The following is a 113,615-nucleotide window of genomic DNA, read 5'->3' as shown; positions in this document are numbered from 1 at the left end:
AAACACGCGAACAACTTTCAGCAATCAATTCCGGTTTATTAAAAGCAGGCGTGATCATCTCCTCTAACACACTAAACAATCAGACTTTTATCATTGGAATAACAACAGCTGTTTGCCTTGGCATAGGCTTTAACTCATCCATCGTCGCCTGGACAGGAAAGACCGCCGCGCTAACTGTTACCGGGCTAGGGCTATACGGCATCGTACAACAAGCTGCTGATAGTGCTGAAAGGCTTAGGCTACAAGCGCCGATGTATTATCAAGCCCTGCACATGCAAAGACTCGAAATGATGTATTTCCTCGTCGAGCCGACTTTTATGAAAGCTCAAGCATTTGAGAGTGACATTACCAACGCAATAATTAACATGGTGAAGTAGGCATGCGTAATTTTCTAAAACAATGGTTAAAGGCGCAGGCATCATATTTCTTTTGGGGCTACGTTCCGCTTGTTTTAATTATTACTTTCGGTGTTTTTGCAGTAACGTACTTTCGCCCCTACGCACTTCAGGCCATAGGGGCTTTGATAATCATTACCTTTGCGTTTGTTGTCTGGTTTAACCGCCCTCGTTAAAATTAAAAGGAACTTAACTATGTCAACTCCAGCTCATTTATGGCTAACAGATGAAAACGGATCCCCTATCGCGGGTGGATGCCTGATGCCTACACGACTCGGCTCAATTGAAATGCGCACTCTAACGCATAACATATCGGTTCCAGCCGACAGACATACCGGAAAGTTAACAGCAGCAAGAATCCATGCCCCAATAGTTTTCCAGAAAGAATTTGACCAGACGACACCATTATTATTTCGCGCGCTGTGTCAGGGAAGAATACTTAAATCAGCCACGATAAAAATGTATAGAATTAATGAGGCAGGAATTGAAACAGAATACTTTAACATTGTTCTTGAAAACGTAAAAATAACCAGCATTACTCCATCACTCGTACCAGCAGGCATAGCAAGCACACATATGGAAAATGTCGAGATTCGTTATGAAACTATTATGTGGAAATACGTCGATGGAAATATTCAGTTTAAAGATGGTTGGAATGAACGAATGATCGCTTAATTAAATAGTTAACACCTTACCTTGCTCGCTGTTTGTCTGTGCCGATGTTTAAATAAGTATTGATGTCGGCACGGTAAGCCGAGGTGTGAAAATTCCACAGCTACCGCTTGACGTTCATGCAGGTAGCTACGGATGTTGCGTGTTGTAAAAATTTCTCTTTATCTTAAAAAACAGATGGTTAATTTCCATCAACTACACTCTCCTGAGAAATTTTGTCTCAGGAGAGAGAATGAATAACCTGCTTCAGGAAAAAATTGGCCAGAACATCCTGGTAAAACTGGCGATGCTGGTGATTATTCTGGCGGGCATTCGCGCCGCCTCGGACATTCTGGTGCCCTTCTTACTCGCCAGCTTTTTAGCTATTGTGCTCAATCCGCTGGTCACGATGCTGATGCGACGCGGCGTCAAACGTGGCCTGGCGATTACGCTGGTGATCACCGTGATTTTTATCGTCGTACTGTTACTCATTGCTGTACTCGCCAGCTCGGCCAGTGACTTCAGCGATACCTATCCGCAAATCCGCGCCATGCTGGAGCAGAAACTGGCGGTGGTGCAACATTTTGCCGCGCGTTTTCATATCAACATCTCTACCGAAGCGCTGGCGGCGCGCCTCGATCCCAACGTGGTGATGGACATGGCAACATCGGTGCTAAAACAGCTGTCCGGCGCGATGACCAACGTCCTGCTGCTGATCCTCACCGTGGTGTTTATGCTGTTTGAAGTGCGTCATCTGCCGTACAAGATGCGCAATGCGATGGTTAATCCACAAATCCGCATCGCCGGTCTGCACCGTGCGCTGAAAGGTGTGACGCACTATCTGGCACTGAAAACCCTGGTGAGTTTGATTACCGGCGTGGCCGTTTGGCTGTCGCTGCTGCTCCTCGGCGTGAAGTTCGCGCTGTTCTGGGGCGTGGTGGCGTTCATCCTTAATTTTATCCCCAACATTGGCCCGATCATCGCCGGTATTCCGCCATTTATTCAGGCGCTGGTGTTAAATGATATTTATGACGCCATGCTGGTGGCGGCGCTGTTCAGCGCGATTCATATGGTGTTCGGCAACATGCTGGAGCCAAGATTGATGGGGCGCGGGCTGGGACTCTCGACGCTGGTGGTGTTTCTGTCGTTGATTTTCTGGGGCTGGCTGCTGGGTCCGGTCGGCATGTTGCTGTCGGTGCCGCTCACCAGCGTGACCAAGATTTTGATGGAAACCACGCCGGGCGGAAGCCGATTGGCGATTATGTTGGGTAATGGACGGCCGGGTAAACGGGCGCGTTAAGGCTCTTTTACTCAAGGTCGCGCAATAAATTGCGCCGCTACGGTTTAGTGCAGGTTGTCGTAGCGGCGTGATTTTACGTTATTGCGTTTGAAACACGCTGTTGTCGGTAATCGCCTGTATATCAACTTTGTTTGGCAGGATATTCAACTCGCTAAACAAGTCCGACACCTTCTGCACCTTTGCCACATCATCCGGCGTCACGCCACGTACACCGTGGGAAATACGCGCAGTAATCTGCTGCGCGTCCGCCGGTTGCAGGCGCGTTAACTGCGCATACACCTCGTTATACTGCTGCGGATGCGCCAGCGCCCACTCGCGCGCTTTGGCCAGACGATGGGTGAAATCCGCAATCGCCGCGCGCTTCGCGGGATCGTCGAGCGAGCTTTGCGTGGCGGTGACAAACGACAGCGCGGTTGTCAGCCCTTTGCCGTCACGCAGCAGACGCGCGCCATGCTTTTCCGCAATACCTAAATAGGGATCGAAGGTCGCCCATGCGGCAATCTGCCCGGAGTTAAACGCCGCGCTGGCGTCGGTTGGCAACACAAAACGCACCGGCACCGTATCACGTGGCACTTTCGCCTCTTCCAACGCCTCATACAGCAAGTGCTGCGAGATACTGCCGCGCGCCGACGAGACGACAACCTGCTTGCCAGCCAGATCTTTCACGCTGTGGATCGGCGAATCAGCGGGGACGATCAGCCCGTTCGAACCGGCGTCACCGACGTTGGTGGCGATGATCTTCAGCGGTACGCCGCCCGACGCCGCCATCAGCACCGGCAAATCGCCAGCGTACGAGGTATCGACCGCACCCGCACGCTGCGCTTCAAACAGCGGCGCCGCGCCCTGGAAATTCGCCCAGCGATAGTGATAAGGCGCGTCTTTCATGACATCTGCCGCTTCGATCAGCGAACGCAGATTGCGTGCCTGATCGCCCAGCACCAGCGTGACTTTACTCAAATCAGGCGCGGCCTGACTGCCAAACGCCGCGCACAGCAGCAGCGTAGAAACTACCGGTTTTAGCCATTTCATCGGGGAGATTCTCAGAGTGCGTTGCGGTTGAGCTGGCGGATGTAAGCATCCCAGTGCAGCTGATATTTGCGATTGCGGATGCTGTTATCAAACGCCTGCGCGGCTTTCTCGGAAACGGCGTCCGGGAGAATGATCAGATCTGCGCCGCCCGATTGTGCCGCCAACTGTGCCTGGCAGGCGCGCTCGAGGTAATAGAGGTTGTAGAAAGCTTCTTCAATGCTGCCGCCGCTGGTCAGCAGGCCGTGATTGCGCAGGATCAGCGCGTTAAGATCGCCGAGATCGGCAACGATGCGCTGCTGCTCGTCGAGATCCAGCGCGATACCTTCGTAATCGTGATAGCCGAGGCGATTATGGAAACGCGTGCTGTGTTGCGAAATCATCAGCAGGCCGTTTCGCTGCGCCGAAACGCCAATGCCGGCCGCGGTGTGCGTATGCAGCACCGCATGGGCATCTGGCCGCGCGCGGTGAATCGCACTGTGAATAACAAACCCGGCAAGGTTAATTCCCAGCCCGGTTGGGTCGTCAATAATATTGCCGTCGATGTCGATTTTAACCAGCGTTTCCGCCTGGATTTCATCGAAGGTTTGCCCGAAAGCGTTGATAAGAAAGTGCGGCTGATCGCCCGGTACGCGCAGGGAAAAATGGGTGTAAATATGGTCGGTCCAGCGTAGCTTCGCCGCCAGATGATAAGCCTGCGCCAGTTTGATGCGCGCCTGCCATTCGCCTTCGCTGATGCGCTGCCGTAATGATGTGATATCCAGGGTTTCCGTGCTCATTTCCGCTCCTCATTTCAGGTCAATGTGCTTACCTAACATCGTGGCATAGCGTTTTTGCCGCTGGGAAATGCCAATAACGGCAAAACAATGTCATTAAACGCAAAGTGAGATTGATCATTGACCTGTATCAGACCGGTTTATTCTTAAATCGCTACCCTACACAGCCCTGTGAAAATGGTATGCTGCTGACGCCGCAAGCGCAGCTTAAACCGACTGAGGATTGTCTGGTGCCACTGAAAAAACGACATCACGATTTTGATTGGGTCTTAATCGTTTGTGCCGGGTTGCTACCGTTGGTGCTCGGCATCCTTTGTACGGCCATCGAAGCGCGTCACACCGTCAGCCAACAGCAGATTTCAACCGCCAATACCTTGATTACTCAGGCTGAAAAGATGAGTGACAACGCCTGGAATATGATCACTGAGATGCGCCAGTATCAGTACCAGCCTTGTGCCAAAATCGAAGATCAGCTGCAGCGCGCCGGTACGCTCAATCCCTATTTTCGATCCATTGGTATGCTGAAAGGCAATGACATCATTTGCTCGTCCGCCTTTGGCCTGCGACATGGCACCCTGACCGAGATGATGATGCAGCCGCCGCCGATTACCGGCAAAGCCTGGTGGAGCATCTCGGTGCGCGGAACGGTTGGCGTGCCGAATCGTCCGGCGGTGGTGTTTATGCGTCAGCTTCCCGATACCAGCGGTTTTTGGGCGGTCATCGACGGCCAATATTTGATGGATTTCATGAACGCCATCGGCGGATCGCGTGGCTACCACATGAGCCTGCAATTTAGCGGTGGCGCAGTGATCGCCAGCGGACCAGCTGACATGCAGCCAAAGCTGTATATGAAAAGTGAATCTTTTCAGGCCGACTCCAGCCGCTATCCCATCACCGTTAATGTAACCGTTCCGGCTTCTGAGCTGCTCAAAGCCTGGCGTCAGGCGCTGTTCATCTTCCTGCCGATGGCGGCGATTTTCTCGATTTTGCTGATGATCCTCACCGCCAATTGGCTGCGTCGTCGTATTTCCTGGCACGATGAAATTGGTCGCGCTATCCGCGCCCGCCAGTTCTCAGTGCATTATCAGCCGGTATACAGCAATACCTTGCACGCCTGCGCCGGTGTTGAAGCCTTACTGCGCTGGCAACGGCCCAACGGCGTGATGATTCGTCCGGATATCTTTATCAGCGCCGCTGAAGCCGAAGGGATGATTGTGCCGTTGACGCAGCATCTGCTGGAGTTGATGGCCGAAGATATTCAGAGCTGGCAGGTCGAGCCCGGATTTCACCTCGGGCTGAATCTGGCGGCGGAGCATCTGCAGCATGACGATTTCGTGGCCGATATTGAATTGTTTGCTGAGCGCATCAAAGATAAACAGCTGTGCATCACGCTGGAGCTGACCGAACGCAGCCTGATTGAAGAGGGTGAAAAGGTGGCGTGTAAACTGCGTCATTTGCGCGCGCAGGGCATGAAGGTGGCGATTGATGATTTCGGTACCGGCCACTGTTCACTGACCTACCTGCTCACCTTCCCGCTGGACTACCTGAAAATCGATCGCGGCTTTATCAATGCCATTGAAGGCCTCGACGTGGAAACGCCGGTGCTGGATGCGATTATTAATCTGTGCCACAAGCTGGAACTGGATGTGCTGGGCGAAGGCGTCGAGACCGCAACACAATTTGAGTACCTGCGGCAGCGTGGTGTGATATTTATTCAGGGCTACTATTATGCCCGTCCGCTGGATAATGACCGGCTGCGTGCCTGGCTCAGCGAGCAAGGGCACAAGCCACTTCTCGTTGAGGAACATTATGAGCCTGAACTGCATCATTCTTGATGACTACCAGAACGTCGCCCAGTCGCTTGCCGATTGGGCGTCTCTCGCCCCGCTGGTGCACACCACTTCCCTGACTGAACATTTCGCCGACCAGGATGAATTGGTTAAGCGCATCGCGCACGCCGATATTTTGGTGGTTATGCGCGAACGCACGCCGCTCAGCGCCGAGCTGATTGGCCGCTTGCCCAATCTGAAAATGGTAGTCACTTCCGGCATGCGTAATGCCTCCATCGATTTACATGCCTGCGCGGAACGCTATATCGCGGTGTGCGGTACCGCCAGCAGCAGCGCGGCACCGCTGGAACTGACGTGGGGATTGTTGCTGGGATTGGCGCGCCATATCGTGCCGGAGAATCAGGCGCTGCGCAGCAACGGCGCGTGGCAGCACACCGTTGGCATGGGCCTGCAGGGCAAAACGCTGGGATTACTTGGATTGGGTAAAATCGGCGGCGAGATGGCAAAAGTGGCGCAGGCGTTTGGGATGCGCGTGTGTGCGTGGAGCCAGAATTTAACCGCCGAACGTGCCGCCGAGTGTGGCGCAGAACGTTCGCCATCGCTGGCTGCGCTGCTCAGTAGCAGCGATGTGGTGTCCATTCATCTGGTATTGAGCGAGCGCTCACGCCATTTAATTGATGCAGCGGCGCTGACGCAGATGAAGCCCGGCGCGCTGCTGATTAACACATCGCGCGCCGGCATTGTCGATCAACAGGCGATGATCGCCGCGCTGCAATCGGGTCAGTTAGCCGGTGCGGGATTAGATGTGTTTGAACAGGAGCCGCTGCCCGCCGATCATCCGCTGCGTCAGCTGCCGAACGTGCTGGCGACGCCGCATCTCGGCTATGTCGCCGACAGCAATTATCGCACCTACTTCACGCAGGCGGTGGAAGATATTCAGGGATGGTTAACGGGTGCGCCGCTGCGCTCGCTGCTCTGAACGGCCTGCGCGCCGTTTTTCCGCAATGCGCAGCGCCACTTCAAGGCTGTCTTCCGCCAGCGCGCCATTCGGCACATCGCGCTGGGCATTGAGACGTTGATTAATGCGCTCCAGCGTCGGCGTTAACTGCCCCACCAACTGCTGATATTCATCAAGCTGCGTGATGGGTTGGTTACATGCGATGCTGGTTTGCGTCAACCGTTGCAGCTGACGCAAGCTCTCGGTCGCCTGGCGGGAGAGTAATCCGGCCTGACGCCAGCTTTTCAGGCGCTGCAGCAGTTCATCGGGTTGTTGCGCCAATAATGCCAGCTGCGCATCGGTTCGTTCGCCACAGTTAATCCACGCCACCGATCTAATGGAAACGGCAGTCGTACGCTGTGCCGCAGGCACAAGATTGATAAGATTGCTTTCTACACTGTCGCTCATCGACAGCCAGGGATTCTTAAAAGACTGGGCGTTTATCCTCGACATGAACACTCCACCAAAGCACGGCGGCAGAGTATTACCCAATGTTTTGGAGCTGGCAAGCAGAGGTTACCGCCTCGCTTAATGGTAAATTTTTCTTATTTATTTGCGCATCAATCAGGTATGGCAATAAAGCCGCGGCATACCAGAATAATTGATTATTTGATCGCCATTGGGGAGTTGATACATCTGATAATAATCACTGTGGGATTCTCGCGCCGAGGTGAAAAGTATCTGCGCAGCGAGTGGCTCGGGCACCGTATCATCGGCCATCGCCTGCACTTTACGGGTATTCACCAGCATAAAATCTCCCTGACGATGCCAGCTACTGACAGAAACGCGATTTAAACGATATTGACGATCCGGCAATGTCACCGTGCCGATTAGCGTTGATGCGCCGCTACCATCCGCTTTAAAACGTGTGCGTACCGTCGCATCCAGCGTACCCGTTGGCTTCCCTTCATTATCAATGCGATAGGGAACATCACACCATTCGGGTACCACAACGGTTGGGCGGACCAACAGAACCCACGCCCAGGGAAAAATGAACGCAATAATAACAACCAATGTGAGTAATGACTTACGCATCAGGTAGCTCCTGATTAGATATCAACCATGAAATACATTCATTATTCTTTTGCTCGATGGGTTGGAGGCAAAGGAAAGCACTGCTGAAGGCACGAATGCGTGAACGGTTGATGTACAGCAACGGCGGGACTGAGCCATCCGGCAGGCGCGGTTTTAACTCGCGGAATCGGCGCATAGCATCCTGAACGACAAAAGAATCGGCAGAAAGTCTTTCATTGATAAAGACCTGCGTCTGCGCTTCCTGACCATAAAATTTAAATTGCATGCCATCATGTTCGGTTGGCGCAAACTCCTGACGGATAATCAGTGCCAGCGCCACATTTAGCAGTAATAATCCCGCCAGCACGCCACGCCACAGCCAGGATTTTTTCTTCACGGCGACCGCTTTCACAGCAGGTTCGGGCTGCACCGTGACCGGCTTTTCAGCTTCAGCAGCAGGCGTAGCGACCTCATTGAAGGATTCGACATCGACCTGCTCGGCCAGCACGCAGCCAATCAGCGGCACCTGATGTACCAATGCACCTGGCGCGTGCGCCTGCTGCGCCAGACGATTGATCTCAGCAATGGTCAACGTTAAGCGATCGGCAAAGGGGATCTCAGAAGGTTCGCGCTGAAACAGCACATGCAATGCCTGATTACGCACCAGCTTGCCTTGGGCATTGAGCACGCGACGTAATACCGCGCTTTGCAGCGGACTTAATGCCACGCGTTGAGCGGGAGAATTGAGTGGATAAAACACCTGTTGGTCGGCATCAAAACAGAGACTTTTGGCAAATAAAACAAAGCGCGCCATATGAAACCTGATTTCCAAAAAAGCAACTCACGCAAGTATATGTAGTTTCGCGAGATGGCGCACGCTTACTGCAAATCGCTGCGTGAAATTGTGGCCTTTTTTCGACGCGTTTTAAGCGCTAACAGGCCACAGCATTAGCTAAAAAATAGCCAGTTAATGGTGAGAACATGACAAATATCACACAAAATCGGTATACTCTGTCGCGGTTGGCAATCATTACTTTCCTAATAATTGCCCGGCAGGGCAGGGAAAAAGCGTTATTTCCCCGCTATGCTTTAATTTTCTCAACGCCGCGGACTGTTGGCATTGTTTGAGTCCGCAGCGTTGAGGATTTTTCGAATTCCAATACAGGGTATCTGCATGAAACTACGTAGGAAGCGTGTAAAACCTATCGGGATTGATGATGTCACCATTATCGATGACTCCCGTTTACGTAAAGCCATTACCGCGGCTTCGCTGGGCAACGCGATGGAATGGTTTGATTTTGGTGTTTATGGCTTTGTGGCTTACGCGCTGGGTAAGGTGTTCTTCCCGGATGCTTCTCCAAGTGTACAGATGATTGCTGCACTGGGTACGTTCTCAGTTCCGTTCCTGATTCGTCCACTCGGTGGTTTGTTCTTCGGCATGTTGGGCGATAAATATGGTCGCCAGAAAATCCTTTCTATTACCATCGTTATCATGTCGATCAGTACCTTCTGTATCGGCTTGATACCGTCCTATGCCTCAATTGGTATTTGGGCACCGATTCTGCTGCTGTTGGCAAAAATGGCGCAGGGCTTCTCGGTTGGCGGTGAATATACCGGTGCATCGATCTTCGTTGCCGAGTACTCGCCTGACCGCAAGCGCGGCTTTATGGGCAGCTGGCTTGATTTCGGCTCCATCGCCGGTTTTGTGCTCGGTGCGGGCGTCGTGGTGCTAATCTCCACCATTATCGGTGAAGAGAAATTCCTCGAGTGGGGCTGGCGTATTCCTTTCTTTATTGCGCTGCCGCTCGGCATTATCGGTTTGTATCTGCGTCATGCCCTGGAAGAAACGCCGGCGTTCCAGCAACACGTTGACAAGCTGGAACAAGGCGACCGTGAAGGTCTGCGCGACGGCCCGAAAGTGTCGTTTAAAGAGATCGCGACCAAACACTGGAAAAGCCTGTTGGCCTGTATCGGTCTGGTGATCGCCACCAACGTGACCTATTACATGCTGCTGACCTACATGCCGAGTTACCTGTCACATAACCTGCACTACTCGGAAGATCACGGCGTGTTGATCATCATCGCCATTATGATGGGTATGTTGTTTGTACAGCCAGTAATGGGCATGCTGAGTGACCGCTTTGGCCGTCGTCCATTTGTCATCATCGGCAGTATCGCCCTGTTTGCCTTCGCGATTCCGGCCTTTATGCTGATTAACAGTGGCGTGCTTGGTCTGATTTTTGCCGGTCTGTTGCTGATGGCTGTGATCTTAAACGCCTTTACCGGTGTAATGGCATCCTCGCTACCTGCGATGTTCCCAACCCACATTCGCTACAGCGCATTGGCAAGTGCCTTCAATATTTCGGTGCTGATTGCCGGTCTAACGCCGACATTCGCTGCTTATTTAGTGGAAGCCACCAACAATCTGTATATGCCGGCTTACTACCTGATGGTTGTCGCGGTGATTGGTTTGATTACCGGTATCTTCATGAAAGAGACCGCCAACAAGCCGCTGCGCGGTGCCACGCCAGCCGCGTCGGACATGGATGAAGCACGTGAGATCCTGCAGGAGCATCACGACAACATCGAGCAGAAAATCGAAGATATTGATGACGAGATCGCCAAGCTTGAGGCGAAACGTAAAAACCTGGTGCAGCAGCATCCGGACATCAACGAGTAATCTTCCCTACTCCCGCCGCCCGGCGGGAGTTTTCGTTTCCGCACACAATCCTTCATGCGCAGCCGCGAAAAGGGGTAAACTATTGCCACTTTTTTAACCTGCATAAGTTGTAGAGCATGTCTGAATTTAATCTGATCCAGCGCCCAAGAAGGCTGCGCAAAAGCGCGTCAATGCGCGAAATGTTCCAGGAATCTCACCTCAGCATCAACGATTTGGCACTACCAATTTTCGTTGAAGAAGGCGTGGACGATTATGTGCCCATTAACGCCATGCCGGGCGTGGTGCGTATTCCCGAGAAACGTTTAGCTTATGAGATTGAACGTATTGCCAAAGCGGGCATTCGTTCAGTGATGACCTTCGGTATTTCCCACCACACCGACGCCACCGGCAGCGATGCCTGGAATGAAAACGGTTTAGTGGCGCGTATGTCACGTATCTGCAAAGACACCGTGCCAGAAATGATCGTGATGTCTGATACCTGCTTCTGCGAATATACCAGCCACGGCCATTGCGGCGTGCTGTGCGATCACGGCGTCGATAACGACCAAACGCTGATCAACCTCGGCAAGCAAGCCGTGGTTGCGGCACAAGCCGGCGCAGACTTTATCGCTCCTTCTGCCGCGATGGATGGCCAGGTGAAAGCCATTCGCCAGGCGCTCGACGCCGCCGGCTTCACCGATACCGCCATCATGTCTTATTCGACGAAGTTCGCGTCCTCCTTCTACGGCCCGTTCCGTGAAGCCGCAGGCACCGCGCTGAAAGGCGATCGTAAGACTTACCAGATGAATCCGATGAACCGCCGTGAAGCGCTGCGTGAGTCGCTGCTTGATGAAGCGGAAGGTGCAGATTCTCTGATGGTAAAACCAGCTGGCGCTTACCTCGATATCCTGCGCGATATCCGCGAACGCACTACGCTGCCGCTCGCTGCGTACCAGGTGAGCGGTGAGTACGCGATGATCAAATTCGCCGCGCAGGCGGGTGCCATCGACGAACGTAATGTGGTTCTGGAGAGCCTTGGCGCGATTAAACGTGCCGGCGCGGATCTCATTTTCAGCTATTTTGCCCTTGATCTCGCTGAGCAAAAAGTGCTCTGATTATCGTTACGCCTGGCATCGGACATCGCATACCGTTGCCAGGCGCTTTCAGCCTTTGTGGCTTAAACACCAGTGTTTCTGTAATTCCATAATTAATAAGAGTAACGCGATGAAAGCACCTGCACTGCCTGCGGACGAGTCACATCGTCTGGCCCAGTTACGTGCGCTCAACATTCTGCACACGCCAGCAGAAGAGCGTTTCGACCGTTTAACCCGCCTTGCCCGTCGTTTGTTTGGTGTACCCGTTGCGCTGGTCAGCCTGCTGGAAGAGGACCATCAGTGGTTCAAATCCACTGCGGGTTCAAGCGATATCACCGCACCGCGCAATACCTCTTTCTGTGGCCACGCCGTGCTGCAGGATGATGTGATGGTGGTAGAAAACGCGCTTGATGACGAGCGCTTCTTCGATAATCCACTGGTTAAAAATGCCGAAAATCCGGTGCGTTTCTACGCCGGTTGCCCATTGCGCACGCCGGCTGGTGCGAAAGTCGGCACCTTGTGCATTATCGATCATCATGCGCGCCAGTTCGATGCGGATGATATCCATACATTGCGTGATTTAGCCGCAATGGCGGAAGCGGAGCTGGTGGCGTTCCAGACCGCAACATCCGATGAACTGACGCAAATCACCAACCGCCGTGGCTTTATGACGCTCGGCCAGCTGGCGCTGAATGAGTGCCAGTTGAAGCAGTTACCGGCCAGCCTGACTTTCCTCGATCTCGATCGCTTTAAAGCCATTAACGATACGCTCGGTCATCGCGAAGGCGACCGCGCATTAATGGACTTTGCCAACGCCATGAAGGTGAGTTTCCGCCATGCGGATATCTTTGCCCGTTTGGGCGGCGACGAATTTGTGGTGCTGTTTAATGGTTTGCAGCAAGCCGATGCCGAAGGTGTGTTGGCGCGCTTTGATGGTTTCCTGCAACAGCAAACCCAGAATCTGGAGCGCCGCTACGCTTTGCACTTCTCATCGGGCATTGTTGAGTTCGATCCCGATCATCCGCAATCGCTGGAACAGCTGCTGGAAGGTAGCGACGAACGGATGTACGCCGCTAAGAACGGGAAAAAGAAGTTGAGTTGATTGTTGGTCGCCGTGAATGGCGACCCTGCAATTAATGCCCCACTAAATCCGTGATCAATGCCTGATTAAACGTCTGCGGTTCTTCCATCTGCGGCGCGTGCCCCATGCCCGGGAATTCGATTAAGCGTGCGCCGGGAATCAGTTGCGCCACCTGCTTACCCAATACATTGTAATGCCCGAGTTTTGCTTTCACTTCCGGCGGCGCGATATCACTGCCAATCGCCGTGGTATCTGCGGTGCCAATCATCAACGTGGTCGGCACGCGTAGATCTTTAAACTCGTAATACACCGGCTGAGTGAAAATCATGTCGTAGATGAGCGCCGAGTTCCACGCCACTTTCTTGTGGCCGGGCCCGCTGTTTAGCCCAGCCAGCATATCAACCCATTTGTCATACTCCGGCTTCCACCGGCCGCTGTAATATGTCTGCTGTTCATATTTCTTGATGCCCGCCGCATCCAGCTTGAGTTCACGCTGATACCACTGATCCACCGAGCGCCACGGCGCGCCTTTGGCTTTCCAGTCTTCTAAACCAATGGGATTGACCAGCACCAGCTTCTGCGTTTGTCTGGGATACATCAGCGCATAACGCGTCGCCAGCATGCCGCCGGTCGAGTGCCCAACCATAATGGCGTTGTCGATACCCAGTTGCTGCAACAGTTGATGGGTGTTCTGTGCCAGTTGCTGGAAGGTGTATTGATAGTTAGCTGGTTTAGTTGAGCTGCAGAAGCCAATCTGATCTGGCGCGATGACGCGATAACCTTTCTGGCTCAGCGCTTTGATGGTGTCATCCCAGGTTGCGCCACAGAAGTTCTTGCCGTGCATCAACACCACGGTTTCACCGTTGGCCTGCTGCGTAGGTTTGACATCCATATAACCCATACTCAGCGCTTGCTGCTGCGAGGAGAAGTTAAAGTGCTGCAGCGGATAGGGATAGCTAAAGCCTTCGAGCTGTTCACCATACACATTGGCGGCGAGCGCCGGAGCAACAGCGCCTAATGTCACTGATGCCAGAATCACGGCAAGTGACTGTTTTGGTTTGAAACGAAAACCCATTAGGTGATTCCTCAACAGTGAAAACCTTCAGTGTGGCACGTTAATCCGCGTTAAGTATTGATGAGGTGTGCCGCCAGAAAGCACACCTTTTACTATTAAGCGCCACGAAGCGATGAAAAATTTGAGTTAATAATAACGCCCGTTATTACGATAAATACTCAACATCATCACAACAAGAAAACCTGTAAATTCACGAAAACCAAGACCGGTCTTGATGACAAATATTAAAACAGCCAAATAACCAGAAAACTTTACATTAATTGCAGATTGGAAAGATTAATTAAATTACACTCTGCCACTGTTAATGGAGGACTATGATGACACAGCAAAAATATAATGAAGGGGTAATTGATTCGGTAACCGAATGGATTATGGCTAACCTGGATCAACGTTTAACGATTGATGATATTGCACTGAAGTCTGGCTATTCGAAATGGTATTTACAGAAACTGTTCGCCCGCTATCACAATGAGACGCTGGCACGCTACATCCGAAAAAAGAAACTGGCTCATTGCATTAATGACTTAAAAGACAGCAATGTGCCAATTATCAGCCTGGCAGTGAAATATCATTTTGAAAGCCAGCAATCTTTCACGCGCTCATTTAAACATGTGCTGGGCTGCACGCCTCTTTATTGCCGTAAGCGCCAGCTGGATGAGGAAGCCAAACTTGCAATGCGTGAAAGTAGCGATCCCTGTGTGCTTTGCCGTCAGGCGGGATTTGACGCCACGGAACGCAATAAAGCAATTATCACGCCCGCGGTACGTAACGATAAATATATGCCGCGAATTGGTTGTGCGATGCGTTGATAAATAATTGACTCTTTTTTGGCGCCATTTGACGCCAACAGACTTCTTCATTCCAATTCATGAACGCTTTAATTGAATAGAAACGGATGGCATACCATCCGTTTCTCAATTAGTAACTCGATTTATTCAGCGCATTTACGCTCTTTTTAAAATGCGCGAGCCGATTATCCAGCGCATCGGTATACAGCATGGTATCCACACCGACGGCAACGAAATTAGCTCCCCAATGAATAGCGCGTTCCGCCATCTCCAGATTAACCGCCAGAAAACCGGCCGCTTTTCCTGCGCTGCGGATGCGTTTGATACTCTGCTCAATCACTTTCTGCACTTCAGGATGCCCGGCATTATCGGGATAGCCCAATGAGGCTGACAAATCAGCCGGACCAATAAAGATTCCGTCAACGCCCTCAACCTCCAGCAACGCATCGAGATTATCAATCGCCGTTTTGCTTTCGGCCTGAATCAGCAGGCATAACTCTTCATTGGCGCGCGCCATATAATTTTCCACGCGCCCCCAACGTGCCGCCCGCGCCACGCCTGCGCCGACGCCGCGCGTGCCGTAAGGCGGATAGCGCGTCGCCTTCACCAGCGCCTGTGCCTGCTCAGCGGTATCGATCATCGGCACCAGCAAGGTGCGCGCACCGATATCCAGCACCTGCTTAATCAGTGCGGTCTGGAATTCGATTGGCCGTATCACCGGCTGGCTGCGATAAGGCGCAACGGCCTGCAATTGATGATAGAGATCCTGTACGGTGTTCGGGGCGTGTTCGCCATCTATCAATAACCAGTCGTAGCCGCTGGTGGCAGCAATTTCGGCCAGATACGACGATGTGCTGCTCAGCCACAAACCAATCTGCGTTTCGCCTTTCGCCAATCCGGCTTTGAAGGGATTATTTAACGGATCCTGCATAGCTGCTCCTTACTTAATGACTTGGCTGCTGAGAGTGTGGCAACTGACGCTCCACTTTCAGGCTGAGGATAATGAGTGAACCGATGGCGGCAATTAGCGCCAGCGCCAGCAATCCGGCAGCGCTGCTGTTAAAGTGCATTTCGGCATTTACGCGAATCAGCGGCGCCAGGAAGCCACCTACAGCACCAAACAAATTGACGAAGCCGATGCCCGCCGCCAGCGCAGTGCCAGAAAGCAGCTGCGTCGGCATGGTCCAGAACACCGGCTGCACGGCAATAAAACCCACCGCTGCGACGCTAAGCGCAATGATGGCCAACAGCGGCGAAACCAATCCGGACAAACCAATCCCGACGGCAGCAGCCAGCAAGGTGAACGCCGCGACCCGGCGACGCTCGCCGCTGCGGTCGGAATAGCGCGGAATCAGCCAGGTGCCAAACAGCGCGGCCACCCACGGAATGGCCGCCACCAGCGAGGCGAGGAAACCGACTTTGGTGCCCAACAACGCTGCGACCTGAGAAGGCAGGAAGAAAATCAGGCCATAAACCGCTATCTGAATGGTCATATAGATAATGGCGAGCTGCCAGACGCGACCATTGCGCAGCGCATCACGCAGATGTGAAGTCGGCTTCTGCTGCTCTTCGCTCTCCAGCTGACGTTGCAGCGCCCGCTTCTCCTCGGCGCTGAGAAAACGCGCTTTCGCCGGTGTGTCGTCGATATAGCTGAAAGTGAAAACGCCGGCTGCCACCGCCAGTAATCCTTCAATGATAAACATCCAGAACCAGCCGGGATGGCCTAGCACGCCGTGCATTTCCAGCAGTGCGCCAGAGAGCGGTGAACCCAGCGTCAACGCCAGCGGCGCGCCCATGTAGAACAGTCCCATGACGCTAGCGCGCTGCTGTTGCGGGAACCACAGCGAGGTCAGATAAATCATGCCCGGGAAGAAACCCGCCTCAGCGGCGCCGAGCAAGGTACGCACCAGCAGGAATTTGGCTTCGGTATCAGCAAATGCCATCGCCGCCGAAAGTAATCCCCACAGCAGCGTGGTGCCGCCAATCCAGCTGCGCGCGCCAAAGCGTCGCATCAGCAAATTTGCCGGCACGCCAAGCAGCGCGTACACCACAAAGAAGATCCCAGCCCCTAACGCGTAAGCTTCATTACTCAGGCCGGTATCGAGTTGATATGCCTCTTTGGCGAAACCAATGTTGGCGCGATCGAGAAACGCCAGCACGTAGAGCATCAACATGAAAGGAATAAGACGTGTGCGATTCTTTTTAACCGCGCTTAACACCAGATTATCCATGGTAAACCCTCACGCAGGGCTGCGACGCGTCGCCGCAGCCGCTGCGATTAGTGTTGATAAGGACGCTTCAGTCCATCGCGATTCAGTTCCACGCCGAAGCCCGGTTTATCCAGCACCGATTTGTGCATGCGACCGTTAACCGGCACCGGTTCGTTGATCAGCAGCGGATCAAACTGCGGGCGCAGCGTGCTGCAATCCGGGCTGGTCATCAGGAATTCACTGAATGGGCTGTTGGTGAAGGTGATCACCGCGTGATGCGAGTAAACCGAGGAGCCGTGCGGCACCACCAGTTGGCCGCGTGATTTCGCCAGCGCCGCCACTTCCACCAGCGTGGTCAGGCCGCCGCACCAGCCGACATCAGGCTGCAAAATATCGATGCCGGTTTCAGCCAGCGTGCGGAATGATTGCAGCGTGCCGTGATGTTCGCCGCTGGTGATCAACATGCCCTGCGGCGCTTGCTGTTTCAACTGGGCGTATCCTTCGAACTGCTGCGGCGGCAAACACTCTTCCAGCCACTTGACGTTATAAGGTGCGCAGGCGTGAGCCAGCCTGGTGGCGAAATTGACGTCCTGGCTCATCCAGCAATCAAGCATCAGCCAGAAATCCGGGCCGCAACTTTCGCGATAGTGAGCGATGCGCGCCACCTCTTTACGGATGCCTTCATCGCCATCGTGCGGTCCCCACTGCACCGCCATTTTGCCGCCGATAAAGCCCATCTGCTGCGCCAGATCCGGACGTGCGCCGGTGGCGTAAAACTGCAGTTCATCGCGTACCGCGCCGCCCAGCAGTTTGTACACCGGCAGATCGGTGACTTTGCCGAACAGATCCCACAACGCCAAATCGACACATGAAATGGTGTTCATCACCAGGCCGCCCGATCCGGCGTAATACAGGGTGGCGTTCATCATCTGGTCGTGAATCAGTTTGATATCGCTGACGCAGCGTCCTTCAAGGAAGCGGTTGAGATGCTTTTCCACAATGAAGCAGCCCATTTCGCCGCCGGTGGTAATGGCAAAACCGGTTTGACCGTTATCGGCTTCGACTTCGACAATTAGCGTGCCTAACACGTTGATGCCAAAGGATTGACGCGACTGCTCATACTGCTTGTATTTGCTCATGGGCGTGGCGACGTGGTCGTCAATCCAGTGATTGGCACCTTGATCGTGATAATCGCCGCCAGCCGCTGCTTTATCCGCGGTAGCGCCACCGGCAAAGTAGGCGCGGACAGTTTTAATTTTAGGTAGGGACATGCTCTTCTCCTGGTTACGAGGCGTGTTTTTCCGCCGGGCTACGCCAGCCCAGCAGACGGGAAATATCGCGGGCGCAGGCAATCGCCTGGCCAGCAAGGTAATCGCGTTTGTCGTCGTCAATGTCGAGTCGGGTGCCCACCAGCGAAATGGCAGCGACGAGCTGCTGGCGGGCATTGAAAATCGGCGCGGCGACGCAGCGCACATCGGGATAATCTTCACCGTTATCAAAGCTCCAGCCCTGACGGCGAATGCGTGCCAGCTCGGTACGCAGCGCGTCGGCATTACGCAGCGAGGTTGGCGTCACCGCCACAAAACGCAGGCCGCTGATGATGCGTTCCTGCTCTTCAGGTTGCTGCCAGGCAAGCAGACATTTGCCAATGCCCGAGCGATAGAGCGATAGGCTTTTGCCTTCGTGTGAGCGCACGCTGATGGTGGCGGCGGATTCGAGTTTGAGGATGTAACAGGCGTGACCACCCTCGAGGATGCCGAGGTGGCACAGCAGATTGGTCTGCTGCATTAAACGTGTCAGAGGTGGACGCGCAATATCGCGGATATCCATGCGCTGCAGTGCGTGACCGGCAAACTCCACCAGCCGCGTCCACAGGCAATAGTTGTTGTTGCGATCAATAGTGATCAGACGCTGTTTTTTCAGTTCAGCGAACAGCAGGTAGGCGCTGCTTTTAGGAAGCGCCAGCGTTTCAATGATCTCGGCGGCGCTGCACGGTCCGTGCTGGGCAATAAAGTCGAGAATCGCGATGGCGCGCGTCAGCGCGGGGACAGGCGTAATTTCCAACATGCTGGACTCCAGTCTGATGATCTGGAGCGCAGTGTTGTAGTTTTACTTCGTGATAAGTGTGCGCCGCTTCAAATTACGCGGCGCTGAGCGCGTTTGCTGGCAGCGCGTGTGCGGGAATGTGAATCGCGCCGCGCTGCGAGTACAGTCGGTTGTACTCCTGGCGCAGGAGCACAAGATCTAAGAGAAAATGTATTTGATCGCTGCAATGACCATCGTGGTGGTCATCACCATTAGCAAACGCTTAATCCAGCGCATATCAGTTTTTAAGGCAGAGACATCGGCTTTGATAACTTCAATGTCTTTTTCTATGCGATCAAGGCGAGCTTCGACTCTGGTCAGGCGAACATCGACTGCTTTAATCTCACTACTCAGTCGAACATCCAGATTAGTAAGCCGAACCTCTAGTTCTCGAATAGCAGCACTAAGCCGGTCATCCAGCTCTTTAATCGCACCACTCAGCCGCTTATCCAGTTCTTTAATCGCACCAGTAAGCCGAATATCCAGCTCTCTGATATCGCCGGTAAGTCGAACATCCAGTTCTTTAATGCTCCCTGTAATTCCTTCTCCGGCCTTCATTAAATCAGCACGAGATAACGCATTATCCTGCTGCATCTCAGTAAAGATCTCGACCATGGCTTCGGCCTGTTGGTCGCTGACGCCGGCCAACTGCAGTGCTTTAAAGGCTTTGTGTGTGTTCATCATCGCGAGTGTCATCCGTGAAGCTCCTGAGTTGATGTGAGGCGCGTGCCAACATCATGCTCAGCGAGCGATTGCTGCACCATGTGACTGTGTGTATTTTGCGCGGCGCTGCGAAAAATATCAATTAGTACAACAAGTAACGTGCAAGCGGATGCGGGGCGTCTCGCAAAATTGGCGTCAGATTCTGCTGCGAAACGTTTTGCGATATGGGAGCGGGAAGGTGTTGAGCGGCTTCTTAAAACGGCGGCGCAGCTTTTAATCCCTGCGCTGCCCGTTCAATAATTACTGAACCGGCTGGCCCGGTAGCAATTTCTCAGACATCAAACGGCGGCAGGAGAGATTTTCCTGCCGCGCCTGCTGCTGCTGTTCTGGCGACAAATCCTGCCACACCGCTTGCAGATGATCAGCCAAACCCTGTTGGAAATGAATCTTCTGCAATGCGTAATCTGCATTACTGCCTTCAATAATCTGCTGCATATCTTGCGGAGCATTGCCGCGTCCATCATGAGTGAGCGTACAGAACATGGCGATGTAATAGCCTTTGTCCTCATCGCTGTAATGCGGCATCAGCCACCAAACGGCGGCACTGATGACGATCAGCAACGGCACAATAAATTTGAGTTTTAACATCAATAGGTTCATCCGCTGGAGAAAGGAAATACGCCATCATAGCGACGTGAGTTAAAGCGCCTGCGCGCACGCCCAGGCCGAGCTCCACGCCCACTGGAAGTTGTAGCCGCCCAGCCAACCGGTAACGTCCACCACTTCGCCGATAAAGAACAAACCTGGCACATCGCGCGCTTCCATGGTTTTTGACGACAGTTGGGTGGTATCGACGCCGCCTAGCGTCACTTCGGCGGTGCGATAGCCTTCGGTGCCGTTTGGCTGCACGCGCCATTGATGCAGCGTGCTGACCAGTTCGCCCTGCTGCTTGCTGTTTAGCTGCTTCAGCGTGACGTCAGGAATCTGCTTTAGCTCCTGCAGCACTTCCACCAACCGTTTTGGCAGAATTTTCGCCAGGCTGTTTTTCAGGCTGAGATTGGGATGCGCTTCGCGCTGCACATGAATGAAATCATCCAGCGAAGTGGCAGGTGACAAATCAATGGTGACGAATTCACCCGGCTGCCAGTAGCTGGAGATTTGCAGCACGGCGGGCCCCGATAAGCCGCGATGGGTAAACAGCATCGCTTCTTTAAATAAGGTGCCGTCCTGCGAGGTGATGGTGGTGGGCAGCGCGACGCCCGACAGCGTGTTGAGCTGTTCCAGAAGCGGTTTATGCAGCGTGAACGGCACCAATGCCGCGCGCGTCGGGAACACTTTCAGGCCGAACTGTTCCGCCACTTTGTAGCCAAACGGCGTGGCGCCGAGGCCTGGCATCGAGAGCCCGCCGCTGGCGATCACCAGTTTTTCTGCCTGCACCGATGTGCCGTTCAGCTGCAAGGTATAACCATTATCGTCGCGATCGACGCTCAGCACTTCACTGCGCAGGCGCAGCGTCACCTGCCCGGCATCACACTCTTTCAACAGCAGATCGACAATCTGCTGTGCGGAGTCATCGCAGAATAATTGCCCGAGCGTTTTCTCGTGATACGCAATGCCGTGGCGATTGACCAGATCGATGAAATCCCATTGGTTGTAGCGCGCCAGCGCCGATTTGCAGAAATGCGGATTGTGCGACAGATACGCCGCCGGTTCGGTGTGCATGTTGGTGAAGTTGCAGCGACCGCCGCCCGACATCAAAATCTTGCGACCGGCTTTTTTGCCGTTATCCAGCAGCAATACGCGGCGACCCAATTGCCCTGCCTGCGCCGCACAGAACATGCCGGCTGCGCCTGCACCAATAATGATAACGTCAAACTTTTCCACTGCTTTATCCGCCTTGCCCGAAAGGCGCTGATTGTAGGGATTTGCGGCTTTTAGCGCCAGCTTCAAAAAAATGCCGTAAATGTGTCATAATGTAACTTACTAATTTTAAGCTGTTTTCAGCTAAATCTATACGCTGCATTACAATTTTAAGACAATAAAGAGCTATATTTTTCTTTCATATCGCGCACGTTGTCGCAGATAATGCGCCGCGTTCATGTCCTCCCAAAATGGCGTAACGTTTATGCTACATCTGTTTGCTGGTCTCGACCTCAGTACCAGCCTGTTACTGATTCTTGCTCTGCTGTTTGTATTGTTTTACGAAGCAATCAACGGTTTTCACGACACTGCTAACGCGGTCGCGACTGTCATTTATACCCGTGCGATGCGGGCGCAACTGGCGGTTGTCATGGCGGGTGTTTTCAACTTCTTAGGTGTTTTGCTTGGTGGATTGAGCGTGGCGTATGCCATTGTTCATATGCTTCCGACCGATTTACTGTTGAATGTCGGTTCGGCCCACGGACTCGCCATGGTCTTCTCCATGCTGCTGGCCGCGATTATCTGGAACCTTGGCACCTGGTATTTGGGTTTGCCGGCGTCCAGTTCTCACACATTGATTGGCGCTATCATCGGTATTGGTCTCACCAACGCCCTGATGACCGGCACCTCGGTGGTTGACGCGCTCAACCTGCCGAAAGTCATCAATATCTTCATGTCCCTGATTCTTTCGCCGATTGTAGGTCTGGTGATTGCAGGCGGTCTGATCTTTATCCTGCGTCGCTACTGGAGCGGAACCACCAAGCGTTCGCGCATCCACATGACGCCTGCTGACCGTGAAAAGATTGATGGCAAGAAAAAGCCCCCGTTCTGGACGCGCATTGCCCTGATCGTTTCCGCGATTGGCGTGAGCTACTCACACGGCGCTAACGATGGTCAGAAAGGCATTGGCCTGATTATGCTGGTGCTGATCGGCGTTGCGCCGGCTGGTTTTGTGGTGAACCTGAATGCGTCGGGTTATGACATCACCCGCACGCGCGATGCCGTAAACCATCTGGAGCAGTATTATCAGCAGCACAACGAATCACTGACGCACATGGTGCAGATGGCGCCGCCTGTGGTGCCAACGCCAGATGAATCGCTTGGCGGTCCGCAGGAGTTCCATTGCGACAGCAGCCGTGCGCTGCAGGCTATCGATCGTGCGCAGCTGCTGCTGAACAATCTGCAGAGCTACGATCAGCTGACGGTTGATCAACGCAGCCAGATGCGTCGCCTGCTGCTGTGCGTTTCCGATACCGTAGATAAAGTGGCCAAGCTGCCGGAAACCAGCGCGGACGATAAGCGCTTCCTCAACAAGCTGAAAAGCGATTTGCTGGGCACCGTTGAGTACGCACCGATCTGGATTATTGTGGCTGTGGCGCTGGCGCTCGGCATCGGCACCATGATTGGCTGGCGTCGTGTTGCCACCACCATTGGTGAGAAAATCGGTAAGAAAGGCATGACGTATGCGCAAGGGATGTCGGCGCAGGTGACGGCCGCAGTATCGATTGGCGTGGCCAGTTACACCGGTATGCCCGTTTCTACCACGCACATTCTGTCGTCGTCGGTGGCCGGTACTATGCTGGTCGATGGCGGTGGATTGCAGAGTCGCACCATCAAAAATATCGCTATGGCGTGGGTGTTCACCTTGCCGGTGTGTATTTTGCTGTCGGGTTCGCTCTACTGGATTGCACTGAAACTGATCTAAGCAAAGCGCAGAAATATTCGAGGGCGACGCGATATCGCCCTTTTTTATTGCCCTTTTTATTGCCAGATCGCCATCGCAATCAAACTCACCACCACCAAAAAGCAGAGCCCGCTGGTCAGCACAAACTGTCCGCGCACGCGCTCACAGCGGCGAATGAACTCGTCGTCATGATGATCGTGATAGCGCTTCTCCCAGATATAGCGCACCAGCCGCACCTGCTTACTCGGCTGCCCGTGCGACGTGAAGAAACCCGCACCATCCACGTATTGATATAACAGCGGATCGCAACCGCGCAAAACGGCTAAAAGTGAGCGCAAAGAAGAGAAATAGCGCGCCATATTCACCAGACAAACCACACACAGAGCCCAAAAAAGCGCGATAGTGCTGATCATGTTCCCCTCCCGGCTGGAGCCGCAACGACGTCGAACGCAGCGGGGAATTGCTGTAGACGCCGCACGGGAAATAAACCAGCCATTGAATGATGTCGATTGCATTGTTGTTATGCGAACCTGAGTGCGCAACGCATATGGCAGTGGCACTTATTTTCAGTGTAGGAGATCTGTTGAATTTTTTTCCAGCGATGATTTTCGTTCAGGGCGAGTGAAAAAGCCGATAACGCTTGATCTTCCTCACAAGCGAACTTGCGCTTGCAGCATTTGTTAACAACTCTGGCTATACTCAGGACATAATAAAAACCGCCTGCAAGGCTGAAATAGTTGGTTGGTGGCGCTTCATCGCCGTCTCGCGCAAAGGAATCGCCGACCGTGAAAGCAGGAAGATTGCCCCGAATCTTGAGAAAGGAGTTTTATCATGGCTTATAAACACATCCTGATTGCAGTAGACCTTTCCCCGGAAAGCCAGTTGCTGGTTGATAAAGCCGTTTCGCTGGCCCGTCCTTATGATGCAAAAATCTCGCTGATCCACGTTGATGTGAACTATTCAGACCTCTACACCGGGCTGATTGATGTCAATCTGGGCGACATGCAGAAGCGTATTTCTGAAGAGACGCACACCGCGCTGAAAGAGCTGTCAATTAACGCCGGTTATCCGATCAGTGAAACCCTGAGCGGCAGCGGCGATCTTGGCCAGGTGCTGGTGGATGCGATTAAGAAATATGATGTGGATTTGGTGGTGTGTGGTCACCATCAGGACTTCTGGAGCAAGCTGATGTCATCGGCGCGCCAGTTGATTAACACCGTGCATATCGACATGTTGATTGTGCCGCTGCGCGACGAAGACGAAGAATAAAAATCAGGCCGGGTTACCGGCCTGATTTTTTGTAGCGGCGCAATTTATTGCGCATTGTTTGCGTTATTACCCCAGCGGCGGATAAATATCAAAACGATGGCTTTTGGTCACCACCGCATCCTGCGTCACCACGCCCGCTAACGGCGGCGCGTAATCCGGACGCTTCACCACAATGCGCTTCTTCGCCAGACGGCGCGCCGGTTCCAGCAACGCATCAGCATCAGCATCCGCACCGACCAGCGACTGAAACACCCGCATCTCTTTCTTCACCATCGCGCTTTTCTGGCGATGCGGATACATCGGGTCGAGATAGACCACATCCGGCGCGGGCGTGACATCACACAGCGCTTGCTGGCTAACAGCGTGCAGCAACGTCAGCCGATCGCGCAGCCAGCCGCCAATCTCCGCATCCTGATAACCGCGACGCAAACCATCGTCCAGCAAGGCCGCCACCACCGGATGGCGCTCCAGCATGCGCACGCGACAGCCCAGCGCCGCCAGTACAAACGCATCGCGCCCCAAACCGGCCGTTGCATCAACCACATCTGGCAGATAACCGCTTTTGATGCCGACCGCTTTCGCCACCGCTTCGCCGCGACCGCCGCCAAACTTACGCCGATGCGCCATCGCGCCCGAGACGAAATCCACGAAGATGCCGCCGAGTTTCGGCTCATCCAGTTTACGCAACTCAAGATGCTCAGCGGTTAACACCAGCGCCATCGTCGCCTGTTCGTCCTGCTGCAAACCCCAGCGCTCGGCTAAATGTAATAAGGCGCCGTCTCCGGCGCCCGTTTCATCGATTAAACCAATTTTCACAAGCCGGCTTATCCCTGAATTCCGTAGTGTTCCAGCATCGCATCGAGCTGCGGTTCACGACCACGGAAGCGTTTGAACAGCTCCATGGGCTCTTCGGAACCGCCACGCGTCAGGATGTTGTCGAGGAACGACTGACCAGTCTGACGGTTGAAAATGCCCTCTTCTTCGAAGCGCGAATAGGCATCGGCAGCCAACACGTCGGCCCACAGATAGCTGTAGTAACCAGCCGCATATCCGCCAGCAAAGACGTGGCTGAAGGCGTGCGGGAAACGGCCCCATTCCGGGCTTGGCACCACGGCAACCTGCTTCTTCACTTCACGCAGGGTTTCGAGGATGCGCGCACCTTGGGCGGGATCGAACTCGGTATGCAGACGGAAATCGAACAGGCCGAACTCCAGCTGACGCAGAATAAATAGCGCCGCCTGATAATTTTTCGCCGCCAGCATTTTATCCAGCAGTTCCTTCGGCAGCGGTTCACCGGTTTCGTAGTGGCCGGAGATAAACGCCAGCGCTTCCGGCTCCCAGCACCAGTTTTCCATAAACTGGCTCGGGAGCTCGACGGCATCCCACGGCACACCGCTGATGCCAGACACGCCCGGCGTTTCGATGCGCGTCAGCATGTGATGCAGACCGTGACCGAATTCATGGAACAGCGTGATCACTTCATCGTGCGTGAACAGCGCCGGTTTGCCCTGCAGCGGACGGTTAAAGTTGCAGGTGAGATAGGCCACCGGCTTCTGCAGACTGCCGTCGGCTTTACGCATCTGGCCGACGCAATCGTCCATCCACGCACCGCCACGCTTGTGTTCACGTGCGTAGAGATCGAGGTAGAAGCTGCCGCGCAGTTCACCGCTTTCGTCGAACAGGTCGAAGAAGCGCACGTCTGGATGGTAAACATCGACGTCTTTACGCTCTTTAGCGGTGATGCCGTAAATGCGTTTAACCACCTCGAACAGACCACTTACCGCGCGCGCTTCCGGGAAGTACGGACGCAGCTGCTCGTCGCTGATGGTGTAGAGATGCTGTTTCTGTTTCTCGCCGTAATACGTCAGATCCCACGGATTCATCTCGTCGACGCCGTACCCTTTCTTCGCGAAGGCGCGCAGCTGAGCCAGCTCTTTTTCACCCTGCGGACGGGCGCGTTTCGCCAGATCGGTCAGGAAGTCGATGACCTGCGCCGGATTTTCCGCCATTTTGGTTGCCAGCGATTTGTCGGCGTAAGAGTCGAAGCCCAGCAGCTGAGCCAGTTCATGACGCAGCGCCAGCTCTTCCGCCATCACCGGACCGTTGTCCCATTTGCCGGCATTCGGGCCCTGTTCGGAAGCACGCGTTGAATACGCGCGGTACAGCTCTTCACGCAGCGCAGCGTTGTCGCAGTAAGTCATCACCGGCAGATAGCTTGGGATATCCAGCGTCAGCAGCCAGCCTTGTTGCTCTTTGGCTTCGGCCTGCGCTTTGGCGGCGGCCAGCGCGCTTTCCGGCATACCCGCCAGCTCCGCTTCATCGGTCACCAGCTTGCTCCAGCCCATGGTGGCGTCGAGCACGTTGTTGCTGTAGGTCGAACCCAGTTCAGAAAGACGTGCCGCGATTTCGCCGTAGCGCTTTTGCTTCTCTTTATCGAGGCCGATACCGGACAGCTCGAAATCACGCAGGCTGTTATCCACTGCTTTCTTCTGCGCGGTATCCAGCGCCGCGTAGCTATCGCCCTCTTTCAGGTTGCGATAGGCCTGATACAAACCTTCATTCTGGCCGACCCAGGTGCTGTATTCGGACAGCAGCGGCAGCGTTTGCTCGTAAGCTTCGCGCAGTTCCGGGCTGTTTTTCACCGAGTTCAGATGGCTGACCGGCGAGAACAGGCGACCTAAGCGATCGTCAACTTCAGCCAACGGCTGCACCAGATTTTCCCAGGTGTAAGGCGCGCCTTGCGCCACAACGCGCTCTACCGCTGCGCGACAGTCGTTCAGCGCTTCGGTAACCGCAGGAACCACATGTTCAGGTTTGATAGCAGAAAACGGGGGCAGCGAAAAAGGCGTGAGTAACGGATTGGTCATAAGCGCAGTCCTTTCATGATGAAGTAGTGGCGCGAATGCTCGCGCGACGCATTTTACTAACATGCGGCTTGATGACAGGAAAATCAATGCCACTGAGCCTGTACCCATGAAGAAAAGCCCGCCAGAAGGCGGGCTGAAGATTATTTAATCGCGAGTTGGTAGTGAATCACATCGTAGGGCGCCACCCACGGCGGCAGCGGTTCGCGTTCGATGATATCTTTTGCCAGTGCCCAGCCTTCTACTGCGCCGCCGGCTCCCGTTAACGACATCCCTTCATACAACATGGGAGGCAGATTGTTATCAAACGGCACTTTGTCATCAGCAAAATCGTTAATCACTTTGCCGCCTAAGGTACTAACTTTCACGCTGACTTCCACTTGCTGGTCAGGAATAAGCTTGGCTTTGACTGTTTTTACGGCAAACCAACGCACACCATTTTGCGTCACTAAAGCTTTGCGCTGTTCTAAATGTTTGTTGAGCTGGTCATAGCCCTTCTCAATCAGCGATCCCATCTTTTTATTGATCGTCTCCTGCATCGCAGCATATCGCCGTGACATCTCTTCACTGTTCATTACCGAAGTGCCGGTTTGTAACTGCGTGCTGAATCCCGCGATCAACTGATCAATGCTGATGGTGAGACCGGTATCTTTTACCATCTGTAATTGAACGACCGCATTGCTGGCGATCGATTGCCCCAGCATATAGCCATCGCGCTCAGCATCGGTTTTGGGTTCTGCGGCTGCAACCACTGCTGCTGGCTGCTTTTTCGCAGCCTCCAGTTCAGCGGTGAGTTTCACTATGTTTTGCTGCTGCATCACTTTTACTTCATTCAGTGACGCGAGCTTTTTCTCACTCTCAGATTGTTGTTTTTGTAGTGCCTGCGACATTTTTTCACTTTCGGCCAGCTGAGTTTTTAGCGCATCCTGATCGCGCTTAGCAGCAGCCTGCGCTGCGGTAAGTTGCTTACGTAGCGCGGTTGCATCCGTCGTTTGCTGCTGTGCGGCTTTGAGCTCTTGAGTTAGCCGGATGATATTTAGTGTTTGCTGCTGTTTTTCTTCATCCAGCGCCGCCCGTTTGTTATCGCTGTTCGCCTGCTGTTCTTTCAGCGCTTTTTCATGCTGTTCATTCTTTAGTTGCAGTGCGGCTTTCTGTTTTTCAAGCTCGCTTATTTGCGCACGGAGCTGGTGAAGCTGCTCCGGCGTTTTCGATTTTACGGCAGGTTTCTCAGCTAATTTTGGCGCTACCGGTTTTAGCTGAGGTTTTGGCTTTTGCACTGGAACAGGAGGCAACGTGCGGGCTGCATCGCCAAACGCTTGCAATACATCATCTTCAGCGGCCGCGCAGGCCAGAGCAGGGAAGAACAATGCGATGATAATAAAGACAAACGGCAGATGACGCTGTGTCATCACAATCTCCTGTAACAGCCTTAAGAACACAAAAGGCTTCATCTCTATTAATAAAATAGAGATGAAGCCCATCCTCAGCGCGAAATTTCGCGCTGCTACTTAGCGAATGCAGTTAAATAGTTATGGTTTAACCGGCCTGACGAATAATTAACTGTGACAGACGTGTCTTAATACGGAAGCACAATTCACGAATCTGGAATTGATAACGCGGCATCACTAAGTCGTTAATATCCGCGCCAATCGAATCTTTAATTTGCAGATATTTATTGGTCTGGGCACCGATTTTCTGGAATTCGGCCTGATAGCTATCATATGACGCCTGGCTATACAGACGCATCGCGTCGAGCTCTTTACGGCACTGCTGAATGTTGCTGGAACGGTCGTCACTGAGTGAAGCCGTCGCGGGTTGCGCCGGCGCTGAAGCCACAAATGGCGTACCTTGCTGCTCTGGCGCGGTTTGCGCGGCGGATTGTTCGTCCGCAGTCGGCGGCGTTACTAAACTATGAACGGGTTGTTGTTTCGCGCAGCCAGTCAGTACCAACAGGCTTGCCACCGCGACACCAGTCATTTTTTTCATTATTGTCACCAGGAGTTGTTTGAGATGCTTTAAGCAAAAAATTATACGGTCTTCACCGGAAAGTTTCCTGCCAGAACCACCTGGCATTTCGCTCATGACCGCTTCGTTATCGGAAACTAACTTACTTAATCCGCGATGAAATTTCGAGTATCACGTCATTTCGTAGCAAATTACCGACAAGAAGTCTGATCGCAACCGGCTATAGCGGCGCATTGGCGCAAAACTTAAGCGGCAGCCAAAACGTCAGCAATTTTTATGCAGCGCGGCTATAATCGCGCCACACACGATGTTTTCACTCCCTTTGATGCAACCGCGGACCCCCTTTTTTTATGCTGAGTTATCGCCACAGTTTTCATGCCGGCAACCATGCCGACGTGCTGAAACACACCGTTGAAAGCCTGATCCTCACCGCTCTGATGGAGAAGGAAAAACCTTTCCTCTATCTGGATACCCACGCCGGTGCCGGACGTTACCTGCTGAGCGGAGAGCACGCCGAGCGTACCGGTGAATATCTGGAAGGCATCGGCCGCATCTGGCAGCAGCCGGATGTACCTGAGTTGCTCAAGCCGTATCTTTCGGCGGTGCGTAATCTCAATCCGCACGGCACCTTAAAGTACTATCCTGGTTCGCCGTTGATTGCCCGCTTCCTGCTGCGTGAAGAGGACAAAATGGAGCTGACCGAGCTGCACTCCAGCGATTACCCGCTGCTGCGCACCGAGTTCAGCAAAGATTCCCGCGCGCGCGTGGCGCGTGGTGATGGCTACCAGCAGCTGAAAGCCAAGCTGCCGCCGCTGAGCCGCCGCGGCCTGATTCTGATCGATCCGCCATATGAGTTGAAAAGCGATTATCAGGATGTGGTGAAAGGCATTCAGGAAGGTCACAAGCGTTTCGCCACCGGCGTGTTTGCGCTGTGGTATCCGGTGGTGATGCGTCAGCAGATCAAACACATGGTTAAAGATCTGCAGGCCACCAATATCCGCAACATTCTGCAGATTGAACTGGCGGTGCGTCCAGACAGCGATCAGCGCGGCATGACGGCTTCCGGCATGATCGTGATTAACCCGCCGTGGAAGCTGAAAGCGCAGATGGAAGAGCTGCTGCCGTGGCTGCATCAGAAGCTGGTGCCAGCCGGCACCGGTCACTTCAGCGTCACGCAGATCGTGCCAGAATAAATTCGCCTTACCGCGTCGCCAGCCTATTAGGACTATTATCATGTGGATCATTCTGGCTGGCGCGCTTGCTATGCTGTCGCCCGCCAAACGTTTTTCGGTACTGCTGCTCACGCTCGCCACCATTCTTGGGCTGTTCCAGGATGTGCTGGATTGGCCGGCGATGGTGCTGCTCGGCGCCATTGCCGTCATCGCCTGGATTCGCGTGGAAAATAACGCGCGCTGGATTCAGTGGGTGAGTGAAGTCGCGCTGGTTGCCATTGCCATCGGCCTGTTTGTACACTTTTTCCCGGGCTTCAAAAATCCGCGCCAGGTGGAAGATGTGCAGGCCGGGCCGCTCAGCCTGCCCTTTAGTTTCTCGTACAACTTCGATAAAGCGCTGATTCCGTTTGTGCTGCTCATCTGCTTGCCGCAGCTGTTCCGCACCCAATCCGCGCCGCCGCGACTTAAAATTTTGTGGCTGGCGCTGCTGGCGGCGATTCCGCTGCTGCTGTATGTCGCGGTGCAGTTAGGTGGCCTGGCCGTTGAACCCCACTGGCCGGAATGGTTGGGCAGTTTTATGCTGGCGAACCTGTTCTTCGTATCACTGGCAGAAGAAGCGTTCTTTCGTGGCTATCTGCAACAGCGTCTGCGCCAGCACATTGGTGCCGTGGCGGCCCTGTTGCTGACGTCGCTGCTGTTTGGTCTGGCGCACTTCCCCGGCGGGCCGCTGCTGATGATCTTCGCCACGCTCGCCGGATTGATTTACGGCCTGGCGTGGCAGTGGAGCGGACGCCTGTGGGTCGCCACCGGCATCCATTTCCTGTTCAACATGACGCATCTGCTGTTCTTCACCTATCCGGCGCTACAGCACTAAACCTCGAACACCGCGAAATCATGTGCCAGCTCGGTCGCCGCAAACACCGACTGGCACTCTGCCAACAGTTTTTCCCGATCCTTAGATAAATAGCGCGAGCTGAAATGCGTGGCGATCATGCGCTTCGCCCCCGACTGTTTCGCCACTTCCGCAGCCTGAATGGTGGTTGAGTGGCCGCGTCCATTGGCTTTCTCCTGCAGCGCCGCCTCCAGCGTGGTTTCATGCACCATCACATCAGCATTTGCGGCCAGCTGGAGCGCCACGTCGGTGGGCGCGGTATCGCCAAATATCGCCAGCACTTTGCCTTTGGTAGCCGGGCCAAGATAATCCGCACCGTTGATCTCGCGACCATCTTCCAGCTGGATGCGCTTACCCGCTTTCAAATCCTGATACCACGGCCCGCGCGGTACGCCTTCCGCTTTAAGACGCGGCGCATCAAGGAAGCCCGGTTTATCGTGCTGCTCGATGCGATAGCCATAACACTCAATCACATGATTCATCGGCCAGGCCGTCACGCGCACTTCGCCGTCATCCAGCACCAAACCGGCTTCAATCTCGATAATCTCCAGCGGATAAGAGGTGTACGAGCCACTCAAACTGAGCGCCGTCTCGATAAACTGGCGAATACCTTTCGGCCCGTAAATGGTCATCGGTTCGGGGATGCCGGCCATGGAGCGGCTGGTGAGCAAGCCCGGCAGCCCAAAGATGTGGTCGCCGTGCAGATGGGTGATAAAGATTTTCTCCAGCTTGCCCGGCTTCAGCGCAGAGCGCATGTATTGATGCTGCGTCGCCTCGCCGCAGTCAAACAGCCAGGTGTCGCCGCGTTTCGACAGCGTCAGCGCTATCGCCGTGACGTTACGTTGCAGGCTGGGCGCACCGCCGCCGGTGCCGAGGAATGTCAGTTGCATGCTATGCTTCCCTGTAATCGGACATAAAAATCAATGCTATTACAATCATAGGTGCAATCTTTGCGTCAATAATCGTCATAGCGTTAAACTCTATGCCAATTTTCTTCCAACAGACGGACATAACGCATGACCAGACATTTTGACTACCTCGCCATCGGCGGCGGCAGCGGCGGTATCGCCTCGATTAACCGTGCCGCGATGCACGGCCAGAAGTGCGCGCTGATTGAAGCCAAAGAGCTGGGCGGCACCTGTGTCAACGTCGGCTGCGTACCGAAAAAGGTCATGTGGCATGCGGCGCAAATCGCTGAAGCTATTCATCTTTATGGGCCAGATTATGGCTTTGATACCACGGTAAACCGGTTTGACTGGTCAATCCTGGTGAAAAACCGCAGCGCCTACATCGACCGCATTCACAGCTCGTACGACAACGTGCTAGGTAAAAACAAGGTTGAGGTGATCAAAGGTTTCGCGCGCTTTATCGATGCCAACACCGTGGAAGTGAACGGTGAAACACTCACAGCCGATCATATTCTGATCGCCACCGGCGGGCGTCCAAGCCATCCAAAGGTGCCGGGCGCGGAATACGGTATCGATTCTGACGGTTTCTTCGAACTCGATGCGCTGCCAAAACGCGTGGCGGTCGTGGGCGCGGGTTACATCGCGGTGGAGCTGGCGGGCGTGGTCAATGCGCTGGGTGCGGAAACCCATCTCTTCGTGCGTAAGCATGCGCCTCTGCGCAGCTTCGATCCGCTGATCGTCGATACGCTGGTAGAAGTGATGCAGGCCGAAGGCCCAACGCTGCACACCGAATCGATTCCAAAAGCCGTGATTAAAAACGCCGACGGCAGCCTGACGCTGCAGCTGGAAAGTGGCCACGAGCAAACCGTGGATTGCCTGGTGTGGGCGATTGGCCGTGAGCCGGCGACCGACAACCTCAACCTGGCAGCAACCGGCGTGGCGCTGAACGACAAAGGTTACATCAAGGTCGATAAGTTCCAGAACACCAACGTGAAAGGCATCTACGCGGTGGGCGACAACACCGGCGCGGTGGAACTGACGCCGGTGGCCGTGGCGGCAGGTCGTCGTCTCTCCGAGCGCCTGTTCAACAACAAACCGGACGAGCATCTGGATTACAGCAACGTGCCGACCGTGGTGTTCAGCCATCCGCCGATTGGCACCGTGGGCCTGACCGAACCGCAGGCGCGCGAACAGTACGGCGACGATCAGGTGAAAGTGTATAAATCTTCTTTCACCGCGATGTATACCGCCGTTACCCAGCATCGCCAGCCGTGCCGTATGAAGCTGGTGTGCGTTGGCCCGGAAGAGAAGATTGTAGGCATTCACGGTATCGGTAACGGTATGGATGAGATGCTGCAAGGCTTCGCGGTGGCGCTGAAAATGGGCGCAACCAAGCAAGACTTCGATAACACCGTAGCGATTCACCCAACGGCGGCGGAAGAGTTTGTGACGATGCGTTAATATTTCCCGCCGGAATTGAAAAACCAGCCGTTTAATATGGCTGGTTTTTTTATGGCTGCAATTTATATACCTTTTCTTCACTACTCAATAATCCACGCACAGGATAAGATTTATTTCTTTGCTGCAGGGTGAGCATTAATGCGCACCGCAAACTTCATGGCATTGCCAGCTTATTTATTTTTACGGGGAGAACGGTGTGAGCAAAGGTCGGAATCGGGCATGAATATTATTGATATCATTATGTCCGCAGGCAAAGCCTCGGTAGACGTGGCGCTCTACACATTGATTCCGATTATGGTGGTGATGTTATTCATCATGAAATATCTGGAGGTCAAAGGCGTACTGGATTTTGTTGTACGTCATGCCACACCGTTATTAAAACCTTTCGGTATTACCGGTCTGGCATTTTTTGCCATGATTCAACTTAATTTCGTCAGCTTCGCGGCACCGCTGGCGGCGCTGGCCATCATGGAAAAGCGCGGTACGTCCGATCGTCATATGGCGGCCACGCTGGCGATGCTGTTTGCGATGGGCCAGGCCAGCACCTTTTATCCCCTGATTCCGGCGGGATTACACTGGAGCACAGCGCTAATTATTTCGATCTGCGGCGGTGTATTAGCGGCGGCGGCAACCTATCACCTGTTTGGCCGCAAACTTTCCGATGCGGCGCTATTAAATGAAGATGAGGCCGTTACCAATAGCGAAAATAAAATGGGGCTGATTGGCATCATTAATAGCGCCGGATCCGATGCGATTCGTCTGGCGCTGGGTTCGCTGCCGATGCTGATTATTTCATTATCGGTGGTTGGCATGTTGAAAGAAGCGGGCGGGATTGAAATGCTGACGCGTCTGGTGTCGCCACTGCTGGATAAGCTGAATATTTCCGAAGTCTATATTCTTCCGGCGCTGACCAAATGTCTGGCGGGCGGCACCGCCTATTACGGCGTGGTGGCGGGATTGGTGGAGAAAGGCTTATACAGTGCGCACAACATCAACGCCTCGGCAGGATTACTGATTCAGACCTTTGACCTGCCCGGCATCGGGATTTACCTTGGCCTGTCGAGCCGATTCCCGCGCCTGTTCCGCTTTGCCGTGCCTGGCATTCTGCTCGGTATTGCGCTGCGTGCGACGGTGCACGCCATTCTATTCTGATGATGGCTCAAAAGCGTTGATGATGGATAGCCGCCAAACCCGCTGCTTTGTGATTATATAGAACTAAAACACAGTAAAAATCTATATACATTGCAGATATAGAAAAGAATATCTATAATATCTAAATCCAGTGAGGAGTGTTTGTAACAAGTGAGGTAAGGGAATGCCAGAGCTACATTGGCGCAAAGCTGCTCTGAAGCAGATGCGAGCCATTGCAGACGCTAACGAAAGGAAGAAGCTGAATGAGCAAGTGAATGAGTTAAAAAAGTTTCCGCTTGTTCCGCCCAATCTGGATGTTAAGTCTTTGAAAAATGGTCAGGCTGACTATCGGCTTAGATGGGGAAATTATCGTGTTTTGTTCGACTATAACAAAGGCGAGGAACCGAAAATCATCGCTATTCAGCAGGTAATGAGACGTACCAGCGGAACATATAAATAATCAAGGTAGAGATTTGCTGCCTTAATTCACAGATTCTCAACTCGTTTTCAAAAAACTGATAACGCTGAATACTGGAACATACATCCTATGATCGAATTCATCACTGACAGTGCTGGCAACCGCAAAGCGGCAATTGTTCCCATTGAGCTGTTCGAAAAACTGACTCAACATGCTGATTTCGCTGAACTATGGCAATCAATCCCTTACGAATCCGGTATTAATGATGACGCCTTGATTCCAGGTGACGTCGTAGACATCGCCCTTAATAAGGGTGTCACTCTTCACGCCGCTTGGCGCATCTATCGTAAACTGACCCAAAAGCAGGTTGCTGAAGCGCTTGGCATCACGCAAGCGTCTGTCTCTGCGATGGAAAAAAGCGAAAAACCGCGTGATTTTAATCTCGCCAAGCTCGCTGAGCTTTACGAGTGCATGCCAGAACAACTTACCGATGATTAAACAAAAAGCCGGTCTTCCCGGCTTTTTTGTGCCACGCGTTCTGCATGGCACTCGCGTGATTTTTAAATTATACGATTACACATCCGCGCCGAATGCCACATCGCGTTGCCCGCGCAGCTCCGCCAACCGCCCTTCCAGCGCCGCTTCGATGTTCTGATACGCCGTACTGCCAAGCGCTAAACGCAGCGGCATGCTGGCCTGATCCAGCGTGGCGATCATCGCCGTAACGCATTTCCCGGCATCGCCGGCAATGGTGAAATCGCCTGAAAGAATTGCCTGCCGCAATTGGCCAGCAGCGTTTTCACGATAAACTTCTAGCGCATCTGCCACGTCCAGCCCCGCGCCAAAATGGGTTGCGGTGGGGCCCGGCTCGACCAGCAGGAAATCGATACCGAAACTGGCGACTTCCTGGCGTACCGCCTCGACAAATCCTTCAATCCCCCATTTCGTGGCGTGATACAGGCTGAAATTGGGATAAGCGACCTGGCCGCCTTCCGAGGAAACCTGTGCGATGCGCCCGCCGCCTTGCTGGCGCAGGAACGGGATCACCGCGCGAATCAGCTGGATTGAGCCGGTAAGATTGGTGGCGATCTGCCGATCAATCTGCGCATCGCTCAACTCTTCAGCTGCGCCGAACAGGCCGTAAGCGGCATTGCTCACCACCACATCAATGCGATCGATGGCGGCAAAGGCGCGTTTAATGGTGGGCGCGATGCTGGCGGTGTGCGCCAGATCGAGCGTGATAACCTGCAGCCGTTCGCCATAGGTTTGCTGCAGATCGGCCATCGCCTGTTCACGCCGCACCGTCGCTACTACGCGATCGCCGCGTGCCAGTAAACGTTCACTCATCAATCGGCCCAGCCCGCTGCTGGCGCCGGTAATCAACCAGGTTTTCATCTTGTGCTCCTCATATTGAAAACCTGATGGTAGATCGCTTTACTGGTGGAGATAATCCACCTAATCGCGCATGACCCGGTGAGGAAAAGCCACCAATGAAACGTCCTTCCTGGCACGAACTGCAGGCCATTAAAACGCTGGGCGAGCAGCGCAGCTTTCGTCGTGCCGCTGAAATGCTCGGCCTCAAGCGCTCGTCACTCAGCCATCTGGTGAAAACGCTGGAGCACAATCTGGGCGTACAGCTGTTTCAACGCACCACACGTAGCGTGTCGCTCACCGATGCCGGGCAGCAACTGCTGGATCGACTGTCGCCGCTGCTGAACCAGATGGATGATGTGCTGCACGACATCTCCGCCAGCCGCCATCAGCATTACGGCACGCTGCGCATCAGCGCCAGCGATGCCGCGATCGCTTTGCTGCTGGAGCACGTGGTGGCGGACTTTAGCGCGCGCTATCCCGATATCCAGCTCGATTTCGCCGCGCAAGGTGCGTTGGTGGATATCACCGCCGCCGGTTTTGATGCCGGCATTCGGCTGATTGAGGATGTGCCGCAGGATATGGTGGCCGTTCCGCTTGGCGGCCCGCTGACGTTTATCACCGTCGCCGCGCCCGCTTATCTGGCGAGAAATGCGGCGGTTAATCATCCGCGCGATCTGCTACAGCAACAGTGCATTCGCCAGCGCTTACCGAGCGGAAAACGTTATCAGTGGGAATATGCGCAGGCGGAAGAAAAGCAGGAGATTGACGTGCCAGGCACGCTGACTTTGGACAGCAACGCGCTGATGGCGCAGGCCGCTCTCGCCGGTTTAGGCATTGCTTATGTGCCGTCGCTGTATGTCGAGAAAGAGATGCGCAGCGGCCAGTTGGTGGAGCTGCTGGCCGATTGGCGGGTGCAATCGGCGGGGATTGCGCTGTGGTTCCCACCCAACCGGCATCAATCCATGGCGCTACGGCTGTTTATCGATGCGCTGAAAATCAGCCTGCCGCGTCATGCGTGAGGCGAGCAGCACGGCTTTTGTCTTAAAACCTTTGGCAATGGCGTTGATCCTTTGATGCCCGGCGGCGTAACCTGTCGCCACAAAACCTAAAAAATACACCATCGCAAAATGATCGTACGTCCTCACCAACACTGGTTTCTCCGGCTGTTTGACTGGCATGGATCGGTGCTCAGCAACATCGTGTTCCGCCTGTCGCTTAACCTGCTGATGTCGCTGATCGCCATCTTTGGCTATCCGTGGTACTCCACTTTCGGCATTCACCTCACCACCGCGCCTTTTAGCCTGGTCGGGGTGTCGATCGCCATCTTCCTCGGCTTTCGCAATAACGCCAGCTATGCGCGCTTTCTTGAAGCCCGCACCTTGTGGGGTAGCCTGCATATCACCCAGCGCTCGCTGCTGCGGCAGATCAAAAGCATGCGTGGCGTGAGCGAAGAACAGGTGCGGGAATTTACCGGCTTGCTGCTGGCGTTCTGCTGGTGCCTGAAACATCGCCTGCGTAAAACCGATGTGCAGGCCGATCTGCAGCGTTTGCTGCCGGCCAACTGGCACAGCGCGGTGCTGCATCATCCGATGCCGACGTCACAGATTTTGTTGTGTTTGAGTGAATGGCTGGCGCTACGCCGCGATGAAGGCTTGGTGTCGGATATTGTCTGGCAGAGCATTGATGAAAATCTGAATCAGCTGTCGGGGATTTTGGGCGGTTGCGATCGCATCGCCAGCACGCCGATTCCGTTCGCCTACAGCCTGATTCTGCATCGCACGGTTTATCTGTTCTGCACGCTGCTGCCGTTTGCGCTGGTGGCAGATTTACACCTGATGACGCCGCTGGTGTCGATGTTTATCTCCTACACCTTTTTGTCGCTGGAAGCGCTGGCGGAGGAGCTGGAACATCCGTTTGGCACCGCACCGAATCACCTGCCGCTCGATGCGCTGTGCGTCAATATCGAACGCAATTTGAAAGCGATGAATGGCGATATGCCGCTACCGGAACCGTTGCAGCCGAATGCGAATTTTAATTTGACGTGATGTTCCAGGTCGCCATTTATGGCGACCTGGTTCACCCTTGATTATCCAACCACCGCACATACGCCTGATCCCACAACGCGGCGGGCGTGCCCGCTTTGCCGAGACCAAAACCGTGACCGCCGCTGCTGAGTTCAATCAGCTCAACCGGCACGCGCATGCGGCGGCAGGTATCGCGCATCAGTTCAGTATTATGGGGATTGGAGGTGCGATCGTCCTCGGCCTGCGCGAGGAACGTGGGTGGATATTGGCGTGTGACGTAGTTTTGCACTGACCAGTTGGCTTCCTGGCTTGGCGTAGCGTTTTTCCCCACCATCATCAGATGCGTGTTGGTGTGCTGATACGGCGCTTCAAGGGTGATCACCGGATAAATCAGGCCAACGCTATCCACATTCGGCCTGATCTGGTCAAGCGGGTCCTGCGCCGGATAGGATTCGAAATCCGGACGCGCCGCCGCCATGCCGAGCAGATGGCCACCGGCAGAAAAGCCCAGCACATGGACTTTGCTCTCCATCGAACGCACCAGACGAATGGCGCGCTGCGCATCCTGCAGCGGTGCCAGATTGCCCGCCTGCCACTTCTCACCCGGTAAACGGTAGCTGAGCACATACACGGTGTATCCGTTGGCATTAAGCCAGCGCGCTACCGGCCAGGCTTCGCGGCCCATGCCGATAAACCGATAGCCGCCGCCCGCCGCCACAATCACCGCTTCGCCGTTGGGATTTTCCGGGCGAAAACGCTGAATGGCGGGTGAAACGATATTGGTCCATGAGCCATGCGAATTCACTTTAAGCAAGCCGGAAGGGCCGCCGCCGCCCGGCGGATCGTCGGGCCACAACGGAATGACGTCATCGCGGGCAAATAGCTTGCCCGTGGTCATCGAGAGAACGGTTGCTCCAGTAGCCAACAAAAAGTGACGACGTGTAATCATCTTGCCCAGTGCCAGTATGCAAAAAATGCCAGCTTCAACAGCTGAATCTCATTATGTGACGCATGTCTGATTTCGACGTTGGCGATTATGTACGTAAATCGTACAAAAAAGCCATAAAAAAACGCGCCTAAAAAGGCGCGAGCTTTTTCGAATACCCTAAATAATTCGAGCTGCAGGAAGGCGGCAAGGGTGTGAATCCCCAGGAGCTTACAAAAGTAAGTGACTGGGGAGAACACACGCAGCCAACGCACCTGCAGCTCGAAGTATGACGGGTATTAATCCTGTTGCTGGAATTGCGTCATCACTGTTTGTTCGCACTGCTGCTGATCTTTACGCAGTTTACCGCGCTCATCTTCGCCCAACTCCAGCCACGCGCTAATCACTTCCTGCGCGATTTCTTCATTAAATTCAGGTTGCTGCATGGCCGATGAAGACTGACTGGCTGCGAGCTGCGACTTCAGCTTCTCGGTGTAGCCATCTAAATCGCTGGTCTTCTTTTCACTGCTCACCAGATGACACAGCTGGCTGGCATAAACATTCTCTTCCTGATTATTGTCGCCGTCGGCAGCCAACGCACCGGCCGACAGCGACAGCCCAACGAGGGCGAGTAATAACGCTTTCATAATAGGCTCCAATAATTTCCAATAAATCATTTTTCATTCTGTTCGGCGCGGGCGGCCTGACGTGCGGCACGCCAGTTTAACAATGGCGTGACCGTGATGCCGTGCAACACAATGCTGCACACCACTAACGTCAGCGCCATATCCACCATCTGCTCCGCCTGCGGTCCACGCATGCCGTGCACCCATGCATAGGCAATATAATTGATACTGCCGATGCCGCGAATACCCAACCAGCCAATTAGCAAGCGTCGCATCAACGGAATATCGCAGCGCCATGTGGTGATCCACACCGCTAGCGGGCGCACCACCACAAACAGCAGTAGCGCCAGGCCAATGCCGGTGAGATTCCAGTGCTGCGCCAGCGTAATACCGAGCACCACCATCATGCCCGCCGCCAGCAAACGCTCGATAGTATCACCAAAGGAGAGCGCATCGCCGATCACCAAACCCACCGATTTCACCATGCCGCTGCTGCCCTGCGCCATCCGCTGACCGGTATTCACGCGCGCTTCAGCCGGTAAGAAACGCTCCTCTTCAGACATCTCATCTTGCGGATAGTGCTTCACCACGCGCAATTCCGCACGACGTAAACCGACGCCGGCCGCAAAGGTGGCGAGGAAGCCCGACGCATCCACCGACTGCGCGGCGGCATAGCTGAGCGCAATCAGCGCCAGCGCGAACAGATCGTTGGGTGCCAGATCCTGATTGGCGGTACGTAAATGCGTCGCCAGCTGGCCGATCAGCCAGCCCAGCGCAAAGCCGATTCCCAGCCCGCCGCCAATCGCCCACAGCGCATCTTTGGCGAACCATTCACCGAGCGCAGCGGTGCTGAGTTCGCCCGGCTGCAACAGCAAAATCGCCAGCATCAGCAGCGGCAGCGCCGAGCCGTCGTTCATGCCCGCTTCGCTGGAGAGCGCTACGCGCAGGGCATCGTCATCACGCGCATCGTTCACTGAAATCAGGCTGGCGAGCACCGGATCGGTCGGCGCGACAATGGCACCAAACGCCAGCGACATCGCCCAGTCAAAGCCGGTAATCCAGTGCACCAGCACCGTCATGCCGCCGACGGTGAGGAGCATCGCGGGAAACGCCAGCCTGACGCCAAGCCGCCACGCATGCGCGTTGAGCGGCAAGCGCAGTTTCAGCCCGGTGATAAACAGCGAGGCCGCCATAGCGATTTCGGTGAGATGAGCGGCGAGATTGGCGTGACCGATGATGTCAACTTGCAGCAGATTGAGCATCCACGGGCCACACAGGATGCCGGCGAACAGGTAGAGACCAAATGAGGTCACTGGCCCGCGGTGTATCCAACCGGAAGCCAGTGACATAAGAAGTAATAGACCGCCGGTGGCGGCGGTCCAGGCCAGGAAATTCATAACGCTCCGTTTTTAAATAACATTCTCCTTTAAGCCTGGCACATGTTAGGCGATCAGTTTTTCAGATGACGGCTTGCGAGGCGAATCATCAAGGCAAGCGCAGCGGCCAATGTTGCGAGTGCGACCACGCCGGTCCAGCCCCAATGTGCCAGCGCCAGGCTACCCAGCGCCGCGCCGGTCGCCATGCCGATGAAAACAACGGTAAACATCAAGGCGTTAAGGCGGCTGCGCGCTTCTGGTGCCAGGCTGTAAACCAGCGTCTGATGCGCCACCAGCGTGGCCTGCACCCCCAAATCAAAACCGATGGTGCTGATGATAATCAGACCAAGCTGAGCCGGCATCGGCAGCAGCGGCAGCAGGAACATCAGCGCGAACGACACCATTACCAGCGTGGCACCGTACTGCGTAACACGCGCCGGACCGATGCGATCCGCCACACTGCCCGCTAACGGCGCGGCTAGAGCGCCTGCCGCACCCGCAAGGCCGAATGCGCCAGCGACCGCGCTATCCAGATGGAAGTTTTGACTTAGCATTAACGCCAGCGTTGACCAGAAGGCGCTAAAGCCCACCGACAACAAACCTTGTGCCAGCGCGGCGCGGCGCAGCGTTTGATGGTGCTGCCACAGATGCGCCAGCGACAGCAGCAAACGCGGATAGCTCACCGACGTGCCCGGCGTAAAGCGCGGCAGCACGCGCCACAGCGCCACGCTAATCAGCAACACCGCCGCCGCCGCAATCATGTACATGGTGCGCCAGCCGAAATACTCCGCCACCACGCCGCTTACCACGCGTGACAGCAAAATCCCCACCAGCAATCCCGTCATTACCGTGCCGACGATTTTGCCGCGGCTGCGCTCCGGCGCTAACGCCGCTGAAGCGGGCACGATGTCCTGCGCCACGGTGGCGGTTAAACCGGTGACGAAGCTGGCGATCAGCAAGGCGTTCAATCCGCCCGAGAAGCCACACAGCAGCAGCGCGGCAACCAGCAGCAAACCTTTAATCAGAATAATGGTGCGACGATCGTGGCGGTCGCCAAGCGGAGCCAGCAGCAGAATCCCCAGCGCGTAACCGGCTTGCGTCAGCATTGGCACCATGCCGACGCTGCCAATCCCAACGTTGAATTGTTTGCTGATGATATCCAGCATCGGCTGGCTGTAGTAAATCGATGCGACGCTGAGTCCGGCACCGGCCGCGAGCGTAAAGACCAGCGGCGCGGGCAGTTTTTCAGCTGGCATGGCTGACGTTGATATAGCTGACATAGTGGATTCCCCCGTGAAAGTGCGCTTATTAAAGCGCGTTGCCGCCATACGCGGTAGACTGCTCAAACACAGAACTGTTATGCGCGGTACGTATGAACAACCCATCCAGCCTTGATCGTATCGAACTGATGCAGACCTTTATCCGCATCGTCGAGAGCGGCTCGCTCTCCGCCGCCGCCGCCCAGCTCGGCACCACGCAGCCCACCATCAGCCGAAGGCTGCAGGCGCTTGAGCAGCGGCTCGGTCTCAAACTGATTATGCGCACCACGCATGCGCTGAAACTCACCGACGATGGCGAGCGCTGTTATGCGCAGGCGCGTCAGCTGGTCGCGACCTGGCACGCGCTGGAGGATGATCTCACCGGCGCCAGCGACGACCCGATTGGCACGCTGCGCGTGCGGGCGCCGCATGCGTTTGGTCAGGATCAGCTGATTGAACCGCTGATTGATTATCTGCATCGCTATCCACGCTTAAACGTGGAGTGGACGCTGAATGACCGCACGCCAGACTTCATCAGCGAAAACATCGACTGCGCCATTCAGGTCGGTGCGCCCAGCGATGCTTCAATCGTAGCGGTGTTACTGGCGGAAGTGCCGCGCTTTGTGGTGGCGGCACCGTCGCTGCTGGCCGCGCACCCGCCGATTGAGGACGTCTCGCAGCTCACCAACCTGCCCTGGCTGGCGCTGACCAGTTTTTATCGCAACGAAATCGCCCTGCAGCGTATTAACGATGGCAAGCCGGTGAACCTGGCGATTGCCCCGCGCCTCGCCAGCGACAGTTTATACGCGGTGCGCAAAGCCGCCGTTGCCGGGATGGGCGCGGCGGTGGTGTCATCGTGGGTGGTGCAGGAGGATTTAGCGAAAGGGGATTTGATTCAGCTGTTGCCGGAGTGGCAAGCGCCGCCGCTGCCGGTGTGGCTAACTTATCCGTGGGCCAGCTACTATCCGGCGCGGTTACAGAAGTTTTTCGCCATGATTCGGGACGTGATGCCGAAGTTAGCCGGGACGCAGCCAGCGACGCGGTAGCGGTTTTCCCTCACCCTAACCCTCTCCCAACGGGAGAGGGAACCGATGGTAGCGCGGTCAGCCTCCTCGCCCACTGTGCCGATGGCGGCACGGTCAGCCCCCTCACCCGCTTGTGCCGATGGTAGCACGGTCAGCCCCCTCGCCCGCTTGCGGGAGAGGGCTGGGGTGAGGGACAGCGCGCACAAACTACATCTTCACCGCTTTCTTATCCCCCTTCGACATATTATCCAGCCAGCCCATTACAAAGGCCGACAGCACAAACGTCAGGTGGATAATCACGTACCACATCAGCTTATCGTTTTCGATGTTGCGCGCGTCCATAAAGATACGCAGCAGGTGAATCGACGAAATCGCCACAATCGAGGCCGCGACTTTGTTTTTCAACGAGCCGGAGTCCATTTTACCGAGCCAGCTCAGCTTCTCTCTGTGCTCATCAATATCCAGCTTGGAGACAAAGTTCTCGTAACCCGAGAGCATCACCATCACCAGCAAACCGCCGACCAGCGTCATATCCACCAGCGACAGCAGCAGCAGAATCAAATCGTTCTCCGCAATGCTGAAGACGTGCGGCAACAGGTGAAAAATTTCCTGGAAGAATTTGATGGTCAGCGCCAGCAGGCCCAACGAAAGTCCCATGTAAACCGGAGCCAGCAGCCAGCGCGATGAATACATCAGGTTTTCGATAAAACGTTCCATAAGTTCCCATTAATCAACAGACAAGTGGGCGAGTATAACCGAACTTATGTGAAGTTATTTCAGCCCTTCTTCAGAAATTTCAGGCGCGGCGGGCAGCGGCAATGACAAACGGAACACCGCGCCGCCTTCCGGCCGATTCTCCGCCCAGATGCGCCCGCGATGGGATTCGATAATGGTTTTACCGATCGCCAAACCCAAGCCGACGCCCGGCACCGCCGACTCTTTATCACCGCGCGCAAACTTGTCAAAAATACGCGTGAGGTTCTCCGGCGCGATGCCGGGACCGCTGTCCCACACCGCAATCTCCAACCGATCGCGATCGCGCCACGCCCGAATACCGTGCTGCGCCGCGTTGCCTGCGTATTTCAGGCTGTTTTCGATCAGATTGGTAAACACGCGCTCCAGCATGGCGCTGTCGCCTTTGATCAGCACCATCTCGGGTAAATCGAGGATAAATTCATGGCCCTTCAGCGACGGGCCCATGCTGCTCAGCGCGCCGCCAATCACCTCATCCAGCGCCACCCACTCTTCGCGCAGATTGAGTCCGCCGGATTGAATGCGTGCCATATCCAGCATGTTACTCACCAGCCGGATAGTACTCAGCGTCTGTTCACGAATCTGATTGGCCTGGTCGACATACTTCGACTCTTCGCTGGCGAGATCGAGCATCAGCATCTCCGCCTGACCAAACAGCACCGTCAGCGGCGTGCGCAGGTCGTGCGACAGCGCTGACAGCAGCGCATTGCGCAGCTGCTCGCGCTCGGCGGCCAGCCGCGACGCCGCTTCACTGTGCGACAGCGCCATGCGTTCCAGCGCGTTAGCAATCAACACGGTGAAGGTTTCCAGTAAACGCTGCTGTTCGGGGATCATCAGCTGACGCAGGTTTTCCGGTTCCACCACCAGCAAGCCGAGACAGTGATTACCACTTTTCAGCGGCAAAATCTGGTACGGCACCGCGGGCAAGGTATCGGTGCCCGCGCCCGCCGGTTGGCCTTTGCTGTAACTCCATTTGGCGATGGCCAGATCCGGCGGCGTACCGATCGCCGTATCGCCCACGGTTTGCAGCTCGTCCTGCTCATCCGGCAGCAGCAGCAAACTGCGCGCCTGCAGGGTGACATCGATGATGCGCTGGCTGGTGGTGGCGATATCCTGCGGCGTCAAATCGCTGCCGAGCGCTTTCGCCATCTCATACAGATGCCGCGCGCGCTGTTCACGGTAGCGCGCCACTTTGGCCTGATAGCGCACGCCCGCCGTCAGATTCCCAACAATCACGCCCACCGCCAGCATCACCGCGAAGGTCACCAGATACTGCAAATCCGACACCGCAACGGTGCCGGTGGGCGCGACAAAGAACAGGTCGAAAGCGATGATGTTGATCACCGTAGCGAACACCGACGGCCAGCGGCCATAGCGCAGCGCCACCAGCACCACCGCCAGCAGATAAATCATCACGCTGTTGGCGGGATCAAACGCCACCAGCAGCCAGCGGCCGACGCCGGTGACCAAAATACACAGCAGCAGCGCCATCACACAGCCGCGCAGATAGAGCCGCCATTTTTCGTTGCTGGCGCGTTGGCCGCCGAGCGGATGCGGCGCATCGCGCACCGGTTCATCCAGCGCCACCACCAGCAAATCGAGATCCGGGCCGAGTTCGCCGAGGCGCTGGGCAAAGCTGTCGCGCCGCCAGCGCCGTTGTGGCTGACGGCCGGTCACGATTTTACCGAGATTGTGCTCGCGCGCGTAACGCAGCACCGCGCGCGCTTCATCGGGATCGGAGAGCGTGGCGGTTTCAGCGCCAAGTTCCTGCGCCAGTTGCAGCGTGCGTAAAATGGCGCGACGGCGCGCTTCCGGCAGCCGATTGAGGCGCGGCGTTTCCACATACACCGCGTGCCATTCGCTGCCGAGCCGCGCCGCTAAACGCGCGGCGGTGCGCACCAGCTTTTCGCTGCCGGTATCGTCGCCGATGCACAGCAGAATGGCGTCACGCGTGTGCCACACTTTGTCGCGGCCTTGCCGATCGCGCCAGGCACGCATCTGGTCATCCACGCGATCGGCGGTACGACGCAACGCAAGCTCACGCAGCGCGAACAGATTGCCTTTACGGAAGAAGTTTTCGATGGCGCGTTCGGCGCGGTCGCCGACGTAGACTTTGCCCTCTTTCAGCCGCTGACGCAGATCGTCCGGCGGCAGATCCACCAGCACCACTTCGTCGGCGCTATCAAAAAAGGGATCGGGCACGGTTTCACGTACCTGAATGCCGGTGACGCCGCCGACCACATCATTCAGGCTTTCCAGATGCTGGACGTTAACGGTGGTGATGACGTCAATGCCCGCTTCGAGCAGCTCTTCAATGTCCTGCCAGCGCTTGGGATGACGCGAACCCTGCACGTTGGTGTGCGCCAGTTCATCCATCAGGATCACCGCCGGATGGCGCGCCAGCGCGGCATCGAGATCGAATTCGGCGTGGCGCGAACGGCCGGTGGTTCGCCGTGGCAACAGCGCCAGCCCGTTGAGCAGCGCGGCGGTCTCTGCACGATCGTGGGTCTCTACCACGCCGGCTAACACGTCGAGACCTTGCGCCCGCAGGCGCTGCGCCTCCTGCAGCATGGCAAACGTTTTGCCCACGCCCGCACAGGCGCCAAAGTAGATTTTCAGCTTACCGCGATGGCTGTCGCTGTGGTTCAGCAGCAGCGCATCGGGATCGGGGCGGGCAATATCGTCGTTCATCGATCGTCCATCGTAAAAACAGCGTGATGAATCGCGCCGCTACGATTGCGTGCATATACCGTAGCGGCGCAATGCATTGCGCGAGGTGTTTATCCTTGTAAATCATCCAGCGCCAGATTCAGACGCAGCACGTTTACCGTCTCTTCGCCAACAAACGGCAGCAGCGGGCGCTCGGTGTGGCGCACAATCAGCGCCTCGACATCTTTCAGCGCCATCTTGCGCGCGGCGGCGATGCGCGGTGCCTGCCACAACGCAGCTTCTGGCGAAATATCCGGATCTAATCCGCTCGCCGATGCGGTGACCAACTCCACCGGCACCGCTTTGGGCGCTTGCGGATTCGCCGCACGCAGCGCGGCGACGCGTTCCGCTACCGCTTTATCCAGCGCCGGATTGCTGCCTGCCAGATTGCTGCCGCTGGAGGCCAACGCATTATAAGGCGCATCGCCGGTAGCGGAAGGTCGGCCCCAAAAGTGGCCCGGCTGATTAAACATTTGCCCAATCTGCTCGGAACCGCGTACCGCGCCATCCTGCTCAATCAGCGAACCGTTGGCCTGCGATGGGAACCACCACTGCGCCAGACCGGTGGTCAGCAGCGGATAGACCGCGCCGGTGAGCAGCGTAAGCACCAGTAACAATACAATAGCCGGACGTAACTGACTCATTTCTCTTCTCCTTAAGCCAGACCAAGCAGCGTTAGCAGCAGGTCGATGGCTTTAATACCTATAAACGGCACCACTAATCCGCCCGCACCGTAAATCCACAGGTTGCGACGCAGCAGCGCCGCCGCGCTCAGCGGACGATAACTCACGCCTTTCAGCGCCAGCGGGATCAGGAACACAATCACCAGCGCGTTAAAAATTACCGCCGACAAAATCGCCGAGTTCGGCGAATGCAGCCCCATCACGTTGAGCATGTTGAGCTGCGGATAGGTGGCGGCAAACGCGGCCGGAATAATGGCGAAATACTTCGCCACGTCGTTGGCGATACTGAAGGTGGTAAGCGAACCGCGCGTCATCAGCATCTGTTTACCGATGTGCACCACTTCCAGCAGCTTGGTCGGATTCGAGTCGAGATCGACCATGTTGCCGGCCTCTTTCGCCGCCTGGGTTCCCGAGTTCATCGCCACCGCCACGTCGGCCTGCGCCAGCGCCGGTGCGTCGTTGGTGCCGTCGCCGGTCATCGCCACTAAGCGCCCTTCGGCCTGATACTGACGAATCAGCGCCAGCTTGGCTTCCGGCGTCGCTTCCGACAGGAAGTCATCGACACCCGCTTCCGCCGCAATCGCCGCCGCGGTTAACGGATTATCGCCGGTGATCATCACCGTCTTGATGCCCATCTTGCGCAGCTCGGCAAAGCGCTCTTTGATGCCGCCTTTGACGATATCTTTCAGCGCCACCACGCCCAGCACCTGCGCGCCTTCGGCCACCACCAGCGGCGTGCCGCCAGCGCGCGCCACTTCTTCCACGGCGGCATTCACTTCTAACGGGAAGCGGCCATGATTGGCTTCAATGTGGCGACGAACCGCATCGACCGCGCCTTTGCGGATCAGACGATCCTGCACGTTCACGCCGCTCATGCGCGTTTGCGCCGAGAAGGGAATGAAGCTCGCCCCCATGCTGCTCAAGTCACGCTCACGCAGGTTAAATTTCTGCTTCGCCAACACCACGATGCTGCGCCCTTCCGGCGTTTCATCGGCCAGCGATGCCAGCTGCGCCGCATCGGCCAGCTGCTGTTCGCTGACACCCGGCGCGGGCAGAAACTGCGTCGCCTGACGGTTGCCAAGCGTGATGGTGCCGGTTTTATCCAGCATCAGCACATCGACGTCGCCCGCCGCTTCCACCGCACGGCCGCTAGTGGCGATAACGTTCGCGCCCAGCATGCGGCTCATGCCCGCCACACCGATGGCCGACAGCAGGCCGCCGATGGTGGTGGGGATCAAACACACCAGCAGCGCCACCAGCACCGTGATGCTGACTGGCGTGCCGCCATACGCTGAGAACGGCCACAGCGTGGCGGTCGCCAGCAGGAACACAATCGTTAGCGACACCAGCAGAATGGTCAGCGCCACTTCGTTCGGCGTTTTACGGCGTTTCGCGCCTTCCACCATCGCAATCATGCGGTCAAGGAAGGTTTCGCCCGGATTGACGCTGCACTGAATCACCAGCCAGTCGGAAAGAATGCGCGTACCGCCGGTCACCGAGGAGAAATCCCCGCCCGATTCACGGATCACCGGCGCGGATTCACCGGTGATGGCGCTCTCATCCACTGATGCGCCGCCCTCCAGCACCTCGCCGTCGCACGGAATGATGTCACCGGCTTCCACCAGCACCACATCGCCTTTGCGCAGCGTATCGGCCGCCACGTTGTGCCAGGCAGCGCCGTAGCGCGCTTCGGCCAGTTTTTTCGCATCGCTGGTTTTACTGATGCCTTTCAGACTGTTGGCCTGCGCCTTGCTGCGCCCTTCCGCCAGCGCTTCGGCGAAGTTGGCGAACAGCACGGTGAACCACAACCAGATGGCGACGCCGGCGGTAAAGCCCGCGTTACCGCTGAGCGCGCCGCTGGCCATGCCCACCGCCAATACCGAGGTCAGCACGCTGCCGATCCACACCAAAAACATCACCGGGTTGCGGAACTGCACGCGTGGATCGAGTTTTTTCAGCGCATCCAGCATGGCAACGCGGGTCAGCGCCGCATCAAACAGCGCCAGTTGTTGACGACTCATGATTCCGTTATCCCTGAATTGATTGCAGATGTTCCGCGACCGGGCCCAATGCCAGCGCGGGGATGAACGTCAATGCGCCCACCAGCAAGACGGTGCCAATCAGCAGCGCGATAAACAGCGGGCCGTGCGTTGGCAGCGTGCCGTTGCCGACTGGCTGAATTTTCTTCGCCGCCAGCGAACCGGCAATCGCCAGCACCGGAATGATGATGCCGAAGCGGCCCACCAACATGCAGAAGCCCAGCAGCAGGTTCCAGAACGGCGTGTTAGCGCTCAGTCCGGCGAAGGCGCTGCCGTTGTTATTGGATGCAGAGGAAACCGCGTACAGCACTTCGCTGAAGCCATGAATACCAGGATTGGCCATACCGGCGCGACCGGCGTCGGTCATCATCGCCAGCGCGGTGCCGAGCAGCACCAGCGTTGGCGTCACCAGGATCGCCAGCGCGGTCATCTTCATCTCCCATACGTCGATTTTTTTGCCCATGTACTCTGGCGTGCGACCGATCATCAACCCGGCGATAAACACGCCAAGCAGCACGAACAGCAGCATGCCGTACAGGCCAGCACCGACGCCGCCGAACACCACTTCACCCAGCTGCATCAACCACATCGGCACCATGCCGCCGAGCGCGGTGAAGGAGTCATGCATGGCGTTAACCGCACCGCACGACGCCGCCGTGGTGATCACCGCAAACAAGCTGGAGTTGAGAATGCCGAAGCGCGTCTCCTTGCCTTCCATGTTGATGGCGCTATCCGCGCCGAGCGCGAGGAAGTGCGGATTACCACGCAGTTCGGCCCACATCACGGTGATCACCGCCAGCACAAACATGATGGTCATCGCCCACAGCAGCATGTGGCCCTGACGACGATCGCCCAGATGCTGACCAAAGGTGAAACAGAGCGCCGCCGGGATCAGGAAGATGCTCAGCATCTGTACGAAGTTGGTCAGCGCCGTCGGGTTTTCGAACGGATGCGCCGAGTTAACGTTGAAGAAACCGCCGCCGTTGGTGCCGAGCATTTTGATCGCTTCCTGCGATGCCACCGGACCGAGCGGCAGCGTCTGCTGCGCGCCTTCCAGCGTGGTGAGCGCATGGTACGGTTCGAAGGTTTGAATGCTGCCCTGGCTGACGAAGAACAGCGCGATAACCAGGCTGATTGGCAGCAACACGTAAACAGTAATGCGCGTCAGGTCACGCCATGCGTTGCCGAGCGTATCCAGCGAACGGTTGGCAAAACCACGAATCAGCGCAAACGCCACGGCGATACCGGTCGCCGCCGACAGGAAGTTCTGCACCGTGAGGCCCGCCATCTGACTGAAATAGCTCAGCGTGCTTTCCCCGGCGTAGGATTGCCAGTTGGTGTTGGTGACGAAGCTGATAGCGGTATTGAGCGCCAGATCCCAGCTGAGATTAGGCAGATGCTGCGGGTTCAGCGGCAGCGCAGCCTGCGTCATCAACATCAGCAGCAGCAAGGCAAAACCCAGCGCGTTAAACAGCAGAATCGCCAGCAGATAGTGCGGCCAGCGCATGGCATCGCCGTCGGCACCGGCCAGTCGCCACAGCGCGCGTTCGGTGCGCGGCAGCAGCGGCTTGTCAGCGACAAACAGGGCGAGATAACGTCCCAGCGGTTGTGCCAGCACCATCAGTACCAGCAGAAACACCGCAATTAGCATAAATGCATTCGCCGCCATCAGAATGCCTCCGCATTAAGCAGGGCATAAATCAGGTAGCCCAGAAGAACAAACACCAGCACGATGCCGGCTATCACGCCCACGCTCACAGCAACCTCCAGAGGATTTTGTTAGTGCTGCAAGCATGCGCGGCGCGGCATAAAGAAGAGGTAAAAAGGCGGGAAGCGGGCGTAAATAAAGTATAAAAATGGTGAAGAATTAAGCGCTTTCTAACGCCCAGATGCGGTTCAGATCGATGTTCTGCCATAAGCCGCTGTCTTCCGCGCCGGTGATGCTGTCGGTGCAGAAGCTGTCGCCAAGATCGAGCGCTTCCGGTTTTACTTCGCGCTGCGCGTGCAACGACCAGAACACATGCACTTTGGGCTTAAGCAGCGATTTTTCGCCCGCCTGTACCACCAGCGCCACGCGCCCGGAAGCCAGTCGCACCAGCGATCCCACCGGATAAATACCGATGGTGCGCACGAAGGCGTGCAGCAGCGTGTTATCGAAATGGCCACGCCAGCTCAACATGTTGTGCATCGCTTCGGCAGGCGTCCAGCCTTTGCGATAAGGGCGATTCGAGGTAACGGCATCATAGACGTCGCATACCGATGCCATGCGCGCATACAGTGAGATTTCGTCGCCTTTCAGTCCGTGCGGATAACCGTTGCCGTCATACTTTTCATGGTGATGCAGCGCGATATCCAGCAGATCTTCACCGGCATTGGCTTCCATTAGCATCTGCGCGCCCACAATCGGATGCTGACGCATCACGGTGAACTCTTCATCGCTGAGCTTGCCGGGTTTGTTGAGAATCTCCAGCGGCACCGCGGCTTTACCCACATCATGCAGCAAACCGCCCATACCAACGCGCCGCAGCTGATGCTCATCGAGGCCCATTTTTTTGCCGAGCGAGATCATCAAACCGCACACCGCCATTGAGTGCAGATAGGTGTAATCGTCGTGATTCTTCAGGCGCGCCACGCTCAGCAGCGCCGTGGGTTCGCGGGTGATCGAACCGGCAATTTGATCAACCAGATCAAGGGTGTAATCGAGGTCGAGGCCTTGCCCCATGCGCGCCTCGTTAAACATCGCCAGCACCTGCGGTTTCCCCTGATTGAAGATGCTTTGCGCCTGATCCATCTCCTGGAAAAACGGGGTTTGAGGAATCTCTTTTTTCGGCGCAGGCGTGACGGGTGCCTGTACCGATTTGTCGAGATCGATCCATAACTGCAGGATCCCCTCATTGCGGATCATCGCGATCTGGCGTTTATCAGTGATCAGCATTTGGTTGCGAATGCGCTTATCTTTGACCCACCAAACCTCCAGTTTGTGGATAAACATTCCCTGCCGCAGTTCGTCAACATTAATCAGCTTTATCACGATATCGCTCCTTAATATCAGTGGGTGGTAAGGAGGTATCGGCAGCTGAGCAAAAAATCTTCAGAGTGGATTTGTGCGATCGGTGAGGTTTGCGCGCGAGGTACGTATAAATGCGAATTTTACGTCGTTGGATCGCCATTTATGGCGACCATGATTTTAGGCTACAACCGCTGAACGCTGCGCCAGAAAGGCACTTAACGGCGTTACCCTGCTCAACTCTTCCTGTGTTCTGGCATCGTTTTCCACTTCCCATAGATCCAAATGGCGCTGCAGATTCAGCCAAAAATCGACTGAAGTATCGAAAACAGCTGCCAGCCTATAGGCCATTTCGGTGGTCAGTTTACGGTTGTTATTCACCAATGCACTGACTGTATTGCGGTGCACGTTCAACATCTCTGCCAGGTCATTCACTTTGAGGTTAAGCGGCTCGAGGAACTCGTACTGCAGAACATCGCCAACGCTGGTCGGTTTACGCATCGCCTGTTTCATTATTGCTTCTCTTTAACGGTTAGCAGTTGGCCACAAGTGGCTGCTAGCGGTGTTTACGATAAGTGTGTGGATCGAGATAGAGATCTCTTGCCGTGCCATTAACCCATTGAAAAATTAGTCGATACTGCTCATTTATCCGTATTGAATAATACCCCAATAGCGGAGGTCTTAAGGCCTCAAAGCGATTACCCGGTGGTGAACGCAAATCATGATGCGATGTTGCGGCATGGATGATGTCGAGCTTGCGCGCCAATGCGGACTCAATCATGGCCGGGATATGCTTATGCGGTGTTGCATAAACAAAAAATAATCGCAGCCAATCGTCCCTGAAACTGTGAATTGAACCCTTCATCTACTACCACACCTGATGTAAACATGGTGGGCAACTTATTGCACTAACGCACTGTGCTCAAGTGCATTTTTTAACATCATAACGAATTTCAGATCGGGATTCCAAAAATTTATGAGCCGATGATTAAACCGCTTTAATGCCGCGCGCTTTCTCAGGATTTTCATAAGAGGCTACGAGATTCTGCTCCGCACCAACGCGTTCAATCGGTCCCATCACCAGCAGAAACAGCAGTGCAGCAACCACGCAGTGCGCGCCGACAAACACCAGCCCGATGCTGTAGCTGCCGGTTAAGCCGACGATGATGCCGAACAGCAGCGGCGTGATAAAACCCGCCATATTGCCGATGCCATTAAAAATCGCGCCCGCCAGGCCAATCGCTTCTTTCGGTGCGGTATCGCTGACAATCGTCCAGGTTCCGGCGCCCGCCGCCACGCCTTTACCAAAGAAGGCGAACGACATCATGGCGATAATGCCGACGTTGCTGGGGATCACCGCCGCCAGAACCAGCGATGCCGCCATCAGCATGCCGACGATATACGGCGTTTTACGCGCCCAGGATAAACTCCAGCCGTTCGCCAGCAACTTATCAGAGATATAGCCGCCGCTGATGCCGCCGAGGAAACCAAATACCGCTGGTGCGATGGTGGCAAAACCGGCATCAAGAATATTCATGCCGCGCGCCTGCACCAGATAGATCGGGAACCAGGTAATGAAGAAGTAGCTCAACGCGATGATGCAGTATTGGCCGATATAGGCGCACCACAGCATGCGGTTGCTGAGCAGCTTCCTGAACATCGCTTTGCTCAACGGCGGACGCGCTTTTAGCGTTTGTGCCGAATCGATATCAACCAGCGCACCGCCCTGCTCAATGTAGCGCAATTCATTTTCCGAGACCTGCGGATGATGGCGTGGGCTGCGCATAAAGCCCATCCAGACAAACACTGCCAGCACGCCAATGCCGCCCAGCACAAAGAACGGCCATTCCCAGCCGAAGCGCGACACCAGCCAGCCGGAAAGCGGCGAAAAGATGGCGACAGCAAAATATTGCGCCGAGGCAAAGAGTGAAGAAGCACGGCCGCGTTCAGCGCTGGGGAACCACATGATCACTGCGCGCGCATTGGCGGGAAAACTCGGTGCTTCAATCAGGCCCAGCGCGAAACGCAGCGCAAACATCAGCGTGAGCGCCATGGTCATGCCGCTGGAGAACTCGCCGACAAAGCCCATCAGCAGCGTGGAGATCGACCACAGCGCCAGCGTCACGCCATACACTTTTTTGGTGCCGAAGCGATCGAGAAACAGGCCGCCGGGGATCTGGCCGATCACATAGGCCCAGCTAAATGCCGAGAGGATCAAGCCAAGCTGGATCGCCGAAAGTCCAAACTCATCTTTGATCGCCGATCCTGAGATCGACAGGATCGAGCGGTCGGCATACGCCACCACGGAAAGAAACAGGATCAGGCAAAGGATCCCAACGCGTACGTGGCTGTTCTGTGGACGATGATTGGCTTTTAGCATGGGCTGAATTCCTCAAATGAACGTGCCGGAATACCGCTTTATTTCCCTGTTCAGCAACTATAGGAAGCGGTTTCAGGCGTGGTCATTGGGCGAATGGCGGAATCGACAGTGCTAATTAGCGCCAGAATTGGCAGCCAGCACAAAGCAAGGTGCGGCGCTGCACAGAACCTCAAAAATCCGCAGGCTGTTGCACCGCAATGTGCGCCAACTCTAAGAAAATCCTTAGCAGTGCAACTATGAGCGCGCAAAGTAAGACGCACCCGAGAGCAAAGTGTGCGCTTAGCTGCAAAATCCAACCTTGCTGATTGTCAGCCGGGTGGCGGGCTCGTAGGCTGAAAATGATTTCATTGAGCCATTTTTTAAATCGATGAAACATTCATTCTAATAACAAGCTTACTCTGGAGTCTGCGATGAAAATCCTCAAGGCGATTGTGTTGCTCGGCCTGCTCTCGGCGTCACTATCGGCGCTGGCGGAAAAAATTGGCGTGTCGATGGCCTACTTCGATCAAAACTTCCTCACCATTATTCGCCAGTCGATTGATAAAGAAGCCAAAGCGCGTGGGCTTGATATTCAGTTTGAAGATGCACGCGGCGATGTCGGACGTCAGACCGATCAGGTGCAGAGTTTTATCGGTGCGGGCATGGATGCGATCATCGTCGATCCGGTCGATTCCGCCAGCACGCCGCAGCTCACCAGGCTGGCGCAGCAGGCAAAAATTCCGCTGGTGTACGTCAACCGCACGCCGGGCGATAAATCGCTGCCGGCCGGCGTGGTGTTTGTCGGCTCCGACGAGCGTGAATCCGGCACCTTGCAGATGGAAGCGCTGGCGAAAATGGCTAACTACAAAGGCAATGTGGCGATCATGATCGGTAACCTGACCGACGCCGGTGCGCTGCAACGCACCAAAGACGTTGAGCAAGTGGTGGCGAAATATCCCGGCATGAAAGTGGTACAGAAACAGCCCGCCAACTACGCGCGCAATGAAGGCATGGATTTGATGAATAGCTGGCTGGGCAACGATGAAGCGATTGATATCGTTGCGGCTAATAACGATGAGATGGCGATAGGCGCGGCCATGGCGCTGGCTAAAAGCAATAAAAAGGTGCTGATTGGCGGTATCGATGCTACGCCAGACGGCCTGAAAGCGCTGTCGCAGGACAAAATTCAGGTCACGGTTTTCCAGGATGCGGTCGGCCAGGGCAAAACGTCGGTGGATGTGGCGCAGAAGCTGATCAAAGGCGAGAAAGTGGATTCACACGTGTGGATCCCGTTCGAGCTGGTGACCAAAGAGAATATGCAGAAGTACGTTGAGAAGAGTCAGTAAAAGGTCAAACGCGAGCGATGAATCGCACCGCTACGAATGCGTGCACAATTCCGTAGCGGCGCAATTTATTGCGCAAAACCCATCAGTTTTTTAGTTTAGCCATCTGCACGATATCGTGATATTCGCCGTCGCGCAGGCAGGCTTTGCGCTTCACGCCCTCGCGCTCGAAGCCCAGCTTCTGATACAGGCCCAGCGCGCGTTGGTTATCGTGGAACACTTCCAGCTCAATACGCATGATGCCGAGCCAGTTGAAGGCGTAATCCATCGCGTTGCGGATCAGCTTTTCACCAATGCCGCGCCCGCCAAACGCCGGATCGACGCTAATACCAAAACTGATGCTGTGACGCGTACGCGGACGCTGTTCGACAAACAGCGTGAGCTCACCGACCATCGCACCCTCAATCTCCGCAACAAAGCCGATGTATCCCAGCTCATCCATCTTTTCGAATTTTTTCTGCCAGGTCGCTATGCTCGGGCACGGCAGCTGCGTGGTCCAGCGATAGACCTCAGGATGGCTGTATAGGCGTTGGTAGGCGGCGGCATCGCCCGGCTCACGACCGCGAATGTGTAAATCCATGTCGGTAATCCCTTTTCACATGCACTAAGCTGTTAACTCTCACCATTTCGGGAAGAGTGATTCTATGTTGTATCGCCGTTTTGAACGTTTTATCAATATTTTCCAGGATGCGCCAACCGATTCCCCACCCGCCAGCGTCTGGCCGTTCTACTTCTACTATCTGCGTCAGGTATGGCCGAGCTTTGTCGCGCTGCTGATTGTCGGGCTGGCGCAGGCGCTGATCGAAGTGGCGCTGTTCAGCTATCTCAGCCGCATCATTGACCTGGTTAATCACTCGACGCCCGCTTCGCTGTTCAGCGATAACTGGCAAATATTGCTGTGGATGGGTTTTGTCGCGCTGATTCTGCGTCCGGTGGTGATTGCTGCGCACGATATGCTGGTACATCAAAGTATTAACCCGAGCATGACCAGCATGATCCGCTGGCAGCATCACAACTACGTGCTGCGTCAAAGCCTGAACTTCTTCCAGAACGATTTTGCCGGACGCATTGCCCAGCGCATCATGCAAACCGGTAACTCGCTGCGTGATTCGGCGGTACAGCTGGTGGACGCCATCTGGCACGTGGTGATTTACGCGGTGACCTCGCTGGTGCTGTTCGCCGAAGCCGACTGGCGCTTGATGATTCCGCTGGTGATCTGGATTGTGGCTTACAGCGTGTCGCTGAGCTTCTTTGTGCCGCGCGTTAAACAGCGTTCGGTGGTGTCATCGGAAGCGCGCTCGAAATTGATGGGCACCATTGTCGACGGCTACACCAACATCGCCACCATCAAACTGTTTTCGCATAACGATCTGGAGAAGCGTTACGCGCGCGAAGCCATTCAGGAGCAAACCGACAAAACCCAGCACGCCAGCCGCATGGTCACCACCATGGATATCACGCTCTCGACGCTGAATGGCTTGCTGATTGTCAGCACCTCCGGCCTGGCGCTGTGGTTGTGGAGCCAGTCGCTGATCAGCGTTGGCGCGATTGCGCTGGCGACCGGTTTGGTGATCCGTCTGGTGAACATGTCCGGCTGGATCATGTGGGTGGTGAACGGCATCTTCGAAAACATCGGCATGGTGCAGGACGGCCTGAATACCATCGCGCAGCCGCTGAGCGTGCAGGATGAACCGAATGCGAAAAACATGCAGGTGACGCGCGGTCAGATTCGTTTTGAGGATGTGCGCTTTGATTATGGCGGCAGTCGTCAGGTGATCAATCGCCTCAACCTCAACATCAAGCCGGGCGAGAAGATCGGTTTGATTGGACCGTCCGGGGCCGGTAAATCCACCCTGGTGAATCTGCTGCTGCGGCTGTATGACATCAACAGCGGCCGTATTGTGATTGACGATCAGAACATCGCTGAAGTGACGCAAGAGAGCCTGCGCGGGCAAATCGGTATGATCACGCAGGACACGTCGCTGCTGCATCGCTCAATTCGCGAAAACCTGCTGTATGGTCGTCCGGATGCGACGGAAGAGGAGTTGCAGGCGGCGATTATCCGCGCGCGCGCCGACGAGTTCATTCCGCTGCTTTCTGATCCGCAAGGCCGCACCGGGCTGGATGCGCACGTGGGCGAGCGCGGCGTGAAGCTGTCGGGCGGTCAACGTCAGCGTATCGCCATCGCGCGCGTGCTGCTGAAAGATGCGCCGATTCTGATCATGGACGAAGCCACCTCGGCGCTGGATTCCGAGGTGGAAGCGGCGATTCAGGAGAGCCTGGAAACGCTGATGCAGGGCAAAACGGTGATTGCTATCGCGCACCGTCTTTCCACTATCGCCAAAATGGATCGTCTGGTGGTGCTGGAGCAGGGTGAGATTGTCGAGATGGGCAACCACCGCGAACTGCTCGCGCACGGGGGACTTTACGCGCGCCTGTGGCAGCATCAGACCGGCGGTTTTGTCGGCGCGGATTAATCACGCCGATACGGTAAGGCGTCGCGCGCTTCAATTGCCCAGCCGCGCACGCCTTCCCGTTCCTGCAGCAGAAAATCCGCCACCGCATCGCGCAAGCCGGGATGACACAGATAGTGCCACGAGTGGGTAATGTGCGGCTCAAAGCCGCGCACCAGCTTATGCTCGCCCTGCGCGCCCGCATCAAAACGCTGCACACCTTCCGCGATGGCGAAATCCATGCCCTGATAGAAGCAGGTTTCAAAATGCAGCCGATCAAACTCCGCCAGACAGCCCCAATAGCGGCCGTACAGCGTGCTGCCGTCCATTAAGCAGAACGCCATCGCTGCCGGTTGCCCTTGTAGCGAGGAAATCACCACGCGAATCGAATGCGGCATGCGCTCCGCCAGCAGGCTAAAGAAGTGGCGGGTCAGATAGGGCCGCTGGCCGCGCACCGCGTAAGTGTTGGCATAACAGGTGTAAACAAAATCCCACTGATCCTCGCGCAGCTCATCGCCGCGATACCAGCTGAATTCAAAGCCGCTGCTCATCACCTGCTCACGCTCTTTACGCAGTTGTTTGCGCTTGCGCGACATCAGCGTGTCGAGGAAATCCTGAAAATCGCGGTAGCCTTTGTTATGCCAGTGATACTGCAAGCCGAGGCGCTCCAGCCAGTCTGGCTGCTGCTGCATGATGTGGTTGGCGAACGGCGTGGTGAAGTTGATGTGCGCGCCGCTCAGACCGTGTTGATAGAGGTTATCCGGCAGCACGCTGAGCAGTTTCAGCACCGCTTCTTCATCGCCCAGCAGGCGTGCGCCAGTCACCGGACTGAACGGAATCGCGCCCAGCCATTTCGGATAGTAAGGAATACCGGCGCGCTGACAGGCATCCGCCCACGCATGGTCGAACACATATTCACCGCGCGAATGGCGTTTGCGATAGCCCGGAATCGCGGCACGCAGCGTGCCGTTTTCGCGCCACAGCAGGTGATCCGTCTGCCAGCCGTTTTCGGGCCGCACGCTGCCGCTCTCTTCAAGTGACAAGAGAAATGCGTGGCGTAAAAACGGTTGATCGTCAGGTAACAGCGCATCCCATTCGACGGCGGAGATCTCCGCCAGCGACGACAGATGTAGCAAAGACATTCACGGCTCCCGGCCAGATGAAAGCAGGCGCCTAGTTCAACAGGTTTTCCCGCGTGGGAAAAGGTGTAGCGCACTGAATGTGTATACCTTGCTTTGTGCCCGCAACCGACCTGTGGATAGTTCCGTAGCGGCGCGATTTATCGCGCGCCCTTTAGGCATGTGTATACTCAGCTTTTTTAGCCGTCAGGAAACGCCATGGATCGCCTCGATTGTGACCGCATGTTTGTCGCCGTGCTGGAAGTGGGCAGCTTCGCCGGCGCTGCCGAACGCCTCGGCACCAGCAGCGGCCAGGCGTCGAAGCTGGTCTCCCGGCTGGAGCAGGAACTCGGGGTGCAGCTGTTTAAACGCAGCACGCGCGCACTCTCACCCACCGAAATCGGTCGCGCCTATTACGAACGGGTAAAAACGCTACTCGAAGCCTTTGATACGCTGGATGCCACGGTGCGCGACAGCGCCACTACGCCGAGCGGCCGCCTGAAGATCAGCGCGCCCGGCACCTTTGGTACTGCGGTGCTGGCCAGCGTGCTGGTGGAGTTCGCGCGTCATTATCCGCAGATCGAACTCGACGTGAATTTCTCCGATCGTGCAGTTAACATTGTCGATGAAGGCTTTGATATGGCGATTCGCATCGGCAAGCTTGATGACAGCAGCCTAATCGCGCGCCGCCTTGGCGATGTGCCGATTCGCGTGGCGGCGTCTTCCGGTTATCTGCTGCAACACGGCACGCCGCAGCACTGGCGCGATTTGGCGGCTCATCAGTGCATCAGCGATACCAACTTCCGCGATCCCTGGCATTGGCCGTTCGTGACGCCGTGCGGCGACAGCGTCAGCATGCCGATTCGCGGTCGTCTCTGTTTCTCCAATACCGAAGCCTGTTTGCAGGCGGCGATCGCCGGATTGGGCATTGCGCGGCTACCAGGTTTTATTGCCGCACCCGCCCTGCAGCGCGGTGAAATCGTCTCGCTATTAGAGGAATTCGCCACGCCGCCCATGGGCCTGTTCGCGCTCTATCCGCCGGCGCGTCATCTGGCGCAGAAAACCCGGCTGCTGATCGATTTCCTCGCCGCCCATTTCCAGCACCATCCGCCCGGCTGATTCCTTCCAATTTGGAAGCAATGAAAGCCATTTTGCCCGGATTATCGCCTAACCATCAGCGCTGTATGCTCACTTCATCAACACTGAGGAGAGAAGACGATGCTGGTAAACGGTAAGTGGAGTGCAGAGTGGCATCCGGTGCAAGCCACCGATCAACAAGGCGGATTTGTGCGCCAGACATCCCGTTTTCGTCACTGGATTAGCGCAGATGGTTCCAGCGCATTCGCTGCCGAGCCGGATCGTTATCACCTCTATGTGGCGCTGATTTGTCCTTGGGCCTCGCGCACGCTGCTGGCGCGCAGTCTGAAAGGGCTGGATAAGGTCATCAGCGTGTCGGTGGTTGAGCCGCAGCTCGGCGCGCAAGGCTGGCGCTTCGGTGATTATCCTGGCGCAGATCGCGACTGGCTGAATAAAGCCGAATACCTTCACGAACTCTACACCCGTGCCGATGCCGATTTCACCGGCCGCGCCACCGTGCCGGTGCTGTGGGACAAAAAGACGCAAACCATCGTCAATAATGAGTCAGCCGATATCCTGCGCATGCTGAACAGCGGCTTTGGCGCGCTGGCGGACGATCGCATCGATCTTTATCCCGAGGATCTGCGCGCTGAGATCGACGCGCTAAACGAATCGATCTATCCGCGCCTGAATAACGGCGTCTATCGCGCCGGTTTTGCTACCACGCAGGTGAGTTATCAGCAGGCGTTCAACGATGTGTTCAGCCAGTTGGATGAGCTGGAGCTGCGCTTGCAGGATGGCCGTACTTTCCTGCTCGGCGAGCGCTTAACCGAAGCGGATATCCGCCTGTTCGTCACGCTGGTGCGCTTTGACGCCGCCTATCACGGCCTGTTTAAATGCAACCTGCGCCGCCTGCGCGACTATCCGCTGCTCGATCGTTATCTGAAGAGTATGCTGTCGGTCTCTGGCGTGCGTGAGACGGTGAATATCGATCATATCAAGCAGGGCTATTATTCGATTAAAGCGCTGAATCCCAACGGCATTGTGCCGGTTGGCCCGGATATGGCGGCCTACGGTTTATAAGGAGCAGTGCGATGGCAAAAGCGTTAGTGATTTTTTTACATGGCGTCGGCAGCAACGGCGATGATCTCGCGGTGCTCGGCGAACATTGGGCGCGCCTGCTGCCGGATGTGGCGTTTGCCTCGCCGAATGCGCCCTATCCTTTTGAACATGCGATGGGATATCAGTGGTTTAGCCTGACCGGCATCACGCCCGAAAACCGCCCGGCGCGCGTGCGTGAAGCGCGCGCGGCCTTTGATAACACGCTGCAGCAGCTGATGGCGCAGCACGGCATGGCGGATGCGTGGGACAAAGTGATTCTGGTGGGCTTTTCGCAGGGTTCGATCATGGCGTTAGATGCGCTGGCGTCGGGCCTTTATCCGCTGGCTGGCGTGGTGGCCTTTTCCGGCCGTCTGGCATTTGATGGCGCATTAACGCCGCAGCCGTATACGCCTGCGCTGCTGATTCACGGCAAAGCCGATGAGGTGATTCCGTTTAGCGAAAGCGTATCGGCGGAGCAACGTTTACAGCAGGCTGGCGTGACGGTGGAAGCGCGTTATGAAGCGGCAACCGGCCACACCATTTCATCGCAGGGTGCGATGGATGCCGCCGGTTTTATTGCGCAATGTTTGCAGGATTAAGGCCAGTAACGATTTAACGCCTGCCACGCTTTTTGCGCAGCCACGTCTGCTGGCTGCGCCTTCAACCTATCGTTGAACACTTCAATGCCAACCGGCCCGCTGTAACCGGCACTTTTCAGCTTATCGACAAAGCGTTCCACTTCGATGATGCCATCGCCCGGCAACAGGCGCTGGTGACGCGCGTACTCGCTAAGCGGCTGCTTATCCTGCGGTGGCATGTCGGCCATATCGCACAGCTGCACTTCGTAGATACGGTCGGCGGGAATGCCATCCAGCTGCGACGCATCGCCGCCTAACGCGCAGATGTGGAACAGATCGACCACCAAACCGATATTCGGCTGGTCCAGCCGTTGCAAGCGTTCCCACGCCAGCGGCAGCGTGTTATCTACGCTGCACCACGCCATCGGCTCATACATGATGCGCATGTTGTAGCGCGCGGCTTCCGATGCCATCCAACGTAAATCTTCATCAATACGCGCCGCCACACAATCTTCACGCGTGCTGGCCGGTGCCTGAATGGTGTCGCAGCCGATGGTTTGGGCAATCTGAATAAACTGACGCAGCTCTTCGCGTTTTTGCTGGCGGTCGCGATCCGGCGCACCGGTGAAATCGCGCAGCACCTGTACATTGGTGAAGCCAAGCTGCAACTGCTTCGCTAACTGTGGCGTACTGGCTTGCACATCGTCGCGCCAGATCTCAACCTGATCGAAACCGGCGGCGCGTGCGGCACGCAGCTTCTCCTCAGGTTCACCGTTTAACAACACCAGGTTAAGGAATTTAGGGTTACAACGCATGACACAGCTCCTTAATCGTCCGGATAATCGGTGACAAATTCTGTGCGTCACGCGCACAGAATGGCGATCAGTATCTACCTCTGAGGAGTTATTTCAAGCGCGATGGTTATCCGAGCAGATTGACCGCGGCAAAACCGGCGAAGGTCATCAGCAGCGAACCAATAACATGCACCATCACGCTCGACATCGCCCAAAGGTATTTACCTGATTGTAGCAACCCAACAATTTCTGCAGAAAAAGTGGAAAAGGTGGTTAAGCCGCCACACAAGCCAGTGACAATTAACAGTTTCCAAAAGGGATCGATATGCGGATTACGCACAAAGAAAGCCAGCGCCGCACCGATGATAAAACCGCCCACCAGATTCACCATCAAGGTGCCGGGCGGCAAATTGGGAAACAGCGCGTTAAAACGTAATGAGATCAACCAACGCAGCGTACAGCCCACCGCACCGCCCAGCACCACCGCCAGTAACGATTTCAACATAGTTTGGAGCTCCTGATATGAATGACGCGCAGGGCCGCGGCAGGACAGAATAACACCTGACACACCGCCGTCTCCCGCGCAGGGATACGAGTGTTGTCAGGCGTCATCAGCCGTCTGTGACCAGAACGGCGGTTGGGGAAGGTGGCACGCCATCACCTTAGGCGGGAGATAATACGCTGGCTTGGCAATGCAGACAATATGGTGAAGGAGGCACAGTGTTGTCGCGGCGCGATCTATCGCGCGCATCAGTGAAGGCACCGTGCCAACCCCTCTTTGCGTAATAAATTGCGCCGCTACGGTTGGTGCCAATATCAACGTTCGAAGTGAATCACGCCCTTAATCAGTTCCCGGTTGTTAATCACATCCGCTTCAAAGTTATCTGCCAGTTTAGAAAAATCATAATGGCGATTGAGCATCATGTCGGCACGAAGCTGCCCGTTCGCCATCAGTTCGCCTACTTTCGCGAAATCTTCCAGCGTGGCGTTGCGGCTGCCCAGCAGCGTGGTTTCCTTTTTGTGGAACTCGATATCCGGGATCACCAGATCGCCTTTGTGCAGGCCGACAAACACGATGGTGCCGCCGTGACGAATCAGTTTCACCGCGCCGTTCATCGCCGCTGGGCTGCCGGTGGCATCGATCACTTTGGCCGGCAAACGCCCACCAAACTCCGCCCGCAACTGCGCCTCAAAATCGGCGTCTAATGGATTTACCGTCGCCAAACCCAGCTTCTGCGCTACGTGTGCACGGCGTTGCTCGCTGGTGTCGGCCACCACCACATTCGCCCCCGCCGCCGCCGCAATCGCGGCCACGCCAAGGCCAATCGGACCTGCACCCACCACCAAAACCTGCTCATCCGCCGTAACGGCCGCACGGCGCACCGCATGCGCGCTGATGGCGAAGGGTTCAATCAGCGCGGCGGCTTCGGGATCAACCTCATCCACCGCCAGCAAATTGCTGGTCGGCACGCTAAGGTATTCGCAGAAACCGCCATCCTGATGCACCCCAATCACCGAGATTTTTTCGCAGCAGTTGGTTTTGCCACTTAAACAGGCATCGCACTGCTGGCAGGCAACGTAAGGAATCAGCGCCACGCGCTGGCCCAGCCTGAAGCCGCTGGCCTGGCTGCCGAGTTCTACCACTTCGCCACACAGCTCATGCCCCAACACGCGTGGATAGCTGAAAAACGGCTGATTTCCGGCCCAGGCGTGGATATCGGTGCCACAAATGCCGGCGGCGATCGGTTTGATCAGTACTTCATGGGCGGCGGGCGTCGGCTTCGCGCGCTGCTGCCATACCATCTGGCGCGGCTCGGCGACCACCAGCGTTTTCATCGTTGTCATTGGCTTCTCCTGTGCTGTTGTCGCAGTTATGGCGAAAATCGCCGATGGCAGCGTTTTGCGTTGGGGGAAGTGTGAAGCCAACCGCTTTTTTTGGGCTTTGTATGGTTTTTAATAGATAAAAAACCGGAGACGCGTATGAGCCGCAGCCAGAATCTACGTCAGAACGTGATTAACCAGATGCTGGAAGGCATTGCCAAACGGCATATCCGTTCGCCGTTGCCCCCGCAGGCGGCGCTGGCTGAGATGTTCAACATCAGCCGCACTACGGTGCGCCACACTTTGCAGCATCTGCATGAGCGCGGCGTGCTGGAAAAGGTGGATGAAACCTACGTTATCGTGCGCGATCCCAGCGAAGAAGATGGTTTTAACGCCCTGACGCCGCCGATCGATCAGCAGGCGCTGCAGTTTGAGCAGACCTTTTTTAACCTGATTAATCAGCGTCAGCTGATGCCGGGCGATACCTTTAGCGAGCTGCAGTTAGCCCAGCAGGTGAAGGTCAGTCCGGTTGTGGTACGTGAATTCCTGCTGCGCTTTATGCGTTATGACCTGCTGGAACCGGTAAAGCGCGGACAATGGCGCATGAAGAAGTTCGATCAGAAGTATGCCGAGAACCTGTTTGAGCTGCGTGAAATGCTGGAAACCCACGCGCTGACCCGTTTTCTCAACCTGCCCTCGCAGGATGAGCGCTGGATGCAGGCGCGCGACCTGCTGGATCGCCATCGTTCGATGCGTGACACCATCGCCAGCAATTACCGCCACTTCGCCGCGCTGGATAAAGAGATGCACACGCTGATTCTCTCCGCCGCCAACAATCCGTTTTTTAATCAGTCGCTGGAGATTATTTCCGTGATTTTTCACTCGCATTATCAATGGGATGAAACCGATCTTAAGCAGAGAAATATCGTGGCGCTGGAGGAACATATGGCGATTCTGACAGCGCTAATTAGCCGTCAGGATGTCGAAGCCTTGTGCGCCCTGCACACTCACCTCGGCACCGCCAAAACATCGATGATCCGTTCGATCCGCCAGTACAATTAAAAACCGATTAAAAACCACAAAGCATTAGCTCCCGCACGAATCTGAAACATCTCCGCAACATCCCGATCTGATTGCTTCTAGTCTCGAAGTCAATCCGTTGGGGCAGCACCGTTTTGCTGCCGCAGGATCCCACACAAACGCATAACGATAAGTACCCAGATCCGGGAGGTCGCAATGGAAAATACTTCGGCTCGTGGCCGCGAAAACGCGCCACAACCGGCTGCAGACGGGCAAGATTTTATCCCGGCACGCAGTGACGTGGTGCGCTCGCCGCGCATCAGAAAGATCCAGATTACCGCCATGCTGCTGCTGCTGTTCGCTGCCATGATCAACTATCTCGACCGCAGTTCGCTGTCGGTGGCCAATATGACCATTCGGGGAGAGCTGGGTTTATCCGCGACTGAAATTGGCGTGCTGCTGTCGGCCTTCTCGCTGGCGTATGGCTTAGCGCAGCTGCCGTGCGGTGCGCTGCTCGATCGCAAAGGGCCGCGCATCATGCTGGCGATTGGTATGTTCTTCTGGTCGCTGTTCCAGGCGGCCGCCGGTTTGGTGCATAACTTCACCCAGTTTATTTTGGTGCGTATCGGCTTAGGTATTGGCGAAGCGCCGATGAACCCGTGCGGCGTCAAGGTGATCAACGACTGGTTCAACATCAAAGATCGCGGCATGCCGATGGGCATGTTTAACGCCGCTTCGATGATTGGCTTGTCGATTGCGCCACCGATTTTGGCCGCGATGATGATGGTGATGGGCTGGCGCGGCATGTTTATCACTATCGGCGTGCTCGGCATGTTTCTCGCCATCGGCTGGTATCTGATGTACCGCGATCGCGATAACAACACGCTGAGCGGTGAAGAGATTCACTATCTGCAGGCGGGCAGCGTGGCATCGCGCAAAGAGCCGCTGAGTTTTGCCGAGTGGCGCGGCCTGTTCAGGCAGCGCACCATGTGGGGCATGATGATTGGCTTCAGCGGCATCAACTACACCGCGTGGCTGTATATCGCGTGGCTACCGGGCTATCTGCAATCCACTTATAATCTTGATCTGAAAAGCACCGGTTTACTGGCCGCGATTCCATTCCTGTTCGGCGCGGCGGGCATGCTGCTGAACGGTTATGTGGTCGATGCGCTGGTGCGTCGCGGCCATGATGCGGTGAAGGTGCGTAAGATCTCAATCGTCACCGGCATGCTGTTGTCCGCCGCGTTTACCGCCTTTGTAACGCGTGCCACCGACACCACCAGCGCGGTCACCATGATTGGTATGGCGCTGTTCTGCATCCACTTTGCCGGTACATCGTGCTGGGGTCTGATTCACGCCAACGTCACGGCGCGCATGACCGCCTCGGTCGGCAGCATCCAGAACTTCGCCAGCTTCGTGTTCGCCTCGTTCGCCCCGGTGATCACCGGTTGGGTGCTGGATACCACCAAGTCGTTTAGCCTGGCGTTGATGATTTGCGCCGGTGTGACGGTGGTGGGTGCGCTGGCCTATTTGCTGCTGGTGCGTAAGCCGATTACCGATGGGGTTTGAATGGTCGCCAGGAATGGCGTAATACATGTCAGTTAAGCGCAGTGCGACTTTCGTTCGCCTCGTACTGAGGCAGTTGCAGCACCTTCGTGCGGCGACCGAGCAGAGGGCGTCTGGCCACGCCCTCTGCACTCCCAGGCCTTGCGCCAGCCCAACCCGCCGCTTCGCGGTACCTTCACTCATTCACGATTCCTGACGGACCGGTGTCGATTCGCTCCTGCTCAACGCCACCTCTCGCCGCATCCATGCGGCTCGTCCTGGAATCCCTCAATCGTTCAGCGGATTGGGATGTCGCCTCAACACCCTCGCTGCAGCAGCAATGTGTTTTCTTAATTCACAATCGCTGTAAGCTCCGTAAAGTCGCCATGCATGGCGACCGGATGCCTATGAATATGCGCACCGGCAATTGGCGTTATGCCGGGTGGGTAAAAAACCGCGATTCACACTGGCGCGCGATCTCCCACAGCTTGTTGCGAATCACCTGTTTCAGCTGCAGCGTTGATTGCGACTGCGGTTGATCGCGGCGACTGATTAACATCACTTCAAACGGTAGCGGCTGCGCGACCGGCAACAACTTGAGCTGGTCGGCATAACGGCACGCGGTAAACAGATCGACAATCCCGACGCCGCCGCCCGCCAGCACCATATCGGCAATCACCGAATAGGTTTTAATCGACAGTGATACCGCCGGATTGAGCCCTTTATCGCGCAGCGCGCGGTGCAGCACCCGACCGAGCGGATCCTGATTCTGCATCATCAACAGGTTGTTGGCGCACAGCCACTCCAGCGTCACCGGCTCATGGTGGGTGTGATCGCGCGGCAGCAACGCCACCATCGACGACTGAAACAGCGGTTCCGCCAGTAAATCGGCATCCACCTGCTGACCAAACACCAGCGCGAAATCGAGCTGATTAGCCATGATCATGCCGCACAAGGTGCTGAAATGCTCGGTGACCAATTCCACGCTGACCGATGCCGCTTGTTGCCGCCAGTTCACCAGCGCGGGCGCTAACACCATCTGACCAAACGCATGCGCAGCACCGACGCGCACCGTTTGCCCTTCGCCGCGCCGCAGTTGCTCGGTCAGCTGGGTAATCGCCTGTAAACGCTGATAGATATCTTCCACTTCCGGCAGCAAGCGCCGCCCTTCTGCCGTCACCACCATGCCCTGCGCGCGCCGCTCAAACAGCGCAAAACCGAGCTGCTGCTCGGCGTGATTAAGCACGCGGCTGACATTCGGCTGCGACACATTTAGCAAACGCGCCGCCGCACTGATGCTGCCGGTCTGCACAATCGCCTGAAAGACTTCGATATGCCGCAGCCGCATGATTATTCGCCCCAGGTGGCTTCAAGCACGCGCAGCCAGTTGCCGTGGCAAATCTTCTCCAGCAGCTCGCGTGAATAGCCGCGTTGCGCCAGCGCCTGCACCAGTAGCGGGAATCCGGCCACGTCCTTCAGATCGCCCGGCATGGTGGCGCCATCGAGATCCGAACCAAAACCGACGCCCTCTTCCCCCACTTTTTCCAGCAGATACTCAACGTGACGCACGATGGCATCGACGCCGGTCGGCGCATGGCGATCGCCATCTTCACGCAGGAACGGCACGGCAAAATTGACGCCGACAAAGCCGTTGGTTTCGGCAATCGCCGCCAGCTGGCGATCGGTGAGATTACGCGACTGCGCGCTGAGCACATGCGCGTTGGAGTGGCTCGCCACCAGCGGCGCATCGCTGATTTCCGCGGTGTGCCAGAAGCCTTTCTCATCCATATGCGACAAGTCGACCATGATGCGGCGGCGATTACAGTCGCGCACCAGCTGCTTGCCCGCAGCCGTCAGGCCGTTGCCGATATCTGGCGACGAGGGATAGAGGAACGGCACGCCGTCGCCGAACTGATTCGGGCGGCTCCACAGCGGTCCCAGCGTGCGCAAGCCGCTGGCGTACAGCATGTCGAGCAGCTCGCCGTGGGTATCCAGCGCTTCCGCACCTTCGACGTGCATCACCACCGCTAACACCTTGTTCGCCATGCAGTGACGAATCTCGCGCACGCTGCGGCAAATCTTCACCTGGCCATTCGAGGCCTGCTCAATGCGCAGCAGCAGCGCCAGCATGGAAAAGGTCGCGTCGCGCGCTGAGTTGATAATTTCCTGAGGAAAATCTGCGAGGTCTGGCGCACTTCTTGCAATCAGAGGGTGGGACGGCACCCAGGTGGCGAAAATGCCACCTACCATATTTCCCTGACGGATACGCGGCAAGTCCATTTGGCCCGTTTTGGTGCCAGTAAAAAAGGCATTAACCGCGTCCGGCTGATGGTGCTGCCACAGCTTATTCAGCACATCGTTGTGGCCGTCAAAGACCGGAATATCGAGGGTAATCGAGTCAGACATGTTGTTCAGTTCCATGTTCGGGGGAAAGCGCAGCACTGCCAGCTGGCGGAGCAAATTGCACCATAAAAGGGCAAAACCACACGCGTGAAACAAAGGACGTAGAACCGGTATTAATCCTCCGGTGGGTGCCTAAAGTCAAGACAAAAAATAATCAAATAACGATTTTTTATTTTAATTATCAATAAGTTGGGAGTTTACATGGTTACCAGAAGACGTTTTCTTGCAGGATGCACTGCTGTACCTGTTGTTTCCTACCTCAGCCTGAATTCTTCCTTTGCCGCGACGCCACCGACCATGCTGGTGATCGCGATGCAGCTCGATAACATCACCAGCCTCGATCCACACGAAAGCTTCGAAGCCACCGGCGGCCAGATCTGCGGCAACCTCTATCAACGTTTAGTCACGCCCGATCCAAAGCAAGCCGATAAAGTGATTGGTCAACTGGCGCAAAGCTGGGACGTCAGCAGCGATAACGGCACTTACACGTTCCATCTCGATCCGGCGGCCAAATTCGCCGATGGTTCGCCGCTTACCGCAGAAGACGTGGCGTTCTCGATTGAGCGTATCGTCAAGCTGGATAAGAGCCCGGCCTTTATTATCAACCAGTTCGGCTTTACCAAAGACAACGTGACGCAGCGGGTCACCGCGAAAGATGCGCACACCGTGGAGATGAAACTCGGCGCGCCGGCGGCCGAAACCTTCCTGCTCTACTGCTTGTCCGCCACCGTCGGCAGCATCGTGTCGAAGAAAGCTTGTCTGGCGAACCAGCAGAACAACGACTTCGGTAACGGATGGCTGAAACAGCACAGCGCCGGTTCCGGTGCCTTTACCCTGCGCACCTGGAATGCCAGTGAAACGGTGATTCTGGAGATTAGCCCGCAATATAAAGGCGCCAGCAAAACCAAACGCGTGATCCTCAAACACATCGCCGACCCAGCCGCGCAGGCGCTGATGCTGAAAAAAGGCGATGTTGATGCCGCATATGACCTCACCACCGAACAGCTGCTGCAGGTGAAAAACGACAGCAGCGTGTCGCTGGTGAATCAGTCACTGTCGGCCATCATGCTGATGTCGTGCAACACCAATAATCCGTACCTGAAAAAACCGCAGGTGTGGCAGGCGCTGAAGTGGGCGCTGGATTACGACAGCATCCAGAAAAACATTCTGTCGATGAGTTTTGTCACCCATCAAAGCTTCCTGCCGAGCGGCTTCCCGGCGGCGCTGGACGATACGCCATTCCACAAAGATCTGGCGAAAGCCAAAGCGCTGCTGGCCGAAGCGGGATATCCGGACGGTTTCGACATCACCCTCGATCACTACTCCATGCAACCCTATCCGGACATCGCGCAGGCGATTCAGACGCAATTGGGCGCGATTGGCATCAAAGTGTCCCTTATCGCCGCCGAAAACCGCCAGGTGCTGACCAAGATGCGTGCGCGCAAGCATCAGCTGGCATTGACGGTTTGGGGCGCCGATTACTTTGATCCCAACTCCAACACCGAAGCCTTCTGCGTTAACACCGACAACAGCGATAACGCGCGTGCGCGAACGCTGGCGTGGCGCTGCAGCTGGTCAGACGATGAATTTAACAAACTCACCGAGCAGGCGCTGCATGAGCCGGATCCGACGAAGCGCATCGCGCTCTATCAGCAGATTCAGCAGTTAGGCCGCGAGAAGAGCCCGTTTATTTTCATGATGCAAAAGACCAAAAACGTGGCCACCAGCAAAGCGCTGAGTGATGTCCACATGACCGTGCTGGAGCAGTGGCCGTATGCGCAGGTGAAAAAAGCCTGATGCCGTTACTGAAGAGAATCGTCAGCACCCTGGGAAGCCTGGTGCTGACGCTGTTTGGTCTGTCGGTGTTGACCTTTTTCATTGGCCGCGTCATGCCCACCGATCCGGTGCTGGCGGCGGTCGGTGATAACGCACCGCAATCGGTGGTTGAGCGCGTACGTGCGGAAATGGGGCTGGATCAGCCCCTTTACGTGCAGTTTGGTCACTACCTCAATCAACTGCTGCATGGCGATCTCGGTAAATCGATTCTCACCTCGAATCCGGTGATTACCGATATCGCCCGCTTCTTCCCCGCCACCATGGAGCTGGCAACGGCGGCCATCATCATCGCGGCGCTGATTGGCATTCCGCTTGGCGTGTGGGCGGCGGTGCGTCAACGTTCGTGGGTCGATCAAACCATTCGCGTGATCTGTCTCGCCGGCCATTCGCTGCCGGTGTTCGTGCTGGCGCTGCTGAGCCTGCTGGTGTTCTACGCGGTGCTCGGCATCGCGCCCGGCCCCGGTCGGCAGGACATCATCTGGCAGGATATGGTGCCGCAGGTCACCGGCTTCCTCACCATTGATTCGCTGCTGGCCGGGGAAATGGACGCCTTCTGGGATGCGCTGGCCCACATGGCGCAGCCGGTGCTGATTCTGGCCTACTTCAGCATGGCCTACATCACGCGTATGACGCGCACCTTTATGCTTAACGCGCTGAGCGGCGAGTTCGTGATCACCGCGCGCGCCAAAGGTTTGTCGTCACGGCGGGTGATTTGGCGGCATGCGTTTCCCACCGTGGCGGTTCAGCTGGTCACGGTGCTGGCGCTGACCTACGCCGGATTGCTGGAGGGCGCGGTGGTGACGGAAAATGTCTTCGCCTGGCCCGGCATCGGCCAATATCTCACTACATCGCTGATGAACGCCGACATGAACCCGGTGATCGGCGCCACTTTGCTGGTCGGCACCGTGTATGTGCTGCTCAATCAGCTGGCTGATCTTCTCTATCGACTTTGGGACCCGCGCGTAAAATGATCTTCTTCTCACGAGAATGGCTGCTCGACGACACGCCAGCCAATCGCCGCCAGGCGGTGTGGGGCCGGCGTTATCGCCTGTGGCTCAGCCTGCGCAGTAATCCGCTGGCGATGGCCGGATTGCTGGTGGTGGCGGTGATGCTGCTGCTGGCGCTGTTTGCCCCGTGGCTGACGCCGTTCGAACCCGGTATGCAGCATCTGGAAAACCGTCTGGCGGCCCCTTCCGCCGCGCACTGGCTCGGAACCGATGAGCTGGGGCGCGATGTCTGGACGCGCATTATCTACGGCGGCCGTACCACGCTCGGCATGGTGATCGCCGTGGTGCTGCTCACCGCGCCGCTCGGTCTGCTGATTGGCTGCATCGCCGGCTATGCCGGCGGTTTCATCGATAAAGCGCTGATGCGTTTGACCGACATCTTCCTCGCCTTCCCGCGTCTGATTCTGGCGCTGGCTTTTGTCGCGGCGCTGAAACCCGGCGTGGAGAGCGCGATTCTGGCGATTGCCCTGACGTCGTGGCCGCCGTATGCGCGTCTGGCGCGGGCCGAAACCCTGCAGTTCCGTCACAGCGACTTTATCGCCGCCAGCCGTCTGACCGGCGCTTCGCCGCTGCGCATTATTCTGCGCCACATCATGCCGCTGTGCGTGCCGAGCCTGATTGTGCGCGTCACGCTGGACATGAGCTCCATCATCATCACCGCTGCCAGCCTCGGTTTTCTCGGCATGGGCGCGCAGCCGCCGTCACCGGAATGGGGCACGATGATCGCCACCGCGCGTCGTTTCCTGTTCAGCGAATGGTGGGTGCCATTAATGCCGTGTATCGCGATTTTCCTGACGTCTCTGGCGTTCAACTTTCTCGGCGACGGTCTGCGTGACGTGCTGGATCCCAAGGAGCGCTAAATGTTGGTGGAAATTGAGAACCTGCGCGTTGCCTTCCGCTCGCGCAGCGAAACCGTTGAAGCGGTGCGCGGCGTCAGTTTTAGCGTTGGCCACGAGAAGTTTGCCATTGTCGGCGAAAGCGGCTCCGGCAAATCATTGACCGCGCGCAGCCTGATGCAGCTACTGCCGGGCAACGCGGAAGTGAGCGCCGACGTGCTGCGCTTTGACGGCATCGATCTGCGCGGGGCCAGCGAGAAAGTGCTGCGCAAAATTCGCGGCAAGCGCGTCGGTTTTATCCTGCAGGACCCGAAATATTCGCTCAATCCGGTGATGACCATCGGCCAGCAGATTGCCGAAGCCTGGCGCGAGCACAAAGGCGGCAGCCACAAAGCGGCGATGCAGGCGGCGATTGAGCTGCTGGAGCAGGTGAAGATTCGCGACCCTGAAGCCGTGGCGCAACGCTATCCGCATGAAGTCTCGGGCGGCATGGGTCAGCGCGTGATGATTGCCATGATGCTGGCGCCCGATCCGGAACTGTTAATCGCCGATGAACCCACCAGCGCGCTGGATGCCACGGTGCAGGCGGAGATCCTTAAGCTGATTGATGAGCTTGTGTCGGCGCGCGGCATGGGGCTGATTCTGATTAGCCACGATTTGCCGCTGGTGTCGCACTTCTGCGATCGCGTGGCGGTGATGTACGCCGGCCGCATCGTTGAGCTGCTCGATGCCGGGCAGTTGCAGCAGGCGCAGCATCCCTATACGCGCGGTTTGCTGGCGTGTTTGCCGTCGTTGCGCCATCCGCGCGAACGTTTACCCGTATTGCAGCGCGATGCCGCGTGGCGAGAATAATTTATGATTCAAATCGATAACCTGCGCATCAACTTCGGTGCGCACACGGCGGTAAAAGACGTCAGTTTCTCGGTCGGTAACGGCGAAAGCTTTGGCCTGGTCGGTGAAAGCGGCTCGGGCAAATCCACCATCCTGCGCGCGCTCGCCGGACTGAATGCCGACTGGCAAGGCAGCATGCTGTTTGGTGGCATGCAGCTCAGCGCCAAACGCAGCCGCGCCTTCTATCGTCAGGTGCAGATGGTATTTCAGGATCCGTTTGGTTCGCTGCACCCGCGCCAGACCATCGATCGCATCCTGCACGAACCGCTGCTGGTGCATCAGCTCGATCGCGCCGAACAGCGCATCAGCCAGGCGTTAAGCGAAGTGGGGTTGCCCGCGTCGGTGCGTTTCCGCTATCCGCATCAGCTGTCGGGCGGCCAGCGTCAGCGCGTGGCGATTGCGCGCGCGCTGATCGCCGAACCGGAAGTGCTGCTGCTGGATGAGCCGACCTCGGCGCTGGATGTGTCGGTGCAGGCCGAAATCCTCAATTTACTCAGCGATCTCCGCAGCGAGCGCAAACTCACCTACATTATGGTGACGCATAACCTCGCGGTGGTAACGCATCTGTGTCAGCGCATTGGCGTGATGCAGAATGGCGAAATGGTGGAACAGCTTAGCGCCGACGATCTGCGCGCGCGGCGCATCCAGCATCCGCATACCGCCCAACTTTTCGATCTCAGCATGACGCTGGAGGAACCGGCATGACCGCTTACTGGCAACGCGCCGCGGATGTCGCACAACAGATCACTGAAAGCTGGCAACAGCCAGGCGCGCCGGGCGGTGCGATGATCCTGTTTGATGCGCAGCAGATTCACTCAACGCACTGCGCCGGATTGGCTGATTTGGCGCAGCAAACGCCGTTTAGCGCCGACAGCGTGGTGCGTTTCGCCTCCATCACCAAACATCTGTTTGCCGCGCTGGTGACCGGACCGGGACGCCGCTATCTCAAGCTCGACGATCCGCTGGTGCAGCATCTGCCGCAGCTGCGCGGCGCCAACGGCCAGATCACCGTCGGCCAGGCGCTGGATATGAGCAGCGGTTTGCCGGACGTGCGCGAAACCTTATCGCTGCTGGGATTGTCGGTATACAACGCCACCCGCGCCGACGACCTGCTGGATTTTGTCGCGCGCGAAGGCGATCTCAACTACGCGCCCGGCAGCGAAATCTCCTACACCAATACCGGTTATCGGCTGGTTGAAGAGGCGCTGAAAGCCAAAGGCGTGTTATTCAATGACCTGCTGCAGCAGTACATCTGCGATCCGCTGGATATCAACCTGATTGCGCCGGAAAGCTGGTTCGATATTGTGCCCGGTTTAGTGCCCGGCTACTGGCAAAACGGCGCGCAGTGGCAGCTCTCCAGCGCCGGTTTGCATCTCTCGGCATCGGGCAGCATCACCGGCAGCCTGAATCATCTGACGCGCTGGCTGCAAAGCCTGCTGGCCGATAGCGGGCCGGGCGCGGGCGTGCTGCAGCGCCTGAGCGCGCCGCGTCATCTCAACGATGGTCGCACCAGCGGATACGGTTTGGGCATCACCAGCTCGACGCTCGGCAGCCAGACGCTGTTCGGTCACGGCGGTTCGCATGCTGGTTATAAGAGCTATTTCCTGCTGCATCCGGAGCTGAAAATCGGCGTGGCGCTGGTCGCCAACCGCGAAGATGTCACCACGTCGGAAAGCGTGCTGCGCGTGATGGCGGCGCTGCTCAATCGCGCGTTACCGGAGAAAGCACATGATTTAACGCCCGGACTTTACGTGGCGGAAGACGCCGCCGACTGGCTGGAAATCAAAGGCTTGACCGCCACCTGGCTCGGCGCAGGCGAAACCTTGTGGCGTGACGATGTGCACGGCACGGCGGTGTCGCTCTCCAGCACTTTCCCGATGCAACTACGCCATGCTGGCGCGGCGATTGTGGGAGAGATTGGTCATGCCGCCCGACGTTTTGTGCCGGTGCAGGCCGATCAGGCCAGCCTCGATCATCTGCAGGGCCGCTGGTTCGCGCCGCAGTGGCGCAGCGAGTTGGTGATTGAGGGCGACAGCTTAATCATGGGCATCGGCCCGGCGGCGATTCGTGCGCGTTTGCAGTCGCTGGGCAACGATCGCCTATTAGCTACCGCGCAGGATGGACCGTGGGAGAAGCGCTTCGCGATTGCGCGCGAAGGTGACACGCTGCGGCTGCTGTTGAACCGCAGCCGCGTGGTGCGCTTTTTACAGACAGCACGCCCTAAATAATTCGAGTTGCAGCAAGGCGGCAAGTGGGTGAATCCCCAGGAGCTTACATCAGTAAGTGACTGGGGTGAGCACACGTAGCCAACGCAGCGGCGGCTCGAAGTATGACGGGCGCTAAGCCACGTAATGATGTAAACGGCCGATTTTCTCGATTTCGACTTCAATCTCATCGCCGGGGAACATAAACAGCGGTGGCGTGCGTTTTTTACCGACGCCGCCCGGTGAACCGGTGATGATCACATCGCCTGGCGACAGCGGGCTGAACGCGGAGATGTACTCAATGATCTTCGCCACCGGATGCACCATGCTGGCGGTGGTGTCGTTCTGCACTTCGCGCTGATTGAGCCAGGTTTTGATCGCCAGCTGCTGCGGATCGGGGATCTCGTCAGCGGTGGTCATCCACGGTCCGAAACCGCCGGTCTGCTGCCAGTTTTTCCCGGCGGTGAACCAGGTAAACTGCATGTCGCGCACCGTGGCGTCCATAAAGCAGCTGTAGCCCGCAACGTGCTGCAGCGCATCGGCGGCTTTCACCTGATAGGCCGCTTGGCCGATGATCACCGCCAGTTCACCTTCGTAATCAAATTCCTGCGTGGTGATGGGTTTCAGCAGCGGCTGCTGGTGCGCCGCCAGCGAATCCGCGAAACGCACAAATAGCGTCGGCGCTTCAATCGTCTCGGCAAACTCTTTGCGTTTGTCGGCGTAGTTCATGCCAACGCAGAACACTTTGCCAGGATTTTCCACCACTGGCAGGAAGCGAATGGCGCTAAACGGGTGATCAATCGGCTGTGACACATAGGCATCGAGATCGCTTAACGCGCCGCGTTGCAGTAAGGTTTTCAGGTCCGGGCAGTCAGCGCCAAGACGCAAGCCGATATCAATCACGCCCTCTTGCTGCACAATACCGTAACTTTTTCTTTGCTGTTCAATAAGATAAAAACTGCAGAGCTGCATGACTGCCTCGTTGTTATATATAAATTGCGCGCAGGTTAGCAAAATTCAGCAGGAAATGCGGACCGACCTGATGAAAATCACGACTGCGTGGTCGCCAGATAGGAGAAGGCGCTCAGCAGGCTAATCAACGTGTTCATGTCATCGGCGCGATAGCCAACGGTGACCGCGTCAATGCGCGTCACGCCGGGGATCAGGCTGAACAGATCCGCCAGCACCGGTTTGCTGGCTTGCAGCTGCATCTCATAGGGCGCGCTCAGGCGCGTGGTGCTGACCTGGCGTTTGCGTTGCACGGCGGCCGTCGCTGCAGCGCGAATGGCATTTTGCGCTGCCTGCGGGCTAATGGATTCGGCGCAGGTGTGCGAGATGGCGCGTTTCACGCAGACGTAATCCACCGAGGGATAATGCTCGGCAATCCAGCCTTTAAGCTGATCGTCTCCGCTCACCAACCACAGCGGCGTGCCCTGTTCAGCAGCGGCTGCGGCGTAGATGTCGCTTTCGCCCATCACCTTGCCGTTGATGTGAATGCGCCAGAACGCACGGCCGTTAATGGTGTGCGCCAGCACACCCGGTTCACCCGCCGCGCTGTGATAGCCGATAAAGAACAGGCCATCAAACGGCTGCTGCTCAATGCCTTCTACCATCGATAAGCCGCGCGGTTTGCCCTGCACCATGCGCGCGCGGGGATCGATATTTTCCGCACGCAGGTTGGTCATCTGCGCGTGGCTGTCGGCCACCACCACTTCCGTTGCGCCGCCAGCAAAGGCGCCATCGATCGCGGCGTTAACTTCCTGTTCCATCAGTCCGCGTGCCAGTTGGTATTCGGCGTGGCCGGGTGAACACTGTTCTGGTCGCATCACGCCGGCGATGCCTTCGATATCGGCTGAGATAAAGATTTTCATCAACTTAATTTATCCAATACTTCCGTTAACGACGGCCGATGATGGCCGCGAAAACCGGTGACAGATTCGGCGCTGAGTAAGGCATCCAGCACCGCGTGTTCGGTGGCATCGGCGGCGGCGGCGAGCAGCGGTTCCAGCGTGGACTCTTCTGGCGGTTGCGGTTGCGGCTGGGTGGAAAACGCCAGCGCGATATCGCCCGAACCGTGGCCCCAATAACTGCCTAGTCGTCCCAAACCGGCACCGGCGCGTTTGGCGACGCGCTTCAGCTGACGTGCATCGAGCGGCGCATCGGTCGCCATAATAATGATGATGGAACCGGCATCGCGCTGCGGCGTCAGTTCCGGCAGCAGCGGCGCGATCATTTCACCCAGGCGTACGCCATCCAGCGTCAGCGCGGTTAACGCGCCAAAGTTCGCCAGCACCAGCACGCCCAGCGTGGCGTTGAGCGACGGAATACTGCGCGATGCCGTGCCAATGCCGCCTTTCAAACTGAAACAGCTCATGCCGCGCCCGGCACCGACGCTGCCGCGCTCGAAATCTGCCGTGGCGTCATAGAGTGCTTGCTGCGCCATCGCTTCGGTGATCGCCAGCGCCTGAATATCGTTAAGCCAGCCGTCGTTGCACTCCAGCGCCAGCGGATTGACCGTGGGCAAGCTGCGGCCCAACTCGCGGTTGCGGCTGATGGCATCGCGCACCAGCGTGGTAAACAGCGTGCCAACCGCCAGCGTGTTGCTCAGTAGAATCGGCGTTTGCAGCACGCCTAACTCTTCAACCTGCACCAGGCCAACCGGCTTGGCGAAACCGTTAAACACCGCCGCCGCACAAGGCAGCGGCTGGATAAACAGATTGTCGCCCGGCGGCACAATCGCGGTAACGCCGGTTTGTCGCTCGCCGTCGGCTAGCGTGTAGTGACCGACACGCACGCCGGGCACATCGCTGATGCGATTGGTTGGCCCGCTGGCGCTGCGCGGTTGTCCCAGCTGACGCTCGTTGCGCCAGCGTTGCAGCAGCAGGTCGCGCTGCAGTTGTTGAAAGTCCATGCTTAGCTCTTCAGTTTAGGATCGAGCGTGTCGCGCAGCGCATCACCCAGCAGGTTAAACGCCAGCACGGTAATAAATATCGCCAGACCCGGAAACACGCTGACGTGCCACAAGCCCGCCATCATCATGCTGCGGCTCATCGCCAGAATATTGCCCCACTCCGGCACATCGGGTTCCGGGCCGAGGCCGATAAAACTCAGCCCGGCGGCGGTCAGAATACTGGTGCCGATACGCATAGTGAAATAGACAATCACGTTTGACAGCGTGCCCGGCAGAATATGGCGCAGCAGAATCACGCGATCCGGCGCACCGGCGCAGCGCACCGCTTCAACGTACGCCGCCTGTTTCAGCGACAGCGTAGAAGCACGCACGATACGGGCAAATACCGGCACGCTGAAGATGGCGACCGCGATGATGACGTTGTTGAGTCCCGGACCGAGAATCGCTACCACCGCAATCGCCAGCAGCATGCCGGGAAAGGCGAACAGCACGTCGGAGCCACGCATAATCAACATATCGATCCAGCGTCCGTAATAGCCCGCCAGCAAACCCAGCAGCACGCCCACCACCATGCCGAGCGTTACCGACAGCACGCCAACGTACAGTGAGATGCGTGCGCCAAAGATGATGCGGCTGAACAGATCGCGACCGAGTTCGTCGGTACCCATCCAGTGCGTGCTGGACGGCGGCGATGACAGCGCCATCCAGTCCGGCGCCATCGGATCCCACGGTGCCAGCCAGGGTGCGAAAATAGCCACCAGCACCAGCAGCAGCACAAAGCCGCCGGAGACCAGCGCCAGCGGATTACGCACCAGCGCGTGCAGGAAATCACGCCACGGCGAACGGATCGCCTCCTGCGCGTGGGCAGGCAGAGATTGCAGACTCATCAGGGCTCCTGTCGCAGGCGAATTGCTGGGTTGACCACGGCATACAGCAGATCGACCAGCAGGTTAATGACGATAAATTCAAACACGAACAGCATGACTAATGCCTGGATCACCGGTTGATCCTGCGCCTTGATCGACTCGATCAACAGCCAGCCCAATCCCGGCCAGTTGAACACGCTTTCGACCACGATCGATCCGCCGAGTAAGAAACCGAACTGCAAACCGAGCATGGTTATCACCGGGATCAACGCATTGCGCATCACGTGTTTCCATGTCACCAGCCGATTGCGCAGCCCTTTGGCTTTGGCGGTACGCACGTAATCTTCCTGCGCCACTTCAAGAAACGCCGAACGGGTGAAGCGCGCCATCACCGCTGCCACCGAAGAGCCAAGCGTGATAGCGGGTAATACGATGTCGCTGGGCTGGTTAAAGCCGCTGACGGAGAACAGGCCAAACGGCATGGCGACGAACTGGATCAGCAGCAGACCAAGCCAGAAAGTGGGCATGGAGATGCCGCCGACGGCGACGCTCATTAAGGTCCAGTCCTGCCATTTACCGCGTTTCAGTGCGGCAAATACGCCGAGGAATAAGCCCAGAATCACCGACCAGGCAAACCCGGCCAGCGCCAGCCACAGCGTCGGCATAAAGCCCTGTTTGATCACCTCCAGCACCGGCTGTTGGGTGCGATAAGTGACGCCCAGATCGCCACGCAGCAGGCCGCCGATCCAGTTGATATATTGCTGCGGCAGCGGATCGTTAAGTCCGAGATGCTGACGCGCTGCTTCCACCGCGGCCAAAGGCGCATCCGGTCCGGCATAGATACGCGCCGGATCGCCAGGCAGCAGTTTGATGAAGCCGAAGACCAGCAGCGAGACCACCAGCAATACGGGGATCATCTCCAGCAGTCGGCGAATGATGTATGCGAACATGCGGTTCCTTTATTTTTTGGGATGGTGCTGGTTGCTCCCAGATGGTGCTGGTTGCTCCCAGATGGTGCTGGCTGTCTCCAGATCGTGCTGGCTGTCCCCAGACCGTGCTGGCTGTCCCCCATCCCGGCCTTCCCCCGCTTGCGGGGGAAGGAGATGCTGCCACATGCCAGTGATGAAGCTGCATGTGGCAGCATCTTCCTCCCCCATTTATGGGGGAGGAACGAGGAGGGGGACAGCGAGCACATTCGTAGGGGACAGCAAGCACATTCGTAGGGGGACAGCGAGCCCCCAACCCCACCCAACCTTTACTTAAACGTCGCCTGATTAAACAGGAAGTTACCATCCGGCAGCATCGACACACCGCTCAGCGTGCTGCGTTTGCCGACCAGGTTGTCTGGCGTGCCGAGGAACGCTACCGGTGCCTCTTTCCACAACACTTTCTGCGCTTCGGCGTAGGCTTCACCACGCTTGGCCGGATCGGCGGTGGCTAAGCCACCGGCAATCGCTTTGTCGGCTTCGGCGTTGCTGAAGTACGAAACGTTATACGAGGTCGGCACCCAGGATTCGGTGGCGTAGAGTGGACGCAAGGCCCAATCGGCATCACCGGTTGAGGTCGACCAGCCGCCGTAATAGAGATCAAATTCCGCCTGTTTCGGATCCTTCACGCCCCACAGTTTGGCGTTGCGTGTGCCGGAATCCATCGGCGTGACCGTGGCGCGAATGCCCACCGTTGCCAGCTGCGCTTTTAACACCTGCGCGGCACGCACGCTGGCGGTGGCGTTGGTGACCCACAGTTTGAGATCGAGGCCATTCGGATAACCGGCGGCCTTCAGCAGCGCTTTGGCTTCATCTGGCGCATAGCGATAGTTAGGCGCGCTCTGCTTCTGGTAGAACTGCACGCCTTCCGGAATCGCCGAACTGGCCGGTTTACCCATGCCGGCAAACGCCACTTTCAGCCACAGATCGCGGTCAATGGCGTAGTTGATCGCCTGCCGCACGCGCACATCATTCAGTGGTTTGTGCTGAGTGTTGATCGCCATGTAATAGAGATAAATGCTTGGATCGCGCTGTACCGCCAGTTTGCTGTCGCTCTGCACGGTGGCGATTAGATCGGATGGCAGCGGCCAGATCGCATCCACCTGGCCCGACTTCAGCGCCGCAACGCGCGTGGCATCTTCCGGGCTGGGCGAGAAGATCACGTTATCCACTTTCGGCCAGCCTTTTTGCCAGTAGCCGTCGTATTTCGCCAGCGTCACCGCTTTGCCCGGCTGCCACGTTACAAACTTGAACGGGCCGGTGCCGACCGGATGCAGACGCAGCTGCGCTTCTTCCGGATACTGCTTGAGAATCGCCGGGCTCCACATCACCGCCGACGGATGCGCCAGCGTGTTAATGAAGGCACCAAACGATTGGTTCAGATCGATTTTCACCTGATCCGGCGCCAGCACCGTTACCTTAGCAATCATCTTGTAAAGGCTGTTGCGCTTGAGGCCTTTGCTCTGGTCGGCAAGGCGATCGAGGTTGGCTTTCACCGCTTCAGCATCGAACGGCGTGCCGTCCTGGAAGGTCACGTCTTTACGCAGCGTCAGAATAAATTCGGTGGCGCTGTCGTTGCTGGTGTAGCTGGTGGCGAGCCACGGCTGCAGCTTCATCTGCGCATCAAACTGGAACAGGCGCTCGAAGATGCCGCTCTGCACCGAGTAGCTGACGTTATCGGAGGTATCGTGCGGATCGAGGCCGGTGATATCGGCATACATCGAAATACGCAGATCCTGCGCCTGAGCGGCGGCGGCCAGCGAGAGGGTCAATCCCAGCGCAAGCGCAGTACGGCGAAAAATCGGGTTCATGAAATCTCCTGGTATTGAGGGTTAGCGCGAAACAAAGTCAGCGACCCAGTGTTGCGGAGCAACCTGGCGATAACGCGGTTTAATGACCGTTTCTCCCACCTTGCGTAGCGGCGAAGGAATTTCGCCCTCTTCGAAAGTGCGGGGTTGCCGGTTCTGGGGATCGGCCACCGGCACCGAGGCCAGCAGACGTTGGGTATAAGGATGTTGTGGCTGGTTGAACACCGATTGGCGCGGGCCCAGCTCAACAATCTGGCCGAGATACATCACCGCCACGCGGTTAGCGATACGTTCCACCACCGCCATGTCGTGCGAGATAAAAATCCACGCCACGCCGGTTTGCTGTTGCAGATCCATCATCAGGTTCACCACCTGCGCCTGAATTGAGACGTCCAGCGCCGAGACGGCTTCGTCGGCGATGATCACTTTGGGTTTCAACGCCATGGCGCGCGCAATCGCAATACGCTGGCGCTGGCCGCCGGAAAATTCGTGCGGATAGCGCCGCGCATGTTCCGGCAATAAGCCCACGCTTTTCAGCAACGCATCAACCTGCGGCGACGCTTCTTCCAGCGATTTCACCCTGCCGTGCAGCAGCAGCGGTTCGGCAATGGTGAAGCCGACAGTGAGACGTGGATTGAGCGAGGCGTAAGGATCCTGAAACACCATCTGGATTTCACGGCGCAGCGGCTGGAACTGCGCTTCTTTCAGGTTGGCGATTTCATTGCCCTGGAAATGGATGCTGTCGGCGTCGCTGTTAATCAGCCGCATCAGCGCCCGGCCGGTGGTGGATTTACCGCAGCCGCTTTCGCCGACAATCGCCAGGGTTTCACCCGGCCACAGGCTGAAGTCGATCTGCTCCACCGCGTGCACCTGATGGGTGAGCGCCGAGAAAATCCCGCTGCGAATCGGGTAGTACACTTTCAGGCCACGCACATCCAGCAGCGGCGTTTCGTCATAGCGCGCGGTGCGCTGCTCGCTGTTATCGCTAGCATTGCTGCCCAACAGCGGAAAACGCTGCGGCCATGCGTGCTCACGCATATCGCCAAGTTTCGGCACCGCCGCCAGTAACGCTTTAGTGTAAGGATGCTGCGGCGCGTTGAAGATTTCAGTTACCGTGCCCTGTTCAACCACTTCGCCGCGCAGCATTACCACCACGCGATCGGCGATTTCTGCCACCACGCCCATGTCGTGAGTAATGAACAGCACCGCCATCTGCTTCTCGCGTTGCAGGTCGCGCAGGATATGCAGAATGCGCGCCTGCACCGTGACATCCAGCGCGGTGGTCGGCTCATCGGCGATCAGCAGTTGCGGATCGCAGGCCAGCGCCTGCGCAATCATCACGCGCTGGCGCATGCCGCCCGACAGCGAATGCGGATAGCTTTTCATTACGCGGTCCACATCGGCGATGCGCACCTGGCGCAGTAATTCACGTGCGCGCGCGTCGGCCTGACTTTTGTCGCAAATCTGATGGTCACGTAGCGCTTCAGTCAGCTGATCGCCGACGCGCAGCACCGGATTGAGCGAGGTCATCGGCTCCTGAAATATCATCGCCATTTCGCGGCCACGCAAAGCACGGCGCTGGGTTTCATTCAGCGTGGCAAGCTGATGCGCGTGGCCCTGACGATCGCGGAACTGCATGCTGCCGCGATCGATACGCCCGGATGCGGCTAGCAAGCCCATCACCGCCAGCGAGGTGACCGATTTACCCGAGCCACTTTCGCCCACCACGGCGACAATTTCGCCCTGATGAATGTTAAAACTGATGCCCTTCAACGCCTGATTTTCGCCGCTACGGCCGCGAAAACTGACGCTGAGATCCTGAATCGCGAGCACCGGTTCTGAACCGGCAACGCTGGCGGCGTTGGGTGTAAGTAAAGTGTCCGTCATCGTTGCTCCGCATGCGGGTTACAGCCAGATTTGGCCTTGAGCGTAAGAAAGGAAGGGCGAGCTATCGGCGGCCAGCCAAATGGGGCCATCGAGATCGACATGTTCAGCGGCAATCGCCACCGGCAGCGCCGCTTCCATCGCCAGTGAAGAACCGAGCATGCAGCCGACCATCAACCGCATATCGTGCTTCTGCGCCTCCTCCACCATCGCCAGCGCTTCGGTCAAACCGCCGCACTTATCCAGCTTGATGTTGATCATCTCGTAGCGATTGCGCAGCGGCGCGATGTCCTCGCGGGTGTGGCAGCTCTCATCGGCACACACCGGAATCGGGTGCGTGAAGCGCTGCAACGCCTGATCCTGACCCGCCGGCAGCGGCTGCTCGACCATCGCGATGTTAAAACTCGCCAGCGCGTTGAACAGGCTGGGCAAATCCACGCCCGACCAGGCTTCATTGGCATCAATGATTAAGGTGGCGCGCGGCACGGCCTGACGAATCGCGGCGACTTTCTCCAGAATGTCGTCGCGATTAAGTTTGATTTTCAGCAGGATGGCGCCGCGTGATACCGCATCGGCAGCGGCGGCGGCCATGTTTTCGATGGAGTCGAGGCTGAGAGTTTCGGCGGTGATCACCGATGGCGGCTGACGACGCTCGCACTGTTGCCACAGCGTGTGCTTCGCCAGCGCGGCATCGAGACGCCACAGCGCACAGTCCAGCGCATTACGCGCTGAACCCGCTGATAAACGGCTTTGCAGATCGAGGCGGCTCAGGCCCGCTTCCATGGCGGCGCGCAGCGCTTCCAGTTCGGCGTTGACGCTTTCTGGCGTTTCATCGTAGCGCGGCGTTGGCGTACATTCGCCGCGGCCAATAAAGCCGTTCTGCTCTAGCGTCACGCGAATCACCGTGACTGTGGTGCGCGTACCGCGTGAGATGGCGAACGGACGCGCCAGCGGCAGCTCCAGCACTTCAATCTGCATGCGCCGCATGTTAGCCACGCTCCTGCAGCAGCGCGGCGATATCCGCAATGCCAAAACGCACCGGATCGGTGGCAGGCACGCCGAATTCGGCGCTGATCTCTGCACAATAGGCGCGCGCTTCGTCTTCGCTGTAGTTCGAGGTGTTGATGGCGAAACCGGCCAGCTGAACCGCGTCGCTGGTGACGTGCGCTGCGCGCAGGTTGGCTTCAACGCAATCTTTCAGGCTGACCATTGGCTGATGCGGCAGATGACGCATATGCGGACGCCCCATTTCATGGCACATCACCAGCCAGTGCGGCTGCGCACCGTGGATCAGGCCCATGCTGACGCCAGCATAGGAAGGATGGAACAGCGAACCCTGACCTTCAACGATATCCCAGTGATCGGCGTCATTGGCTGGCGACAGCGCTTCGACCGCGCCGGCGATGAAGTCGGCAATCACTGCATCAATCGCGATACCTTCGCCCGCGACCAAAATACCGGTCTGGCCGGTGGCGCGGAAATCGGCTTGCATGCCGCGTTCACGCATCGCGGCTTCCAGCGCCAGCGAGGTGTACATCTTGCCTACCGAGCAATCGGTGCCGACAGTAAGTACACGCTTACCTGTGCGCTTTTTACCGCTGCCGACCTCCAGTTTTGGGCGCATGTGGCGCAGGTCGAACAGTTCAACGCCGAACTCTTTGGCCAACGCCACCAGCTCCGGCTCATCCACCAGACGATGGTGCAAACCGCTGGCCACGTTCATCCCGGCAGAGATGGCGCTTTTTACCGTGTCGAGCCAATGCGTGGGCAAGTAACCGCCGGCATTGGCGGTGCCGAGCACCAGCGTTTTGGCACCGCGCGCTTTGGCAGCGGCGATGTCGAGGACGTCGAGGCCAAGCGTGACGGTGCAGCCCGGCAGTTTGATTTCGCCAACGCACTGCTCTGGACGCCAGACGTGAATGCCGCGTGCGGTTTTAGCGGCCAGTGGATCGGTTACATCGCCGAGGAAGAGTAAATAAGGTTGTGGGATCAGCATGATGTTTCTCGTTTCAGACGGTTTATAGGGCCTGAATTGACTATTTCACGCAGAAGATGGGGTGACGAATGCTTGTTTAGTGGCGGGGTATAACGTGCGGCTATAGCCAGATCGAAATCTAATGGCTGAGGAGTTTTATCAGCGAGTTAGGGGAAAAATGGGCAGAGTAGCGGCTGGAGAGATAAGAAAATCGTTGATAACCACAGGTCGATCCCTGACCGCGATTATCGAGGGTATTTGACGGAATGCTTAGTTTAAAGCACCCGGTGGTACGTGTTTGAAAGTCTCGACATAAGAACGGAACACGTAGCGGAAAAAGCGTTTCATAAAGCACCTGGTTCAAAAATTGTTGAAGAAATACGCAAAAAGTATAGCCTCTGAGCGTTTTTACCGCAATTATTTTTGAAGTAGATCACAGAACTGGGGGTTGGTGCGGGTGTGAAGAAGAGGTCGCCATGAATGGCGCAACGACAACGTGGTTAGTTAAACCAGCCTAAATGCTCGCTTAAAATGGTGCAGCCAATGCTGATCAGCACTACGCCGCCCAACACTTCCGCCCATTTGCCCATCACCGGGCCGATAAAGCGTCCAACCAATACGCCGGTGGTTGCCATGATAGTGGTCGCCGCGCCGATGGTGACGGCGGTCATGATGATGTTCACCTGCAGGAACGCCAGGCCAACACCGACGGCCAGCGCATCAAGACTGGTGGCGACAGCGGTTAACGCCAGCACCATAAAACCATGACGCTGCGGCGCTTCGCACGGCTCGTCAGCGGTTTGACGAAAACCTTCCATCATCATACGGCCGCCCAGCACGGTTAACAGCACGAATGCCACCCAATGATCCCACGCCATGATGTAGCGGCTGGCCGCGAGGCCAATTGCCCAGCCAATCAGCGGCGTCAACATTTCGATAACGCCGAAAATCAGGCCGGTTCGCAGTGCCTCTTTGAAACCTGGGCGATGCAGCGACGCGCCTTTGCCCAGTGCTGCGGCGAAAGCGTCCATCGACATGCCAAAGGCCAAAATCAGGGTTGCGATAAATGTCATGGGTTTTCAATCAATGCCGCGGAACCGGCGCTAAAGCCGCTACTTCTCCGCATTTATTGTTCAGTAATGAAAAAGTGCGCGCAGTCTAACACGCAAAAACGGCAAAAAAAAGACAGTAAAATCAGGGATTTAAGTATAGCAAAGGCTATAACTCTTAACTTCCGCTATTTTTGACGCTAAGTGAATGGAATAGAAGAAATTTCTGAGCGCGAGCCGGCGCGGGGATTGCACCGTAGCGCGGTTTTATGCGCTAATGCCCGCGCTAACTGATTTGGACAATGACCATGAATAACCCATTCGAAACGCTGATCATCCCAGGCGGCATTCTGCTGCTAGGCTTTCTTTCCGCCCTGCTGCTGCCCGCGCCTTCATTTGGTATTGAGCTGGCAAAACAATTGCAGGAAAGCCTGCATCTGATGGATGTTAATCAGCTGTATACCATCGTCTTTAGTTTGTGGTTTTTGCTGCTGGGCGCGATCGAGTTTTTCGTCATTCGCTTCCTGTGGCGCCGCCGATCGCGCTGATCGTTTTTCCGGCAAGGTGATGCATTTTTCTTCTGGCAGCTTTACTCGGCCAGACCTCAATTCATCACCACAAAAATGTAACATTACTTTTACACGACATGGCGAAATATTGCGCAACATAAAATCCGCATAAATAATCAATTTAGTTAAAACATATATTTTTCAACATATTAAAATGTGATGCATATCACCCGCCGTTTTCACCCCCGTCAAAACCCCTCACAATAGCGTAACAACTGCATTACTCTAACCGTCTGATTAAGAGATAAAAATCCCTTATGACCGCGAGGTTGAGCTGATTAATTCTTATGCTGAATCATTTCCGCCTTTAAAAAATAAACAAACGTTTAATTCCGATACGAGAATGTTATATTCGAATGCATATGCATAACGTGCAGTTAACCGTTATCGTCCCCGTGACTTATACCTGAGTCTTAACCTTTGAGAGATAGCGCCACGCGCTCGAAAGAAGCGCGGCTATTTCGCCTGCGAACCTGTTGAGCTTCAGGTCAACAGAGAGAGGAGATGTCGCCTCATGAGTACTACTGCGGTAAATCTGGCGCTCGCCGCCGCTTCAATGGAAAGTGCAAACCTTCAGGAACGAAAATACGTCGACGTACTGCTGATTGGCGCAGGCGTGATGAGTGCGACTTTGGGCGCATGGCTGCAAGATCTCGAGCCTGACTGGTCAGTTGAGATGGTTGAACGTCTTGATGATGTGGCCGTTGAATCCTCTAATGGCTGGAATAACGCCGGAACCGGTCACGCCGCGCTGGCGGAGCTCAACTATACGCCGCAGAAGGCGGATGGCAGCATCGACATCGCCAAAGCGGTCGCGATTAACGAATCGTTCCAGATTTCGCGTCAGTTCTGGGCGTATCACGTGCAGAAAGGCAACCTGCGCAATCCCAAAAGCTTTATCCACAGTACGCCGCACATGAGTTTCGTCTGGGGCGACGATAACGTTGAATTCCTGCGCAAGCGTTTCAATGCGCTGCAGAAAAGCACCCTTTTCCGTGGCATGAATTACTCTGAAGACCGCGATCAAATCACTAAGTGGATTCCGCTGGTGATGAACGGCCGCGACAGCAAACAGAAAGTGGCGGCGACCTGGACCGAAATGGGTACCGACGTGAACTTCGGTGAAGTAACGCGCCAGCTGATTGCCTCTTTAGAGAAGAAAGCCAATTTCCGCCTGCGTCTGCGCCAGGAAGTGCGTGATATCAAACGCCTGAGCGACGGTCGCTGGCAGGTCACGCTGCATAATCTGGCCAGCGGTGAAAATCGTGTGCTGACCACGCGCCAGCTGTTTATCGGTGCCGGCGGTGCGGCGTTGCCGCTGCTGCAGAAATCCGGCATTCCGGAAGTGAAAGGCTACGCCGGTTTCCCGGTGGGCGGTTCATTTCTGGTGACGGAAAATCCTGACGTGGTGAAACAGCATATGGCGAAGGTGTATGGCAAAGCCAGCGTCGGCGCACCGCCGATGTCGGTGCCGCACGTCGATACCCGCGTGCTGGATGGCAAACAGGTGCTGCTTTTTGGGCCGTTTGCTACCTTCTCAACCAAATTCCTCAAAGAGGGTTCGCTGCTGGATATGTTCGGCGCGATGAACACCAGCAACCTCAAGCCGATGGTGCAGGTTGGCCTGAAGAGCTTCGACCTGGTGAAATATCTGGTTGATCAGGTGTTGCAAAGCGACAGCGATCGTATGGAAGCGTTGCGCGCTTACGTGCCGCAGGCGAAGCAGGAAGATTGGCGTTTAGTCACTGCCGGCCAGCGCGTGCAAATCATCAAGAACGATGCCGTTGAAGGTGGCGTGCTGCGTCTTGGTACTGAAGTGGTGACTTCGGAAGATGGCACCATTTCCGCCCTGCTGGGTGCCTCGCCGGGCGCCTCCACCGCCGCACCGATTATGCTTGAGCTGATGGCGAAAGCCTTCCCGGAACAGATGCGTTCACCGGAGTGGCAGACCAAAATCCGCATGGTGATCCCATCGTGGGGCCGCAAGCTGAACGGCGACGTCGCACTGACCGAGAAAGTGCTGGCCGATACCAGTCGCGTGCTGCAACTCGACTACGAACCGGTGATTACACCCGATGCCGCCAACGATGAAGCGCGCGAAACCGCGCACGTGGTGGGTAAGTAATAAGGTAGTATCGGATGTTGGCAAGATGAGAGGCCGCGAAAGCGGCCTCTTTTTTATGCCTAACGCAAGAAATGTCCCAAATTGGGATTCAGGTTTGTTATAGTCCCAAAACGGGATTAAGATGCGCTGCATGAGAATCATATCGGTAAGGTCATTAAGGGAGTTTATGACGGCGAACCCCGACTCTTCGCAGCCGTTGAGAGCCTGGATTGATGAAGCACAGAAGGCCGACTGGTCAAGCCCGGCAGATATTAAGGAACAATACCGCCACGCCAGCATCCTTAAAGGCAGCCGAGTGGTATTCAACATCAAAGGAAACGATTATCGACTGATAGCGGCCATTGCGTATCCACAGAAGCTGATATTTATAAAGTTTATCGGCACACATCGGGAATATGACGCGATTGACGCTAATACGGTGGAGCAACGCTAATGACATTAACCATTAAACCTATTCATTCCGAACAGGATTACGAAGCGGCTCTTGAAGCTATTTCGCCGCTCTTTGAACATGTGCCCGAACTCGGCACACCAGAGAGCGATTATATGATTGTGATGAGCATGCTAATTGAGGCATGGGAAAAAAAGCACTATCCCATTGAGGCTGCCGATCCGATTGAAGCCATCAAGTTCCGGATGGAACAACAAGGGCTTACCGCCAAGGATTTGGAGCCCGCAATTGGCCGCCGCAATCGCGTTTATGAAGTGCTCAATGGCAAACGTTCATTGTCACTGGAAATGATCCGTAATCTGCATAAGCAGTTTGGAATTCCATTAGAGAGCCTGGTCGGATTGTAAGGCGAACGGGTTGCCATTAATGGCAACCCGGAAAGTGCAAAGTGCGCATTTTTGCGCACCGAAGTATCTAGCTCATCAGCACCGCGTCGTACAACATCCACGCAGTTGTCGCCACCAGCGACAGCGCCATCAAACTGTTAAACGCCTGACGTTTCCACGCTACCTGCAGATGGCTGCGAAGGCGATCGCCCAGCGCTGCCCAAATCAAAATGCATGGCAGATTCAGTGCCGCGAATCCCAGCAGCACCGTCAGCACGCCGTTACTGTTGGCGTACATCAGCGCCACGTTGGTGACCATCAGCCAGGCTTTTGGATTCACCGCCTGAAAACAGATGCCGCCAATTAATGTCATGGGACGCGGACGTTCGCGCAGTTGCGGCGCGCCGGCACGGAAAATCTTCCACGAAAGCCACAGCAGATAGCTACAGCCGACCACCGTCAGCGGCAGGCGAATCGCGCCCATCCAGTGCAGCAGCGCATCCAGCGCCACACTCGCCAGCAGCATCTGTATTGCGCAGCCCAGCAGGATGCCAAACAGCATCGGCAGCGTGCGTTTAAAGCCAAAGTTAACGCCCGACGTCGCCAGTAACAGGTTGTTTGGGCCTGGCGTGATCGACATAACGGTGACGTAGCTGAAGAATGAGGGATCGAGCATGATGCACTTCCTGAAGAATCAATGATGTCTTCATGCTAGTGCGTATGTTGCAATGGAAACAGAGACACAAAACCACTATTGTAATGGGTACAGTTGTCTCAAAAATGAATTGTACCCATTGTGCGCGGAGGCTTTTGTGTCCCTTCCACTCTCATCCGGTCAAACGCTGTATCAGCAGTTGGTCGATAGCTTTGCCGAGTCGATACATCAGGGCACGCTGAAGCCAGGTAAACGGCTGCCGGCGATACGCCGCGTGGCACAATCGCATCAGGTGAGTATCAATACCGTGCTCAATGCATGGCAAATCCTCGAAGATCGCGGCCTGATTGAATCGCGGCCGCAGTCGGGTTATTACGTGCGTGGCGTGCTGCCCGCCGTGACGCGTTCAGTAAAACCGCTGCCGGCAAAAATCAACGATCCCAGCGCGCAGAAGCTGGAGCTGATTGAGCAAGTGTTCGCGGCGCAAAATAATCCCGATTACACCAATATCTCATTAGCCTGTCCGCAGGATGGCACCTTCTATCCGGCGGCACGAATCGGGCGAATTACTGCGTCGATTTTGCGCCAGAATCCCGACATTATCGGACGATATGCGCTTCCACCCGGTAGTGAGCGCTTACGGGAGGAGATTGCGCGTCGTGCCCTGCACAACGGCATCAACTTGCCGCCGCAGGCGATCACACTGACGCACGGCTGCATGGAAGCACTCCAGCTGGCGCTGCGCGCGGTGACTAAACCCGGCGATTGCATTGGTTTGGAGTCGCCGACCTATTTCTTCCTGTTCCCGCTGCTGGCGTCGCTGGGGCTGAAAGCGCTGGAAATTCCTACCGATCCGCAGCAGGGATTGTCGCTGGATGCGCTGGAGATGCTGCTGCAGGAGAAGCGGGTCCAGGCGGTGATCGCCATGCCCGGCGCGCAGAACCCGTTGGGATATGTGATGCCGCTGGAGAATAAAAAGCGGCTGGCGAAGTTAGTGAACACTTACCACGTTCCGCTGCTGGAAGATGGTTTGTACGACGAATTGCAGTTTGAGTGGCCGCTGTCGCCGCCAGTAAAGGCGTTTGATAGCGAGGGTTGGGTGATTTACTGCACCAGCTTTACCAAAACCGTGGCGCCTGATTTCCGCGTCGGCTGGACTGCTGCCGGGCGTTTTCATGACGCTATCGCTCACCTCAAAGCGGTGTCGTCGATGGCGGAATCACGCTTGTTAAGTGAAACCCTGGCGGAATTTCTTGCCAGCGGCGGCTACGATCATCATCTGCGCACGCTGCGTCGGCGCTATGCCGCCAATCTGGATGCGGCGCGCGGGATTCTGGCACGCCACTTTCCGCAGGGCACGCGCGCGACCCTGCCGCGCGGCGGGTTTGTTTTTTGGGTCGAACTGCCGGGGAACATTGATACCGTAGAGATGTTTCATCGTCTGCTGCAGGAGCAAATCTGTGTGACGCCGGGCGCGCTCTACTCCCTGAGCGATCGCTATAAACATGCGTTGCGCCTCTCCTGCTGCTACCCGTTTGATGAACGTTATACTTGGGCGCTGCAGCGCACCGGCGCGCTGGCCTGTGAAATGACAGGCCTCGCGCCGGGACAGGATCAGGGTTTGCCGTTGCGGCCCCAGGTGGTGTAAGGCTCGCGTTCGGTCAGGCGTTCGTAATAAGTCTGCACCGCCGGGAAGTCAGGGTGTTCCAGCGGGGTTTCAAACCAGCGGTTCACCGCCAGCCCAACCGGAATATCGGCCAGCGAGAAATTGCGGCCTGCGACATAGCGCCCGGTTTTCTCCAGATGCTGGTTGAGTATGTTCATGGTGTGCGTCCAGCCTTTCACCGCCGCCGCCAGCAAGCGGGGATCCTGATGCGCCGGCGAGTTGCGCACCAGCGACATAAATGCGTAACGCCAGGACGTGTTAAGTTCGGTGGCTTGCCAATCCATCCACTGATCAACTGGCGCGCGCGCGCGGGGATTGTCGGGATAGAGCCATTCGCCGCCATTGCTGTTGGCGAGATAGCGCAGAATAGCGTTGGATTCCCACAGCACGAAGTCGTCCTCGATTATTACCGGGACCATGGCGTTGGGATTGAGCGCCATAAACTCTTTCGAGTGCAGCGATTGTGGATCATCGCCCCAGGGTTCTAATTCGTACGCAATATCGAGTTCTGCGCACAGCCACAGAACTTTTCGCACGTTTATTGATGAAGTACGGCCAAGAACTTTTAACATTGCGGACTCCGATTCCAGAATTCTTAATCTATTCATAGCCCTGTTGCTGGCCTTTCGCAATCAGCAGGATGTAAATCCCGATTTCAGACAACCTCAACGAGGAAGGAGTGACAATGAAGGTCGCATTTAAACAGGTGGACGTGTTTACCTCATCGGCGTTTAAAGGTAATCCGCTGGCGGTGATCATGGATGCACAGGGATTGAGTGACGCGCAGCTGACGGCGATTGCGCGCTGGACCAATCTGTCGGAAACCACCTTTGTGCTGCCGCCACAAGATGCGGCGGCGGATTACCGCGTGCGCATTTTTACCGTCGAAGGTGAACTGCCTTTTGCCGGGCATCCGACGTTAGGCACCGCGCATGCGCTGCTGGAAGCCGGTTGGCCGCTGAAAACGCCGGGCAAAATCGTGCAGGAGTGCGGCGTTGGTCTGGTTGAGGTGAAAATCAGCGATGACGGTGCGCTGGCGTTTGCCGCGCCTGCCGCCACATTAACGCCGTTCAGTGATGCGCTGATGAGCAGCGCGCTGAACAGTGAATGCTTCGATCTCAGCCAAATGCCGACCATCGTTGATATGGGTATTCGCTGGCTGCTGATTCCGATGAGTAGCGCGCAAGCGGTGCTGGATGTGGTGCCGTCAGCAGCCGATTTACACCGTTTACATCAGCATGCTGAGGTTAACGGTACGGCGATTTTTGGTGCGTTACCGTCGGGCGAAAACGAGCAGTATGAAGTGCGCGCATTGCTGGTTGAGAACGGCAGCTTGACTGAGGATCCGGTGACCGGCAGCGCCAACGCCTGTCTGGCGCGCTATTTCGAGGCTAACAAGCAAACGCGGGATTATCGGGCACGTCAGGGCAGCGCGATTCAGCGGGAAGGTCGCATTCAGGTGAGTTTTAGCGATAAAGCGATCTGGATTGGTGGCCAAACCGTGACGGTGATTGACGGGACGATTGAGCTGTAATTGTAATCTGCACCATCCGTAGCGGCGCAATTTATTGCGCAATAAATTGCGCCGCTACGAATATGCGCATCAGTTTATATTTTTACAGACCTTGGCCGCCTGAGGCTTCAATGCGCTGTGCGGTGATCCAGCCGGTTTCATCGCTGAGAATCGCGCTGATGGCATCGCCGATATCATCCGGCAAGCCGACGCGGCCCAGCGCGGTGACGGAAGCGATATGATCGTTGAGATCTTTGGTATCACGCACGCGACCGCCGCCGAAGTCGGTTTCAATCGCGCCTGGCGCCAGAATGTTGACGCGGATATGGCGCTCGCCTAACTCTTTGGCCTGATAGCGCGTTAACACTTCCATCGCGCCTTTAATTGAGGCATACGTGCCTGAACCTGGCAGCGTTAAACGGGTTAAACCGCTGGAGATATTCAGGATGCGTCCACCATCAACGATCAGCGGCAGCAGTTTTTGCGTCAGGAAGAACGGCCCTTTGAAGTGCACATTCACTAGCGCGTCAAACTCATCTTCGGTGGTCTCTGCGAACAGCTTGTAGTGACCGTGACCGGCGTTGTTCACTAAATAATCAAAGCTGTCGCGCTGCCAGGTTTTCTGCAGCGCTTCTCTCACCTGCGCCACGAAGCCGTCAAACGTGCCTGTGTCGCCTACATCCAGCTGTAACGCCACCGCACGCGCGCCCAGCGCTTCAATCTCCTGCACAACCGCCTGCGCTTCTTCCGCGTGACCGCGATAGGTAAACAGGATATCAGTGCCTTTGGCAGCCAGTTTCAGCGCCCCATTCTTGCCTAAACCGCGATTTCCGCCGGTAATCAATGCAATTTTATGACTCATGTTTCGCTCCAGTTGGAAAATTGAACACGTGTTAAGGATATTCGTGAAAAATTGATCTATAAACGCAGAGGAATACGCAGCACTGTTTCACTAACAACAACAATCGGTGAACAACATGGATAAAATTCACGCTATGCAGGTTTTTGTGCGGGTGGCAGAAATGGGCAGTTTTACCCGTGCGGCAGAAAGCTTAGGTTTACCGAAAGGCAGCGTATCCCGCCAGCTGCAGGCGCTGGAGAATCAAATGGGGACGCGCCTGCTGCATCGCACCACGCGACGTGTGCACCTGACGCAGGACGGCCTAGTTTATTACGATCGTTGCCTCGATTTACTGTCGATGCTCGACGACATGGACAGCCTGTTCCAGCACGATCCCGGCACCTTAAGCGGCAAATTGCGCGTGGACATGTCGGTGGCGATGGCGACCGGCTTTGTGCTGCCACGATTGCCGGAGTTTTTGCAGCACTATCCCGGTCTGGAAATTGAGTTGAGCAGCAGCGATCGTCAGGTTGATGTGATTCGCGAAGGATTTGACTGCGTGGTGCGCGTCGGCGAGCTGAAAGATTCCGGGCTGATTGCGCGGAAAATCGGCTCGCACGCCTTGATCAACTGCGCCAGCCCCGGCTACCTTTCCCGCTTCGGCATGCCGGTGCGGCTGGAAGATCTGTCGCAACACGCGATGGTGCATTACACCCAGCAGCTGGGACAACCTTCATTGGGCTTTGAATATTTTGATGGCAAACAGTGTCATTACGTTCAAACCGGCGGCGTAGTGACGGTAAACAGCACCGAAACCTATCGCGCCGCCTGTATGGCAGGGCTCGGCATTATTCAGGTGCCGGCGATTGGCGTACAGCCGCTACTGGAGTCGGGGCAACTGGTGGAGGTGCTGCATCATTTCCCGGCGAAACCGATGCCCATCTCGCTGCTTTACCCACATCGCCGCAACGTGGCGCGCCGCGTGCGAGTGTTTATGGAATGGCTCAGCCAAGTCCTGCAGGAATATGTAACTTAGCAGACTATAATTGTATTTTCGCAGTGAACAGGATGACTATCGTCTATGACGGACAAAACCCCTAAACAGACCGCGGCCGAGGCAGAAGCCAAGCCGCTGATTGATATTAAAACCGGCAATAAAACCGTGGATGGCTCGATTCAGAATGTGTCGCGCTTCGCTGCCTGGTTCCAGGCGATTCCGGCGGTGGCGCACTTTATGCGCGCGCTGGAACGCTTTAACGATCGCCTCGGTAGTCAGTTTGGCGCGGCGATCACTTACTTCTCCTTTCTCTCTCTGATACCGATTTTGATGGTCTCCTTTGCGGCGGTCGGTTTTGTGCTGGCGTCGAATCAGGATTTGCTCACCGAGTTGATCAACAAAATCGTTAACAGCATCAGCGACCCGACGTTGGCCACCACGCTGAAAAATACGGTGAATACCGCGATTCAGCAGCGTGCCACAGTAGGATTAACCGGTTTGCTGCTGGCGCTCTACTCCGGCATTAACTGGATGGGCAACCTGCGTGAAGCGGTGCGCGCGCAGTCACGCGACGTGTGGGAACGCACGCCGGACGATCAGGAGAAATTCTGGAAGAAGTACGCGCGCGATCTGATTTCGCTGTTGGGTTTGATGTTTGCGCTGGTGATTACGCTGTCGCTGACCTCGATTGCCGGCGCGGCGCAGGCAGCGATCGTTAACGCGCTGGGGCTGGAAGACATTGAGTGGCTGCGCCCAGCGATGACGGTGATTGCGTTATCTATCTCTATCCTGGCTAACTATCTGCTGTTCCTGTGGATCTTCTGGATTTTACCGCGCCACAAGCCGCGTAAAAAAGCGCTGTTCCGCGGCACGCTGCTGGCGGCGATTGGCTTTGAGGTGATCAAGTTTGTAATGACGCTGACGCTGCCGAAGCTGGCAAGCTCGCCGTCGGGCGCGGCCTTTGGTTCAGTACTCGGCTTAATGGCGTTCTTCTACTTCTTTGCGCGTTTGACGCTGTTCTGCGCCGCGTGGATCGCCACCGCCAAATACAAAGATGATAAAGAGATGCCGCAGCCGCATCAGGCTAAATAAGCCAACGAGGTTGTTACAATTGCCGTACTAGCTAAAAATGTCTCCTGCTGGCTGCTTTTTCAGCAAAAACCAGCAGGAAACGCTAAAGGGTCACTTTAATTTGGCCCTTTTGCAGAGATTCCCGCCAAAAAAGTGACACTTCCCGTTCCCATCCGCCACTGATCGCAGCAACTCAGAAATTATCCACTTATTCGCCGAAAAAGCCCGGTCTGACGCGGTTTTTCGCCATTGAATGCCGCAAACCAGGTGCGTAAGATTCTCTGTCTACATTTACAATTAAGAAACACTTATGCAAGCCTCCATCACAGAAACACTCGACAAAAAACACGACGACACACCGGTCAATTCACGTGGCAAAGTGGTTGTGGCATCGCTTGTCGGCACCGCCATTGAGTTCTTCGATTTCTATATCTATGCCACCGCTGCGGTGATTATTTTCCCGCACATCTTCTTCCCGCAGGGCGATCCGACCGTGGCCACGTTGCAGTCGCTGGCGACCTTCGCGATCGCCTTCGTGGCGCGTCCTATCGGTTCTGCCGTGTTTGGACACTTTGGCGACCGAGTTGGCCGTAAAGCCACCTTGGTGGCATCGCTGCTGACCATGGGCGTCTCGACGGTGCTGATTGGTTTACTGCCAGGTTATGAAACCATTGGCGTGGCAGCGCCGCTGCTGCTGGCGCTGGCGCGTTTTGGTCAGGGTCTTGGCCTTGGTGGCGAATGGGGCGGCGCAGCACTGCTGGCGACCGAAAATGCTCCGGCGAAGAAACGTGCGCTTTATGGTTCGTTCCCACAGCTCGGCGCGCCGATTGGCTTCTTCTTCGCTAACGGCACGTTCCTGCTGCTTTCATGGTTGCTGACCGACGAGCAGTTCATGAACTGGGGCTGGCGCGTGCCGTTTATTCTCTCTGCGGTGCTGGTGTTAATTGGCCTGTATGTGCGCGTTTCGCTGCATGAAAGCCCGGTATTCGCCAAAGTGCAGAAAGAGAACAAACAGGTGAAAATGCCGATTGGCACGCTGCTGAGTAAGCATTTGACCGCCACCATTCTCGGCACCTTCATCATGCTCGCCACTTACACGCTGTTCTACATCATGACCGTGTATTCGATGAGTTACGGCACCGCACCCGCACCGGCTGGCCTCGGCTATTCACGTAACAGCTTCCTGTGGATGCTGATGGTGGCGGTGATTGGTTTTGGTGTGATGGTGCCGATTGCCGGTCTGCTGGCCGATCGCTTTGGTCGTCGTAAAACCATGATCACCATTACGCTGATGATTATCGCCTTTGCATTGATGTTCCCAATGCTGCTGGGTTCCGGTTCTCAGGTGCTGGTAATGGGCTTCCTGATCCTTGGTCTGAGCATTATGGGCCTGACGTTTGGTCCGATGGGCGCGCTGCTGCCAGAGCTGTTCCCAACGGAAGTGCGTTATACCGGCGCATCGTTCTCTTACAACCTATCGTCGATTCTTGGTGCCTCGGTAGCGCCTTATATCGCCACCTGGCTGAACGCCCATTACGGTTTGCAGGCGGTGGGTTTCTATCTGGCTTCGATGGCGGTGTTGACGTTGATCGCGCTGATTGCCTGTAAAGAGACGCGAAATCAGACGCTGTATGAAGCGGTGTGATTGAGCTGGCTGTACTTTGTACGTGCTTGCTGTCCCCCATCCCGGCCTTCCCCCGCTAGCGGGGGAAGGAGACGCTGCCACATGCAGCTTCAGAACTAACATATGGCAGCATCTTCCTCCCCCATTCATGGGGGAGGACCGAGGAGGGGGACACCGAGCACATACCTAGAGCAACAGCGAGCACGAATAAAAAAAACCCCGGCAAGCCGGGGTTTTTTATTGTGCTGAAAACTGTGTCGCGCGTGGCTTAGCCAGCGACAGCGATACGTTTCATATCGGTCATGTAACCACGCAGTTTGCGGCCTACAGATTCGATTGGGTGCTGACGAACGGCTTCGTTGACGTCACGCAGCTGCGCGTTATCCACCTGCGTACCTTCAACTGCTTTGCCCAGATCGCCCGGCTGCAGCGTGGTCATGAACTCTTTCAGCAGTGGAACTGCCGCAAAGGAGAACAGGTAGTTACCGTATTCTGCGGTATCCGAGATAACCACGTTCATTTCATACAGACGCTTACGTGCGATGGTGTTAGCAATCAGCGGCAGCTCGTGCAGTGATTCGTAGTAAGCCGACTCTTCGATGATGCCCGCGTCAACCATGGTTTCGAATGCCAGCTCAACGCCTGCTTTCACCATCGCAACCATCACGACGCCTTTGTCGTAATATTCCTGCTCTTCGATTTTACCATCAAACTGCGGTGCGTTTTCGAATGCCGTTGCGCCGGTCTCTTCACGCCAGGTCAGCAGGTTTTTGTCGTCGTTAGCCCAGTCAGCCATCATGCCTGAAGAGAATTCGCCAGAGATGATGTCATCCATGTGCTTCTGGAACAGCGGAGCCATGATGGTTTTCAGCTGCTCAGACAACGCATAAGCGCGGATTTTTGCCGGATTAGACAGGCGATCCATCATCAGCGTGATGCCGCCAAACTTCAGTGATTCGGTGATGGTTTCCCAGCCGAACTGAATCAGTTTTTCGGTATAAGCCGCATCGTGACCTTCAGCCACCAGCTTGTCGAAGCACAGCAGAGAACCGGCCTGCAGCATACCGCACAGGATGGTCTGCTCGCCCATCAGGTCAGATTTCACTTCCGCAACGAAGGAGGATTCCAGCACGCCTGCACGGTCGCCGCCGGTCGCTGCTGCCCAGGCTTTAGCAATCGCCATGCCTTCGCCTTTCGGATCGTTTTCCGGGTGAACGGCAATCAGCGTAGGTACACCGAAACCACGCTTGTACTCTTCACGTACTTCCGTACCTGGGCACTTCGGTGCCACCATTACTACGGTGATGTCATTGCGGATGGTTTCGCCCACTTCAACAATGTTGAAACCGTGTGAGTAACCCAGCGCAGCGCCATCTTTCATCAGCGGCTGAACAGCCTGAACGACCGCCGAGTGCTGCTTGTCTGGCGTCAGGTTAACCACCAGATCGGCCTGTGGGATCAGCTCTTCGTAAGTACCGACTTTGAAGCCGTTGTCGGTCGCTTTGCGGAAAGAGGCACGCTTCTCAGCAATCGCTTCAGCACGCAGGGCATACGCCACGTCCAGACCAGAATCACGCATGTTCAGACCCTGGTTCAGACCCTGAGCGCCACAGCCAACGATGACCACTTTCTTGCCTTTCAGGAAGCTAGCGCCATCTGCGAATTCGTCGCGTGACATGAAACGACATTTGCCCAGCTGCGCTAACTGGTTGCGCAGATTCAATGTGTTGAAGTAATTAGCCATGGGTACTCCGGTTAGATGTTGTGTTTGTTTTTGTTCAGTAACGACGTTGTCTCTTACGCCGCGAATGACCCCATCATATGACAGGAAATCCGTTGCTTAAATTGATATATTAGCAAGGTCACATTGCATAATTTGCAACATAACCTTGAGGCGATACGCGCATGGATTTACGAGACCTGAAACTCTTCCTTCATCTGGCTGAAAGCTGCCACTTTGGCCGCACCGCGCGTGCCATGCACGTCAGCCCTTCAACTCTTTCGCGCCAGATTCAGCGCCTGGAAGAGGATGTCGGTCACGCGTTGTTCCTGCGTGATAACCGCACCGTCACGCTCACCGAAGCCGGTGAGCGCCTGCGCCAGTTTGCGCAGCAGACGTTGCTGCAGTATCAGCAGTTACGCCATGTGATGGATCTTAACGGCCCGTCGCTGAGCGGCGAACTGCGCCTGTTCTGCTCGGTAACCGCCGCTTACAGCCATCTGCCGCCGATTCTTGATCGCTTTCGCGCTGAACATCCGCAGGTAGAGATCAAACTCACCACCGGTGATGCCGCCGATGCGATTGAGATGGTGCAGTCCGGCGACGCCGATCTCGCCATTGCCGGTCGCCCAGAATCGCTGCCGGCCAGCATAGATTTTACGCCACTGGGCCTGATTCCGCTGGTGCTGATCGCCCCGGCGCTGCCCTGCCCGGTGCGCAATCAGGCGACGCAGGAGCAACCCGATTGGGCGCAAATTCCGTTTATCCTGCCGGAACAAGGACCTGCACGCCGCGGTATCGATTTATGGTTCCGCCGCCAGCGCATTCCCAATCCGCAGATTTATGCCACGGTTTCCGGGCATGAAGCGATTGTGTCGATGGTGGCGCTGGGATGTGGTATTGCGCTGCTGCCGGATGTGGTGCTGGAGAACAGCCCGGAACCGGTGCGCAATCGCGTGTTAACGCTGGAGAATGTGGAGTCTGTCGCACCGCTGGAACTCGGCGTTTGCGTACAAAAAAAGCGGCTCGGAGAGCCGCTTATCAATGCGTTCTGGCACCAGCTGTAATCACTGCCCGGCGAGGAAGAAACGGAACGCCGGGTTGCTCGCTTCGTCATGCCATTCATAACCCAACGCGGTGAGATGGGTTTCGAAATCCGGTTCCTGATCGTTGGCTTCAAATGCCGCCAGCACGCGGCCATAATCGGTGCCGTGGCTGCGATAATGGAACAGCGAGATATTCCAGTGCGCACCTAACGTCTGCAGGAACTTCAGCAGCGCGCCCGGTGCTTCCGGGAATTCAAAGCTAAACAGGCGTTCGCGCAGCGGCTTCGATGGACGTCCGCCCACCATGTAGCGCACGTGCAGCTTGGCCATTTCGTCATCCGACAGATCCACCACGTGATAACCGGCTTCGCTCAATTGGCTGATGATCTCACTGCGCTCCTCCAGCCCGCGCGTTAAGCGCACGCCGACGAAAATGCAGGCGTTATCCGCATCCGCGTAACGATAGTTGAACTCGGTGATGGAACGCCCGCCGATGGTCTGACAGAACTTGAGGAAACTGCCCTGCTGTTCTGGAATGGTGACCGCCAGTAGCGCTTCTCGCTGTTCGCCCAGTTCACAACGCTCGGAGACATAGCGCAAGCCGTGGAAATTGACGTTGGCACCTGATAACACGTGCGCCAGGCGCTCGCCTTTGATGTCGTGCAGCTGGATATACTTCTTCATGCCAGCCAGCGCCAGCGCGCCAGAAGGTTCCGCCACGGCACGCACATCTTCGAACAGATCTTTCACCGCCGCGCAAATCGCATCGCTATCCACCGTGATGATGTCATCGAGATACTCCTGACACAGACGAAAAGTTTCGCTGCCGATGCGTTTGACCGCTACGCCTTCCGCAAACAAGCCGACACGCGCTAAATCCACTGGCTCACCTGCTTCCAGCGCGGCCTTCAGGCAGGCTGAATCTTCCGATTCCACGGCAATCACTTTGATCTGCGGCATCAGCTGCTTGATCAGCACCGCGACACCCGCCGCCAGACCACCGCCGCCGACCGGCACGAAGACGCGATCGAGATGCGCATCCTGCTGCAGCAACTCCATCGCCAGCGTGCCCTGCCCGGCGATCACCGCCGGATGGTCAAACGGAGGAACGAAGGTGTAACCCTGCTGCTCTGCCAGCTCAATCGCTTTGGCTTTCGCCTCGTCGAAGTTGGCACCAAACAGATAAGCCTCACCGCCAAATGCGCGTACTGCATCAACCTTGATGTCTGCCGTGGCCAGCGGCATCACAATCAGTGATTTGATACCCAGCGTGCTGGCCGAAAGCGCCACGCCCTGCGCATGGTTACCGGCCGAAGCCGTGACCACGCCGCGCGCTTTTTGCTCTTCGTTCAGCCCGGCAATCATCGCGTAAGCCCCGCGCAGCTTGAAGCTGTGCACCGGCTGACGATCTTCACGCTTCACCAGAATGGTGTTGCCAAGACGCGATGAAATTTTTTCCATTTTTTGCAGCGGCGTCACCTGGGCAATTTCATACACCGGTGAACGCAGCACTGCGCGCAAATACTCCGCGCCGTTTGGCGTCGCGGAGAGCGGTTGAGACTCAGCCATCGGTTAGCCTCCCAGCTTGGACTTATCGCGCACCGCGCCTTTGTCTGCGCTGGTCGCCAGTGATGCATAGGCACGCAGGGCAAAGGAGACTTCACGTACGCGGCCGTGCGGGGTATAAGCCGCATCGCCGCGCGCTTGCTCTTCTTCACGACGGGCGTGCAGTTCGTTATCCGGTACCGCCAGCTTGATACCACGGTTGGGGATATCGATCTCAATCATGTCGCCATCTTTCACCAGCGCGATGGTGCCGCCGCTCGCCGCTTCCGGAGAGGCGTGACCAATCGATAAGCCTGACGTGCCGCCAGAGAAGCGACCGTCAGTAATCAGTGCGCAGCTTTTGCCGAGGCCCATGGATTTCAGATAAGTGGTCGGATAGAGCATTTCCTGCATGCCCGGTCCGCCTTTCGGTCCTTCGTAGCGGATCACCACGACGTCGCCGGCTACCACTTTGCCGCCAAGGATCGCTTCAACTGCATCATCCTGGCTTTCGTACACTTTCGCCGGGCCTTTGAAGGTGAGGATCTCTTTGTCTACGCCCGCGGTTTTAACGATGCAGCCATCTTCGGCAATGTTGCCGTAAAGCACAGCTAAGCCGCCATCCTGCGAGTACGCGTGTTCGCGAGTACGAATACAACCATCGGTACGGTCATCATCCAGCGTGTCCCAACGGCAGTTCTGCGAGAACGCCTTGGTGGTACGAATACCAGCAGGACCGGCACGGAACATATCCTTCACCGCCTGATCTTTGGTCAGCATGATGTCGTACTGATCCAGGGTTTCACGCATGCTCTGCTGCAAGATGTTGCGCGCGCTGGTGTCGATTAAACCGGCGCGATCTAACTCACCGAGAATGGCGATAACGCCACCCGCACGGTGCACATCTTCCATGTGATATTTCGGCGTACTTGGCGCCACTTTACACAGCTGCGGCACTTTACGAGACAAGCGATCGATATCGGAGATGTTGAAGTCGATTTCACCTTCCAGCGCCGCTGCCAGCAGGTGCAGAACGGTGTTGGTGGAACCGCCCATGGCGATATCCAGCGTCATCGCATTCTCAAACGCCGCTTTGGTGGCGATGTTACGCGGCAGCATGTTGACGTCATCCTGCTCGTAGTAGCGTTTGGTCAGGCTAACGATGCGCTTACCGGCATTGATGAACAGCTCTTTACGATCGGCGTGTGTGGCCAGCAGTGAACCGTTACCCGGCTGCGACAAGCCCAGCGCTTCGGTCAGACAGTTCATCGAGTTGGCGGTGAACATACCGGAACAGGAACCGCAGGTTGGACAAGCAGAACGTTCGATCTGATCGCTGTCGGCATCGCTGACGTTCGGGTTGGCGCCCTGAATCATTGCATCAACCAGATCCAGCTTGATGATTTGATCAGACAGTTTGGTTTTACCGGCTTCCATCGGGCCGCCAGACACAAAGATCACCGGAATATTGAGGCGCAGTGACGCCATCAGCATGCCAGGAGTGATTTTGTCACAGTTGGAGATACATACCATGGCATCGGCGCAGTGCGCGTTGACCATGTACTCCACTGAATCGGCAATCAGCTCACGTGAAGGCAGTGAATACAGCATGCCGCCATGACCCATGGCGATACCGTCATCCACCGCAATGGTGTTGAACTCTTTGGCCACGCCGCCGGCTGCTTCGATTTCCTCAGCAACCAGTTTGCCAAGATCGCGCAGGTGCACGTGGCCCGGTACGAATTGGGTGAATGAGTTGACCACGGCGATAATCGGCTTACCGAAATCGTCGTCGGTCATTCCTGTCGCGCGCCACAAGGCACGGGCACCGGCCATGTTACGTCCATGGGTGGTGGTGGCGGAACGGTACTTAGGCATGCTCTATTTACTCCAGTAATAATAAGGTTGCGGGCGCCATCTGACGCCCGCAAAAAATCTCGTTATGCGTTAACCGGATCCAACCAGCCCCACTTATCTTCCGTCTCGCCAGTGAACAGGCCAAAGAATGCCTTCTGGATACGACCGGTGACCGGACCACGTTTACCTTCGCCGACCTGAATGCCGTCGACGCTGCGCACCGGAGTGATCTCCGCTGCAGTACCTGACATGAAGACTTCGTCGGCCAGATACAGGGATTCGCGCGACAGAACCTGCTCACGCACTTCAATACCCATGTCTTGCGCCAGCTTGATGATGGCGTCACGGGTGATGCCCGGCAGCGCTGAAGAGGTGAACGGCGGCGTGAACAGAATGCCATCTTTCACTTCGAACAAGTTTTCACCAGCACCTTCTGAAATATAGCCGTTGGTGTCGAGCGCGATACCTTCCTGATAGCCGTGGCGGCGCGCCTCGCTGCCTACCAGCAGAGAGGAGAGATAGTTACCACCCGCTTTCGCGGCGGTTGGCAAGGTGTTTGGTGCAACGCGGTTCCACGAAGAAACCATGGCATCGATACCGTTTTCCAGCGCTTCAGCGCCCAGGTAAGCACCCCAAGGGAAGGCAGCGATGATTACATCGGTGGTGTAGCCATCTGGCGGGTTCACACCCAGACCCACGTCACCCACGAAGGCCAGCGGACGGATATAAGCGCTTTTCAGTTTGTTCACGCGGATCACTTCGCGGCACGCCTCCATCAACTCATCAACGCTGGCTTTAATCGGGAAACGATAAATTTTAGCGGATTCATGCAGACGCTTCATATGCTCACGGTGGCGGAACACCACTGGACCTTTGTGTGAGTCGTAGCAACGCACGCCTTCAAACACAGAAGTACCGTAGTGCAGGGCGTGAGACATAACGCTGACCTTGGCGTCTTCCCACTTAACCATCTCACCATTGAACCAAATAAAGTCTGCTTTCTTCGTACTCATTGCTTTTTCCTTTGGCGACTATGCGCGGATTTGTTGTGTTGTCTGTTGTTGGATCTCGACGCAAGCGACATCCATAAGTTTGCTTAACTGCGAAGACAGTAAATCGACTGAGCGTTGGCTGGCAACGGTCATTTCGATATTAATGTTCTCCGCATTGACCGCGGTGGCCATATTCATCGCACACACCTGGAAACCACGGTGACGCACGACACGCAAAATGCGCTCCAATATTTCAGGACGAAAGCGGGCTTCGATAGACAATTGATGCTGATTCATGCGGTTTTCTCCATCATGTTTGCGTTGCTGGCACCCGGCGGTACCAATGGCCAGACGTTTTCATGCTCATCTATCGAAACATGCAGGAAGTAAGGACCTTCACTGTTCAGCAGAGCATCGAGGGCGGCGTCGACCTGATCTTTACGGCTAATGCGCTGGCCTGGGATATCAAACGCGCTGGCCAGCGTGAGGAAATCGGGGTTGTCGGTCAGAATGGTTTCGCTGTAGCGACCATCAAAGAACAGTTGCTGCCACTGGCGCACCATGCCGAGACGCTGGTTATCCAGCAGCAGAATTTTCACCGGCAGCTTGCCGCGCTTGATGGTGCCCAGCTCCTGAATGTTCATCATGATAGAACCATCGCCAGACACGCAGATCACTGTGTCCTCTGGACGTGCCACCTGCGCACCAATCGCCGCCGGCAGGCCAAAGCCCATAGTGCCGAGACCGCTCGAGGTGATGAAGTTTTCTGGCGCAGTGAAACTCATGTGCTGAGCGGCCCACATCTGGTGTTGACCTACATCGGTGGTGACCACGGCGCTGTCCGCTTTGCGGTCAGACAACTGCTTCAGCAACAACGGCGCATAAATGGCTTCGCCTGGATGATCGTAGCGCCAGTCGAACTCGCTTTTCATCGCGCTGACTTCCTTGCGCCAGCCATCAATGTGCATTGGCATGCTCAGTGCCGGCAGCACCTGATTCATATCGCCCTGCAGTGAAACGTGAGCACGGCGCAGTTTGTTCAGCTCGGCAGGATCGATATCGATATGGATGACGCTGGCGTGCGGTGCGAAGGTGTCCAGCTTGCCAGTAACGCGGTCGTCAAAACGCGCGCCAACCGCAATCAGCAAATCACAGGATTGTACCGCGAGGTTAGCGGCTTTGGTGCCGTGCATGCCCAGCATTCCGAGATAAAGATCGCTGCTGGCATCCGCGCTACCAAGACCTTTCAGCGTAGAAACCATCGGGATACCGGTTTCCTGCGCCATGGCACGTAAGGCTGGAACCGCCTGCGCCATACCCACGCCGCCACCGATATACAGCATCGGCTTATGCGATTGCGCCATCAATGCACGCGCCTCTGCAATGTGCTGCGCGGAGTGGCTGATTTCTTCCTCAACTGGCAGCAGATGAGGCGTCAGTTCGCCATTGGCGATCTGAATGTCTTTCGGGATATCGACCAGTACCGGGCCGGGACGACCCGATTGCGCGATGGCAAAAGCTTCTGCCATCACTGAGGGTAAATCATCAAGCGATTCAACGAGGAAACTGTGTTTGGTGCAGGCTAACGATAAACCAAGAACGTCTATTTCCTGGAAGGCGTCGGTGCCGATGAAGGCCGATGATACCTGGCCGGTGATCGCCACTACCGGGATCGAATCCATCATCGCATCCGCCAAACCGGTGATCAGGTTGGTGGCGCCGGGACCCGACGTGGCGATACATACGCCAGTCTTGCCGGTTGCGCGGGCATAACCGATAGCAGCCATCACCGCACCTTGCTCATGACGACACAGTAGGTGTTCCACGCCGCCATCGTAGAGCGCATCGTACACTGGCATGATTGCGCCGCCAGGATAGCCAAACACTGTATCGACACCCTGCGCGCGTAAAGCCTGAACTACCCACTGTGCACCTGTCATGGTTATTCTCCTGCATTCCTAGGGGAACAACAGAATTTTATGCTACTGCTCATAATCTGTTCCTCGCTAATTTGCTGATATTTAGCCTGGTCAAAAAAAAACCCCCGGACCTTTCGGTGCGGGGGTTTTTGGAATTCCAGACTTGATTTTTAAGCCTTTCTTTCTCCAAGCGATGCCCCGCACGGTGGGATAATAATCACCACCACGCTAATCACGACTAGGCTAATCACTTGTAGAAGGGCTTTCATGTGTTGTTTGTTTTTTCGATTGTTCGAAGTAATACCTACAGAGTTATCATAGTTAGCGTGTCGTTGACAATAATTTTCATTGGAAAATTTTATGATGCCGCTGGCGGCCCGCCGTTATCACATTGTAAATAAAAGGTTATTTACATTTGTGATAAAAATTCATAACGCCCGCGTCGTAATCTTCACTTGGAGTTTACGATCAAGCTCTGATTTTCAGTGAAAGAGCGGCAATTATCAGGGAATGTAAGGAATCTGGCTCTGAAGTTGAGCAGTAAGCCATTGTTCATTTGTCTGGCTGCTTTGATGATAAGGACAACAAGGAGCGGTTATGTCTTTATCGAAGGTATTAACACGAGCTGCGCTGGGTGTTCAGGCTCCGCTGGTGACGGTGGAAGTGCACATCAGCAACGGCTTGCCGGCCCTGACGCTGGTTGGACTGCCTGAAACCACGGTAAAAGAAGCGCGGGAACGGGTGCGAAGCGCGATTATTAATAGCGGGTTCACCTTCCCGGCGAAACGCGTCACCATCAATCTAGCGCCTGCCGATCTGCCAAAAGAGGGCGGACGCTATGACCTCCCCATCGCTATCGCCATTCTGGCGGCCTCTGAGCAGCTGCCAGACGGCAAACTCGGGCAATATGAATTCCTGGGGGAGTTAGCACTTAACGGCGCGCTCTGTGGCGTTCAGGCCGCTATTCCAGCTGCGATGGCGGCACTGCAAGCGGGCAGACAAATGGTGTTAGCTGAACAGAATCAACAGGATGTAGGGTTGATTCAACAAGGCGAGACGCTGGTTGGCAAACATCTGGTAGAAATCTGTGCGTTTCTCCATAACAAAACCACTCTCACTGTCGCGCATTATCAGCCCGAAACGCTTGAACAGGAAAAGCAGGACCTCAGCGATATCATTGGCCAGGATCAGGGCCGACGTGCACTGGAGATCACCGCAGCTGGCGGGCATAACCTGTTACTGATCGGGCCGCCTGGCACCGGCAAGACCATGTTGGCGACGCGTCTGCCCGGTATCATGCCACCGTTAGACGACCAGGAAGCGCTGGAGTGCGCCGCTATCGCCAGTCTGGTAAGCAGTGGCAATCTCCATCATCAGTGGCGTAAACGGCCGTTCAGAGCGCCTCATCACAGTTCATCACTCTATGCGCTGGTTGGGGGCGGATCCTTGCCGCGGCCGGGAGAAATCTCCTTGGCACACAATGGCGTGTTATTCCTCGATGAGCTGCCAGAGTTCGAGCGCAGAACACTTGATGCTTTGCGCGAACCGATTGAATCCGGGGAAATCGCCATTTCACGCACGCGCGCTAAAGTGACGTATCCCGCGCGCTTTCAATTGATCGGCGCGATGAATCCCAGCCCGACCGGGCATTATCAGGGCAACCATAATCGCTCATCACCTCAGCAGGTGTTGCGCTATCTCAATCGGTTATCAGGACCTTTTCTCGATCGCTTTGATTTATCGTTAGAGGTCCCACTTCTTCCCAGTGGGTCTCTGAGTAAGAAACAACAAGTCAGCGAAAGCAGCGCTGAAGTTTTAACTCGCGTCCTCGCCGCACGAAAGATTCAAACAGCACGCAGCGGAAAAGTGAATGCTCATCTCTCTAACCCAGAGATTTTGCGCTGGTGTCCATTGAAGCAGCAGGATGCTGAATGGCTGGAAGAAGTGTTGAATTCGTTGGGGCTTTCAGTACGCGCCTGGCAGCGGATTTTAAAGGTGGCCAGGACAATAGCTGATTTAGCAGGTGAAGAGCAGATTACTCGTAGTCATTTGCAGGAAGCGGTGGGATATCGCAGCATCGACCGCTTAATGATCTATCTGCACAAGACTCTGGAATAAAAAACGGGGCTTATATAAGCCCCGCTATTCTTAATCATCGCTATCGCTAAAATCTTCCACCGTATCCATCTGCGGCTTGCCGCCAGATAGCGTATGGAAACGCTTAGGTCGCTTGATACGTGCGGTATATTTCGACCATACACGTTCAGCTTCCGTTTGTGGCTCACGAAGACCACGACATACTTCTAAAAATGAACGCTCTTCTTCTGTAATGGGTTCACGCTTAGCGAGATCCAGTTCATTAAAGGCGTAACCGTGGCGCTCCAGAAGCTGAGCTTCTTTAATGGTGAAATCACCATGACGCGAAAAACCACGTGGGTAATGTTTGTTATCAAAGAAACGATTCGTTGTTGCGAAGCTATCCGCCATTTTACACGCTCCTGACTCTCATATGGCCGTGCTATTTATGGCGCGGAGTATTAGATAGGCTTGACAGAGTGTAAAACAAAACATTTAAATCAGTACGACAAACAATTTTTGGGAGAATGCAGTGGATACGGAATTACTGAAAACTTTCCTCGAAGTGAGCAGAACACGCCATTTCGGGCGTGCTGCTGAAGCGCTTTACCTCACGCAATCTGCCGTTAGTTTTCGCATTCGTCAGCTGGAAAATCAGCTGGGCGTAAACCTTTTTACTCGTCACCGTAATAACATCCGGCTGACTTCAGCAGGCGAGCGTTTATTACCCTATGCCGAAAGCTTGATGAGCACTTGGCTGATGGCCAAAAAGGAAGTTTCGCATACACAACAGCATCATGAGCTTTCAATAGGAGGTAGCGCATCCCTTTGGGAAGCGTACTTAACTCCCTGGTTGCAAACACTTTATGAGAATCGAGAAAGCCTTCATCTCGAGGCACGTATCGCCCAGCGACATTTACTGGTTAAGCAATTGCATGAACGTCAGTTGGACCTGTTGATCACAACTGAAGCGCCAAAAATGGATGAGTTAACCAGCCAGCAAATAGGGCATATTTCGCTCGCATTATTCCGGGCGCGTAAAACCGAGAAGCGTGAAAAATATGACTATATCAAGCTGGAATGGGGCGCAGATTTTCATCAGCATGAAAGTTATCTGTCTAGTGATGATGTTCCCGTATTAACCACCACATCCGCACATTTAACACGCGAATTACTGCATACCACCGGTGCTTGTGCCTTTTTACCTGATTTTTGGCACGGCATTTATAGTGATTTGATGGTTATTCCAGATACACCCGTCGCCGTGCGACCGTTATATGCGGTGTGGCTGCAGAATAGCGATCAGCAAAGTCACATTCGTCAGCTGCTTAAATATCCGGTTTTGACACAATAAGATAATAAATGAGGGAGTTTGAGTGGATCGCAGTGAAACTCAAACTCATTTCACTGCCGAATTTTGGACAAAAAAAATCCTTTGCCGAAGCAAAGGATTATTTTCTGGCAGGGGCGGAGGGACTCGAACCCCCAACACCCGGTTTTGGAGACCGGTGCTCTACCAATTGAACTACGCCCCTAATTAGGGTGGCGGAACGGACGGGGCTCGAACCCGCGACCCCCTGCGTGACAGGCAGGTATTCTAACCAACTGAACTACCGCTCCACCGATTCTGTACTGATATCAGACAATCGTTCTGATTTCAGGTGTTTCG

107 protein-coding genes, 2 tRNA genes and 1 riboswitch (1 of these 110 running past the window's edge) are annotated in these 113,615 nt (G+C 56.1%); of the genes, 45 read left to right on the top strand and 64 right to left on the bottom strand.

The genetic code is table 11. The features are described 5' to 3' along the window. The 3 genes from K5Y33_RS21425 to K5Y33_RS21415 form a co-directional block, all read left to right on the top strand. Positions 1–377 carry the 3' portion of a hypothetical protein gene (locus K5Y33_RS21425; RefSeq protein WP_110867645.1) on the top strand. It extends 298 nt beyond the left edge of the window, so 377 of the gene's 675 nt are visible here — the last part of the coding sequence; the start codon falls outside the window, past its left edge; the stop codon is at positions 375–377. 213 nt (positions 378–590) lie between these two features. Further along, entirely contained in the window at positions 591–1,070 is a 480-nt protein-coding gene (locus K5Y33_RS21420) for a type VI secretion system tube protein TssD (RefSeq protein ID WP_101762703.1), read from the top strand. Positions 1,071–1,299: 229 nt separating this feature from the next. Further along, the gene (locus tag K5Y33_RS21415) at positions 1,300–2,346 is read left to right on the top strand and encodes an AI-2E family transporter (RefSeq protein WP_101762704.1); all 1,047 of its coding nucleotides are present in this window, start codon (positions 1,300–1,302) and stop codon (positions 2,344–2,346) included. 78 nt (positions 2,347–2,424) lie between these two features. Here K5Y33_RS21415 and K5Y33_RS21410 read toward each other — a convergent pair whose 3' ends face one another. Both K5Y33_RS21410 and K5Y33_RS21405 read right to left on the bottom strand, forming a co-directional pair. Further along, the gene (locus K5Y33_RS21410) at positions 2,425–3,375 is read right to left on the bottom strand and encodes an ABC transporter substrate-binding protein (RefSeq protein ID WP_222235065.1); all 951 of its coding nucleotides are present in this window, start codon (positions 3,373–3,375) and stop codon (positions 2,425–2,427) included. An 11-nt stretch (positions 3,376–3,386) separates the two neighbouring features. Further along, entirely contained in the window at positions 3,387–4,151 is a 765-nt protein-coding gene (locus K5Y33_RS21405; RefSeq protein ID WP_137386681.1) for a class II aldolase/adducin family protein, read from the bottom strand. Positions 4,152–4,378: 227 nt separating this feature from the next. Between K5Y33_RS21405 and K5Y33_RS21400 the strand changes: the two genes are divergently transcribed. Together K5Y33_RS21400 and K5Y33_RS21395 are read left to right on the top strand one after the other, a co-directional pair. Continuing rightward, a complete protein-coding gene (locus K5Y33_RS21400) occupies positions 4,379–5,983 on the top strand; it encodes an EAL domain-containing protein (RefSeq protein ID WP_222235064.1) in 1,605 nt (534 codons plus the stop codon). Further along, on the top strand, positions 5,958–6,917 hold the full coding sequence (locus tag K5Y33_RS21395) for a D-2-hydroxyacid dehydrogenase family protein (RefSeq protein WP_217549884.1): 960 nt from the start codon (positions 5,958–5,960) through the stop codon (positions 6,915–6,917). The genes K5Y33_RS21400 and K5Y33_RS21395 overlap by 26 nt, the downstream gene beginning before the upstream one ends. Here K5Y33_RS21395 and K5Y33_RS21390 read toward each other — a convergent pair. The 3 genes from K5Y33_RS21390 to K5Y33_RS21380 form a co-directional block, all read right to left on the bottom strand. Continuing rightward, complete coding sequence (locus K5Y33_RS21390) at positions 6,885–7,388, bottom strand: hypothetical protein (protein WP_222235063.1); 504 nt, start codon at positions 7,386–7,388, stop codon at positions 6,885–6,887. The genes K5Y33_RS21395 and K5Y33_RS21390 overlap by 33 nt on opposite strands. Before the next feature lie 111 nt (positions 7,389–7,499). Continuing rightward, on the bottom strand, positions 7,500–7,970 hold the full coding sequence (locus tag K5Y33_RS21385; protein ID WP_222235062.1) for a hypothetical protein: 471 nt from the start codon (positions 7,968–7,970) through the stop codon (positions 7,500–7,502). Next, complete coding sequence (locus tag K5Y33_RS21380; RefSeq protein WP_217549880.1) at positions 7,963–8,763, bottom strand: hypothetical protein; 801 nt, start codon at positions 8,761–8,763, stop codon at positions 7,963–7,965. The genes K5Y33_RS21385 and K5Y33_RS21380 overlap by 8 nt, the downstream gene beginning before the upstream one ends. A 360-nt stretch (positions 8,764–9,123) precedes the next feature. Here K5Y33_RS21380 and proP point away from each other — a divergent pair, with 360 nt between their 5' ends. From proP to K5Y33_RS21365, 3 genes are all read left to right on the top strand, one after another. After that, entirely contained in the window at positions 9,124–10,629 is a 1,506-nt protein-coding gene (gene proP, locus K5Y33_RS21375; RefSeq protein ID WP_101762711.1) for a glycine betaine/L-proline transporter ProP, read from the top strand. Positions 10,630–10,745: 116 nt separating this feature from the next. Then, entirely contained in the window at positions 10,746–11,723 is a 978-nt protein-coding gene (hemB, locus tag K5Y33_RS21370; RefSeq protein WP_101762712.1) for a porphobilinogen synthase, read from the top strand. 109 nt (positions 11,724–11,832) lie between these two features. After that, entirely contained in the window at positions 11,833–12,804 is a 972-nt protein-coding gene (locus K5Y33_RS21365) for a diguanylate cyclase (RefSeq protein ID WP_222235061.1), read from the top strand. 31 nt (positions 12,805–12,835) lie between these two features. Here K5Y33_RS21365 and K5Y33_RS21360 read toward each other — a convergent pair whose 3' ends face one another. After that, positions 12,836–13,858 carry an alpha/beta fold hydrolase gene (locus tag K5Y33_RS21360; RefSeq protein WP_222235060.1) on the bottom strand — a complete coding sequence of 341 codons (1,023 nt, stop codon included), beginning with the start codon at positions 13,856–13,858 and terminating at the stop codon, positions 12,836–12,838. Positions 13,859–14,175: 317 nt separating this feature from the next. Here K5Y33_RS21360 and K5Y33_RS21355 point away from each other — a divergent pair, with 317 nt between their 5' ends. Beyond that, positions 14,176–14,667 (top strand): helix-turn-helix domain-containing protein, encoded by a 492-nt coding sequence (locus tag K5Y33_RS21355; protein ID WP_222235108.1) that lies wholly within the window; start codon positions 14,176–14,178, stop codon positions 14,665–14,667. A 109-nt stretch (positions 14,668–14,776) separates the two neighbouring features. On the opposite strand, the gene yfaU is transcribed toward K5Y33_RS21355, so the two are convergent. The 7 genes from yfaU to K5Y33_RS21320 all read right to left on the bottom strand — a co-directional run bounded on the left by yfaU (position 14,777) and on the right by K5Y33_RS21320 (position 21,488). Then, a complete protein-coding gene (yfaU, locus tag K5Y33_RS21350) occupies positions 14,777–15,577 on the bottom strand; it encodes a 2-keto-3-deoxy-L-rhamnonate aldolase (RefSeq protein WP_192414779.1) in 801 nt (266 codons plus the stop codon). A gap of 13 nt (positions 15,578–15,590) precedes the next feature. Further along, complete coding sequence (locus K5Y33_RS21345) at positions 15,591–16,877, bottom strand: MFS transporter (protein ID WP_222235059.1); 1,287 nt, start codon at positions 16,875–16,877, stop codon at positions 15,591–15,593. A gap of 47 nt (positions 16,878–16,924) precedes the next feature. After that, entirely contained in the window at positions 16,925–18,127 is a 1,203-nt protein-coding gene (gene rhmD / locus K5Y33_RS21340) for an L-rhamnonate dehydratase (protein WP_192414775.1), read from the bottom strand. Positions 18,128–18,140: 13 nt separating this feature from the next. After that, positions 18,141–18,923, bottom strand: coding sequence for an IclR family transcriptional regulator (locus K5Y33_RS21335; protein ID WP_101762719.1), 783 nt, complete (start codon positions 18,921–18,923; stop codon positions 18,141–18,143). Between the two features lie 177 nt (positions 18,924–19,100). Beyond that, positions 19,101–19,637 carry a DUF1640 domain-containing protein gene (locus K5Y33_RS21330; RefSeq protein WP_192414773.1) on the bottom strand — a complete coding sequence of 179 codons (537 nt, stop codon included), beginning with the start codon at positions 19,635–19,637 and terminating at the stop codon, positions 19,101–19,103. A 267-nt stretch (positions 19,638–19,904) separates the two neighbouring features. Then, positions 19,905–20,252, bottom strand: coding sequence for a hypothetical protein (locus tag K5Y33_RS21325; RefSeq protein ID WP_222235058.1), 348 nt, complete (start codon positions 20,250–20,252; stop codon positions 19,905–19,907). Between the two features lie 51 nt (positions 20,253–20,303). Then, on the bottom strand, positions 20,304–21,488 hold the full coding sequence (locus tag K5Y33_RS21320; protein WP_222235057.1) for an NAD(P)/FAD-dependent oxidoreductase: 1,185 nt from the start codon (positions 21,486–21,488) through the stop codon (positions 20,304–20,306). Positions 21,489–21,729: 241 nt separating this feature from the next. Between K5Y33_RS21320 and pitA the strand changes: the two genes are divergently transcribed. Beyond that, positions 21,730–23,229: an inorganic phosphate transporter PitA gene (gene pitA, locus K5Y33_RS21315; RefSeq protein WP_137386695.1), complete on the top strand. Its 1,500-nt coding sequence runs from the start codon at positions 21,730–21,732 to the stop codon at positions 23,227–23,229. Between the two features lie 56 nt (positions 23,230–23,285). Here pitA and uspB read toward each other — a convergent pair whose 3' ends face one another. After that, a complete protein-coding gene (gene uspB, locus K5Y33_RS21310) occupies positions 23,286–23,621 on the bottom strand; it encodes a universal stress protein UspB (protein WP_008108136.1) in 336 nt (111 codons plus the stop codon). A gap of 418 nt (positions 23,622–24,039) precedes the next feature. On the opposite strand from uspB, the gene uspA reads away from it, so the two are divergent. After that, a complete protein-coding gene (uspA, locus tag K5Y33_RS21305; protein ID WP_007889892.1) occupies positions 24,040–24,477 on the top strand; it encodes a universal stress protein UspA in 438 nt (145 codons plus the stop codon). A gap of 66 nt (positions 24,478–24,543) precedes the next feature. Here uspA and rsmJ read toward each other — a convergent pair whose 3' ends face one another. The 4 genes from rsmJ to K5Y33_RS23755 all read right to left on the bottom strand — a co-directional run bounded on the left by rsmJ (position 24,544) and on the right by K5Y33_RS23755 (position 29,327). Beyond that, positions 24,544–25,293, bottom strand: coding sequence for a 16S rRNA (guanine(1516)-N(2))-methyltransferase RsmJ (rsmJ, locus tag K5Y33_RS21300; RefSeq protein ID WP_222235056.1), 750 nt, complete (start codon positions 25,291–25,293; stop codon positions 24,544–24,546). An 8-nt stretch (positions 25,294–25,301) separates the two neighbouring features. Further along, positions 25,302–27,344 carry an oligopeptidase A gene (gene prlC, locus K5Y33_RS21295; RefSeq protein WP_222235055.1) on the bottom strand — a complete coding sequence of 681 codons (2,043 nt, stop codon included), beginning with the start codon at positions 27,342–27,344 and terminating at the stop codon, positions 25,302–25,304. Positions 27,345–27,484: 140 nt separating this feature from the next. Further along, positions 27,485–28,822, bottom strand: coding sequence for a hypothetical protein (locus K5Y33_RS21290; protein WP_222235054.1), 1,338 nt, complete (start codon positions 28,820–28,822; stop codon positions 27,485–27,487). A gap of 55 nt (positions 28,823–28,877) precedes the next feature. Beyond that, positions 28,878–29,327 carry a hypothetical protein gene (locus tag K5Y33_RS23755; protein ID WP_255602812.1) on the bottom strand — a complete coding sequence of 150 codons (450 nt, stop codon included), beginning with the start codon at positions 29,325–29,327 and terminating at the stop codon, positions 28,878–28,880. Positions 29,328–29,656: 329 nt separating this feature from the next. Here K5Y33_RS23755 and K5Y33_RS21280 point away from each other — a divergent pair, with 329 nt between their 5' ends. Then, positions 29,657–30,499: a 23S rRNA (adenine(2030)-N(6))-methyltransferase RlmJ gene (locus K5Y33_RS21280; protein WP_101762727.1), complete on the top strand. Its 843-nt coding sequence runs from the start codon at positions 29,657–29,659 to the stop codon at positions 30,497–30,499. 40 nt (positions 30,500–30,539) lie between these two features. Beyond that, positions 30,540–31,352, top strand: a complete 813-nt coding sequence (locus tag K5Y33_RS21275; RefSeq protein WP_192236944.1) for a CPBP family intramembrane glutamic endopeptidase — start codon at positions 30,540–30,542, stop codon at positions 31,350–31,352. On the opposite strand, the gene rnz is transcribed toward K5Y33_RS21275, so the two are convergent. Beyond that, complete coding sequence (rnz, locus tag K5Y33_RS21270; protein WP_110867666.1) at positions 31,349–32,260, bottom strand: ribonuclease Z; 912 nt, start codon at positions 32,258–32,260, stop codon at positions 31,349–31,351. The genes K5Y33_RS21275 and rnz overlap by 4 nt on opposite strands. A 126-nt stretch (positions 32,261–32,386) precedes the next feature. Between rnz and gorA the strand changes: the two genes are divergently transcribed. From gorA to K5Y33_RS21250, 4 genes are all read left to right on the top strand, one after another. Then, positions 32,387–33,739, top strand: a complete 1,353-nt coding sequence (gene gorA, locus K5Y33_RS21265; RefSeq protein ID WP_222185991.1) for a glutathione-disulfide reductase — start codon at positions 32,387–32,389, stop codon at positions 33,737–33,739. A 219-nt stretch (positions 33,740–33,958) separates the two neighbouring features. Beyond that, complete coding sequence (locus tag K5Y33_RS21260) at positions 33,959–34,891, top strand: nucleoside recognition domain-containing protein (RefSeq protein ID WP_101762731.1); 933 nt, start codon at positions 33,959–33,961, stop codon at positions 34,889–34,891. 163 nt (positions 34,892–35,054) lie between these two features. Then, positions 35,055–35,330 (top strand): type II toxin-antitoxin system RelE/ParE family toxin, encoded by a 276-nt coding sequence (locus tag K5Y33_RS21255; protein WP_101762732.1) that lies wholly within the window; start codon positions 35,055–35,057, stop codon positions 35,328–35,330. Between the two features lie 87 nt (positions 35,331–35,417). Then, entirely contained in the window at positions 35,418–35,786 is a 369-nt protein-coding gene (locus K5Y33_RS21250) for a helix-turn-helix domain-containing protein (protein WP_192236941.1), read from the top strand. 75 nt (positions 35,787–35,861) lie between these two features. On the opposite strand, the gene K5Y33_RS21245 is transcribed toward K5Y33_RS21250, so the two are convergent. After that, positions 35,862–36,683 (bottom strand): SDR family oxidoreductase, encoded by an 822-nt coding sequence (locus tag K5Y33_RS21245; protein WP_222235053.1) that lies wholly within the window; start codon positions 36,681–36,683, stop codon positions 35,862–35,864. Between the two features lie 95 nt (positions 36,684–36,778). On the opposite strand from K5Y33_RS21245, the gene K5Y33_RS21240 reads away from it, so the two are divergent. Then, the gene (locus tag K5Y33_RS21240; RefSeq protein ID WP_222235052.1) at positions 36,779–37,681 is read left to right on the top strand and encodes a LysR family transcriptional regulator; all 903 of its coding nucleotides are present in this window, start codon (positions 36,779–36,781) and stop codon (positions 37,679–37,681) included. 108 nt (positions 37,682–37,789) lie between these two features. Then, complete coding sequence (locus K5Y33_RS21235; RefSeq protein WP_222235051.1) at positions 37,790–38,707, top strand: bestrophin family protein; 918 nt, start codon at positions 37,790–37,792, stop codon at positions 38,705–38,707. A 31-nt stretch (positions 38,708–38,738) separates the two neighbouring features. Here the strand turns inward: K5Y33_RS21235 and K5Y33_RS21230 are convergent, their stop codons facing one another. The 4 genes from K5Y33_RS21230 to K5Y33_RS21215 all read right to left on the bottom strand — a co-directional run bounded on the left by K5Y33_RS21230 (position 38,739) and on the right by K5Y33_RS21215 (position 42,893). Further along, a complete protein-coding gene (locus tag K5Y33_RS21230; protein WP_222235050.1) occupies positions 38,739–39,635 on the bottom strand; it encodes an alpha/beta hydrolase in 897 nt (298 codons plus the stop codon). A gap of 275 nt (positions 39,636–39,910) precedes the next feature. Beyond that, positions 39,911–40,258, bottom strand: a complete 348-nt coding sequence (locus K5Y33_RS21225) for a hypothetical protein (RefSeq protein WP_101762791.1) — start codon at positions 40,256–40,258, stop codon at positions 39,911–39,913. Between the two features lie 26 nt (positions 40,259–40,284). Further along, entirely contained in the window at positions 40,285–41,634 is a 1,350-nt protein-coding gene (locus K5Y33_RS21220; RefSeq protein ID WP_192236938.1) for a sodium:proton antiporter, read from the bottom strand. Positions 41,635–41,687: 53 nt separating this feature from the next. Further along, on the bottom strand, positions 41,688–42,893 hold the full coding sequence (locus K5Y33_RS21215) for an MFS transporter (protein WP_101762738.1): 1,206 nt from the start codon (positions 42,891–42,893) through the stop codon (positions 41,688–41,690). A 92-nt stretch (positions 42,894–42,985) separates the two neighbouring features. Here K5Y33_RS21215 and K5Y33_RS21210 point away from each other — a divergent pair, with 92 nt between their 5' ends. Further along, entirely contained in the window at positions 42,986–43,918 is a 933-nt protein-coding gene (locus tag K5Y33_RS21210) for a LysR family transcriptional regulator (protein ID WP_192236937.1), read from the top strand. Between the two features lie 186 nt (positions 43,919–44,104). On the opposite strand, the gene K5Y33_RS21205 is transcribed toward K5Y33_RS21210, so the two are convergent. The 10 genes from K5Y33_RS21205 to K5Y33_RS21160 all read right to left on the bottom strand — a co-directional run bounded on the left by K5Y33_RS21205 (position 44,105) and on the right by K5Y33_RS21160 (position 55,468). Further along, positions 44,105–44,614 carry a TIGR00645 family protein gene (locus K5Y33_RS21205; RefSeq protein ID WP_101762740.1) on the bottom strand — a complete coding sequence of 170 codons (510 nt, stop codon included), beginning with the start codon at positions 44,612–44,614 and terminating at the stop codon, positions 44,105–44,107. Between the two features lie 54 nt (positions 44,615–44,668). Next, positions 44,669–47,341 carry a two-component system sensor histidine kinase KdpD gene (gene kdpD, locus K5Y33_RS21200; RefSeq protein ID WP_222235049.1) on the bottom strand — a complete coding sequence of 891 codons (2,673 nt, stop codon included), beginning with the start codon at positions 47,339–47,341 and terminating at the stop codon, positions 44,669–44,671. Positions 47,342–47,430: 89 nt separating this feature from the next. Next, a complete protein-coding gene (gene kdpC / locus K5Y33_RS21195; RefSeq protein WP_137386707.1) occupies positions 47,431–48,003 on the bottom strand; it encodes a potassium-transporting ATPase subunit KdpC in 573 nt (190 codons plus the stop codon). Between the two features lie 11 nt (positions 48,004–48,014). Then, positions 48,015–50,063 carry a potassium-transporting ATPase subunit KdpB gene (gene kdpB / locus K5Y33_RS21190; RefSeq protein WP_137386708.1) on the bottom strand — a complete coding sequence of 683 codons (2,049 nt, stop codon included), beginning with the start codon at positions 50,061–50,063 and terminating at the stop codon, positions 48,015–48,017. A 7-nt stretch (positions 50,064–50,070) separates the two neighbouring features. Then, positions 50,071–51,750, bottom strand: a complete 1,680-nt coding sequence (kdpA, locus tag K5Y33_RS21185) for a potassium-transporting ATPase subunit KdpA (protein ID WP_222235048.1) — start codon at positions 51,748–51,750, stop codon at positions 50,071–50,073. Next, positions 51,750–51,839, bottom strand: coding sequence for a K(+)-transporting ATPase subunit F (gene kdpF, locus K5Y33_RS21180; protein WP_081113208.1), 90 nt, complete (start codon positions 51,837–51,839; stop codon positions 51,750–51,752). Before kdpF ends, kdpA begins: the two co-directional genes overlap by 1 nt. 109 nt (positions 51,840–51,948) lie before the next feature. Continuing rightward, on the bottom strand, positions 51,949–53,112 hold the full coding sequence (locus K5Y33_RS21175) for an HD-GYP domain-containing protein (RefSeq protein WP_210081407.1): 1,164 nt from the start codon (positions 53,110–53,112) through the stop codon (positions 51,949–51,951). A gap of 156 nt (positions 53,113–53,268) precedes the next feature. Further along, a complete protein-coding gene (locus K5Y33_RS21170; RefSeq protein WP_101762746.1) occupies positions 53,269–53,601 on the bottom strand; it encodes a HigA family addiction module antitoxin in 333 nt (110 codons plus the stop codon). Positions 53,602–53,644: 43 nt separating this feature from the next. Continuing rightward, positions 53,645–53,953 (bottom strand): type II toxin-antitoxin system RelE/ParE family toxin, encoded by a 309-nt coding sequence (locus tag K5Y33_RS21165; protein ID WP_101762747.1) that lies wholly within the window; start codon positions 53,951–53,953, stop codon positions 53,645–53,647. A gap of 123 nt (positions 53,954–54,076) precedes the next feature. Then, on the bottom strand, positions 54,077–55,468 hold the full coding sequence (locus K5Y33_RS21160; protein WP_222235047.1) for an MFS transporter: 1,392 nt from the start codon (positions 55,466–55,468) through the stop codon (positions 54,077–54,079). A 410-nt stretch (positions 55,469–55,878) separates the two neighbouring features. On the opposite strand from K5Y33_RS21160, the gene K5Y33_RS21155 reads away from it, so the two are divergent. After that, positions 55,879–56,793, top strand: a complete 915-nt coding sequence (locus K5Y33_RS21155; RefSeq protein ID WP_110867681.1) for a sugar ABC transporter substrate-binding protein — start codon at positions 55,879–55,881, stop codon at positions 56,791–56,793. Positions 56,794–56,875: 82 nt separating this feature from the next. Here K5Y33_RS21155 and K5Y33_RS21150 read toward each other — a convergent pair whose 3' ends face one another. Then, the gene (locus K5Y33_RS21150) at positions 56,876–57,370 is read right to left on the bottom strand and encodes a GNAT family N-acetyltransferase (RefSeq protein WP_222235046.1); all 495 of its coding nucleotides are present in this window, start codon (positions 57,368–57,370) and stop codon (positions 56,876–56,878) included. A gap of 64 nt (positions 57,371–57,434) precedes the next feature. Between K5Y33_RS21150 and K5Y33_RS21145 the strand changes: the two genes are divergently transcribed. Further along, positions 57,435–59,267: an ABC transporter ATP-binding protein gene (locus tag K5Y33_RS21145; protein ID WP_110867683.1), complete on the top strand. Its 1,833-nt coding sequence runs from the start codon at positions 57,435–57,437 to the stop codon at positions 59,265–59,267. Here K5Y33_RS21145 and K5Y33_RS21140 read toward each other — a convergent pair. Beyond that, on the bottom strand, positions 59,264–60,385 hold the full coding sequence (locus K5Y33_RS21140) for a GNAT family N-acetyltransferase (RefSeq protein ID WP_222235045.1): 1,122 nt from the start codon (positions 60,383–60,385) through the stop codon (positions 59,264–59,266). The two genes, K5Y33_RS21145 and K5Y33_RS21140, sit on opposite strands and share 4 nt — an antisense overlap. A gap of 195 nt (positions 60,386–60,580) precedes the next feature. On the opposite strand from K5Y33_RS21140, the gene K5Y33_RS21135 reads away from it, so the two are divergent. The 3 genes from K5Y33_RS21135 (at position 60,581) to K5Y33_RS21125 (ending at position 63,138) form a co-directional block, all read left to right on the top strand. Next, on the top strand, positions 60,581–61,480 hold the full coding sequence (locus tag K5Y33_RS21135; RefSeq protein WP_110867690.1) for a LysR family transcriptional regulator: 900 nt from the start codon (positions 60,581–60,583) through the stop codon (positions 61,478–61,480). Positions 61,481–61,579: 99 nt separating this feature from the next. Further along, the gene (locus tag K5Y33_RS21130; RefSeq protein ID WP_222235044.1) at positions 61,580–62,521 is read left to right on the top strand and encodes a glutathione S-transferase family protein; all 942 of its coding nucleotides are present in this window, start codon (positions 61,580–61,582) and stop codon (positions 62,519–62,521) included. An 11-nt stretch (positions 62,522–62,532) separates the two neighbouring features. Next, positions 62,533–63,138: an alpha/beta hydrolase gene (locus tag K5Y33_RS21125; RefSeq protein ID WP_222235043.1), complete on the top strand. Its 606-nt coding sequence runs from the start codon at positions 62,533–62,535 to the stop codon at positions 63,136–63,138. Here the strand turns inward: K5Y33_RS21125 and K5Y33_RS21120 are convergent. The 3 genes from K5Y33_RS21120 to K5Y33_RS21110 all read right to left on the bottom strand — a co-directional run bounded on the left by K5Y33_RS21120 (position 63,135) and on the right by K5Y33_RS21110 (position 65,756). Beyond that, on the bottom strand, positions 63,135–63,932 hold the full coding sequence (locus tag K5Y33_RS21120; RefSeq protein WP_222235042.1) for a sugar phosphate isomerase/epimerase: 798 nt from the start codon (positions 63,930–63,932) through the stop codon (positions 63,135–63,137). The genes K5Y33_RS21125 and K5Y33_RS21120 overlap by 4 nt on opposite strands. A gap of 106 nt (positions 63,933–64,038) precedes the next feature. Continuing rightward, complete coding sequence (gene crcB, locus K5Y33_RS21115) at positions 64,039–64,416, bottom strand: fluoride efflux transporter CrcB (protein ID WP_101762757.1); 378 nt, start codon at positions 64,414–64,416, stop codon at positions 64,039–64,041. A gap of 90 nt (positions 64,417–64,506) precedes the next feature. Then, a riboswitch (Fluoride riboswitch) is annotated at positions 64,507–64,582 on the bottom strand. A gap of 145 nt (positions 64,583–64,727) precedes the next feature. Beyond that, entirely contained in the window at positions 64,728–65,756 is a 1,029-nt protein-coding gene (locus tag K5Y33_RS21110) for a zinc-binding alcohol dehydrogenase family protein (protein WP_222235041.1), read from the bottom strand. A 135-nt stretch (positions 65,757–65,891) separates the two neighbouring features. Between K5Y33_RS21110 and K5Y33_RS21105 the strand changes: the two genes are divergently transcribed. Further along, a complete protein-coding gene (locus K5Y33_RS21105) occupies positions 65,892–66,794 on the top strand; it encodes a GntR family transcriptional regulator (RefSeq protein WP_192236923.1) in 903 nt (300 codons plus the stop codon). 174 nt (positions 66,795–66,968) lie between these two features. Continuing rightward, a complete protein-coding gene (locus K5Y33_RS21100; protein WP_222235040.1) occupies positions 66,969–68,321 on the top strand; it encodes an MFS transporter in 1,353 nt (450 codons plus the stop codon). Positions 68,322–68,730: 409 nt separating this feature from the next. Here K5Y33_RS21100 and K5Y33_RS21095 read toward each other — a convergent pair whose 3' ends face one another. After that, positions 68,731–69,645 carry a LysR family transcriptional regulator gene (locus K5Y33_RS21095; RefSeq protein ID WP_222235039.1) on the bottom strand — a complete coding sequence of 305 codons (915 nt, stop codon included), beginning with the start codon at positions 69,643–69,645 and terminating at the stop codon, positions 68,731–68,733. Between the two features lie 2 nt (positions 69,646–69,647). Next, positions 69,648–70,703, bottom strand: coding sequence for a dipeptidase (locus K5Y33_RS21090; RefSeq protein ID WP_101762792.1), 1,056 nt, complete (start codon positions 70,701–70,703; stop codon positions 69,648–69,650). A gap of 198 nt (positions 70,704–70,901) precedes the next feature. On the opposite strand from K5Y33_RS21090, the gene K5Y33_RS21085 reads away from it, so the two are divergent. From K5Y33_RS21085 to K5Y33_RS21060, 6 genes are read left to right on the top strand one after another with little or no spacing between them, the layout of a single operon-like run. Continuing rightward, positions 70,902–72,497 (top strand): ABC transporter substrate-binding protein, encoded by a 1,596-nt coding sequence (locus K5Y33_RS21085; protein WP_222235038.1) that lies wholly within the window; start codon positions 70,902–70,904, stop codon positions 72,495–72,497. Beyond that, entirely contained in the window at positions 72,497–73,507 is a 1,011-nt protein-coding gene (locus tag K5Y33_RS21080; protein ID WP_222235037.1) for an ABC transporter permease, read from the top strand. The genes K5Y33_RS21085 and K5Y33_RS21080 overlap by 1 nt, the downstream gene beginning before the upstream one ends. Then, positions 73,504–74,403: an ABC transporter permease gene (locus tag K5Y33_RS21075; protein WP_061719814.1), complete on the top strand. Its 900-nt coding sequence runs from the start codon at positions 73,504–73,506 to the stop codon at positions 74,401–74,403. Before K5Y33_RS21080 ends, K5Y33_RS21075 begins: the two co-directional genes overlap by 4 nt. Beyond that, positions 74,404–75,231: an ABC transporter ATP-binding protein gene (locus K5Y33_RS21070; protein WP_192415463.1), complete on the top strand. Its 828-nt coding sequence runs from the start codon at positions 74,404–74,406 to the stop codon at positions 75,229–75,231. It abuts the gene before it with no gap. A 3-nt stretch (positions 75,232–75,234) separates the two neighbouring features. Beyond that, positions 75,235–75,975: an ABC transporter ATP-binding protein gene (locus K5Y33_RS21065; RefSeq protein WP_110867700.1), complete on the top strand. Its 741-nt coding sequence runs from the start codon at positions 75,235–75,237 to the stop codon at positions 75,973–75,975. Further along, positions 75,972–77,498 (top strand): serine hydrolase, encoded by a 1,527-nt coding sequence (locus K5Y33_RS21060; RefSeq protein ID WP_222235036.1) that lies wholly within the window; start codon positions 75,972–75,974, stop codon positions 77,496–77,498. Before K5Y33_RS21065 ends, K5Y33_RS21060 begins: the two co-directional genes overlap by 4 nt. 111 nt (positions 77,499–77,609) lie before the next feature. Here K5Y33_RS21060 and K5Y33_RS21055 read toward each other — a convergent pair whose 3' ends face one another. From K5Y33_RS21055 to mntP, 10 genes are all read right to left on the bottom strand, one after another. Next, the gene (locus K5Y33_RS21055) at positions 77,610–78,446 is read right to left on the bottom strand and encodes a fumarylacetoacetate hydrolase family protein (protein ID WP_222235035.1); all 837 of its coding nucleotides are present in this window, start codon (positions 78,444–78,446) and stop codon (positions 77,610–77,612) included. A 77-nt stretch (positions 78,447–78,523) separates the two neighbouring features. Next, complete coding sequence (locus K5Y33_RS21050) at positions 78,524–79,345, bottom strand: M55 family metallopeptidase (protein WP_222235034.1); 822 nt, start codon at positions 79,343–79,345, stop codon at positions 78,524–78,526. Next, a complete protein-coding gene (locus tag K5Y33_RS21045) occupies positions 79,345–80,385 on the bottom strand; it encodes a P1 family peptidase (protein ID WP_222235033.1) in 1,041 nt (346 codons plus the stop codon). Before K5Y33_RS21045 ends, K5Y33_RS21050 begins: the two co-directional genes overlap by 1 nt. Positions 80,386–80,387: 2 nt before the next feature. Continuing rightward, positions 80,388–81,272, bottom strand: a complete 885-nt coding sequence (locus K5Y33_RS21040; RefSeq protein ID WP_007891891.1) for an ABC transporter permease subunit — start codon at positions 81,270–81,272, stop codon at positions 80,388–80,390. Continuing rightward, complete coding sequence (locus tag K5Y33_RS21035) at positions 81,272–82,201, bottom strand: ABC transporter permease (RefSeq protein ID WP_154193928.1); 930 nt, start codon at positions 82,199–82,201, stop codon at positions 81,272–81,274. The genes K5Y33_RS21040 and K5Y33_RS21035 overlap by 1 nt, the downstream gene beginning before the upstream one ends. A 305-nt stretch (positions 82,202–82,506) precedes the next feature. After that, positions 82,507–84,048 carry a glutathione ABC transporter substrate-binding protein gene (locus K5Y33_RS21030; protein WP_222235032.1) on the bottom strand — a complete coding sequence of 514 codons (1,542 nt, stop codon included), beginning with the start codon at positions 84,046–84,048 and terminating at the stop codon, positions 82,507–82,509. A 21-nt stretch (positions 84,049–84,069) separates the two neighbouring features. Further along, positions 84,070–85,932 carry an ABC transporter ATP-binding protein gene (locus K5Y33_RS21025; protein WP_222235031.1) on the bottom strand — a complete coding sequence of 621 codons (1,863 nt, stop codon included), beginning with the start codon at positions 85,930–85,932 and terminating at the stop codon, positions 84,070–84,072. 18 nt (positions 85,933–85,950) lie between these two features. After that, entirely contained in the window at positions 85,951–86,916 is a 966-nt protein-coding gene (gene dgcA / locus K5Y33_RS21020) for an N-acetyl-D-Glu racemase DgcA (protein ID WP_222235030.1), read from the bottom strand. A 1-nt stretch (position 86,917) separates the two neighbouring features. Then, entirely contained in the window at positions 86,918–87,925 is a 1,008-nt protein-coding gene (gene dgcN, locus K5Y33_RS21015) for an N-acetyltransferase DgcN (RefSeq protein ID WP_101762772.1), read from the bottom strand. A gap of 479 nt (positions 87,926–88,404) precedes the next feature. Further along, positions 88,405–88,977 carry a manganese efflux pump MntP gene (gene mntP, locus K5Y33_RS21010; protein WP_101762773.1) on the bottom strand — a complete coding sequence of 191 codons (573 nt, stop codon included), beginning with the start codon at positions 88,975–88,977 and terminating at the stop codon, positions 88,405–88,407. A 284-nt stretch (positions 88,978–89,261) separates the two neighbouring features. Between mntP and K5Y33_RS21005 the strand changes: the two genes are divergently transcribed. The 4 genes from K5Y33_RS21005 to K5Y33_RS20990 all read left to right on the top strand — a co-directional run bounded on the left by K5Y33_RS21005 (position 89,262) and on the right by K5Y33_RS20990 (position 92,445). Then, positions 89,262–89,501, top strand: a complete 240-nt coding sequence (locus tag K5Y33_RS21005; protein WP_007891898.1) for a DUF1158 domain-containing protein — start codon at positions 89,262–89,264, stop codon at positions 89,499–89,501. Between the two features lie 535 nt (positions 89,502–90,036). Beyond that, complete coding sequence (gene mqo / locus K5Y33_RS21000; RefSeq protein ID WP_222235029.1) at positions 90,037–91,647, top strand: malate dehydrogenase (quinone); 1,611 nt, start codon at positions 90,037–90,039, stop codon at positions 91,645–91,647. Between the two features lie 130 nt (positions 91,648–91,777). Continuing rightward, on the top strand, positions 91,778–92,080 hold the full coding sequence (locus K5Y33_RS20995) for a type II toxin-antitoxin system HigB family toxin (protein ID WP_036621935.1): 303 nt from the start codon (positions 91,778–91,780) through the stop codon (positions 92,078–92,080). Further along, positions 92,080–92,445: a type II toxin-antitoxin system HigA family antitoxin gene (locus K5Y33_RS20990; RefSeq protein ID WP_192415454.1), complete on the top strand. Its 366-nt coding sequence runs from the start codon at positions 92,080–92,082 to the stop codon at positions 92,443–92,445. The genes K5Y33_RS20995 and K5Y33_RS20990 overlap by 1 nt, the downstream gene beginning before the upstream one ends. A gap of 67 nt (positions 92,446–92,512) precedes the next feature. On the opposite strand, the gene K5Y33_RS20985 is transcribed toward K5Y33_RS20990, so the two are convergent. Next, complete coding sequence (locus K5Y33_RS20985; protein WP_222235028.1) at positions 92,513–93,100, bottom strand: LysE family translocator; 588 nt, start codon at positions 93,098–93,100, stop codon at positions 92,513–92,515. 136 nt (positions 93,101–93,236) lie between these two features. Here K5Y33_RS20985 and K5Y33_RS20980 point away from each other — a divergent pair, with 136 nt between their 5' ends. Next, positions 93,237–94,727: a PLP-dependent aminotransferase family protein gene (locus K5Y33_RS20980; protein WP_137386740.1), complete on the top strand. Its 1,491-nt coding sequence runs from the start codon at positions 93,237–93,239 to the stop codon at positions 94,725–94,727. On the opposite strand, the gene K5Y33_RS20975 is transcribed toward K5Y33_RS20980, so the two are convergent. Then, complete coding sequence (locus tag K5Y33_RS20975; protein WP_101762777.1) at positions 94,694–95,317, bottom strand: glutathione S-transferase family protein; 624 nt, start codon at positions 95,315–95,317, stop codon at positions 94,694–94,696. The genes K5Y33_RS20980 and K5Y33_RS20975 overlap by 34 nt on opposite strands. 113 nt (positions 95,318–95,430) lie before the next feature. Between K5Y33_RS20975 and K5Y33_RS20970 the strand changes: the two genes are divergently transcribed. Continuing rightward, positions 95,431–96,279 carry a PhzF family phenazine biosynthesis protein gene (locus tag K5Y33_RS20970; protein ID WP_110867711.1) on the top strand — a complete coding sequence of 283 codons (849 nt, stop codon included), beginning with the start codon at positions 95,431–95,433 and terminating at the stop codon, positions 96,277–96,279. An 82-nt stretch (positions 96,280–96,361) separates the two neighbouring features. On the opposite strand, the gene K5Y33_RS20965 is transcribed toward K5Y33_RS20970, so the two are convergent. Further along, positions 96,362–97,120 carry an SDR family NAD(P)-dependent oxidoreductase gene (locus K5Y33_RS20965; protein ID WP_222185954.1) on the bottom strand — a complete coding sequence of 253 codons (759 nt, stop codon included), beginning with the start codon at positions 97,118–97,120 and terminating at the stop codon, positions 96,362–96,364. Positions 97,121–97,235: 115 nt separating this feature from the next. Between K5Y33_RS20965 and K5Y33_RS20960 the strand changes: the two genes are divergently transcribed. The 3 genes from K5Y33_RS20960 to K5Y33_RS20950 all read left to right on the top strand — a co-directional run bounded on the left by K5Y33_RS20960 (position 97,236) and on the right by K5Y33_RS20950 (position 100,812). After that, positions 97,236–98,135, top strand: a complete 900-nt coding sequence (locus K5Y33_RS20960; protein WP_101762793.1) for a LysR family transcriptional regulator — start codon at positions 97,236–97,238, stop codon at positions 98,133–98,135. 45 nt (positions 98,136–98,180) lie between these two features. Continuing rightward, a complete protein-coding gene (gene yhjD / locus K5Y33_RS20955) occupies positions 98,181–99,188 on the top strand; it encodes an inner membrane protein YhjD (protein ID WP_110867713.1) in 1,008 nt (335 codons plus the stop codon). Between the two features lie 289 nt (positions 99,189–99,477). Next, on the top strand, positions 99,478–100,812 hold the full coding sequence (locus tag K5Y33_RS20950) for an MFS transporter (protein WP_101762781.1): 1,335 nt from the start codon (positions 99,478–99,480) through the stop codon (positions 100,810–100,812). Positions 100,813–101,059: 247 nt separating this feature from the next. On the opposite strand, the gene ilvC is transcribed toward K5Y33_RS20950, so the two are convergent. After that, positions 101,060–102,535 carry a ketol-acid reductoisomerase gene (gene ilvC, locus K5Y33_RS20945; RefSeq protein ID WP_101762782.1) on the bottom strand — a complete coding sequence of 492 codons (1,476 nt, stop codon included), beginning with the start codon at positions 102,533–102,535 and terminating at the stop codon, positions 101,060–101,062. Between the two features lie 161 nt (positions 102,536–102,696). On the opposite strand from ilvC, the gene ilvY reads away from it, so the two are divergent. Next, a complete protein-coding gene (ilvY, locus tag K5Y33_RS20940) occupies positions 102,697–103,578 on the top strand; it encodes an HTH-type transcriptional activator IlvY (protein ID WP_008106630.1) in 882 nt (293 codons plus the stop codon). Here the strand turns inward: ilvY and ilvA are convergent, their stop codons facing one another. The 6 genes from ilvA to ilvL all read right to left on the bottom strand — a co-directional run bounded on the left by ilvA (position 103,579) and on the right by ilvL (position 110,139). After that, positions 103,579–105,126 carry a threonine ammonia-lyase, biosynthetic gene (ilvA, locus tag K5Y33_RS20935; protein ID WP_222235027.1) on the bottom strand — a complete coding sequence of 516 codons (1,548 nt, stop codon included), beginning with the start codon at positions 105,124–105,126 and terminating at the stop codon, positions 103,579–103,581. It lies immediately after the preceding gene. A 3-nt stretch (positions 105,127–105,129) separates the two neighbouring features. After that, positions 105,130–106,980: a dihydroxy-acid dehydratase gene (ilvD, locus tag K5Y33_RS20930; RefSeq protein WP_008106626.1), complete on the bottom strand. Its 1,851-nt coding sequence runs from the start codon at positions 106,978–106,980 to the stop codon at positions 105,130–105,132. Between the two features lie 62 nt (positions 106,981–107,042). Next, entirely contained in the window at positions 107,043–107,972 is a 930-nt protein-coding gene (locus tag K5Y33_RS20925; protein ID WP_007888821.1) for a branched-chain amino acid transaminase, read from the bottom strand. 18 nt (positions 107,973–107,990) lie between these two features. Further along, positions 107,991–108,248, bottom strand: coding sequence for an acetolactate synthase 2 small subunit (ilvM, locus tag K5Y33_RS20920; RefSeq protein WP_101762784.1), 258 nt, complete (start codon positions 108,246–108,248; stop codon positions 107,991–107,993). Then, on the bottom strand, positions 108,245–109,891 hold the full coding sequence (ilvG, locus tag K5Y33_RS20915; RefSeq protein WP_008106622.1) for an acetolactate synthase 2 catalytic subunit: 1,647 nt from the start codon (positions 109,889–109,891) through the stop codon (positions 108,245–108,247). Before ilvG ends, ilvM begins: the two co-directional genes overlap by 4 nt. 149 nt (positions 109,892–110,040) lie before the next feature. Further along, positions 110,041–110,139 (bottom strand): ilv operon leader peptide, encoded by a 99-nt coding sequence (ilvL, locus tag K5Y33_RS20910; protein ID WP_071531048.1) that lies wholly within the window; start codon positions 110,137–110,139, stop codon positions 110,041–110,043. A gap of 328 nt (positions 110,140–110,467) precedes the next feature. Here ilvL and K5Y33_RS20905 point away from each other — a divergent pair, with 328 nt between their 5' ends. Then, complete coding sequence (locus K5Y33_RS20905) at positions 110,468–111,988, top strand: YifB family Mg chelatase-like AAA ATPase (RefSeq protein ID WP_222235026.1); 1,521 nt, start codon at positions 110,468–110,470, stop codon at positions 111,986–111,988. 30 nt (positions 111,989–112,018) lie between these two features. On the opposite strand, the gene K5Y33_RS20900 is transcribed toward K5Y33_RS20905, so the two are convergent. Further along, positions 112,019–112,357, bottom strand: coding sequence for a DUF413 domain-containing protein (locus K5Y33_RS20900; RefSeq protein WP_008106616.1), 339 nt, complete (start codon positions 112,355–112,357; stop codon positions 112,019–112,021). Between the two features lie 121 nt (positions 112,358–112,478). Between K5Y33_RS20900 and hdfR the strand changes: the two genes are divergently transcribed. Continuing rightward, the gene (gene hdfR / locus K5Y33_RS20895; RefSeq protein ID WP_008106614.1) at positions 112,479–113,300 is read left to right on the top strand and encodes an HTH-type transcriptional regulator HdfR; all 822 of its coding nucleotides are present in this window, start codon (positions 112,479–112,481) and stop codon (positions 113,298–113,300) included. Between the two features lie 105 nt (positions 113,301–113,405). Here hdfR and K5Y33_RS20890 read toward each other — a convergent pair. Next, positions 113,406–113,481: transfer RNA gene (locus K5Y33_RS20890), tRNA-Trp, on the bottom strand. An 8-nt stretch (positions 113,482–113,489) separates the two neighbouring features. Beyond that, positions 113,490–113,566, bottom strand: a tRNA-Asp gene (locus K5Y33_RS20885). Between the last annotated feature and the right edge of the window lie 49 nt (positions 113,567–113,615).

Origin of the sequence: Pantoea sp. DY-17 (assembly GCF_019795975.1) — a bacterium.
GTDB lineage: Bacteria > Pseudomonadota > Gammaproteobacteria > Enterobacterales > Enterobacteriaceae > Pantoea > Pantoea leporis.
This window is presented reverse-complemented; position numbering and strand designations above follow the sequence as displayed.

What these genes read in the sequence shown, in the direction of transcription:
- K5Y33_RS21420 (WP_101762703.1), top strand. Translation starts at nt 591, where the DNA reads ATGTCAACTCCAGCTCATTTATGGCTAACAGATGAAAACGGATCCCCT.
- K5Y33_RS21415 (WP_101762704.1), top strand. Translation starts at nt 1,300, where the DNA reads ATGAATAACCTGCTTCAGGAAAAAATTGGCCAGAACATCCTGGTAAAA.
- K5Y33_RS21410 (WP_222235065.1), bottom strand. Translation starts at nt 3,375, where the DNA reads ATGAAATGGCTAAAACCGGTAGTTTCTACGCTGCTGCTGTGCGCGGCG.
- K5Y33_RS21405 (WP_137386681.1), bottom strand. Translation starts at nt 4,151, where the DNA reads ATGAGCACGGAAACCCTGGATATCACATCATTACGGCAGCGCATCAGC.
- K5Y33_RS21395 (WP_217549884.1), top strand. Translation starts at nt 5,958, where the DNA reads ATGAGCCTGAACTGCATCATTCTTGATGACTACCAGAACGTCGCCCAG.
- K5Y33_RS21390 (WP_222235063.1), bottom strand. Translation starts at nt 7,388, where the DNA reads ATGTCGAGGATAAACGCCCAGTCTTTTAAGAATCCCTGGCTGTCGATG.
- K5Y33_RS21385 (WP_222235062.1), bottom strand. Translation starts at nt 7,970, where the DNA reads ATGCGTAAGTCATTACTCACATTGGTTGTTATTATTGCGTTCATTTTT.
- K5Y33_RS21380 (WP_217549880.1), bottom strand. Translation starts at nt 8,763, where the DNA reads ATGGCGCGCTTTGTTTTATTTGCCAAAAGTCTCTGTTTTGATGCCGAC.
- proP (WP_101762711.1), top strand. Translation starts at nt 9,124, where the DNA reads ATGAAACTACGTAGGAAGCGTGTAAAACCTATCGGGATTGATGATGTC.
- hemB (WP_101762712.1), top strand. Translation starts at nt 10,746, where the DNA reads ATGTCTGAATTTAATCTGATCCAGCGCCCAAGAAGGCTGCGCAAAAGC.
- K5Y33_RS21365 (WP_222235061.1), top strand. Translation starts at nt 11,833, where the DNA reads ATGAAAGCACCTGCACTGCCTGCGGACGAGTCACATCGTCTGGCCCAG.
- K5Y33_RS21360 (WP_222235060.1), bottom strand. Translation starts at nt 13,858, where the DNA reads ATGGGTTTTCGTTTCAAACCAAAACAGTCACTTGCCGTGATTCTGGCA.
- K5Y33_RS21355 (WP_222235108.1), top strand. Translation starts at nt 14,176, where the DNA reads ATGACACAGCAAAAATATAATGAAGGGGTAATTGATTCGGTAACCGAA.
- yfaU (WP_192414779.1), bottom strand. Translation starts at nt 15,577, where the DNA reads ATGCAGGATCCGTTAAATAATCCCTTCAAAGCCGGATTGGCGAAAGGC.
- K5Y33_RS21345 (WP_222235059.1), bottom strand. Translation starts at nt 16,877, where the DNA reads ATGGATAATCTGGTGTTAAGCGCGGTTAAAAAGAATCGCACACGTCTT.
- rhmD (WP_192414775.1), bottom strand. Translation starts at nt 18,127, where the DNA reads ATGTCCCTACCTAAAATTAAAACTGTCCGCGCCTACTTTGCCGGTGGC.
- K5Y33_RS21335 (WP_101762719.1), bottom strand. Translation starts at nt 18,923, where the DNA reads ATGTTGGAAATTACGCCTGTCCCCGCGCTGACGCGCGCCATCGCGATT.
- K5Y33_RS21330 (WP_192414773.1), bottom strand. Translation starts at nt 19,637, where the DNA reads ATGACACTCGCGATGATGAACACACACAAAGCCTTTAAAGCACTGCAG.
- K5Y33_RS21325 (WP_222235058.1), bottom strand. Translation starts at nt 20,252, where the DNA reads ATGTTAAAACTCAAATTTATTGTGCCGTTGCTGATCGTCATCAGTGCC.
- pitA (WP_137386695.1), top strand. Translation starts at nt 21,730, where the DNA reads ATGCTACATCTGTTTGCTGGTCTCGACCTCAGTACCAGCCTGTTACTG.
- uspB (WP_008108136.1), bottom strand. Translation starts at nt 23,621, where the DNA reads ATGATCAGCACTATCGCGCTTTTTTGGGCTCTGTGTGTGGTTTGTCTG.
- uspA (WP_007889892.1), top strand. Translation starts at nt 24,040, where the DNA reads ATGGCTTATAAACACATCCTGATTGCAGTAGACCTTTCCCCGGAAAGC.
- prlC (WP_222235055.1), bottom strand. Translation starts at nt 27,344, where the DNA reads ATGACCAATCCGTTACTCACGCCTTTTTCGCTGCCCCCGTTTTCTGCT.
- K5Y33_RS21290 (WP_222235054.1), bottom strand. Translation starts at nt 28,822, where the DNA reads ATGGGCTTCATCTCTATTTTATTAATAGAGATGAAGCCTTTTGTGTTC.
- K5Y33_RS23755 (WP_255602812.1), bottom strand. Translation starts at nt 29,327, where the DNA reads ATGAAAAAAATGACTGGTGTCGCGGTGGCAAGCCTGTTGGTACTGACT.
- K5Y33_RS21280 (WP_101762727.1), top strand. Translation starts at nt 29,657, where the DNA reads ATGCTGAGTTATCGCCACAGTTTTCATGCCGGCAACCATGCCGACGTG.
- K5Y33_RS21275 (WP_192236944.1), top strand. Translation starts at nt 30,540, where the DNA reads ATGTGGATCATTCTGGCTGGCGCGCTTGCTATGCTGTCGCCCGCCAAA.
- rnz (WP_110867666.1), bottom strand. Translation starts at nt 32,260, where the DNA reads ATGCAACTGACATTCCTCGGCACCGGCGGCGGTGCGCCCAGCCTGCAA.
- gorA (WP_222185991.1), top strand. Translation starts at nt 32,387, where the DNA reads ATGACCAGACATTTTGACTACCTCGCCATCGGCGGCGGCAGCGGCGGT.
- K5Y33_RS21260 (WP_101762731.1), top strand. Translation starts at nt 33,959, where the DNA reads ATGAATATTATTGATATCATTATGTCCGCAGGCAAAGCCTCGGTAGAC.
- K5Y33_RS21255 (WP_101762732.1), top strand. Translation starts at nt 35,055, where the DNA reads ATGCCAGAGCTACATTGGCGCAAAGCTGCTCTGAAGCAGATGCGAGCC.
- K5Y33_RS21250 (WP_192236941.1), top strand. Translation starts at nt 35,418, where the DNA reads ATGATCGAATTCATCACTGACAGTGCTGGCAACCGCAAAGCGGCAATT.
- K5Y33_RS21245 (WP_222235053.1), bottom strand. Translation starts at nt 36,683, where the DNA reads ATGAAAACCTGGTTGATTACCGGCGCCAGCAGCGGGCTGGGCCGATTG.
- K5Y33_RS21240 (WP_222235052.1), top strand. Translation starts at nt 36,779, where the DNA reads ATGAAACGTCCTTCCTGGCACGAACTGCAGGCCATTAAAACGCTGGGC.
- K5Y33_RS21235 (WP_222235051.1), top strand. Translation starts at nt 37,790, where the DNA reads ATGATCGTACGTCCTCACCAACACTGGTTTCTCCGGCTGTTTGACTGG.
- K5Y33_RS21230 (WP_222235050.1), bottom strand. Translation starts at nt 39,635, where the DNA reads ATGATTACACGTCGTCACTTTTTGTTGGCTACTGGAGCAACCGTTCTC.
- K5Y33_RS21225 (WP_101762791.1), bottom strand. Translation starts at nt 40,258, where the DNA reads ATGAAAGCGTTATTACTCGCCCTCGTTGGGCTGTCGCTGTCGGCCGGT.
- K5Y33_RS21220 (WP_192236938.1), bottom strand. Translation starts at nt 41,634, where the DNA reads ATGAATTTCCTGGCCTGGACCGCCGCCACCGGCGGTCTATTACTTCTT.
- K5Y33_RS21215 (WP_101762738.1), bottom strand. Translation starts at nt 42,893, where the DNA reads ATGTCAGCTATATCAACGTCAGCCATGCCAGCTGAAAAACTGCCCGCG.
- K5Y33_RS21210 (WP_192236937.1), top strand. Translation starts at nt 42,986, where the DNA reads ATGAACAACCCATCCAGCCTTGATCGTATCGAACTGATGCAGACCTTT.
- K5Y33_RS21205 (WP_101762740.1), bottom strand. Translation starts at nt 44,614, where the DNA reads ATGGAACGTTTTATCGAAAACCTGATGTATTCATCGCGCTGGCTGCTG.
- kdpD (WP_222235049.1), bottom strand. Translation starts at nt 47,341, where the DNA reads ATGAACGACGATATTGCCCGCCCCGATCCCGATGCGCTGCTGCTGAAC.
- kdpC (WP_137386707.1), bottom strand. Translation starts at nt 48,003, where the DNA reads ATGAGTCAGTTACGTCCGGCTATTGTATTGTTACTGGTGCTTACGCTG.
- kdpB (WP_137386708.1), bottom strand. Translation starts at nt 50,063, where the DNA reads ATGAGTCGTCAACAACTGGCGCTGTTTGATGCGGCGCTGACCCGCGTT.
- kdpA (WP_222235048.1), bottom strand. Translation starts at nt 51,750, where the DNA reads ATGGCGGCGAATGCATTTATGCTAATTGCGGTGTTTCTGCTGGTACTG.
- K5Y33_RS21170 (WP_101762746.1), bottom strand. Translation starts at nt 53,601, where the DNA reads ATGAAACAGGCGATGCGTAAACCGACCAGCGTTGGCGATGTTCTGCAG.
- K5Y33_RS21165 (WP_101762747.1), bottom strand. Translation starts at nt 53,953, where the DNA reads ATGAAGGGTTCAATTCACAGTTTCAGGGACGATTGGCTGCGATTATTT.
- K5Y33_RS21160 (WP_222235047.1), bottom strand. Translation starts at nt 55,468, where the DNA reads ATGCTAAAAGCCAATCATCGTCCACAGAACAGCCACGTACGCGTTGGG.
- K5Y33_RS21155 (WP_110867681.1), top strand. Translation starts at nt 55,879, where the DNA reads ATGAAAATCCTCAAGGCGATTGTGTTGCTCGGCCTGCTCTCGGCGTCA.
- K5Y33_RS21150 (WP_222235046.1), bottom strand. Translation starts at nt 57,370, where the DNA reads ATGGATTTACACATTCGCGGTCGTGAGCCGGGCGATGCCGCCGCCTAC.
- K5Y33_RS21145 (WP_110867683.1), top strand. Translation starts at nt 57,435, where the DNA reads ATGTTGTATCGCCGTTTTGAACGTTTTATCAATATTTTCCAGGATGCG.
- K5Y33_RS21140 (WP_222235045.1), bottom strand. Translation starts at nt 60,385, where the DNA reads ATGTCTTTGCTACATCTGTCGTCGCTGGCGGAGATCTCCGCCGTCGAA.
- K5Y33_RS21135 (WP_110867690.1), top strand. Translation starts at nt 60,581, where the DNA reads ATGGATCGCCTCGATTGTGACCGCATGTTTGTCGCCGTGCTGGAAGTG.
- K5Y33_RS21130 (WP_222235044.1), top strand. Translation starts at nt 61,580, where the DNA reads ATGCTGGTAAACGGTAAGTGGAGTGCAGAGTGGCATCCGGTGCAAGCC.
- K5Y33_RS21125 (WP_222235043.1), top strand. Translation starts at nt 62,533, where the DNA reads ATGGCAAAAGCGTTAGTGATTTTTTTACATGGCGTCGGCAGCAACGGC.
- K5Y33_RS21120 (WP_222235042.1), bottom strand. Translation starts at nt 63,932, where the DNA reads ATGCGTTGTAACCCTAAATTCCTTAACCTGGTGTTGTTAAACGGTGAA.
- crcB (WP_101762757.1), bottom strand. Translation starts at nt 64,416, where the DNA reads ATGTTGAAATCGTTACTGGCGGTGGTGCTGGGCGGTGCGGTGGGCTGT.
- K5Y33_RS21110 (WP_222235041.1), bottom strand. Translation starts at nt 65,756, where the DNA reads ATGACAACGATGAAAACGCTGGTGGTCGCCGAGCCGCGCCAGATGGTA.
- K5Y33_RS21105 (WP_192236923.1), top strand. Translation starts at nt 65,892, where the DNA reads ATGAGCCGCAGCCAGAATCTACGTCAGAACGTGATTAACCAGATGCTG.
- K5Y33_RS21100 (WP_222235040.1), top strand. Translation starts at nt 66,969, where the DNA reads ATGGAAAATACTTCGGCTCGTGGCCGCGAAAACGCGCCACAACCGGCT.
- K5Y33_RS21095 (WP_222235039.1), bottom strand. Translation starts at nt 69,645, where the DNA reads ATGCGGCTGCGGCATATCGAAGTCTTTCAGGCGATTGTGCAGACCGGC.
- K5Y33_RS21090 (WP_101762792.1), bottom strand. Translation starts at nt 70,703, where the DNA reads ATGTCTGACTCGATTACCCTCGATATTCCGGTCTTTGACGGCCACAAC.
- K5Y33_RS21085 (WP_222235038.1), top strand. Translation starts at nt 70,902, where the DNA reads ATGGTTACCAGAAGACGTTTTCTTGCAGGATGCACTGCTGTACCTGTT.
- K5Y33_RS21080 (WP_222235037.1), top strand. Translation starts at nt 72,497, where the DNA reads ATGCCGTTACTGAAGAGAATCGTCAGCACCCTGGGAAGCCTGGTGCTG.
- K5Y33_RS21075 (WP_061719814.1), top strand. Translation starts at nt 73,504, where the DNA reads ATGATCTTCTTCTCACGAGAATGGCTGCTCGACGACACGCCAGCCAAT.
- K5Y33_RS21070 (WP_192415463.1), top strand. Translation starts at nt 74,404, where the DNA reads ATGTTGGTGGAAATTGAGAACCTGCGCGTTGCCTTCCGCTCGCGCAGC.
- K5Y33_RS21065 (WP_110867700.1), top strand. Translation starts at nt 75,235, where the DNA reads ATGATTCAAATCGATAACCTGCGCATCAACTTCGGTGCGCACACGGCG.
- K5Y33_RS21060 (WP_222235036.1), top strand. Translation starts at nt 75,972, where the DNA reads ATGACCGCTTACTGGCAACGCGCCGCGGATGTCGCACAACAGATCACT.
- K5Y33_RS21055 (WP_222235035.1), bottom strand. Translation starts at nt 78,446, where the DNA reads ATGCAGCTCTGCAGTTTTTATCTTATTGAACAGCAAAGAAAAAGTTAC.
- K5Y33_RS21050 (WP_222235034.1), bottom strand. Translation starts at nt 79,345, where the DNA reads ATGAAAATCTTTATCTCAGCCGATATCGAAGGCATCGCCGGCGTGATG.
- K5Y33_RS21045 (WP_222235033.1), bottom strand. Translation starts at nt 80,385, where the DNA reads ATGGACTTTCAACAACTGCAGCGCGACCTGCTGCTGCAACGCTGGCGC.
- K5Y33_RS21040 (WP_007891891.1), bottom strand. Translation starts at nt 81,272, where the DNA reads ATGAGTCTGCAATCTCTGCCTGCCCACGCGCAGGAGGCGATCCGTTCG.
- K5Y33_RS21035 (WP_154193928.1), bottom strand. Translation starts at nt 82,201, where the DNA reads ATGTTCGCATACATCATTCGCCGACTGCTGGAGATGATCCCCGTATTG.
- K5Y33_RS21030 (WP_222235032.1), bottom strand. Translation starts at nt 84,048, where the DNA reads ATGAACCCGATTTTTCGCCGTACTGCGCTTGCGCTGGGATTGACCCTC.
- K5Y33_RS21025 (WP_222235031.1), bottom strand. Translation starts at nt 85,932, where the DNA reads ATGACGGACACTTTACTTACACCCAACGCCGCCAGCGTTGCCGGTTCA.
- dgcA (WP_222235030.1), bottom strand. Translation starts at nt 86,916, where the DNA reads ATGCGGCGCATGCAGATTGAAGTGCTGGAGCTGCCGCTGGCGCGTCCG.
- dgcN (WP_101762772.1), bottom strand. Translation starts at nt 87,925, where the DNA reads ATGCTGATCCCACAACCTTATTTACTCTTCCTCGGCGATGTAACCGAT.
- mntP (WP_101762773.1), bottom strand. Translation starts at nt 88,977, where the DNA reads ATGACATTTATCGCAACCCTGATTTTGGCCTTTGGCATGTCGATGGAC.
- K5Y33_RS21005 (WP_007891898.1), top strand. Translation starts at nt 89,262, where the DNA reads ATGAATAACCCATTCGAAACGCTGATCATCCCAGGCGGCATTCTGCTG.
- mqo (WP_222235029.1), top strand. Translation starts at nt 90,037, where the DNA reads ATGAGTACTACTGCGGTAAATCTGGCGCTCGCCGCCGCTTCAATGGAA.
- K5Y33_RS20995 (WP_036621935.1), top strand. Translation starts at nt 91,778, where the DNA reads ATGAGAATCATATCGGTAAGGTCATTAAGGGAGTTTATGACGGCGAAC.
- K5Y33_RS20990 (WP_192415454.1), top strand. Translation starts at nt 92,080, where the DNA reads ATGACATTAACCATTAAACCTATTCATTCCGAACAGGATTACGAAGCG.
- K5Y33_RS20985 (WP_222235028.1), bottom strand. Translation starts at nt 93,100, where the DNA reads ATGCTCGATCCCTCATTCTTCAGCTACGTCACCGTTATGTCGATCACG.
- K5Y33_RS20975 (WP_101762777.1), bottom strand. Translation starts at nt 95,317, where the DNA reads ATGTTAAAAGTTCTTGGCCGTACTTCATCAATAAACGTGCGAAAAGTT.
- K5Y33_RS20970 (WP_110867711.1), top strand. Translation starts at nt 95,431, where the DNA reads ATGAAGGTCGCATTTAAACAGGTGGACGTGTTTACCTCATCGGCGTTT.
- K5Y33_RS20965 (WP_222185954.1), bottom strand. Translation starts at nt 97,120, where the DNA reads ATGAGTCATAAAATTGCATTGATTACCGGCGGAAATCGCGGTTTAGGC.
- K5Y33_RS20960 (WP_101762793.1), top strand. Translation starts at nt 97,236, where the DNA reads ATGGATAAAATTCACGCTATGCAGGTTTTTGTGCGGGTGGCAGAAATG.
- yhjD (WP_110867713.1), top strand. Translation starts at nt 98,181, where the DNA reads ATGACGGACAAAACCCCTAAACAGACCGCGGCCGAGGCAGAAGCCAAG.
- K5Y33_RS20950 (WP_101762781.1), top strand. Translation starts at nt 99,478, where the DNA reads ATGCAAGCCTCCATCACAGAAACACTCGACAAAAAACACGACGACACA.
- ilvC (WP_101762782.1), bottom strand. Translation starts at nt 102,535, where the DNA reads ATGGCTAATTACTTCAACACATTGAATCTGCGCAACCAGTTAGCGCAG.
- ilvY (WP_008106630.1), top strand. Translation starts at nt 102,697, where the DNA reads ATGGATTTACGAGACCTGAAACTCTTCCTTCATCTGGCTGAAAGCTGC.
- ilvA (WP_222235027.1), bottom strand. Translation starts at nt 105,126, where the DNA reads ATGGCTGAGTCTCAACCGCTCTCCGCGACGCCAAACGGCGCGGAGTAT.
- ilvD (WP_008106626.1), bottom strand. Translation starts at nt 106,980, where the DNA reads ATGCCTAAGTACCGTTCCGCCACCACCACCCATGGACGTAACATGGCC.
- K5Y33_RS20925 (WP_007888821.1), bottom strand. Translation starts at nt 107,972, where the DNA reads ATGAGTACGAAGAAAGCAGACTTTATTTGGTTCAATGGTGAGATGGTT.
- ilvM (WP_101762784.1), bottom strand. Translation starts at nt 108,248, where the DNA reads ATGAATCAGCATCAATTGTCTATCGAAGCCCGCTTTCGTCCTGAAATA.
- ilvG (WP_008106622.1), bottom strand. Translation starts at nt 109,891, where the DNA reads ATGACAGGTGCACAGTGGGTAGTTCAGGCTTTACGCGCGCAGGGTGTC.
- ilvL (WP_071531048.1), bottom strand. Translation starts at nt 110,139, where the DNA reads ATGAAAGCCCTTCTACAAGTGATTAGCCTAGTCGTGATTAGCGTGGTG.
- K5Y33_RS20905 (WP_222235026.1), top strand. Translation starts at nt 110,468, where the DNA reads ATGTCTTTATCGAAGGTATTAACACGAGCTGCGCTGGGTGTTCAGGCT.
- K5Y33_RS20900 (WP_008106616.1), bottom strand. Translation starts at nt 112,357, where the DNA reads ATGGCGGATAGCTTCGCAACAACGAATCGTTTCTTTGATAACAAACAT.